Origin of the sequence: Bradyrhizobium tropiciagri, from assembly GCF_018130505.1 — a bacterium.
In the GTDB taxonomy this organism is placed as follows: Bacteria; Pseudomonadota; Alphaproteobacteria; order Rhizobiales; family Xanthobacteraceae; genus Bradyrhizobium; species Bradyrhizobium tropiciagri_B.
In genome coordinates this window covers 54,971-167,185 of the sequence record NZ_JAFCKH010000011.1, presented here as the reverse complement: position 1 = coordinate 167,185, position 112,215 = coordinate 54,971, and the positions used below count along the sequence as shown (strand labels likewise).

Here is a 112,215-nt window from a genome sequence, read left to right as displayed (position 1 = left end):
ATCCGGTTCCAGGCGTTGATGGTGCCGATCAGCGCGGTGAGATTGGCGAGCTCCGCGTCGGAGAATTCCGCGTGCACCGCCTCGTAGTCGCTATCCGGCGCATGCGTCTCCGACACCAGCGTCAGCGCTTCGGTCCAGGCCAGCGCGGCGCGCTCGCGGTCGGAGTAGAGCGGCGAGTCGCGCCAGGCGTTGAGCAGATAGAGCCGCTGCTCGCTCTCTCCATGCTTGCGGGCATCGTCGGTGTGCATGTTGATGCAGTAGGCGCAGCCATTGATCTGCGACGCCCGGGTCTTGACCAGCTCGATCAGCGACTGCTCGAGACCGCTGGCGCTGATCTGGCTTTCGACTGCGACCAGCGCTTTGATCGTCTCCGGGGCGGCCTGGTAGAAGTTCATGCGGGGCTTCATGGTTATTCTCCATTGCTTGCGGAATGAATGATGGCTAGTGCGCGCCGCCGCCGGCAAGCTGGCCGGGCCGCTTCAGAAACAGTCCGGCGATCAGCGCCACGATCAGCGCGACGCCGAGCAGGTAGAAGGTGTCGCTGAAGGCGAGGATGTAGGATTGCTTCTGCACGATCTTGCCGATCGCGACGAGGGCGCGCCTGGTGGCGTCGAACTGGTTGGCGATGCCGTGGTTCATGAAATACTGCGTCAGCTGCGCGATCCGCGTCCGGGTCGCCTCGTCGAACAGCGAGACCTGCTGGGTCAGCACGTTGGAGTGAAACTGCTCGCGCTTGGTCAACAGCGTCTGCAGCAGCGCGATGCCGACGGCGCCGCCGAGATTGCGCATCATGTTGAATAGCGCGGAGGCCGAACTGGCATTTTCGAGTTCGATGCCGGCGGTTGTGACAGCCGACAGCGGTGCCAGCACCAGCGCCTGGCCGACCGCACGCACGACATTGGGCCAGAACAGCTGATCGGCGGCATAGTTGTTGGTCAGATAGATGTTCATGAAGTTCGAGGCGGCGAACAGCGCGAGGCCGATGCCGATCAGGATGCGGGCGTCGAAGCGCTGCATCAGCCGCGGCACCAGCGGGATCAGCAGCAGTTGCGGCAATCCGGTCCAGGCCAGCACCATGCCGATCTGCTCGGCGTTGTAGCCCTGGATGCGCGACAGATACTGCGGCAGGATGAACACCGAGCCGTACAGCGCGATGCCGAGCAGGAAGTTCGCCAGCATGCCGAAGCCGAAATTGCGCCGCGCGAGCAGGCGCAGATTGAGCAGCGGCCTTGCGACGGTGAATTCGACCACCAGGAATGCGACAAGCGCGACGGCGGCGATCACCGAGAGCCTGACGATGAAGGGCGAGCCGAACCAGTCGTCCTTGTTGCCTTCCTCGAGCACGGTCTGCAGCGCGGCAAGCCCGATCGCCATCGTGACGATGCCGAGCCAGTCGCCCTGGCGGATCAGCGACAGCTTCATCGCACTCGGCTCGAGCGAGAAGTACAGCATGCCGATCATGATCGCGCCGGGCACGAGGTTGACGTAGAAGATGTATTCCCAGCCCCAGTTCTCGGTGAGATAGCCGCCGATGGTCGGGCCGATCGCCGGCGCGAACGTCGCCGAGAGCGCGAACAGCGCCAGCCCGATCGGCTGCTTCGGCTTCGGCAGCAGCGTGATGATCAGCGTGAACGCCATCGGGATCAGCACGCCGCCGCTAAAACCTTGGATGGCGCGCAGTACGATCATCTGCGGCAGGTTCTGCGCCAGCGCACAGGCCGCCGAGAACACCAGGAAGAGGATCGCGTTGGCGAGGAGATAGCGGCGGATCGAGAACACCTGGGCAAGCCAGCCGCTCAGCGGAATCACGATGATCTCGGCGATCAGATACGACGTCGAGATCCAGCCGCCATCATCGATGCCGGCACCGATCGCGCCCTGGATGTCGGCCAACGAGGCGTTGACGATCTGGATGTTGAGCACCGCCATGAACGCGCCGAGATTGGCGCCGACCACCGCGATCCAGATTTTTGCGGGCACGGCGGGTGTGGCCGGGGCCGCCGCGGGGAGGGCGGCGTCGTTGGCTGGAGGGTTGGGCGCGGTCATGGAGTATCCTGGCTTGCATCGAGAAGATGCATTAGGCGGCCGGTTTCGATAATCGGAGAAAGATTGGAAGGATTGTCAGGCGGCGATTGATAATCGGCGAAGTCGTGAGGCGAGCACACCTGTCAGCTCCCTCTCCCGCTTGCGGGGGAGGGTTGGGGTGGGGGCTCTCTCCGCGAGTCATGCCGTGGAGACAGCCCCCACCCGCATCGCATCTGCGATGCAATGTGGCCTCCCCCGCAAGCGGGAGAGGCGAAGCGAACTCGCCGACAGAAAAGCGCGACCGACCCGAGGATCGATCGTGCTCTTCGTGTGTCGCTGACTGTTGGTCTCTACCCGCCGTCCGGCTTTCCCGCCAACGCCACGCGCCGCTTCGCCGCGCGTTCGGCCACCACGGTTGCCTTGGTGTCGATGGTCGGCACCGCCGACATGCCCGGGCGCAGCAGGCCGGTGAGGCTGTGGTCGTCGAGCACGATCTTCACCGGCACGCGCTGCACGATCTTGGTGAAGTTGCCGGTGGCGTTGTCGGGCGGCAGCAGCGCGAATTCGAGTCCGCTGGCGGGCGACAGGCTGTCGACGTGACCCTTGAGCTTCGTGCCGTGGAAGCTGTCGACGGTGAGCTCGACCGGCTGGCCGTTGCGCACATGGGTGAGCTGGGTTTCCTTGAAGTTGGCGACCACATAGACGGCATCGAGCGGCACCACGGCCATCAGCTGGGTGCCGGCCTGCACATACTGGCCGACGCGCAAGGTGCGGGCACCGACGGTGCCGTCCACCGGCGCGGCGATCTTCGTATAGGACAAATTTAGCTCGGCCTGCGCTTCGACCGCGTGCGCGCGATCGAGCTGCGCCACGGCCTGGGCGCGCTGCGTGCTGAGCACGTCGAGCTTGCGCTCGGCCGCTGACAGCGCGGACTTCGCGCCCTGCAGCTGCGCGGTGTTGGCGCGCAGTGCCGCATCGGTCTGCTGTGCGCGTTGAATGGTGCCGGAGCCGGTCTTCATCAGCCCGTCGTAGCGGGCCTGCTCCTCGGTTGCGAATTTCAGATTGGCCTCGGCAGCGGCGACATCGGCCTTGCTCTGGTCGATCACCGGCTGCTGCAGAGCGAGCTGCGCATCGAGGTTGCGCACCGAGGCTCCCGCGGCATCGACGTCAGCCCGCGCCTGGTTGAGCGCGGTGCGGTAATCGCGGTCGTCGATCTCGGCCAGCAATTGGCCCGCTTTCACCGGCTGGTTGTCGGTGACCAAGACCTTCGCGATGTAGCCCGAGACCTTCGGCGCGATGATCGTGGAGTCCGCCTTCACATAGGCGTCGTCGGTGGATTCGAGATAGCGGCCGGTGCTGAGGTAGTCGTAGCCGTAATAGCCCACACCGGCGATGCCGAGCGCCGCGACCAACGCCAGCGCCGTCCGCTTGATCACCGCCCGCGAAGTACGAAGGCCTATTTCTTTCGGTTTTTCAGTGACATAAGTGACGGTCGACATGGCGTCCTCGGCATCGAAAGCGCGGTCTCGCCTGGAGGGACACCGCCGCACGCCTTAGATGCAATGTCTTCCCCGCTGTGATAATCCCGATAAATCTGGAAGCATTATCAAGCCAGCGCGAACAATCGGCGCCCTCACCATGGATCGCCTGACCAGCCTGACCGCCTTCGTCCGGGTCGTCGATGCCGGCGGATTTTCCGCCGCCGGGCGCAAGCTCAACATGTCGACGACGATGGTGAGCAACCACGTCCAGGCGCTGGAGGACCGGCTCGGCGTACGGTTGCTCAACCGCACCACGCGCAAGGTTAGCCTCACCGAGGTCGGCCGGGCCTATTACGACCGCTGCATCCAGATCCTCGCCGACATCGAGCAGGCCGACGACATCGCCGGCGCGCTGCAATCCGTGCCGCGCGGCACGTTGCGGATCCATACCAACACCCACCTCGTCCAGTTCCTGTCGCCCGCGGTGGTCGAGTTCCTGGCGACGTATCCCGAGGTCAAGGTCGATCTCACAATCGGCGAGCGCAATGTCGATCTGCTCGACGAGAATTTCGATCTTGCGGTGCGCATGATCCCGCCGCCGGATTCCAGCCTGATCGTGCGCAGCATCGCCACCTGGCGCCACGTGTTGTGCTGTTCGCACGGCTATATCGCGCAGCACGGCAAGCCCGAACAGCTCGCCGACCTCGTGACGCGCAACTGCATCCGCCACGTCAACTATCCCTACGGCGACGACTGGCACTTCGTCGATCGCAAGGGCACGCCGGCGTCGGTGCGGGTTACCGGCAATCTGATCGCCAATAGCGGCGATACGCTGCGGCTCGCCGCGCTGGCCGGCGTCGGCGTCTTCCTCGCCGCGGGCTTTCTGGTGCGCGACGAGCTGGAGTCGGGACAATTGGTCCGCCTGCTGCCGGAGTATCGCCCGGTCGAGTTCACGATGAACGCGGTCTACCCGCACCGCCATCATCTGTCAGCCAAGGTGCGGACCTTCATCGACTTGCTGGTGCACCATGCCACCGAGCAGCAGAAGCTGATCAATCCGTATTCGTGAGCTGCGTAGCTGCGTAGGGTGGGCAAAGCGAAGCGTGCCGCGCAAATCCATCACCGTCACCCTGAGGAGCGCGTAGCGCGTCTCGAAGGGTCGACGGCCCGGCTGGTGGCCGTGCATCCTTCGAGACGCGCTTCGCGCTCCTCAGGATGACGGGACTGGCAGAGCAATTCGTCTCGTCATGACCGCCCGCACCCCATGCATAGCGCGCGCGTGTATGAAGAGAGCACTGTCCGCAGCCGGGGCCTGACATGCCGCATCGTTTCCTCGCTTCTATCCTGTTCGCGATCGCAGCAAGCGCGCTGCAGCATTCCCCGGCGTCAGCGGGCTACCCCGACCATGTCGTCAAGATCGTGGTGCCGTTCGCGCCCGGCGGCGGCACCGATGTGGTGGCGCGGACGCTGGCGCAGGAAATGCAGAAGGATCTCGGCGCCACCATCATCATCGAGAACAAGCCGGGCGCGGGCACCATCATCGGCACCCAGGGCGTCGCGACCAGCCCGGCGGACGGCTACACGCTGCTGATGGGCACGTTCGCCAACGCAGTCAATCCGAGCCTCTACAAGAAGCTGCCCTACGACCCGCACAAGGACTTTGTGCCGGTGGCGCTGATCGCACGCTCGTTCAACGTCGTCGTGGTCAATCCGGCCTCACCGGTGAAATCGGTCGCCGACCTGATCGCGGCTGCGAAGGCCGATCCGGAAAAGCTCTCCTACGGCACCTATGGCACCGGCACCTCGGCGCATCTGGCCGGCGAGCTGTTCAAGCATCTGGCCGGCGTCAATCTCACCACGGTGCCGTACAAGGGCGCGGCGCCGGCGATCACCGATCTGCTCGGCGGCCAGATCCAGGTGATGTTCACCACCGTGGCAAGCTGCGCCTCGCTGGTCGCCGCCGGCCAGCTGCGCGCGATCGCGGTGACATCCGCCGAACGCTCGGCGGCGTTCCCGCAATTGCCGACGGTGGCGGAAGCCGGCGTGCCGGGCTATGTCGCGGAATCCTGGTACGGCCTGTTCGCGCCCGCGAATACGCCGCCCGATGTGATCGACCGGCTTAACAAATCGGCGGCGAAGGTCGTGCAGTCCGACGCCTTCAAGAAGCTCAGCGTCAATGAGGGCCTCGTGATGGTCACAGCGCCCCCGGCCGAGCTCGACCGCTACTTCGCCGGCGAGGAGGCGCGCTGGCGCAAGGTGATCCAGGACGCCGGCATCAAGGCCGATTGATCCGCAACACCGGCCCGCGATCACGCTTTTGTGCGTCGCATTGCCGTAACCGTGATTCTAGACGCAACGAACAGGTTCCTGGATCGTTGATCGCGGGGCAGTGCCGGCGAGACCGCCGTGCACGGGCAACGCCATGGCTTGAAGAGTTAAGGTGATGTGGATCTTGTTGCTGCTGCCGTTCGCCGGCTTGCTATGGGTACCGTTTTACAATTTCGCCGAGCCGTCGCTGTTCGGCTTTCCCTTCTTTTACTGGTACCAGCTCGCCTGGGTTCCGATCTCCTCGCTGCTGATTTGGCTGGTCTATCGCAGCCGCACGCCCGACAGCGACGAGACGCGGTGAGGGGCCATGACTGATCATATCTCCTGGATTGCGCTCTCCGTCTTCATCTTCTTCTTCGCGCTCGTCACCGTGATGGGCTTCTTCGCCGCGCGTTGGAAAAGCGGTCCGGTCGGCGAGCACCTCGACGAATGGGGCCTTGGCGGCCGCCAGTTCGGAACCTGGGTCACCTGGTTCCTGGTCGGCGGCGACTTCTACACCGCCTACACCGTGATCGCGGTGCCGGCGCTGGTCTATGCGGTTGGCGCCTACGGCTTCTTCGCGTTGCCCTACACCATCATCGTCTATCCCTTCGTGTTCGCCGTGATGCCGGTGCTGTGGAAGAAGGCGCATGCCGCCGGCCACGTCACCGCCGCTGACGTCGTTCATGCCGCCTATGGCTCGCGCAGCCTCGAGCTCGCGGTGGCGCTGACCGGGCTGGTCGCGACCATGCCCTATATTGCGCTGCAGCTGATCGGCATGGAGGTGGTGATCAAGGCGATGGGGCTTTCCGGTGAGCTACCGATCGTGGCTGCCTTCGTGATCCTCGCCCTCTATACCTACAGTTCGGGCCTGCGCGCACCGGCGCTGATCGCCTTCGTCAAGGACATCATGATCTATATCGTGGTGCTGACCGCCGTCGTCGTGGTGCCCGCAAAGCTCGGCGGCTACGGCGCGGTGTTCGCGGCGGCGGGCGATGCCTTCACGGCCAAGGGCGGTGCCACCGGGCTGACGCTGAAGCCCGCGCAATACCTGCCTTACGCGACGTTGGCTCTGGGATCTGCGCTCGCGGCCTTCATGTATCCGCACACGCTGACCGGCATCTTCGCCTCGAAGTCGGCGGACACCATCCGCAAGAATGCGATCCTGTTGCCGGCCTATACGCTGCTGCTCGGCCTGATCGCGCTGCTCGGCTACATGGCCTATGCCGCGGGCATCAAGGTGACGTCACCTAATGATGTGGTGCCGATGCTGTTCAAGACGCTGTTCCCCGAATGGTTCGCCGGCTTCGCCTTCTCCGCGATCGCGATCGGCGCGCTGGTGCCGGCGGCGGTGATGAGCATCGGCGCCGCCAACCTGTTCACGCGCAACGTCTGGAAGTCCTACGTCAATCCGGACATCTCGCATGCCGGCGAGGCATCGGTGGCGAAAATCACCTCGCTGGTGGTGAAGGTCGGTGCGCTGGCCTTCATCCTGTTCCTGCCGACGCAATATGCGCTCGACCTGCAACTGCTCGGCGGCCTCTGGATCGTGCAGACGCTGCCGGCACTGGTGTTCGGCCTGTTCACCGTCTGGTTCCGGGCCGAGGGGCTGTTGCTCGGCTGGGCCGTCGGCATCGGCTGGGGCACCTGGACCGCATGGAGCAACGGGCTGAAGCCGCTTGCCTCGATCTCGCTCGGCGATAGCAGCTACACCTTCTATGTCGGGCTCGGCGCGCTGCTACTCAACATCGTGGTCGCCGTGCTTGCGACCATCGTGGTCGGCATGGTGTCACCCGCCAAGCGCGACGCGGCGGCCTGAGCCGTCGCCGCTATCGAGAGGGGCGGAGAGTTGCGCGGTGAGCCGTGCCACCTCCGCCTTGGTCTTTTCGATTGCGGCATCCTTCACCGGCCCGTAGCCGCGGATCTCCATCGGCGCCCTTGCCAGCGCGACGAGCTCGGGCAGGTGCGCCGCATCGAGCCGCGCGATGATGGTGTCGATCAGCGCCTCGTACCAGACGATCAGTTCGCGCTCGGCGCGCCGCTCCGCGGTGTAGCCGAACACGTCGAACGCCGTGCCGCGCAGCCCCTTCAGCCGCGCCAGCAGTTTGAGCGGCATCTGGATCCATTGGCCGAACGCGCGCTTGCGCGGCCGGCCACGTGCGTCAAGTCGCGCCGGCAGCAGCGGCGGCGCCAGATGGTACTGCACCGTGAAGTCGCCATCGAACTCGCGCCGGATCTGGTCGAGGAAGCCCGTCTGCATATGCAGCCGAGCGACTTCATACTCGTCCTTGTACGCCATCAGCTTGAACAGGGCGCGGGCGACGGCGTCGGTGAGGGCCTCGCTACCCAGCGCCGCTTCGGCATGGCGCACGCGGTCGACGGTCGCCCGGTAACGCGCGGCGTAAGCGCCGTCCTGGTAGTCGCGCAGGAAATCAGCGCGACGCGCGATGACCTGATCCAGCGTCTCCGGAGCCGCGGCGCCGGCATCCTCTGCCTTCGGCAAGAACTCCGGATCGGCGAACGCGAGCCGGCCCCAGGCCAGCGCCTGCTTGTTACGGTCCACCGTCACGCCGTTCAGCTCGATCGCGCGCGTCAGCGCCTCCAGCGACACCGGCACGAGGCCCTGCTGCCAGGCGAAGCCGAGCATCATGATATTGGCGTAGACGGCATCGCCGAGCAGCCGCTCGGCCAGCGCATTGGCGTCGATCGTCGAGAGATTGCCCGGTCCGATCACCCGCTCGATGGCGCGCAAGCGCACCGGCGAGGCGAGGTCGGCGTCGCGGAAGCGGACCACGTCGCCGGTCGGCATCTCCGCGATGTTGACCGCGGCGCGCATGCCGTTGCGATAGGTGCCGGAAGCCTTTGCCGACGAACTCACCACAAGGTCGCAGCCGATCAGCGCATCCGCCGCGCCCTGGTCGATGCGCACCTGGTGCAGCGCGTCCGGCGCCGCCGCCAGCCGCAGGAAGCTCAGCACCGGGCCGAATTTCTGCGCGAAGCCGGTGAAGTCGAGCACTGAGACGCCGCGTCCTTCGAGATGCGCCGCCATTGCGATCAGCGCGCCGACCGTGATCACGCCGGTGCCGCCGACGCCGGTGACCAGCAGATCATAGGGCTTGTCCAGCATCGCTAACTCCGGCACCGGCAACGCGGCGGCGCGCGCCAGCGGATCGATCGCGCTTGCCGTCTTCGCGCGGCGCTTGCCGCCTTCGATGGTGACGAAGCTCGGGCAAAAACCGTTGAGGCAGGAAAAATCCTTGTTGCAGGTCGAGAGGTTGATCTTGCGCTTGCGGCCGAACGGCGTCTCCTTCGGCTCGACACTGAGGCAGTTCGATTCTACCGAGCAGTCGCCGCAGCCTTCGCAGATGAGGTCGTTGATGAAGGCAAAGCGCGCGGGATCAGGAAGCGTACCGCGCTTGCGCCGCCGCCGCTTTTCGGTGGCGCAGGTCTGCTGATAGATCAGCACGCTGACGCCGGTGACATCGCGCAGCTCGCGCTGCACCGCGTCCATCTCCTCGCGCGGATGGATGGTGACGCCATTGGGCAGATCGGCCGGCGAGAAATGTGCCGGATCGTCCGAGACCAGCGCGATGCGCGTCACGCCCTCGGCGCGGACGCTGTGCGCGATCGCCTGCACGCTGACCGGGCCGTCGACCGGCTGGCCGCCGGTCATCGCGACCGCGTCGTTGAACAGGATCTTGTAGGTGATGTTGGCCTTCGCCGCGATCGCCTGCCGGATCGCCATCGAGCCGGAGTGATAATAGGTGCCTTCGCCGAGATTCTGGAACACATGCGTGTTGCCGGTGAATCGCGACGATGCCGCCCAGTTGACGCCTTCGCCGCCCATCTGGATCAGCGACGAGGTCTCGCGGTCCATCCAGCTCGCCATGAAATGGCAGCCGATACCGGCCAGCGCCTTGGAGCCCTCAGGCACCTTGGTGGACGTGTTGTGCGGACAGCCCGAGCAGAAATAGGGCGTCCGCGTCGCGCCTGGCACCGCGATCATGCGGTCCTGCTCCGGCGCCAGTTCGGCGACGCGGTGGGCGAGTTGCAATTCGGGAAACATCGGATCGAGCCGCCGCGCCAGCACGCCGGCCAGCATCCGCGGCGACAATTCGCCGATCCAGGAGATCAGCCGCGCACCCGTCTCGTCATGCTTGCCGACCATCCGCTCCGGTTTCGCTCCGGGATAGTCGTAGAAATATTCCTTGAACTGGCTCTCGATGATGCCGCGCTTCTCCTCGACCACGAGGATCTCGCGCTTGCCCTTCACGAACTCCATCGCGTCGTGCAGCGCCAGCGGCCACACCATGCCGACCTTGTAGATGTCGATGCCGAGGCGGCGGCAGGCGGCCTCGTCGAGGCCGACCAGCCGCAGTGCCTCCATCAGATCGAGATGCGCCTTGCCGGTGGTGACGATGCCGTAGCTCGCGCCCTTGACGTTGTAGATGCGGCGGTCGATCGGGTTGGCCTTTGCGAACGCGTAGACCGCGTGCTTCTTCGCCTCCAGCCGCTCCTCGATCTGCGGTCCCGGCAAATCCGGCCAGCGATAGTGCAGCCCGCCGGGCGGCGCCGTGAAGTCCGGCTGTAGGAAGCGCCGTGGCGGCCGCAGTTCGACCGATGCGCCCGACTCCACGATCTCCGAAATCGCCTTGAAGCCGACCCACATGCCGGAGAAGCGGCTCAGCGCGTAGCCGTACTCGCCGAAGGCGAGGTATTCGCCGACATCAGACGGGTGCAGCGTCGGCATGAACCAGCTCATGAAGGCGACGTCGGACTGATGCGGCATCGATGACGACACGCAGCCATGGTCGTCGCCGGCGACGACCAGCACGCCGCCATGCGGCGAGGAGCCATAGGCATTGCCGTGCTTCAGCGCATCGCCGGAGCGGTCGATGCCGGGGCCCTTGCCGTACCAGAGCCCGAACACGCCATCGACCTCGCGATCCCGTTGCGTCTCCACCTGCTGCGAGCCGAGCACCGCGGTGGCGGCAAGGTCCTCGTTCACGGCGGGCAGGAATTCGATCCGGCTCTGCTTCAGCTGGTCCTTGATCTTCCACAGTTCGAGGTCGACGCCGCCGAGCGGCGAGCCGCGATAGCCGGAGATGAAGCCCGCGGTGTTGAGCCCGGCCGCACGGTCGCGCCTGATCTGGTCGAGCGCGATCCGGACGATCGCCTGCGTGCCGGTGAGGAAGACGCGGCCTTGCGCGCGGCTGTAGCGGTCGGAGAGCTGGTAGGCGTCGAGTGCCGGCATCTGGCCCATGACTGACCCCTAGGGAATCGATGTGATCTCAAGCGGCAAGGCTACGCCTGCCGGCCTGGTAGGTCTTACCTATCTGCCCGATCCGGTGAGCCATTTCGGTAGAATGTTGCTATGAATGGTCAAATTTGGTAATATCTACCAAATTGGAGCACGGTGATGGTCGAGGAACACGACGAGCGCATTCTCGCCGAACTGCAGAAGGACGGCCGCGCCACCAACCAGCAGCTCGCGGACAGCGTCGGCATGTCGACGTCGGCCTGCTGGCGCCGTGTCCGCGCGCTGGAAGAGTCCGGCGTCATCGCGGGATATTCGGCGCTGGTGCAGCGCGAGCAGGCGGGCTTTGCAACCTCGGCGATCCTGCATGTCTCGCTGGAGCGGCACGACGCGAAATTCGTCGACGAGTTCGTCGCCCGCGTGACGACGCGCCGCGAGGTGCTGGAATGCTTCGCTACCACCGGCGATGCCGATTATCACCTTCGAGTCGTCGTGCGCGACATGGAGGCCTACAACAAGTTCCTCGACGAGTTCATGTTCCGCATCCCCGGCATCCGCTACGTCCGCACCAACGTGATCCTGAAGGAAATCAAGACCGGCATCGCGCTGCCGTTTTGATTCTCGCCGCGTCGCACCCGGGTTTGCATCACTCACCGACGTCATTCCGGGGCATGCGAAGCACGAGCGCGGATTCCACCTTCCACGAGTAACGCGGCCTGATGGATTGCGGGTTCTCGCTTCGCGAGTCCCGGAATGACGAGGGAGTCTTAACGGATTGGGTTAATCTTGAACGATGTGGATCAACGCGGGACGAAAGGGCCCTGCGATTTGCACGGTTAACCGCCGAGCGACGTTAACCTCGACAATGTTTATCGCAGATTGTCGCATTTAACGCGATCGCAACACCGCGTACTTTCATGTTGGCCCCATATTGAATTGCCGGGAGTTCAGCAAGTCGCCCCGGCTGGAGCAGCAGAATGAATTCGATCAGTATGCAACGCGATATCATTGTCGATTGGCAGGCGCAGCACGAGCGCCTATTCGGCTTGCACGCGATCAAGCTTCGGCATCGTTTGGCCGAGAGCGAGCTGTTCTCAAGGCAAGCCATCGGCAGACTGATCGAGCGCTGCCCGCAATCGCATCTCGGGCTTGAATCGGTCAGCTTCGACGGCGACACGCCGCGGCGCATCTACGGCGAGCTCGGCAACAGCACGGGGCTTCAGGCGATCGAAGCGATCGAGAAGGGCCGCATCTGGATGAACATCCGGCGGATCATGGATTGGGCCCCCGAGTACAACGAACTGCTCAACGAGATCTTCGCGGAATTCGAAGCGCGGATGAGCGGCTTCAAGACATTCAAGCGCAACATCGGCGTGCTGGTGTCCTCGCCGAATGCAAAGGTGCCCTATCACGCCGATATTCAGGGCCAGTCGCTCTGGCAGATCTCCGGCGTCAAGCGCGTGTTCATCTATCCGCGCTCGGACGTCTTCATGCCGCCGCAGAACATCGAGAAGATCCTGCTGCGCGAGACCAACGAGGACGTGCCTTACCGCGGCTGGTTCGACGAGTTCGCGACCGTGTTCGACCTGCATCCGGGCGAGATGCTGACCTGGCCGCTCTATGCGCCGCACAAGGTCGAGAACCATGATTGCCTGAACATTTCCGTCACCATGGAGCACTGGACGCAGTCGACCTGGAACGCCTATGCCGTGCATTACGGCAATGGCGTGCTGCGCCGGACGCTCGGACTACGCAACACATCGACGCAGGATCACGGATTGCACGTTTACCCGAAGGCCGCAGCGGCAGCACTTTGGAAGAAGCTGGGCCGGCAGATCGAGGGCGACGTCGTCAAGAGCCGGGATTTCCGCCTTGCTCCCGAAAGCGCGAACGGGCTGGCCGCGTTGTCATGAGCCGTGGCCGGCCGTACCGGAAAGACGTTCCAGATGTTGGCGCCCAACCGAAGACCGTATCCGATCGACGTGCAAATCGGCATCGAACCCGATTTTGATTTTCTGTCGGCCGAATACCGGGCGTTCCACAACCTCGATCGCGCGACGGTGTTCCAGGCCCCGTCATGGCTCGACGCCGTGCATCGCAAGCTGCTGCCGCATCTGGCGGCGAAACAGCACACGCTCACGATCCGCACTCCGGACCGGGAGCTCCTTGCGGTCATTCCGCTGGTGCTGCAACGGCCGGCGGGAATCTCGATGCTGCTGCCCGCCGATTTCGGTGTCTGCGACTACAATGCCATCGTCGGGGATCCTGCGACACTCGAGATGCTCGCTGCCGATCCGTCCGTGATCGACCGCATCGACCGGCTGCTCGACGTCGCCGATGTGCTGATGTTCCGCAAGGTCCGTGAGGATGGTTTCGACGCCAGCAGGCTGTTCAGGAAAACGGTGGCGAGCCCCAACGAGAACGCCGCCTACCACAGCGAAACCGGCCCTGACTTCGAAGCGTGGCAACGCCAGACCGTCAGCAAGAAGTATTCAAAGGAACTGCGGCGGCTGGCCCGGCAGATCGAACGCGAATTCGGCCCGTACGAACATCGGCCCGCGCAAACCGAGGCCGAAGTCCGCGACGCGTTCAGGTTTCTCAAAGCCGCGCGGGACGGCAGGTTCAACGGGGATTTCCTCGACAACCCGATCTACGAAAAATTCTATAGCGACTTTGCCGTCGCCGGAATCGCCTCGGGCGAGGCGATCACCTATGTCAGCTACCTCAACGGCGAGCCGGTCGCCGTCCTGTTCGGACCGGCCTGCGATGACGAGTTTCATGCCGTCCTGATCGGATCCGACATCCAGCGGTTCGGCAAGTTCTCGATCGGCATGCAGCTGATCTATCGCGTGATCAAGTTGCGGTTCGATCACGGGCTGCATCGCCTCGACATGGGCCTCGGCAATACCGGGTACAAGTCGCAGTTCCGGGTCGAGGAAACCGGGCTGCACAATTTCACCTCGTCCCGTTCGCTGGCCGGGTCGATGGTCTCGCTGGTCTATCATCGCGCCAAGCCGTTCAAGCGTGCGCTGCAGCGCTTCTCGCCCCACGTGCGTTGAGCGCGGGACGGCGTTTTCGCGTCTGTTATGAGCGCCATCAGGGAAGCCCGCGGAAGGCACTCCTGCGATCCCCACCCACCGCCGTCATCGCCCGGCTTGACCGGGCGATCCAGTACGCCGCGGCCCATCGGCCCAATCACTACCGTCTCTGGAATACTGGATCGCCCGGTCGAGCCGGGCGATGACACCGAGCAAGATGCTGCGCGGCCTCCTCAGGGTGACGCGACCGGCGCAATGCGTCGGTGATCACGCCTTCTCCCGCACGAACCTGTTGCGCAAGGTCCCGATGCCGGTGATGTCGATCTCCACCACGTCGCCGTGCTTCAGGTCCGGCGAGGCGCCGTCGGTGCCCATCCAGATCACGTCGCCCGGCCACAGCGTGAAATATTTGGTCAGCTCGACCAGGAACGGCACGATGCCGAAGATCATGTCGTTGGTGCGGAAACGGCCGGTCTCCTTGCCGTTGACGCGGATCGCGGTTTCCATCGTGTCTAGATCGACAGCGGTCTCGATCCATGGGCCCATCGGCTTGAAGGTGTCGGCGTTCTTGGAGCGCCACAGACCGCGGTCGGCCTTCTGCCAGGTGCGCTCGGAGACGTCGTTGCCGATGGTGTAGCCGAACACGCAGTCCATCGCATTGGCTTCGGTCAGGTGTTTTGCCTTCTTGCCGATTACGACGGCGAGTTCGCCCTCGTAATGGATCTTCTCGGTCGCACTGGCCGGGATCACGACGTCCTCGTCATGGGCGATCAGCGCGTTCTGCGCGCGGTAGCCGATCTCGGGACGATCGGGGATGTTCGGCACCGTGCCGGCCTTGTCGGCGGCCTCCTTGAGGTGCTTCAGATAGTTGAGCCCGACACAGTAGAAGGTGCGCGGGATCAGCGGCAGCTCGATCTTGACGTCCTTCAGCGCGTGCGTTTGCGCCGTCTTGCTCCATTCACCGAACGGATCGCCGCTGACGGTGGTGACGGTGTCGCCCTCGACGAAGCCCCAGGATGTCTTGCCTGCGGCAGTGAATTTCAGCCAGCGCATGATGATGTCCTTTTATTCGGCAGCCGCTTGTGCGCGGGCCTTCCAGGCACCGGCGGCAGGCCGCTTGAGTCCGAGATTCTCGCGCAGCGTGGTGCCGGCATAGTCCTTGTGAAACAGGCCGCGCTTCTGCAGCTCGGGCACGACATGGTCGACGAAGTCGGCATAGGAGCCCGGCACGTAGCTCGCTGCGACGACGAAGCCGTCGCAGCCGCGGCCGACGAACATCTCCTCAAGCCGGTCGGCGATCTCCTTCGGGCCGCCGACGATCGCATCCTGCACCTGGGCGCGGCCGGAGAAGGTGATGAAATCGCGGGTGGAGGGATTGCTCTTGCCGGAGGCGCGCAGCACGCCGTCGCGCATGCCGAGCATGCCCTGCATGCCCTGCAGCTCCTCGGTGGTCAGCGGCTCGTCGATCGGCTTGGCGCCGAAATCGAAATTGAGCGCTTCAGCGAGCAGCGACAGCGCGTCGATCTCGAGCGGCAGCTTCTGGATCACGGCCATGCGATCTTCGGCTTCCGCCTTGGTGGCGCCGGCGACCGGCGTGATCAGATTGCAGAGGAACATCTGGTCGGGATCGCGACCGGCCTTGACCGCTTCGCCGCGGATCGCGTCGTAGCCCTGCTTGGCGCTGGCGAGATTGCGCCCGGCGGTGAAGATCACCTCGCCCCAGCGCCCGGCAAAGCGCTGGCCGCGGCCGGAGGCGCCGGCCTGGATTACGACGGGATGGCCCTGCGGCGAGCGCGGCACCGTGAACGGGCCGCGCGAGTTGAAGAACTCGCCCTTGTGGTCGAGCCGTTTCACCTTGGCCGGGTCGGCGAAGCGGCCGGATTTCTTGTCGATCACCAGCGAGCCGTCTTCCCAGGAATCCCAGTGGCCGAGCACCACCTCCATGAACTCGTCGGCGCGGTCGTAGCGCGGATCGTGGTCGAGATGCTGCGCCTTGCCCATGTTGAGCGCCTCGCCGTCATTGACCGACGTCACCACGTTCCACGCGGCGCGCCCATTCGTCATCAGGTCCAGCGTCGCGAAACGGCGGGCGACGTCGAACGGCTCGAAATACGTGGTGGAGGCGGTCGAGGCGAGGCCGAGCTTGGTCGTCACCATGCCCATCGTGGTCAGCACCACGATCGGGTCCATCTTCACGCAGCGGATGCCGTATTCGACGGTGTGGGCGTGATCGTTGTTGTAGCGGTCCGGCATCGCGAGGCGGTCGTCGAAGAACGCCATGTGGAACTTGCCGCGCTCCAGGATGCGCGCGATCTCCTGGTAGTAATCCGCCGACATCGAATCGTCGCGCGACTCCGGGTGGCGCCAGGAGCCCGGCAGGTTGGTGCAGTTCTGCGCCTGCAAAAAGCCAACCAGCGCCATCTGCCGTGTCATGTCGTTCTCCAGTAGTTGATTATGTCAGCGAAGCTCGAGTTCGTCGGCGAGCTTGTAGTCGGCAGCGAGCGCCTTCAGCCTTTCCCAGGTGGCGTCCTCGATCTCGATGCCGTTCTTGCGCCGCTCGACTTCGCGCAGATGCTCGACCTCGCCCGGATAGAACACGCCGCGGCTGCCTTCCGAGGGCGGCGTCGATTTGAGGTACTGCGCGAAATCGGCGACCTCCTTCTTGAATTGCTGCAGCGGACGGAACGCGGCGACGTTGAACACCGCCATGAAGCAGCCGTCATTGTGCCGGCCGGTCGGCTCGACGCCGAAGCCGAGGCCGGTCAAGAGGCCGCACAGCACCTCGACCATCGCGGCGAGCCCGCTTCCCTTGTAGCCCTCGGTGCCGCCGAGCGGCAGCAGTGCGCCGCCCTTGCGATAGTCCTTGGGGTCGGTGGTGTCGCGCCCCTCGGCGTCGATGATCCAGCCCTTCGGGATCGATTCGCCGCGCGCCACCGCGAGCTGGATCTTGCCGGCGGCGACCGCCGAGGTCGCCATATCCAGATAGAACGGCGCCTCTAGATCGGACGGCACCGCGATCGAGAGGGGGTTGGTGCCGAGCCGCGCCTCGCGGCCGCCGAACGGCGCGACATGCTTCGGCGAGCGGCCGGAATCGGCAGCCGCGATGCCGATCATGCCCTCGCGCATCGCCATCAGCGGGTAATGTGCCAAACGGCCGACATGGCTCTGCCGGAACACGGTGCAGGCCGCGACATTGGCGGTCCTCGCCTTGTTGATGGTCATCTCCATCGCCTTGGCGTTGACGTGGAACCCGAAGCCCCAATGGCCGTCGATCACGGTCGTGGTCGGGGTCTCCTGCACGATGGTCCATTTTGCGCCGGGCACGATGTGGCCGGCCTTGACGCGGTCGATATAGGTCGGGACGGCGATGATGCCGTGGGAATCGTGGCCGGCGAGATTGGCGTTGACGCAGCCGGAGGCGACGGCGTTCGCCTCCTCTTCCGATGCGCCGGCGGCCCTGAGCAGAGCCGCGCCGATGCGTGTGAGACGGTCGGCCTGGACGATCGGCATGGGATTTCCTCGCGGTCTGCCCGCGCGATCGGCGGGTCTTGCTTGCACTGGTTTCGCCATGGTCTCAAAGCGCCAAGGGGCGAGCAAGCGCAGAAAATCCGGTCCGCCATACCGGGAGCAGGGTGCTCGCCAAGCCTGTTTCACAGTGTGGAACGGAGACGGTCGCAACGCGGAATTTGGCCGGCGTGTCGGGCGCGGGACAGGCGGCGATCCGCCGCCGGTGGCGCCAGCGCCTCAGCTTGGTACAGAGAGGCCGTAATTCTCCGGAAAACCGCCGTCGCCGTTGGTCAGGTGTTTACTTTGACTCACAACTTGCCGGATACACTAACCTTCACTTAGGCCTCCCGCGGGCAAAGTTCGCCGCCAGATTGAAGGGGGCGGCCCGCCGGGCCCTGAGGAATGTGCAGTCGACCATGGGGCGTACCTTCGCGGCGTTGAACGCGACCAACGAAGCGATCCTGTACGCAAAATCGCCAGAAGAGCTGTATGGCAAGGTCTGCGAAGCCGCCTTTTCCAGCGGCAGCTTCCTGGCCGCTGCCGTGTTTTTGCTGGAGCAGGATACCGGCCTGCTGGCGTTCGCCGCCGGCTGCGGCGACGATGTTCTGCGGCTGCGTGCCATCAGCATCTCGACCACCGCAAATATGCCGGAAGGCGAGGGCGTCTGCGGGCGGGCGTTCCGCGACCAGAAGGCCTGCGTCAGCAACGATTATGTCAACGATCCCGGCTCGGCGGCCTGGCGCAGCGGCGCGGCGGCGGCCGGCGTCGGTGCAGCCGCGGCGGTGCCGCTGATCTGCGGCGGGCGCAGCGTCGGCGTGTTCGTGGTGACGCGGCGGGAGATCCATTCGCTCGGCGAGGAGATCGTGTCGCTGCTGGAGCGCATGGCGGCGAACGTGTCCTTTGCGCTCGACGGGTTTGACCGCGAGGCGTCGCGCAAGAGCGGCGAGCGGGCGATGCGGCGGCTGAACCGCATGTTCGGCGCCATCAGCGCCACCAACGAGGCAATCCTTCGCGCCAAGACCGAGCACGATCTCTACCAGCGGGTCTGCGATGCTGCGGTGTTCAGCGGCAAGTCCTTCGCCACGGTGGTGCTGCTGGCCGAGCCCGACACCTCCTGGCTCGAACCCGTCGCCGGCACCGGCGAGGCGCTCGACCTGATCACCCAGACGCGGTTCTCGACCGATCCCGCCAATCTCTACGGCAAGGGCATCTGCGGCGAGGCGTTTCGCACCCAGCGGCCCTGCATCGAGCAGGACATTCCGAAAGCGGCCCTCTCGGCGCAGACGCAGGCGAACGGCAGCGGCCTGATGGCCTGTGTCGCGCTGCCGCTGACGCGGTTCGGCGAGAGCGTCGGCGTCCTGATCTTCTTCATCGGCAATTCCTGGGCGGCGGACGAGGAAATCATCACGCTGCTGGCGGGCATTGCCGAGAACGTGTCGGTCACGCTCGACAATTTCGGCCGGGCTACCGAAAAGGCCAGGGCCGACGCCGAACGGGAGCGGCTGTCGCGGATGTTCGCCGCGCTGAGCGCGACCAACGAGGCGATCATGCGCGCGAGGTCCAGGCTCGAAATGTTCGAACTGGTCTGCGCGGCGGCCGCCCATGGCGGCGGCTTCAATTCGACCAGCATCCTGATGGCCAAGCCCGGCGACGATTTCTTCGAGATGATGGCGGTCGCCGGCCCTACCGCGGAGAACGCGCGCCGGCTCAACGTCTCGCGCAGCGAGGCGCGCGCCGAAGGACGCGGCGTGTGCGGCACGGCGTTCCGCTCCCGCCGGGCCTGCGTCAACAACGACTTCCTGGGCGACGTCGCCAACAGCCCGTTCCGCGAGGTGATCGACCGCGAGGATGCGCGATCGGGCGCGGCGTTTCCGCTGATCGTCGGCGACCAGCCGGTCGGCGTGATGCTGTTCATCTCCGCCAAGCGCAACACCTTCTCGTCCGAATTCGCCGAGCTGCTGCAGCGGCTCGCCGACAACGTGTCATATGCGCTCGATAGCTTCGATCGCGCCGACGAGAAGGCGCGGACCGAGGAGCAGAAGGACCGGCTGACGCGGATGTTTGCCGCGCTCAGCGCGACCAACGAGGCGATCATGCGGGCGAAATCCCGCAGCGAGATGTTCGAGCTGGTCTGCGACGCGGCGGCGGTCGGCGGCCAGTTCATCTCGGCCACGATCCGCATGGTGCGGCCGGGCGAGGCTTTCCTCGACAACGTGGCGGCGTCCGGCCCCGATCGTGTCCGCGCCCGCGATGTCCTGCTGTCGACCGATGCGACGCGTCCGGAGGGGCAGACCCTGACCGGCATCGCGATCCGCACGCGCAGGCCCTGCATCAGCAACGACTATCTCAGCGATTTCGGAACCGAGACGCACGTCTACCAGGTGGTGCGGGACAGCGGCAGCAAGTCCGGCGCGGCGCTGCCACTGCTCAAGAACGGCGAGGCGATCGGTGCGCTGGTGTTCCTCTCCGGCGAGTTCGGCACCTTCAGCCCGGAGATGATGGCGCTGCTGCAGCGGCTAGCCGAGAACGTCTCCTTCGCGCTCGACAATTTCGACCGCGCCGACGAGAAGGCCCGCGCCGATGCGCAGCGGGAGCGGCTGTCGCGGATGTTCGCGGCGCTGAGCGCCACCAACGAGGCGATCATGCGGGCGAAGTCCCGCGCCGAGCTGTACCGGCTGGTCTGCCAGGCGGCCGCGAGTGGCGGCCGGTTCACCTCCACCACCATCGCGCTGCCGCGAGCCGGCACCGACTATCTGGAGGTCGTCGCCGTCGCCGGGCCGGCCGCGGAGGGTGCGCGCAACGTCACGCTCTCGGTCAGCGAGGCACATCCGGAAGGCCGCGGCGCCTGCGGCCGCGCGTTCCGCTCCGGCAAGGCCTGCATCATCAACGACTATTTCGCCGATCCGGACACCGCCGTATTCCACGAGCGGGCCCGCCAGGACGGCACGCGCTCGGGCGCCTCGTTCCCGCTCGTCATCAGCGGGCGGGTGGTCGGCGTCATGATCTTCGTCGCATCCGAGAAGGATACGTTTTCGCCGGAATTCTCCGAGCTGCTGCAGCGGCTCGCCGACAATCTGGCGTTCGCGCTGGAAAGCTTCGACCGCGCCGACGAGAAGAACAAGGCCGACGAGCGGATCGAGTATCTCGCCTCGCATGACAGCCTGACCAACCTGCCCAATCGCGAGACCTTCAACGAGCTGCTGCATCATGCGATCGAGATGGCGGACCGGCACAGCCAGCAGCTTGCGGTGCTGTTCATCGACCTCGACCGCTTCAAGATCATCAACGACTCGCTCGGCCACGATGCCGGCGACATGCTGCTGGTGGCGATCGCGGATCGGTTGCGCAGATCGCTGCGGGCGAGCGATGTGGTGGCGCGGCTCGGCGGCGACGAATTCGTCGTGATCCTCGAAGAGGCCGCCGAGCGGGTCGACGTCGAGCGGGTCGCGGCCGAACTGCTTGCCGCGCTCAGCCAGCCGATGCTGCTCAGCGGACATGAGTGCCACACCACCGCCTCGATCGGCGTCGCGATGTATCCGGCCGACGGTTCCGACGTGCAGACGCTGACCAAGAATGCCGACATGGCGATGTATCTCGCCAAGGAGGACGGCAAGAACGGCTTCCGCTTCTTCTCCAGCGAGATCAAGGCGCAGTCGATCGAGCGCCTGACGATGGAGAGCGCGCTGCGCCGCGCGCTCGAGCGCGAGCAGTTCTCGCTCGACTACCAGCCCAAGGTCGACATGGCGAGCGGGCAGATCAGCGGCGTCGAGGCGCTGCTGCGCTGGAGCCATCCCGAGCTCGGCAAGGTGGCGCCGGGCCAGTTCATTCCGCTCGCCGAGGAGATCGGCCTGATCGTGCCGATCGGGCGCTGGGTGCTGAAGGAAGCCTGCGCACAGAACATGGCGTGGCAGCGCCGCGGCCTCAAGGCGGTGACTATGGCGGTCAACCTGTCGCCGCGGCAGTTCGCCGATCCGCATCTGCTCGACGACATCGACGCGGCGCTGCTGGCGAGCGGCATGGCGCCCGAGCTGCTGCAGCTCGAGGTCACCGAAAGCATGGTGATGCGCAATGTGACGCGCGCGGTCCGCGTGCTCGACGCCATCCAGACCCGCGGCATTCGGCTTGCGATCGACGATTTCGGCACCGGCTATTCGTCGATGTCGCTGATGAAGCAATTCCCGATCGACACCATCAAGATCGACCGTTCCTTCGTGCGCGATCTGCCCGACGATTCCGAGGACGTCGCGATCGCGCAGGCGATCATCAGCATGGGCAAGGCGCTCGGCATGACCATCGTCGCCGAGGGCGTCGAGACCTCCGAGCAGCAGGAATTCCTGCGCGCCCACGCCTGCGACGAGATGCAGGGCTTCCTGTTCTCCCGGCCGCTGCCGGCGCGCGATCTCGCCGAGCTCCTGAGGTCGTCGCCGATGCTGCCCTCGCCACGGCTGCAGCCGGACGAGGAGGCGGTGATCGACGTGGATCCAGGGTTACTGGATCTAGGGCGGAAACGCGCTGTCGTCTGACGGCTGCACCGGAAGGTCGCGGACGTCGGAATCGGTCGACGCGATCTTGCGCGAGAAATCATAAGGCCACGGCAACTCGGTTTGGCCGGACAGCGTCCGGCGCAACGCGCGGGCGCCGTCGGCAAAGCTCGCGCCGTCCGTCAGCCGCAGCTGCCGGCACCAGCCGGCCGGCATTGCCTCGGCGGCATCGCGCAGCTCGAATGCCGGACCCCACCACCACGCCGGAGCGGGCGGCCGCTCCGGTTCGGCCACGGCGCGCCAGCGCACGAACTCGTCGACGATGCGGGCAAATTGCAGCTTCGCGGCGGGATGCATCGAACGCCCTCTCTCGGCCCGCGATGATACCAGCGCCCGCACAGCGCGGCTACTGGCGGCCGTGCTGCCAGTGCGCGGTGACGTCGGCGCCGGACTTGTTGAGGTGAACGTGCTGGTCGACATGGTCGACCCAGGCCAGCGGAATGAAATGATGGTGCTGACCGTCGGGTGAACTCTGCTTGGTCAGCTTGATCTTGTCGGCGCCTTCCATGTGGTCGACCTTGCCGACCGTCTTCTTGTCCGACGAGATTACATCCATATGTTCCCGAATGTCGGAAGCCTTCGTCATGCGTCATCTCCTCGTCATGATGATGAGGGGACGAAACGCATCGCGGTAGCAAAGGTTGCTATGCGGCGTGGACGGGTTCGGAAACCAGACCGCCGGTCGTTCCCCGCTATTTCTCCTCGGCCGCGGTCGAAGTCGCCGGCCCTTCGCCCATGATCAGCAGCACGGCATCCTCGTCCTTGGCGCCGTCCCAATGCACCTGCTTGCCGTAATGGGTGACGAAGCTGCCCGCCGGCATCGCCACCGTGCCGTGCTCTGGATCGAATTTCGGACCCGAGCCGACGTACCAGGTGCCTTGCAACACCACGATGTAACGGTCGTTGGGATGGAAGTGCGGACGGCTGAAGTGATTGCCCTTGGTCCATTTGGTGTAGACCATGTAGAAGCCGGGCTTCGCGAGATCGCCGACCACGACGGCGGTCTGCCCGCCACGCGCGTCCACCGGTCCCCAGGGAATCTGGTCGGGCAGCTTGTAGGTGACGGCGGCGGGGTTGAGCTCGGCCGCTGAGCTGACGCTCAGCGTCGCGGCCAATGCCAAAGGAATCATCAAATATCGCAAGGCGGGGTATTGCCGAGACCGGTTCGACACCGTCATCGCATCCTCCCATCGTTATGGGCTTGGTCGGGCAATTGCTGGGCCCTGTTGCCTTGCGATGCTAGCTGCGTCCGTTCGCGCAGCACAACATGCGTGCACGCATGTCTGATCCCATGGAAGCGACAACGCGCCGTCGCATAACGCAGTTGCAACATGAAAAACGGGGATTTACGCCGCCGCAGACGATGCTAGGTTGCGCGCCAACTAAAACAGTGGGAGGGCGATCTTCATGAAGCTTTTGTCGACACTCGCGGCCGGTCTCTTGATCGGCGCAGCCGCGCTGCAATTTTCCACCGCCGCCTCGGGCCAGGATGGCTGGGTCACGCTGCTTGACAGCACCAAGAAGGGCGACTGGGACGAGGTCGGCAAGGCCAATTGGGAAATGAAGGACGGCGCGCTGGTCGCCGACAAACTCGACGGCAAGGATCTCTCCTATCTCGTCAGCAAGACGCAATACAAGGATTTCCAGATCAGGGCCGAGTTCTGGACCGATGAAGATGCCAACAGCGGCATCTTCATCCGTTGCGAGGGCAACAAGGTGATCGATTCCAAGGTCTGCTACGAGGTCAACATCTTCGACAAGCGGCCGGACCCGACCTATGGCACCGGCGCGATCGTCGATGTCGGCAAGGTCGATCCGATGCCGAAGGCGGCGGGCAAGTGGAACGTCTATGAGATCACCGCGCAGGGACCGCATTTCGTCGTGACGCTGAACGGCCAGAAAACCGTCGACGCGCAGGACTCCAAGCATGCGAACGGCTACATCGCGCTCCAGTACGGCTCGGGCGTGGTCAAGTTCCGCAAGGTGCAGATCAAGCCGCTATAACAGCGGGACGAGAACAGCCCGGTCGCAGCGCGGCCGGGCTGTACCCTAGACCTTCCGGCCGTCACCCTGCGTGCGGATGTGATGGCCGATCACGAGCCCGGTCAGGCACAGCATCACCCCGAGCGCCGGCGGTGCAAACAGGGCTTCCTCCTGGAAGAAGCCGTTCACCAGCACCATCAGCGTGCCGTAGGCGGCAAGCCCCTGGGTGAGAATTCCGGATGAGGCGTAGAGGCGCCACGCCCTCAGCGCCAGCGCGAGAAAAAATCCCAGCGGCACCAGCGCCGCGATGCCCATCTGGTAGAGCAATACGCCGATGGCGCTTTCGACCGCGACATCGACGGTGCCGGCGTATTGCGCGGCGCTCCAGTCGATCGAGAAGTAGCCCTCGGACAAATTGCCGCCAATGCCAAGTCCACGGCCGATCGGGTTCTGGAGGAAGCCGTGCCAGCCGCCCATGAAACCGATGACGTGAAAGTCGCCGATCTGCAGTCCGACGTGGATGCCCAGGATGACGTATAGTGCGAGCGCGAGGAGCCCGACGACAAGGGTGATGACCGCGCCGAGCAGCCAGGTCGACACCCAGGCCAGCACCACGAAAAGCACCATGATGAGCGCGCCCTTGACGCTGCAGAAGACCAGCAGCGGGATCGCGGCAACGGCCAGCCAGCGATAACCGACCGAAGCCAGGAACAGAATGGAAAAGGAGACGCCGTAGCCGAAGCTGATCGCGCTCATGTTCGGCCCGTGGACGCGCAGGATGGTAGATATCCCGAGGTCCTCGAACAGCGGACTGTTGAGGAAGCTGAAGCGGAAGCGGTCCAACAGATCCACCGGCACATTGCCGGTGGCGCGCATCTCGGCCTCCCAAGAGCCGGAGCGAGTCGCCTTGAGCTCGTCGAAGTGCCAGAACGTGTAGCCGTTGGTGATCGAGAGCCAGAAATCGCGAAACATCAGTTCGGTGTAGCCGCAGACGATCAACAGCACGGCGATCACGGTGAGGAACGGCGTGATGCGGATTTCGAACGTCGCCGCGGTCAGCAGCGCCAGCTGAAACAGAAACACCGGGAACGCGATGTTGCGCAGATAGACGATCGCCGCGCGCGCGTCCTGCGTGGCGCCGAGCGCGCAGTAGACCGTCACGGTCGCCAGCGTGATCATGCCCCATTTCATGATCTGTTCGATCTCGGCAGACCGGTCGCGCTCGCGCATCAGGTACAGCACCATCGTGACCAGCCACATGACGGCGCAAACGAGGAAATTGTAGCCCTTGACGAACTCGAGGTCCGCTTCGTTCGTGAAGTAAGACGACAGGATCGAGACGAACAGGTTCTGGAAAAAGATGATGAAGATGGCGACCGACGGCGCATAGGCCGGCGCGGCGAGGACGATGGCGCAGCCGACCAGGCTTTCGACGACGATCGCGAGACCGGAGTTGGCCACCTGCAGGATCGGCGCGAACGCGATCGATGCCAACGCGATGGCGAGCGCCGGAATCACATCGCCGGCTATCAGCGGCCGCTGGGCTACGCCTGCTTGCACGTGCTCTAACCTAATGACCGGACGTGTGGCGCCATGCGCGCCCAAGGTCGATCTAGCCGCGCAATGTGTAAGAATTGGTTAACCAACCGGGCGCTCGCGGCGGCCTGCGCGGGCCCTCCTTCCTAACGGGACCCGAGCAATGCCTTCAGCGCTTCGGGGTCGGCCTTGCCGGTGCTCGCGTCGGTGAGGCCGAAGCCCTGCGACAGCTCCCAATGGGTCCAGCCCCAGCAATGCTGCCGGGCGTAGCTCGTGACCGCGGCGAGCCAGCGCAGCCGGCTGTCGCGCGGGGCCCCGGCCTTGAGCACACCGAACTCGTTGATGATGAGCGGCCGGGAATATTGCTGCTGCCAGGCGGCCGCGGGCTCGAGCCATTTGTCGACGCCGCGGTCGGGCATCGCGCGATCCAGCATCGCGAGCGCCTTGGACTTGTCGAGGGCAACGAGCTGCTGCCGCAATCGCTGCACCTTGGGATCGTCGGCGCGGAGCGGATAGGGCAGCCCGGTGATGTCGTGCAGCGGCTCGTCCGGATCCCAATGGGCCTGATGGGTGAACACCATCGGATCATAGAAGTGAATGGCGTAGACGACATTGGGATCGTCGAGCGGCTTGAAGTCCGGCAGTGAGTCCGCGCGCTGCCAGTTCACCGGCCCGACGATCAGCGTGGTCTGCGGCAGCAGCCGGCGGATCAAGCCGGCCAGTTCCTCGGCCTCGCGCTGCCACTGCGCGGCATCGACCTCGGGTTCGTTGAGCAGTTCGGCGAACACCCGGTCAGCCGGATAGCGCTGCATGACTGCAGCGAGTGCGGTCCAGGCCGCCTTCATTTCCGTCATCGCGCCGGCCGGATCGTCCTTGTGCAGCGCGTTGAAGCCTTCGCCGGAATGCAGGTCGACCGACACCGCATAGCCGAGCGCCAGCAGCGTCTTCAGCGCGGCATCGACCGTACGCAGGCGCTGCTCGATGTCCGCCTTCGCAGCGAACCGCGGCAGGATGAAGTCGGCGGGCACCGGCAGGCGGATATGGCTCATCCCCGCCTTGCGCAGCGCGACCAGCAGGCTGCGCGGTGGCGCAGCGCGCGGGTCGGCAATCCAGCCGTCGGCATTGACACCGCTCGACAGCGCCTTGATCCGGTCGGCGGGAACGCCCTCGATCAGGGCAGGGCAGGCCTGCGCGGCAGCGGACAGCAGAATGGATGCGGCGGCGACGGCTACGATCGAGGGGCGGACCATGGGGCGATCAGCTCGCGATGACGGTTGCGGGAACGGGAAGCGTCGCGGTTAGCCATAGTGGCGAGACATTAGCTTCCAGTAAGCGGCGACGTGCCACGACGGCACCTTTCTTGCCAGTCCTTCTGCCAAAACAATTCATCGTCCCGTAACGGGACATTGGACGGAGCAAAACGGTGCAAGGCGGTCGGGAGCACGACAATGACGCCAGGCAGGATCCTCACGGACTGGAACGATAACCATTGCAAGCTCTGGAGCCGTCGTCCGGTTCGGCTCGAGCACAGCATGCACAAGCAGCAGGCGTTCTCGATGGACGATCTTGCCGCGCTGATCGAGAATTATCCGCGCCAGCATTACAGCCTGGTCAAGACCGGCGCGCCGGGGTCGAGCCGGGTCTGGCGCGAGGGCGAGATCGGCCAGCTCTGCGGCCGCCAGGTGATCGAGGCGATCGGGCGCGGCGGCCTGCAGCTGAGCCTGCGCAACGTCACCGCGATCGACCGCCGCTACCGCGATATGATCGATCGGATGTTCGGCGAGATTGCGGGCAGGATCCCCGGCTTCGACGCACCCACTCATCAGGCCGGCATCCTGATCTCTTCGCCCGACGCGCAGGTCTCTTATCGCGCCGAATTGCCGGGGCAAGGTCTCGTCCAGATCGCGGGCCGCAAGCGCGTCTACGTCTATCCCAACTCGAAGCCATTCATCCAGCCCGAGCATCTCGAGAACATGGCGCTGTTCGACGCCGAGGTCGATATCCCCTACGAGCCCTGGTACGACTGGCACGCGCAGGTGATCGATCTCGAGCCCGGCCAGATGCTGAACTGGCCGCTCAATGCTCCGTACCGGGTGGAGAACCTCGGCACCGTCAACATCTCGATGATAGTGTCCTATGCGAACGACGCGATCCGCCGCGCGCGAACCCTGCATCTCGCCAACGGCATGCTGCGCCATAGATTCGGCCATACCCCGCGCAGCCGCAGCATCCGCGGCCCGGTGTTCTTCGCCAAGCAAATGATGCAGAAGCTGCTGCGCGACAGCCAACAGTCGAAGCGCGAACGCGTTGCGCGCCGCCCGATCGATTTCCGCCTCGACGAGATTGATCTCGGCAAGATCGTCGATCTGCCGAAGACGGCACTGGTGGCGGCGTAAGATGGGGCAGGACAAAGATCCGAGATCGCCGGCGTTGACGACAACGGCCGGTCGGCATGCGTGATCTCAGCTAGATATTTCTGACCACGCCCGGTTGCCCCGGCGCACATTCGAGCGCGCCGCGGTCCCAGTTCGCGCTGATCGCGGCGGCCTCATAGCTCGACTGCAGGAAGTCGAGGAGCGCGCGGTCGGGATCCGGAGCGGTGCGTACGGCGTCGTAGGGCAGGATGAATTCGCCGAGCGCCTCGTTGAAGGACGCCGCATCCGGCTGCACCGGCTTGGTGCGATAACCCGGCGGTTCCGGATAGGCGTAGGAATAGAACGCGGGATAATCGATGGCGCCGCCGCCCGGCCAAAAGCCGGCGCTGCTGACCTCGTGCGAATAAGCCTCGTGCGCCACCGCATCGGGCAGATGCGGCACGCCGCCAGGATGCCGCGGCGCGGTGCGGCCGGAGAAGCGCGTGACTGCGAGATCGAAGCTGCCCCAGAAGAAATGCACTGGGCTGGCCTTGCCGAGAAAGCCGGTGCGGAAGTGCTTGAACACGCGATCGGAGTTCACCAGGATCTGGTGGAAGCGGCGCACCGCGTCTGCGTCATAGGACGCGTGCTCTGTATCCTGCGAAAACCTGACGGGGTCGGGCATTTCGTTCGGCGTCTCGTCGATCGCGACGTCGACGCCGAGATCATTCAAGCTCGCCATGATCGTGGCGTAGAAGCTCGCGACCGAATGCCCGGCCAGCGCGAACTGCCGTTCGGTGCCGTCGCTGGTCGAGATGCGCAGGATGTGATCGATGAAATCGAAGTCGATCTGGAACGTGCGGTCGCCGTCCGGGATCGGCGAGGTCGTCAGCCCGCGCGCGGTGACATAGAGCGTGACGTGCCAGGAATGATTGAGCCAGGGCGACTTGGTCAGGCGGATCTTGCCGACGATCTGGGTCCAGAGCTGGAGCGTCAGGCTGGTGTCACGCCACGCCGCAGTCGGCAGTTCCGGCCAGCCGGTCTTTGCAGTGCCGTTCATGACAAACTCCCGGGCCGGTACGCGAGCCATACTCTATCATTGAAAGGTGATGTTGCGGACGGCGCGATGCCGGGGCGGCATTCACGATTGAGAATGCCGCCCCCAGCGCCTTAGCCGTGCAGCTTCTTCGCGGTCTCCGCAATCGCGCGGCCCTGATAGCGCGCGCCGGCGAGCTCGTTCTCGCTCGGCTGGCGGCTGCCGTCGCCGCCGGTGATCGTGGTCGCGCCGTAGGGCGCGCCGCCGGTGACTTCGTCGAGCTTCATCTGGCCGGCGAAACCGTAGTTCAGGCCGACCACCGTCATGCCGAAATGCAGCAGGTTGGTGATGATGGAGAACAGCGTGGTCTCCTGGCCGCCATGCTGGGTCGCGGTCGAGGTGAAGGCGCCGCCGACCTTGCCGTTGAGCGCGCCCCTGGCCCAGAGGCCGCCGGCCTGGTCGAGGAAGTTGGCCATCTGCGATGCCATGCGGCCGAACCGGGTGCCGGTGCCGACGATGACAGCATCGTAATTGGCGAGGTCGTCAATCGTGGCGATCGGCGCGGCCTGGTCGAGCTTGTAGTACGAGGCCTTTGCGACCTCGGCCGGCACCAGCTCGGGCACGCGCTTGATGTCGACGGTGGCGCCGGCTTCGCGCGCCCCTTGCGCGACGGCATTCGCCATCGCCTCGATGTGACCGTATGCCGAATAATAGAGAACGAGAACCTTGGCCATGATGGCTTCCTTTTTGGTTTCAGGGGGTGGTTTTGGGGAGGGACATGCGCGGACATCCGTCCGCGCATGAGGTGAGAGAGATTTACGCCGCGTCGACGAGCACCAGCTCGGCGTCCTCGAGCGCTGTGATCTTCAGCGTGGCCTCGTCGCGGATCGCAGCGCCGTCGCGCGCATTGACGCGCACGCCGTTGACTTCGACGCTGCCGGCCGCCGGCACCAGGTAGAGGTGGCGGCTCTTGTCGGCGGAATATTCCGCGCTCTCGCCGGCCTTCAGCGTGGTGGCGAGCACCCGCGCATCGGCGCGGATCGGCAGCGCGTCGCTGTCGCCGTCGATTCCGGAGGCGATGGTGACGAGCTTGCCGGAGCGGTCGGCCTTCGGGAACGGCTTCGAGCCCCAGGTCGGATGGCCGCCCTTCGTGGTCGGCTCGATCCAGATCTGGAAGATCTTGGTCTTGGCCGGCTCCAGATTGTACTCGGAGTGACGGATGCCGCTGCCGGCGCTCATCACCTGCACGTCGCCCGCTTCGGTGCGTCCCTTGTTGCCGAGCGAATCCTGGTGCGTGATCGCACCTTCGCGGACATAGGTGATGATCTCCATGTTGGAATGAGGATGCGCGGGAAAGCCGGTGTTCGGCGCGATCTCGTCATCATTCCATACCCGGAGTGCGCCGTGGCTCACATTGGCGGGATCGTAATAGCTTGCGAAGGAGAAGTGGTGCTTCGCCTTCAGCCAGCCGTGGTCGGCGCCGCCGAGCTTTGCGAATGGTCTCAGTTCGATCATGTGAATTCCCCTTGATTGCGTGGGCTAACTTCTGTTGGCGCTTGGATATGCCGTCCGCCGTGGTATAGAAATAGAAACTATCGAAACTCATTGTTTCCTTAATTAGGCGGAAGGGGAAAGCTGCCATGGCGAAGCTGCCGGACTTCGAGGCGCTCGCGATTTTCGCAAAAGTCGTGGAATTACGGTCGTTTGCCGCTGCCGCGAGCGAGCTCTCGCTGTCCAAGGCAACTGTGTCCAAGGCGGTCAGCCGGCTGGAGGAGCGGCTCGGCGCGCGGCTGTTCAACCGCACCTCGCGGCGGCTGGCGTTGACCGACGCCGGCCAGAAACTCTCGGAACGCGCGGCGCGGCTGCTTGCCGATGGCGAAGCCGCGGAGAACGAGGCGCTGGCGCAGTCGACCACGCCGCGCGGCCTGGTGCGGCTCGCCGTGCCGATGAGTTTCGGCATCAAGACGGTGGCGCCGTTGCTACCGGAATTTCTGGAAGCCTATCCCGAGGTCTCGATCGACCTGCATCTCAGCGATGCGACGGTCGATTTGATCGGCGAGGGCTTCGATGCCGGCCTGCGCATCGCTCGGCTGCCGGACTCCTCGCTGATCGCGCGGCGGCTGTGCGGGATGCCGCGCTACACGGTGGCGGCGCCGTCCTACCTGAAGCGGTATGGCCGGCCGACGCATCCGATGCATCTCGCCGATCACAAATGCTTCGGATACGCCTATCTCTCGACGCAGGGCGTCTGGCAGTACACCAATGCCGCCGGCGAGCAGGCCAATGTGCGCCCCGCCGGCCAGCTGCGCGTCAACAATGGCGAAGTCTTGATGCCGGCACTGCTTGCCGGCCTCGGCATCGCCGATCTGCCCGACTTCATCGTCGGCGATGCGATCGCGCGCGGCGAGGTGGAGGTGATCCTGAAGGGCTGGAAGCAGCCCGAGGCCGCGCTCCATTTCGTCACCCCGCCCGGCGGCCCGCGCCCCGCCCGCGTCGAAGTGCTCGCGGATTTCCTGGCGAAGCATTTCGCCAAAGGAAAGAAGCGGTCGGGGTGACGGCGGGCGCTATCGCGGCTACCTTGCGGCACAACGATAACAAACCGCTGGGGAGAAACTCATGAACCGCCGCGAACTTCTGCGCGCTGCTGCCGCATTGCCGATCGCGCACACCGCGCTGACCAACTCCGCCTTCGCGCAAGGCGCCTATCCCACCCGCAACATCACGATGATCGTGCCGTTTCCGGCCGGCGGTCAGGCCGATCTCGCGGCGCGGCCGGTGGCGGCGGCGCTGGAGCGGATCCTGGGCAAGCCGGTGATCGTCGACAACCGCGCCGGCGGGGCGGGCGGGTCGATCGGCAATGCGCAGGCCGCGCGCGCCGAGCCCGATGGCTACACGCTGCTGATGACGCTGTCCTCGCTCGCGGTGCTTCCCGAGGCGGATCGGCTGTTCGATCGTCCGATCGCCTATGAAGTTTCGCAGTTCGCGCCGATCGCGCGCGTGCTCGCCGATCCAACGCTGCTCGCGGTGCCGGCTTCGGCGCCGTGGCAGACGCTGCAGGAGTTCGTCGACGACGCGAAGAAGCGCCCGGGCCAGATTCCCTACGGCTCGTCCGGCCCGTACGGCACGCTGCATGTCGCGATGGAGATGTTCGCCGCGAGCGCGGGGATCAAGCTGCTGCACGTGCCGTTCCGCGGCGCCGGGCCCGCACTCACCGCGCTGCTCTCGGGCACGGTGCAGGCGCTGGCGTCGGCGCCGGGCACGCTGAAGCAGCAGGTGGCCGACGGCAAGATGCGCGTGCTGGCCAATTGGGGCGCCGAGCGGATCGCAAGCTTTCCCGATCTGCCGACCTTCAAGGAACTCGGCTACAAGGATGTCGAGTTCTACATCTGGGCGGGATTGTTCGCGCAGGCTGCGCTGCCGGCTCCGATCATGAACCGGCTGCGCGAGGCGATGGCGCAAGCGGTGAAGGCGCCGGAGGTGGTCAGGACCTTCGAGACCGCGGGCAGTCCCATCGCCTATCTCGACGCACCCGAGTTCTCAACATTTGTTGCAGCCGACAGCGCGCGCTTGATCGCGGCCGTGAAGAAGATCGGAAAGGTCGAGTAGGGAACTTCGGCCACTCATCTTCACATTTAGTTGTCCCGGCGAACGATCCTTGGCCGCATTCACTTGTCAGCTTTGGCGCATGTGTGGCGCGCAAGATTGCGCGCTCTATCGAATGAGGGACGCGGCATGCAAATGCATCGGACTGTCCTGAGCCTTGCGATCGTCATCGGCGGCGCAGCCGCGGCGACGCCGGCGCTCTCACAGGAATATCGTGGAACCTGGGAACAGCAGATGGCCTGCACGCCCGATGTGATGCGGCTGTGCAGCGACCAGATTCCCGACACCAACCGGATCGTCGCCTGCCTGCGGCAGAACACGGCGCTGCTCGGCCGCTCCTGCCGTGCGGTGTTCGAGTCACAGGCACAGCAGCAGGCCGGGCAGCCGCAAACGCAGGGCCGCGCACCACAGCCGCAGACGATGCAGCGGCCGCGCGCGCCGCAGCCGATTCAGCCGGCCCCGGTCGCGCCGTCGCGGCCCTCGTTCGACGATGACGACGACTGAGTTTCCAAGAGGCGCTCGTCAGGTCGCTCTTGGGATCGCACCTCGCAAACATCGACCCACTCGGCCGCTGTCAGTTCCGCCATCCGGTCGGGCGTGATGCGCACCGCGCTGTGGGTCGAGCCCGCCGCCGGCACGACGATGTCGAACGCCTTCAGCGACACGTCGCAATAGACCGGCAACGGCGACTTCAGTCCGAACGGACAGACGCCGCCGACCTCGTGGCCGGTGATCTCGGCGACCTCGTCGAGGCCGAGCATCTTCGGCTTGCCGCCGAACAGCGTCTTCACCTTCTTGTTGTCCATCCGCGCGGTGCCGCTGGCGACGATCAGCACCACGCGGTCGCCGACGCGCAGGCTCAGCGTCTTGGCGATCCGCGCCGGCTCGACGCCATAGGCTTCCGCCGCCAGCACGACAGTCGCGGAACTGATCTGGGATTCGATCACGGAGATATCGGGCGCCCTCTCGGCGAAGAAGGCGCGAACGGAGGCGAGACTCATACTGTTCAGAACCCCTAACTGCTCAGGATCTGGCGGACACCAGCGCGGGAAGCTCGGAGAGGCCATGGATGCGGTGATCGGGCGCGACACCGAGCTCGTCCATCTGGGTACGCAGGGCCTTGAACATCGTCAACGGGGTGACGGTGTCGCTCTCGACGCAGGCCAGCGCCATCGCCTCCGGCGTCACCCGCTCGATCCAGGCGACGTTGAGGCCGAATGACTTGGCGCCGCAGGCGTCCCACGGGTTGGAGGAGATGAACAGCACCTCTGACGGTGCGACCTTCAGCACCTCCTCGATCAGCGTGTAGGCCTCGGGCGCCGGCTTGAACACCTTGTGGGCATCGACGCTGATCGTGGCATCGAGCAGCCGGTCGAGCCCTGAATTGCGCACCAGCGCGTTCAGCATGTCGGGGCTGCCGTTGGAGAGGATCGCGAGCTTCTTGTCCTTCATCGCCTCCAGCGCCGCCACGGCGTCCGAATACAGCGCGAGGTGCTGGTACTTGTCGACGATGCGGGCAAAGGTCGCCGCATCATATTGCAGGCCGAGGCTGCGCAGCGTGTAGGCCAGCGAATCGCGGGTGGCGACAGAGAAGTCCTGGTAACGCCGCATCAGGGTGCGCATCCAGGAATATTCGAGCTGCTTGATCCGCCAGATCTGGGTGATGATATCGCCGTAACCCGGAAAGGCGTCCTCGGTGACATCGGCCACCGACTGGACATCGTAGAGCGTGCCGTAGGCGTCGAAGACGATTGCTTTGATGGTCATTGTGTTTTCTCTTGCCCGCCGATCGTCGCATACAGGAATTTCCTGAGAGCGTCGATGGACTGATCGCGGGCCTGCTCGTTGAATTCCAGGCGATGACCGAGCAACTGCCCCGGCGTGCGGTATTGCGGCATGTCGAAATCGTGATAGGCGCCGGGCAAGACGATCAGCTCGATCGGATAGCCGAGGCCGGGCTGCCGCGAGATGCCGTCATCGTCGCGACCCTCCGCCAGGTTCCGGCACTCCTTCGCCGGCGTCCAGTCGTCGAGCTCGCCGACCATGATCAGGGTCGGCACCGTCATGTTGCCCTTGATGGCGAGGCAGCGCGGATAGAAGGCGACGGCGGCGCGGAATTTCTCAGTCGCATTGATTTCGATCGCGCCGCGCTCGACCGAGATCATTGCGAGCCATCCACCTTGCGAGAACCCGATCACGGCAATGCGTTCCGGGTCGACCAGGGATTGCCGGCTCAGGAAGCTCAGCGCGCGATAGGCGTCGCGAACCATTGTCATGGGGACGCCGCCGGTGCACGCGTTGCCGATGCCGCGCGGGCCGAACCGGTCCACGGTGAGCGTGACATAGCCCCAGGCCGCGAGCCGTTTGCCCCAGCGCTCATCGAGCTCGCGCCACTGCCCGGTGCAGCCATGCAGCAACACCACGGCGGGCAGCAGACCCGGCCGCTCCGGCCGCCGCAACAGGCCCTGCAGCGGCTGCGTGTTGCTGAGCGGACTTTCGAACTCGACGAGGGCGGGAGGAGCTTCGGCTGCCGCCGCAGGCTTGCCGTCCGCGCTCCCGATCAGGAGCACGGCGAGGAAAGCGGCACCGAAAGTCGCAAGTCCGGCGAACTTCCTCATCGGCGGCCCCGCAAGCTGGCCGCCCATGATACTCCGTTAGACGCCCAAAATCTTCCGCGCGTTGGCCTTCAGCACCTTGGGCCGGATCTCCTCGCGGATGTCGAGCTTGGCGAAATCGGCGAGCCAGCGGTCCGGCGTGATCACCGGCCAGTCGGAGCCGAACAGCATCTTGTCCTGCAGGATCGAGTTGATGTAGCGCACCAGGATCGGCGGGAAGTATTTCGGCGACCAGCCGGAGAGGTCGATATAGACGTTCGGCTTGTGGGTCGCGACCGACAGCGCCTCTTCCTGCCAGGGGAAGGAGGGGTGCGCGAGGATGATCTTGAGGTCGGGGAAATCCGCCGCGACGTCGTCCATGTACATCGGATTGGAGTATTTCAGCCGCATTCCCATGCCGCCGGGCATGCCCGAGCCGACGCCGGTCTGGCCGGTGTGGAACAGCGCGATCGCGCCGCCCTCATTTATCGCCTCGTAGAGCGGATAGGCCATGCGGTCGTTGGCGTAGAAGCCCTGCATGGTCGGATGGAATTTGAAGCCGCGGACGCCGTATTCCTCGATCAGCTTGCGCGCCTCGCGCACGCCGAGCTTGCCCTTGTGCGGATCAATCGAGACGAACGGGATCAGGACGTCGAGATGCTCGGAGGCGACCTCCAGCATCTCGTAATTGTTGTAGCGGCGGAAGCCGGTCTCGCGCTCGGCATCGACCGGGAAGATCACCGCGGCGATGTTGTTGGAACGGTAGTAGGCTGCGGTCTCCGGCACGGTCGGCGGATGCTTGTGCGGCGACTTGAAATAGTCAGCCATCTGCGCCTGGAAGTCGTCATAGCCGTCGTCGCCATGCATGCCGCAGGGCTCCTCGGCATGGGTGTGGATGTCGATCGCGACGACCTTTTCGATGTCGGGCAGTTTGAGCTTGGGCATTGCGGTCTCCCGGCGGACTGATGTTCGGTTCGGGATAATGATTATACTATATAACGATTTTCGCAAGCCGATAGCGCGAAGCGCCGGCATCGGCAGATCGCGAAATCGTGTTGGGCCATCCGGTCGCGCGCTGTGAGGCGGTTCATACGTGCATGGTCGTCGTGGTGCGATGATGCAACCTGTAATTGCTCGCATCCTTGTTTTGAAAGGTTTTGCACCATGGCCAGTACCCAGCCCAATCTCTACGAGCTCTCCGGTCACGGCATCCACGTCACCTATTCGACGTCGAGCATCACGGGGAAGCCGCTGTTCAGCTATCACGACGCGGTCCAGACCAGGAGCTTCTCCGGTGACGAGATCCAGACCCAGAGTTCGATGCTCGGCTCGCTGGTCAGCGTGTTCCTGATGCGGACCATCGACGGTCCCTCGACGTCGTTCACGCTGCTGGTCCCGGGCGTCCGCCTGCCGACATCCGAGATCGCCAGCATCTCGACCGAGGGCATCACGACGCTGCACAAATTCTCGATCATCGGACCGCCGCTCGGGCAGACCGAACTCTACACCCTGCATCGGCTGCAAGGGACTGCCCGATTCGTCGTGTTCTAGACCGCGCCACGGCCGGACGCCGGGGTCTCGGTCCTGGCGAATGGCGGCGCAGGCGGCCGGGAGGCAGTGCTGATCGGCCTTCCGACCGCCTGTTTTTTCAGCGAATTTCAGGCCACTCCGGAGTTCCAGTCCAGCCGCACGCAGCAGAAATCCGGCCGTTTCGGTTGACATTTGGCGGCCCGATGGCTTAGAAACCGCCCCGTCCCGGGCGGCAGGGCCGCTTGTCGGGATAAATCCCATTTTGCCAGCTTTCGGCATTGATAGGTACGGCCTTCAACACGGGCCTTTCGAAGCAACAGGATTGTCCCATGAAGGTCCGTAACTCGCTGAAATCGCTGCGCGGCCGCCATCGCAACAACCGTCTGGTCCGTCGCAAGGGCCGCGTTTACGTCATCAACAAGGTCCAGCGTCGCTTCAAGGCGCGCCAGGGTTGATCGGCGGTTGATCGGCCGGCCGTTCCCGGCCCCGCAACAGCACTCCTCACAGGTCTTTGACGCCGCGCTGCTTTGCAGCGCGCGTTCGTGCGTCTAGACTTGCTCCATGAGATCGAGACTTCCTGGGCGCAACACCCGCCGGCTGGCGATCCTGCTGGCCGCATTGATCGCCGTGCCCGTTACGGCCGCCGCGCAGGGGGATCCCCGCGTGATCCCGCCGCCGCGGGCGCAGAAGAAGCTGCCGGAGGCGCCGAGCAAGCTGCCGAAGGTTCCGGCCGACCGCGTCCGCGGGCTGGATTTCCTGTTCGGCGCGCTGAAGGCAGCCCCGGATGAAGACAGCGCTCGCCACGTCGAGGCGCGGATCTGGGCGCTGTGGCTGCAGACCCCGAGCGACACCGCCGCGCTGTTGATGGTGCGCGCCAAGGCCGCGATCGACGCCCAGAACATGGATGTCGCGCTGAAGCTGCTGGACGCCGTGATCAAGCTCAGGCCGGACTATGTCGAGGCCTGGAACCGGCGGGCGACGATCTATTACATCAAGAACGATTATGGCCGGTCGCTCGAGGACCTGCAGCAGGTGCTGGTGCGTGAGCCCCGCCATTTCGGTGCGCTCGCCGGCGTCGGCATGATCATGCAGTCGCTTGGCGACGACAAGCGGGCGCTCGACGCGTTCCGCAAGGCGCTTGCCGTCGATCCCTACCTCGAGAAGGTGCCCGAGATCGTCAAATCGCTCACCGAAAAGGTCGAAGGCCGCGATATTTGATCGCGCGCGGTTAACCACGATCTCGGTGATTGGGCAGGAAACGGGAACGTGACTCGCGGGCGCAAGCTCACGCGCAATAGTCTGTCCGTCATGAGCAAAGCCATGAAATCATTGCTGCTGGCCGGCGCGATGATGGTCGCGACCGGAACGGCATGCCTCGCCGACGGCCTCTATTGGGTGGTCGGAAATCGCGCCACGAACAGTTGTCCGATCGTCACGCAGAATCCGGTGATCTACGGCGACATCTGGTTTGGCGACGGACCCTACAAGTCGATGTCGGATGCAAAGCTTGCACGCTCGACGATCGGCGCCTGTCCGAAGGACGATCCGGCCGACAAGGAAGACGACGACGGCGAGACTCGCTAGGACTTTCGATCGCTAGCGGATGACCCGGAAGCGCGTTGAGCGGTTTTCCGGAAGAGTCATGCTCAAGCAAGCCAAAGCGCGATAACGCTTGGTGCAGGAACTTGCTAGTGCAGGAACTTGCCGCGCGGCGCGCTGTCCTGGGCCAGTGCTGCGTAGAACTGCTGCAGCTCCGCCTCCAGGTGCTCGTTGACGAGGAGCAGCGCCCTCAGGGCCCCGCGCAGGTCGCCATTGCAGCTTGCTACGATCTGATCGATGGCCGCATCGCTAGGGTCGGGCATCATGGTACTCCTCCGATATTCCCGTTGAACTCGTCGTGTGGTTGCCCGGTTCCTGTGAATAGCGTGGACAGGAGCAAGAACCGATCCGGTGCTGATGAAGCATCGCGCCTGATGGCGAAATTGGCACCGGCACTCTACGAATTTGCTAATGACGCTGTTATGAACCCGCTATCCACAGGCTGGGCGCATTGTGGACAACTCCGGCCTGGCACGAAACGAGGGGATCAGGTGCTTCCGGCCATCGTCTTCTCCGGCAGGCCTCGTGTGAGGTTGCAACTGGTCCGGCCCGGTCCGCAATTGGACTTGGCGTCGCATGGCGGGATAGCATCGAAACCGGTTCATGCGCCGGCCGTAACTGTCCGGTGCGCAGGATTATCCGGATCGTCTTGATGCTTCTTTTGATCGTCGTGCTTGTGGTGGCCGGGCTGGCCCTGGCCACCCAAGTCGGCGTGGCCCTGATCGAACGCGTGTATCCGCCGCAGGGCCGCATGATCGATGTTGCGGGCGCGAGGCTGCACGTCGTCGAGCTCGGCCCGCGCGATGCGGCAGGTCCGCCGGTGGTGCTGCTGCATGGCGCCAGCTCTAATCTGCGCGCGATGCAGCGGCCGCTCGGCGAGCGGCTCGCGGCGAGGCGGCGCGTGATCCTGATCGACCGTCCCGGCCATGGCTGGAGCGCGCGCGAACGCGTCGAGGATTCGACGCCCGAGATCCAGAGCCGGATGATCATGGAGGCGCTGGCCAGGATCGGCGTCGGGCGGGCGATCGTGGTGGCGCATTCCTGGGCCGGTTCGCTCGGCCTGCGCATGGCGCTGGATCAGCCCGACCGCGTCGCCGGCCTCGTGCTGCTCGCTCCCGTCGCCTATCCGTGGCGCGGTGGCGTCGGCCGTTACAACCGGCTGGTGTCGAAGCCGCTGATCGGGCCGCTGCTCGCCCACACTATCACGCTGCCGCTCGGCCGGCTGGTCGCTGCCTCGGGCGCGCGCGGCGTGTTCGCGCCGCAGCCGATGCCCGAAGATTTCGTCGCCGACAGCGAGACGCTATTGCTGCTGCGCCCGCGCGAGTTCATCGCCAATGCGCGCGATCTCGTGACGCTGAGGGCCGCGGTGAGCGTGCAGGCGCCGCGCTATGCCGAGATCAAGGCGCCGATCTCGATCATCGCAGGCGATGCCGACAAGACGGTGACGACCGGCATCCATTCGCGCCCGCTCGCCGCCACGGCAGCGAATGCAAGGCTGACCGTACTGCCCGGCGTCGGCCACATGGTGCAGTACGCCGCGACCGATCTCGTTGTGTCCGAGATCGAGGCGATGGCGGAGCGGATGGCGCGCGAGGTCGTAACGGCGCAATAGCAGGCAACGACTGTGCTGCGCGCCGCACGAATGTGATCCGGCGAGCCTTGCGCGGCTGCATCGCGCCGAACATCATGGCATGCACGGTTTCGGATTTCGAAAGGACAAGCCCATGCGGATCGACAACATCGCCGACCTGATCGCTGAAACACTCGCCCAGGCCGGCGTGAAGCGCATCTACGGCATCGTCGGCGACAGCCTCAACGGTCTGACCGAGGCGCTGCGCAGCCGCGGGACGATCGAGTGGCTGCATGTTCGGCACGAGGAGGTAGCAGCGTTCGCCGCCGCCGCCGAATCCCAACTTACCGGCGAACTCGCGGTCTGCGCCGGCTCCTGCGGTCCGGGGAATCTGCATCTCATCAACGGCCTGTTCGACGCGCATCGCAGCCGCACCCCGGTGCTGGCGATCGCGGCGCAGATTCCGTCCGCGGAGATCGGCGGCGGCTATTTCCAGGAAACCCATCCGCAGGACCTGTTTCGCGAATGCAGTCATTACTGCGAGCTGGTGTCCGATCCGGCGCAGCTGCCCTACATGCTGGAGAACGCGATCCGCTCCGCGGTCGGCCAGCGCGGCGTCGCCGTGCTGGTGCTGCCCGGCGATGTCGCGATGCGGCCGGCGCCGAAACGCAACATCGCGCCGAATGCAGGTTTGCTGCCGCCGGCGCCGATCGTGCGTCCGGCCGAAGCCCAGTTGAACGCGCTGGCCGACCTGCTCAACAGCGCGCGCCGGGTGACGTTGTTCTGCGGCCGCGGCTGCGCCGGGGCGCATGCCGGGCTGTTGAAGCTCGCCGAGACCCTCAAGAGCCCGATCGTGCATGCGCTCGGCGGCAAGGAATATGTCGAGTACGACAATCCCTACGATGTCGGCATGACCGGCTTCATCGGCTTCTCCTCCGGCTACGCCGCCATGCACGGCTGCGATGTGCTGCTGATGCTGGGGACCGATTTTCCCTACAAGCAGTTCTTCCCGACCGGCATCAGCATCGCGCAGGTCGATATCCGGCCCGAGAATCTCGGCCGCCGCTGCAAGCTCGATCTCGGCATCGTCGGCGATGTCGGCGAGACCATCGCCGCGCTGCTGCCGAAGCTGACGGCCAAGACCGAGCGCAAGCATCTCGACGCCAGCCTCGCGCATTACAAGGATGCGCGCGCCGGGCTCGATGATCTCGCCCGCGGCAAGCCGGGGCAAAAGCCGATCCATCCGCAATATCTGGCGCGGCTGCTCAGCGAGCAGGCCAGCGATGACGCGGTGTTCACCGCCGACGTCGGGACGCCGACGGTCTGGGCCGCGCGTTACCTCAAGATGAACGGCCGCCGCCGCCTGATCGGCTCCTGGGTGCATGGCTCGATGGCCAATGCGATGGCGCATGCGATCGGCGCACAGGCGGCGCAACCCGGCCGGCAGGTGGTGTCGATGTCCGGCGACGGCGGCTTCGCCATGCTGATGGGCGACCTGATCACGCTGACCCAGTCGAAGCTGCCGGTGAAGGTCGTGATCTTCAACAACAGCGTGCTCGGCTTCGTCGCGCTGGAGATGAAGGCGGCCGGTTTCATCGAGACCGGCGTCGACCTGAAGAATCCCGATTTCGCGGCGATGTCCCGCGCGATGGGCATTCACGCCATCCGGGTGGATGATCCCGGCGAGCTCGAGGGTGCGATCCGCGACGTCTTCGCGCACAACGGCCCGGCCGTGCTCGATGTCGTGACCGCGACGCAGGAATTGTCGATGCCGCCGACCATCACGCTGGAGCAGGTCAAGGGCTTCAGCCTGTGGGTGCTGCGCGCCGTGATGAGCGGCCGCGGCGACGAGGTGATCGATCTTGCCAAGACCAATCTGTTGCCGCGCTGATTGAAACGGAAACGTCCGCCCCGGCAATCTGCCCTGGGGCGGACGCTAATCCGAAGCGGAAGGCTTACTGCTTCTGCTTGCCGTCCTTGTCGAAGGACGAGACGTAGGCCCAGAGGTTGTTGGCCTCGTTCTCGTTCTTGATGCCGGCGAATGCCATCTTGGTGCCGGGGATCTTGGCCTTCGGGTCCTTGATGTATTCGAGGAAGGTCGCCTTGTTCCAGGTGATGCCGGAGTTCTTGTTGGCGTCCGAATAATTGTAGTCCGGCGCGGAGCCGGAATGGCGGCCGTCGAGGCCGTTGAGCTCGGGGCCGACCTTGTTCTTGGCGCCTTCGCCGATCGCGTGGCAGGCGAGGCATTTGTTGAACGAGGTCTTGCCGGCGGCCGCATCCTGGGCCAGCGCGGAGGATGCGGAAGCCAGCGATGTGACGACCGCCAGCGCGCTCAAGGTCTTTAGGTTCATGGGGTTCTCTTCGTTTCGTCCCGGGAGGTAAGTGATCGTTTGTGGCACGTCCGGCTTGGGCAGGACAAGCCACGAAACTTTGACAGCTTTCATGACGGCCTGCTTGTCTCAGAGCGAACTCGCCCTTCCGGGTGCGGGCAAGACCGACCTTCGGCCGGCCAATCGAAACAAGATGCGGACGTGGTTGATTTGTCGTAACAAATCGGCAGGCGGGGCGAGGCCTAAAGAAACGCTCGCACAGGCCCCAACAACGCCCCGAGGGAACAGGCGATGTCCATCATGATGCCGGCGGCCGACCAGGCCGTCCTCGATCGCCGCGGCGAAATCGTGGCAGCCTTGCGCGCCATCGTCCCGGGCGAGGGCGTGATCGACAGTGCTGCCGAAATGCTGGCCTATGAATCCGACGGCCTGACCGCTTACCGGCAGCCGCCGATGGTCGTGGTGCTGCCCGACACCACCGAGCAGGTGGCAAAGGTCCTGAAATACTGCCACGGCCAGGGCATCAAGGTGGTGCCGCGCGGCTCCGGCACCTCGCTGTCGGGCGGCGCGCTGCCGCTGGCAGATGGGGTTCTGCTCGGGCTGGGCAAGTTCAAGCGGATTCGCGAAATTGACTTCGACAACCGCGTTGTTGTCACCGAGCCCGGCGTCACCAACCTCGCGATCAGCCAGGCGGTCGCCCATGCCGGCTTCTATTACGCGCCCGATCCGTCGTCGCAGATCGCCTGCTCGATCGGCGGCAATGTCGCGGAGAATTCGGGCGGCGTGCACTGCCTGAAATACGGGATGACCACCAACAACGTGCTCGGCTGCGAGATCGTGCTGATGAACGGCGAGATCCTGCGCATCGGCGGCAAGGCGGCGGAGAATGCCGGCTACGACCTGATGGGGATCATCACCGGCTCGGAGGGCCTGCTCGGCGTCATCACCGAGATCACGGTGCGCATCCTGCAGAAGCCGGAGACGGCGCGGGCGCTGATGGTCGGCTTCGCCGAAGTCGAGGCGGCGGGCGAATGCGTGGCGCGGATCATCGGCGCCGGCATCATCCCGGGCGGCATGGAGATGATGGACAAGCCGGCGATCCACGCCGCGGAGGCCTTCGTCCACGCTGGCTATCCGCTCGACGTCGAGGCGCTGCTGATCATCGAGCTCGACGGCCCGTCGATCGAGGTCGACGAATTGATCAACCGGGTCGAGACCATTGCCAAAGGCTGCGGCTCGGTGACCCTGCAGATCTCCAATTCAGAAGCCGAGCGCAACTTGTTCTGGGCCGGCCGCAAGGCGGCATTCCCCGCCGTCGGCCGCATCTCGCCCGACTATCTCTGCATGGACGGCACCATCCCGCGCGGCGCGCTGCCGAAGGCGCTGGCCCGGATCCGCGAGCTGTCGGAGAAATACGGCCTCGGCGTCGCCAATGTGTTCCACGCCGGCGACGGCAATCTGCATCCGCTGATCCTCTACGATGCCAACAAGCCCGGCGAAATCGAGAAGGCGGAGGCGTTCGGCGCCGACATCCTGCGCTGCTGCGTCGAGCTCGGCGGCGTGCTCACCGGCGAGCACGGCGTCGGCATCGAAAAGCGCGACCTGATGCCGGAGATGTTCACCGAGATCGACCTCAACCAGCAGCAGCGCCTGAAATGCGCCTTCGACGCCCAGGGCCTGCTCAACCCCGGCAAGGTGTTCCCGACGCTGCACCGCTGCGCCGAGCTCGGCCGCGTGCATGTGCACGCGGGCAAGCTGGCGTTCCCGGACATCCCGCGGTTCTAGCCGGCAGCTGCGGCCCTGGAGATCGGGCAGGCGTGCATGGTCTCGCGACCCTTGACGTCGGGATAGTATTGCGGCGCCTCGCGGCGATCGAAACGGCCGTAATCGCGGATGACGCGGACCTTGCGATGGCGCAGGCTTTCGATGCCCTCGATCTGCTTCGGCTGCCAACGGGCGGCGGCTTTTGCATCCGTCCATCCCACCAGCAGCGCCATCTTGCCGGGATTGTAGATGCTGCTCCAGACATCGTGATCGGCCACCGCGCCGTCGTTGACGTCGAGCCCGAGATGGGCGGCCAGCAGATCGGCCTGGTTGGCGAAGGCCGCGCCCTTGGCCGGCGTGATCTCGGTGAACGTCACGACCTTCGCCCGGCCGATTTCGGTCTCGTCGAAACGCTGCTCGCGAACCGGGACTTGCTTCGGCGGGGCGGTGTCGGCGGTGATGTCGCCGACGCGCAGGTGATAGTCGGAGAAGATGTCGAAGCGGCCCTTCTCCTGCACCGAATGGTGCTCGCCCTCGGTCCGCCAGCGGATCACGGATTTCTCGTCGCGCCAGGTTGAATGCGACAGCACCCAGCCGGGCCGCAGCCGGCTTTCGAAGCGCTCATTGTCGATGAAGCCGTCGATCGACTCCAAAATCGGCTTCAGGTGCTTGGCCTGCTCCAGATAATCATCCTTGCGGCCGTCGTTCGGTTGAACTTCGAAGATCACGGAGAACATGGTTCATCCTTTTTTGGTTCAGGTGTTGCCCCGGAGGAAATTGATGGTTTCGTGCCAGAGCGCGTGGCGCATCGTCTCGAGATGCATCAAATGGGTGCCGCGCGAGATCTTGATGTCGCGCTTCTCGGGCGCATTGCTGAATGCGTCGAACAGCCACCTCGCATCGTCGTCGAGCATCAGCCCGTCCCATTCGCCCCGGATGATCGCGACCGGGCTGCGGACCTCTGCCGGGTCGTAGGCGAGCTTGCCGTGCCAGGCCTGCATGATCTCGCTGAACGGGCCGAGCGGCGTCTTCACGCCGGAGGGGTCGCGCGAGCGGCTTTCCGGATCGCTGTCGAGGTAGCGCTGGCTCCATTCCTCGAAATGCGCGCGCGACAACACCGGCGGCTCGTGCGGCGGCACGTCCTCGACGAAGCGATTCCATTGATCTTCCGGCGTCACGATGCGCCAGGCCGGGAAGGCCGGCGCGGTCTCGTAGCGCCGCGGTCCGCGTTGCGCGATCGGGCCGAACATCACCAGCCGGTCGACCAGGGCAGGGTGCATCCCGGCGAAAAGCGCCAGCGGCATCGAGCCCCAGGAGTGCGAGACCATCGAGAGCTTCTCGATATTCTGATGGCCGAGGATGAAGCGCACGGCGGTGCCGATTTGCGCCGCGGCGTCTTCCGCGATGCAGAGCGGCGGATGGTCCTTCGCGGGCCCCGACATCTCGGGATAACGGTCGGAATGGCCGAAGCCGTAGAAGTCGAGGCCCCAGACGTCGAAGCCGGCCTCGATCAAGGCATCGCGCCAAGACCTGTCGTCGAAGCGATGCGCGATCGACAGCGCCGATGGAAAGGTCGCGCCATGGATGTAGAGCACGGCCCGGCGCGGCCGGTCATGTTGAACGCTTCCGGTCAGGAAGCGCAGGAACAGCGACAGGCCGTCCCGCGGCCCTGGAATGCGGAAGTGCTGTTCGTTCGGATCGAGCTTTGTTGCGGCGGAATAATCTGTCATGCGCTGACCTTGCTTGCAGTTCAGTCCTCAGTGGGGAGGTTCCCGTGTTGTCGGCATGGACATCCCGACAACACGGTTCGCTGGCTTCAGTTGCTGGCGATCATTTCGATCGCGATCGAAATGCGCCGACGTCTGCCCGGTCGAGGTCAGATCAAGACGTACTGGGCGCGCTCGCGCTTCGCGAGCAGCGGCAGTGCCTGCTCCGCGATGTAGGTCTTGAAATATGCGCTCTCCTGATGCGCCTTCAGCGCGGCCTCATCGCGGAACAATTCGTAGAACAGGAATTGCGCCGGATTATCCTTGCCGCGGCCGATCAGAAACAGCTTCGCGCCGGGATCCTTCTGCGCTTCGGGCAGGAAACCGTCGAGGATCTCCGCGATCCTGTCGGCCTGGCCTTCCTTGGCTTCCCACTGCGCCACAACCAGAAGGCCTCCGGTATTGATGGCATCGCTGATGGTTCTCGTGCTCATTGCATAGTGCTTCATCCCAATTCCTCCGTTGCTTTGCTGTGCTCGAGATTGCGAGACGGCCCAAGGCGAGACGTTGGCGATCGCCATGATCGCAGCGAATGTGCCGATGGCCGATCGTCGGGTAGACATCGTGGTCGCGACTTCCGAACGCTTCATGATCTTCTCCAGCTGTCTCGCGGCACCGAACCGCAACGCGGGAGATAGTCGATCGCTCCGCGGCTTCAGTTCGGCGATGATCGAATTGTCGATGTCGTGAACAGTTCGATTGGCATCGAAACGTCGTGACGGAGCGTCGTGCAACGTTTCGGCACCGGGCGGGTTACGTTCCGAATTGACGGGAGAACAACCATGACCATCGCCCCGCAACTCGCCGAAGTGGCCCACCTCGTTGCCGATCCCGGCCGGGCCAACATCCTCTCGGCGCTGATGGACGGCCGCAGGCTCTCTGCCGGCGAGCTCGCCGAAATCGCCGGCGTCACCCCGCAGACGACCAGTTCGCACCTTGCCAAGCTGGTCGGGCGCGAGCTGCTGATCGTCGAGAAGCGCGGGCCGCGGCGGCTGTACCGCCTGGCATCGCCGCTGGTCGCACAGATGCTGGAGGGCCTGATGACGGTCGCCGCCGCCGCGGCGCCGCGCTTTCGCCCGGCCTCGCGGATCGACGCCGAGATGCGCCATGCGCGAACCTGCTACGACCACCTCGCCGGTGAGCTCGGCGTCGCCTTGGCGGACGCGATGCGGGAACAGGGCCATCTGGTGCTCGATGCGGATGGCGGCGAGATGACCGCGGGCGGCATTGGCTTCCTGACCGGCCTCGGCGCCGATCTCATTGTGCCGGCCGGCAGCCGGCGGCCGTTCTGCCGCCCGTGTCTCGACTGGAGCGAACGGCGTCCGCATCTCGCCGGACGGGTCGGGGCCGCACTTGCCGACCTGGCGTTCCGGCAGGACTGGATCCGGCGCCGGCCACGCGGCCGCTCGGTCGAGATCACCGAGGCCGGGCTTGCGGCGTTCAGGAGTCATTTCCGCGCGCGCATTTGATTTCGGAGCCGAATTTGGGTACCGGCTAGCGTGTGGATACGCTCAAGGTCAGAGACGCCAAAGACGTCGAGGAAGTGGTGCGCGCGGCGATCGCCGGCGAGCAGCCGCTCGAGATCATCGGCCATGGCACAAAGCGCGCCATCGGCCATCCGATGGCGACCAATGCGGTGCTCGACGTCTCGGCGCTGAATGCCGTCACGTCCTACGAGCCGAACGAACTGATCATCACGGTCGAGGCCGGCGCGCCGCTCGCCGACGTGCAGTCGCTGATCGACGCCAAGAACCAGCAATTCGCCTTCGAGCCGATGGATAGCGCGGTGCTGCTCGGCGCTGCGGCGGCCGGCACCATCGGCGGCATGATCGGCGCCGGCCTCGCTGGTCCCCGCCGCATCAGGGCCGGCGGCGCCCGTGATCACCTGCTCGGGGCGCACGCGGTGTCCGGGTTCGGCGACAGTTTCAAGACCGGCGGGCGGGTGGTGAAGAACGTCACCGGCTACGACCTCTGCAAGCTGCTCACCGGGTCCTGGGGCACGCTCGCGGTCATGACCGAGGTGACCATCAAGGTGATGCCGAAGCCGGAGAGCGAGCGGACGCTGGTCCTGCACGCGCTTGACGAGGTCACCGCCAACAAGGCGATGACGGCGGCGCTCGGCTCGCCCTTCGACGTCTCGGGCGCCGCGCATCTGCCCGCCGCCGCGCTGCGGTCCGGGGCGGAGGCGTTCGGCTCCCTCGCAGGCGCCGGGCAGGGGGTGACGCTGGTGCGGCTCGAGGGCATCGCGGCCTCGGTGGCGCACCGCGCCGGCTCGCTGAGCCAGGCGCTGTCCTCATACGGGACGGTCGACAGCCTCGCCGACGCCGCCTCGGCAGCGGTCTGGAGCGCGCTGCGCGACGTCAGGCCGTTCGCCGCGAACGGCACGCTTGGCGCATCGCCGGTGTGGCGCATCGTCTGCCCGCCGGCCGTGGGCGGGACGCTCGGCCAGGCGCTGGCGCGCGAGACCGGCGGCGAGGTGATCTACGATTGGGGCGGCGGACTGATCTGGGCCGCGGTGCCGCCCGGCGCCGACGCGCAGGCCGCGCTGGTTCGCAAGCAGGTCGAGGCGATCGGCGGCCACGCCACGCTGCTCCGCGCCAGCGACGAGGTGCGGCGCAATGTCGACGTGTTTCAGCCGCAGCCGGCAGGGCTCGCCGCGCTCGGCGAGCGCGTGCGGGCGAGCTTCGACCCGAAGTCGATCCTCAACCGCGGCCGGATGAAGCGAGGCGGGGCCGCATGAAGACCGAATTCTCCCTGACGCAACTCGCCGATCCGGACATCAAGGAAGCCGACAAGATCCTGCGCGCCTGCGTGCATTGCGGCTTCTGCACCGCGACCTGCCCGACCTACGTCCTGCTCGGCGACGAACTCGATAGCCCGCGCGGCCGCATCTACCTGATCAAGGAGATGCTGGAGAAGGACAAGCCGCCGACACCTGACGTGGTCAAGCATATCGACCGCTGCCTGTCGTGCCTCGCCTGCATGACCACCTGTCCGTCGGGTGTGAACTACATGCACCTCGTCGACCAGGCCCGGGTCCGTATCGAGCGGGACTACACTCGCCCTCTGAGCGAGCGGCTGTTGCGCTCGGTGCTCGCCTACGTGCTGCCGCGGCCGGGCCTGTTCCGGATCAGCATGATCATGGCCGGGCTGGCCCGTCCGTTCGCGGCGCTGCTGCCGACCCCCTCGGTCGGTGCGGCAAGCCCCGGGCTGCTGCGGCGGATCAAGGCGATGCTGGCGCTGGCGCCGCGCGGCCTGCCGCGGCCGGGTCCGGCGCCGGGAACCGTGTTCGCTCCGCTCGGCCGGCGGCGCGGCCGGGTCGCGCTGCTGCAGGGCTGCGCCCAGCAGGTGCTGGCGCCGCGCATCAACCAGGCCGCGATCAATGTGCTGACGCGCCACGGCATCGAGGTCGTGCTGGTCAAGGACGAGCAATGCTGCGGCGCGCTGACCCATCACATGGGGCAGGACGGCGACGCGCTCGCGCGTGCGCGCGCCAACATCACGGTGTGGCAAAGCGAAGCGGACCGCGGCGGGCTGGACGCCATCCTGGTGACGACCTCGGGCTGCGGCACGGTGGTCAAGGACTACGGCTATCTCTTGCGCGAGGACACTGCGTTCGCTGAGCCGGCCAAGCGAATCTCCGCGCTGGCAAAGGATATCACCGAGTATCTCAGCAACCTCGAGCTTGCGCCTTCGACGCTCAGCGATGATGTCACCGTCGCCTATCACTCGGCTTGTTCGCTGCAGCACGGACAGAAAATCAGTCAACTTCCGAAAGAATTGCTTTCCAAGAATGGATTCGTGGTGAAAGATGTGCCTGAGAGCCATTTGTGTTGCGGTTCGGCGGGCACCTACAACATTCTCCAGCCCGACATTGCGAGCAGATTGCGCGATCGCAAGGTCGCCAATATTGCGCTTGTCAAACCGGACATGATCGCTGCGGGCAATATCGGCTGCATGGTTCAGATAGCCGGCGGTACGTCAGTTCCTGTGGTGCACACGATTGAGCTTCTCGATTGGGCGACAGGAGGTCCCCGGCCAGGATTGAATTGATCGACTGCCACTCGAGCATGATCCGGACCTGGAGACTTGCACTGGCGCAACGCCAGGAACCGGCGCTCCCCCGCGACAGACAGCAAGCGTTTGCGCAGGGGATCATGCGCGGCAAGCGAAGCGGGTGACGCTTCTTGCGAGGCGCGTTCGCTGTCCGGCAAGCGATCACTTCAATCCGCCCGGCGACGTCACATCAGCGGCAACAGGAGGACTATGATGGCGAAGTCGAAGAAGGCGAAGAAAAGCAAAAAGGCCAAAAAGGCCAAGAAGGCAGTAGCAGCCAAGAAGAAGTCGGCGAAGAAGTCGGCGAAGAAGTCGGCCAAGAAGGCTGCGAAGAAGTCCGCCAAGAAGTCGGCAAAGAAATCCGCAAAGAAGGCTGCCAAGAAGTCGGCGAAGAAAGCCGCCAAGAAGGCTGCTCCCAAGAAGGCTGCAAAGAAGGCCGCCGCGAAGAAGGCCGCTGCACCCAAGGCCGCCAGGAAGAGCGCACCGAAGAAGGCTGCCGCGCCGAAGCAGGTCGCTCCGCCCCCGCCGGCACCCGAGCCCGAGCCGCAGCCGGCTCCGAGCTGGGCCACGCCGAGCCACGAACCGGCCCCGGGCTGGGTCGCCGGCACCGCCGACGGCGGCGAGCAGCACTAGCTCTTCCCACAACCGGAGCGCTTTGAGCGGCGCGCCGGGTTGCAATCGTATTAACCGTGAAGGCCGCAGCGGATGCCGCTGCGGCCTTTTCCGTATCTGCCGGCCGGTGATTCCTTGCGGGGGCCGACTCGCGGAGTGGCCGCCCGAAAGGCCACAGTTCAGGTCGATGCCGGCCTCGTTCAACCGCAACGGGAGGCCTGAAATTGTTGTGCCGGCGCAACACTCGCCGATCAACGTGCGGCAATGTGGCTGGAACGCCTAAAAAGTCAGCACATGCTTGTCTTTTTGGCTTCTCCGGAATGTGACCACGTTTCAGATTGGCCACACGCGATTTAGTTGCAGTCCGTTATCGCGCGCCCTGGGGGGCCTTCGAAGCGGGGCTGTTTGGACACCAGATGGGGATCGTCATGAAGAAACTGGCTTTGTTAGCAACGGCGCTAGCAATGATCTCGAGCTCGGCAATGGCAGCTGACATGGCGGTGAAGGCCGTCAAGGCGCCGCCGCCGGCTCCGTTCGATCCATGGGACGTCGCCTTCGGCGCCGGCATCATGAGCGACTACATCTTCCGCGGCGTCACCCAGTCCAACCACAATCCGTCGGTCAGCGCCTATTTCGAGCCGCGCTACAACGTCAACAAGGACCTGCAGCTCTATGTCGGCGTCGCCGGCGAGAGCATCTCGTTCGCCAACCGCGCCGCGGCTGAAATCGACGTCTACGGCGGTATCCGCCCGACCTTTGGCCAGTTCGCTTTCGACATCGGTGTCTGGGGCTACCTGTATCCGGGCGGCACCTGCTACTACGGCGGAGGTGCCGTGACCGATACTGCCGGCAACCCGCTGAGCCCGGAGTGCCAGGCCAACACCCTGACCAACTTCAACGTCATGAAGCGGGACGTCAGCTTCTTCGAAGTCTACGGCAAGGTGACCTACACCATCAACGACAACTGGGCGTTCACCCTGAACGAGTACTACTCGCCGAACTTCCTCAACACCGGCGCCTGGGGCAACTACACCTCGATCATCGGCAAGTACACCGCGCCGGCTTTCGCCAACGGCGTCGGCATGTATGTGTCGGGTGAATTCGGCCGGCAGTGGCTCGGCACTTCGGACAGCTTCTACGGCGTCCCGGCGTTCCCGAACGGCATCAAGTATGCCGACTACAACACCTGGAACATCGGCATCGGCTTCACCTACAAGGTGTTCACGCTCGATCTGCGCTACTCCGACACGGATATGTCGAAGGGTGACTGCAGCGCCTTCACCAGCGATTACACCGCCGGCGGAACCACCAACGTCACCCCGATCAATCCGGGCGGCACGGGCTCCAACTGGTGCGGCGCGGCCGGCATCGCCAAGCTCTCGGTCGACCTGACGGCGGCGTCCAACCTGAAGTAAATCTCTCCTGACGGAGAACCGAAGGGGGCGGCAGAGCAATCTGCCGCCCCTTTTGCTTGGGCGATCGCGCGGCCTGCGAACGGCATTAGCGCGGCAGATGGGCTGCACCTCTCCCGCTTGCGGGAGAGGGAGCCCAACGCCTTCGAGCCACCTACGACGCGGCGACCTTGGCGGCGTCGTGCAGGGTGAAGTGGTCGCCCTCGCGAACCAGCGTGATGTTGCGCTGGTGGAAGGCTTCGAGGGTCGAGCGGTGGCCGATCGAGACCACGGTCGCATCGGGCAGCTTGTCGTCGACCAGCCGGTAGAGTGCGGCCTCCGACGGCTCGTCGAGCGAGGCGGTGGCCTCGTCGAGGAACAGGAACTGCGGCCTGTGCAGCAGCGCGCGGGCGATGCCGAGGCGCTGCTGTTCGCCGAGCGACAGCATCCGGTTCCAGTGCGCCTCCTCGTCGAGCCGTGTGGCGAGCTGCGGCAGGCCGACCGCGGTCAGCGTGTCGCGGACCTGCCCGGCATCGAACTTCGCGGCTTCGCCGGGATAGACCACCGCGTCATGCAGCGATCCGATCGGCAGATATGGACGCTGCGGCAGCATCATCAGCGTCGCGTCGCGCGGGATCTCGATCGCGCCGCTGCCGTAGGGCCAGATGCCGGCGACGGCGCGGAACAGCGTCGACTTGCCGGCGCCGGACGGGCCGGTGACCAGCGCGCGTTCGCCGGGACGGAAGCTGAAATGGCTGGCCGAGACCAGCGGTGCGCCGTTCGGCAGCTTGACCAGCAGCTCCGGCAGCGCGATCTCGCCGCTTGATGCGGGCTTGCCGTGGATCGAGGCAGGGTCGTCAGCCAGCTTTTCGGCGCTGGCGATCGACTGCTCGAAGCCGTCGAGACGGGCAACGGTCGCGCGCCACTCGGCCATGGTGCGATAGGCGGTGACGAAGAAGGACAGCGCGTCCTGCACCTTGCCGAATGCCTCGGCGATCTGGATCAGGGAGCCGAGCTGCACCGTCTTGCTGACGAAATAGGCCGGCCCCGCCAGCACGAAGGGAAAGATCACCGACGCCTGGGCATAGCTCTGCGTGAACGCGGTCAGCCGCTTGGTTCGGCTCATGATGCCGTACCAGTTGCCGACCACGCGGGTGAAGCGCTCGGACAGCCGTCCGCGCTCCGCGACTTCGCCCCTGAGCAGCGCGATCTGCTCGGAGTTCTCGCGCACCCGCACCAGGTTGAAGCGGAAGTCCGCTTCGAGCCGCTGCTGATGGAAATCGAGGTTGACCAGCGGCGAACCGATCCACTGCGTCAGCATGGTGCCGAAGATGGCGTAGACCAGCGCGGCCCAGACCAGATAGCCCGGAAACGACACGTCGCTGCCGAACAGCAGCAGCGGCAGCACCGCCGAAAGGCCCCACAGGATCACCACGAAGGAGACGAGCGTCACGATCGAGCTCAATAGCCCGACGCCGATCGCCAGCGTCTGGCTGACGAACTGCTTGACGTCGTCGGTGATGCGCTGGTCGGGGTTGTCGGCGGCGTCGCCGGCGAGTTGCATACGATAGTGGTTGGCGCCGTGGATCCACTCGCCGAGATATTTGTTGGTCAGCCAGTTACGCCAGCGGATCTGGAGCCACTGGTTGAGATAGAGCTGGTAGACGCCGAGCACGACCGAAACCGTCGCCAGCCCGCAGAACACCATCGTCTCGTACTTGAATGTGTCCCAGTCCTTGTTCTGCAGCGAAGTGTACCAGCGGTTGCGCCACTGGTTGACCAGCACGTCGTTTGCGACCAGCAAAAGCTCGATCGAGATCACCGCGCCAAGCAGGCCGCGGCCGGCCCATTTGTCCTCGGATCTGAAATAGGGGGAGGCGATGCGCCACACGATCGCGAGCGTCGAGCGAATGTTGTTCACAGATTATCGTCTCCGGGGAAGAGGCCGCAAAGGCCTGAAGAATCGGGATAATCGAACTATCATACGACTAAAGTCGTAGAACTGGCATGCAAGCGTTGGCTTGTCCCGGTGTTGTAGTCAACTCTAGCATGTCGACAACGGCGAGGGGCGGGGGACCTTCGAAATTTCGCGAGGATGTGAGCGATCCTTAACGATCGTCCATCTAGCGAGCCGGGCTCAAGCATACACGACGAACTCCCGCGATCGCACCAGTCGCTCCTGCCTGCAGCACAGGCCGGGCACTGCATAAAAATGGGGGGATCCCAAGATGAACACCTGGAATCAAATCTACAACCCGCTGGGTAATGCCGCGCTATCGACGGTCGCAGCCGCCATTCCCGTGGTCACGCTGCTGGTGCTGATCGCCAGCGGCAAGGTGAAGGCGCATATCGCCGCCATCATCGCCGTGATCGTGACCAACCTGATCACGATCTTCGTCTTCACGATGCCGGCCAACATGTCGATCCGCGCATCGATCCTCGGCATCGTGACCGGCTTCTTCCCGATCGGCTGGATCGTGCTCAACGTCATTTTCCTCTACCAGGTCACGGTGAGGTGCGGGAAGTTCGAGCTGCTGAAGCGCGCGGTCGGCGGCGTCACCGAAGACCGCCGGCTCCAGTTGCTCCTGATCGCGTTCTCGTTCGGCGCGTTCTTCGAGGGCGCCTCGGGCTTCGGCACCCCGGTTGCGATCACCGGTGCGGTGCTGATCGGCCTCGGCTTCTCGCCGCTGGCGGCCTCGGGCCTGTCGCTGATCGCCAACACCGCGCCCGTCGCCTATGGCGCGCTCGGCACGCCGATCCAGGGCCTCGCCTCGGTGACCGGCCTCGATCCCTACATCCTCGGCGCGATGGTCGGCCGGCAGCTGCCGGTGTTCTCGATGATCGTACCGTTCTGGGTGGTGTGGGCGTTCGCGGGCTGGCGCGGCATGAAGGAGGTCTGGCCGGCGATCCTGGTCACCGCGGTGTCGTTTGCAATCCCGCAATTCGTGATCTCGAACTACATCAACCCCTGGATCGTCGACATCGGCGCCTCGCTGATCTCGATGGGCGCGCTGATCCTGTTCCTCAAGGTCTGGCAGCCGCGCCAGCTCTGGCTGTCGCCGGCGCTGCGCGGCCGCGATGAATCGGCTTCGACGATGGCCGCAGCCCCGCCGCTCGACAAGACGCCGCTGACGCAGGGCGAATTGTGGAGCGCGATGCTGCCGTGGATCATCGTCTGCATCCTGATGCTGATCTGGGGCAACGGTGCCTTCAAGGCCTGGGCCAACGCCAACTTCGTCTGGAACTATCCGGTTCCCGAGCTCGACAAGCTGATCATGAAGGTGCCGCCGGTGGCAGCCAAGCCGACGCCGGAAGGCGCCGTGTTCGGCTTCACCTATCTGTCGTTCACCGGCACCGGCATGCTGATCGCAGCGATCATCTCGGGTCTCTTGATGGGCTTCTCGCCGCTCAAGCTGATCGCCGAATATGGCCGCACCATCCGCCTGTGCGCGATCTCGCTGATCACGATCTCGGCGATGCTCGCGATCGGCACGCTGACCCGGCTCTCCGGCGTCGACGCCACGCTCGGCCTCGCCTTCGCGGCGACCGGCGTGCTGTATCCGTTCTTCGGCACGCTGCTCGGCTGGCTCGGCGTGGCGCTGACCGGATCGGACACGGCCTCGAACGTGCTGTTCGGCAACCTGCAGAAGATCACCTCCGAGCAGCTCGGCCTGTCGCCGATCCTGATGGCGGCGGCGAACTCCTCGGGCGGCGTGATGGGCAAGATGATCGACGCACAGTCGATCGTGGTCGCATCGACGGCGACCAACTGGTACGGCCACGAGGGCACGATCCTGCGCTACGTGTTCCTGCACTCGATCGTGCTGGCGTGCCTCGTCGGCCTGTTCGTGACCCTGCAAGCCTATGTCTATCCGTTCACCGAGATGGTCCTGAAATAGCTCGCTCGAAGCGTAGCAACCCCCCGCGGCATTGCCGCGGGGGTTATCTGCCGGCGATTCACGGAAGCAGCCGGCAAATCCTCGAGATCACGTCTTCCAGCACGTGCGCATCCAATCGCAATATTCTTTGCGATGTCGACAACAAGCCGTGTTCGTCCACGCGGAACCGCGCCCATAGCGGGCTTCCCTCGCGCGCCAGGATGCAGGGAAAGCTGTGGTAGGCGGTTGTCCGCCTGCAGGTGACGATAATGTCCGCACCGGCGGACGCGGATTCAAGTGCATCCTCGATGCGGAGTGCGCCATCAGACGCCATGATCACCATCGTTCCGTCGCATCGCAGGAGCGACAGGGCCGAGCAGATCGACGCCCTGGCAATTTCCGTCGGATCACGATGCTCGCTCGAAAGCAGATTGTGGAAGATGGCGCCATGGTTCTCATAGATGAAGTGATAGGTCTCCCCGCACAGGCTGATCTCGCGGGGAAACCTGCCGATGTATTGGTTGCGGACGAAGGGAGGGCAGCACTCACTGTAAAGCCGTGACAGGCACTGGTCGTCGGCCATCGGCGCCGTGATGTGGCCGTACACATCGTCCCAGCGAAATCTCAAATAGGGATTGAGGGGCGTCAGGGAGACGATGTCGATCGTTGCAAGGGGTAACAGCCGGCTGACTGCGGCACATGCAATGCCGGCCCCTGGCCCAAGCTCCAGAACCCGAACGTCCGCACTCTCGCGGTACAGATCAAGGATCCACCTGGCGATCAACGACAGTGGCCGGGTATTGGTATATTTCAGCAGGAGCGGCGCGCCGGCGTCGTCGCGAATATGGCTATAGTCGTCGGCAATCGGTGGCTCACCGCTGCCGTTTCCAAGCCGGTAGTGGATCCGGCCATCCTGCGCGGCCCGTCGAATTCCTTCCGCGTACCAGCTGCTTCGATCCGGTCGATCGTGCTCGTAGCCACGATCTTCCGGCAGCCCTGTACGCGGCACGGCCAGATCACACGATCGGCTTTGCAGCCGGATCCTGGCTCTGCCACCAGTCCAGGAAGTCAGCGACCATTTGCGGAGACCAGTGTGGTTCCCCGATCGGCATGCGGCCGCTGGCGACGGACGCGTGAATTTGCGTGGCGTAGTAAAGCACGTTGGCCTCGTCATGCAGATCCATGACCTTCGGCCAGTTCGCCGACACGCGCTTCATGTGTTCGACGTCCATGTCCGTGAAGTACGCCTTTATCGTAGGCCAGGTCACCGCCATGTGAATCCTCCTGTCATCCAAGACTTGAAGCGGAAATATCTATCGTCGTTCCGGGCCGTGCGGCCCCGCAGGTCAATCGGCGCTATTTCGGCAATCGAACCGTCTGGCTCTCTCCCGTCTTGCCGTCGACCGACATCCGGCAGATGTAGAGGTCGCCGCCCAAACGCCTTCCCTTGTCGTCCGTGCCGTCCCACGTGACCGTGTGCCGGCCGGCCTTCTGGCTTTTTCCGTCGACGAGCGTTCGCACGTGAAAGGCGAAGTGATTCCATATTCCGACAAAGACGCTCGCGGCGTCTTGCGGGAGCACATAGGTGATTTCGACGGAACGGCTGCTGAAATTGGTGGTGTAGGACAGCGCCAGGCCCGCAGGTTGCGGGACCGCGCGCTTCGCGACAGCGATGGCGGCCGTCGGCGCACCAGGCGCCGCGCGCTTGTAAACCTGGGCGCCGCTGCAGTACCCCTTCGAGATCGGGCTGCCGAGGAAACGATAGCGATTGATCTTGATGCGCGGGTCGGTGGCCGGATCACCCGGCACATTGTTTTGCGCGGTCCACGATTTTCCGCCGTCGACAGTCAGGCTATTGAACAGACCTTCGAAATTGTCGGCCCATCCGCCAACCCAGCCGGATTGCCCGTCGATGAAGCCGACGCCTTCGAGATCCATGTTGATCGACTGACCGGCAGCGTCCACGATTGGCAGCCGCACCCAGGTCTCGCCTCCGTCGGTTGTCTTCAGAATGGCCGCCGTGGTGAAATTCTCCAGCGACACGAAACCTGTCTTGGCGTCGAGGAACTGGATCTTCCATCCCCACTCGCCGCAATCGAATCCGGCAACGCCGGCAGCCTTGTTGACCCAGGTCACGCCGCCGTCGGTGGTCTTCAGCACCACCGGCTTGAGCTGTGAATATTGCGGGTGGGTCTCATAGCCGGGCTTGATTGCGGGACACGAAGATTCCTTTTTCCCGCCGACGATCCATCCGGTGTTCTCATCGGAAAAATAGACGTCGATCAGATTGTCGGCGTGCTGGCTCAAATCGACATGCGTCCACGTCGCGCCGCCATCCGTGGTCTTGACCAGTCCCGGGCCGGGGAGGTCCGGGTCATTGGTTCCGGCGCCGTAAACCACCTTGTCGTTGACCGCGAACATGCCGCAAATGCCGGCAGGCGAAGTGTCGGGCATGTTCGGGATGTTGTTCCAGCTTGCGCCGCCATCGGTGGTCTTGTGCAGCAGCACCTGCAGATAGTCCTTGTTGCCCGAGTCGAAAACCGTGACCGCCCCGACCCACCCGATCTTCTCGTTGGCCCATCCCATGCAACGCAGATAGGGGAATCCCTTGGAATTTGGATCGATGAATTTCTTCGTCGTCCAGGTCTCGCCACCGTCGAGTGTCTGACTGACCTGACCATTGCTGTTCACCAGCCAGCCGATCCTGTCGTCGAAGAACCAGATGTCGTCGGTCCGGGAGATTGCCGTCGGCGAGTTCGTCGCCACCCACTTCCATTCGTTTGCCATGCTCATGGATCAATTCCGTTTGAAGTCGCAAATGACGAGGCCCGCAGGCCAGCTGAGTGAAATTGGTGTCCAGACAAATCCCTCAAGGAAACAATGGGCGTGTCGCAGCCCAGATATGGCTCAGGCCGCCGTCGAAGCCACTCGGGCCGGACGGCGTGCCGAGCATGTTGCCGTCGTCGAAATGACAGTCGAAGCAGTTGCTCGGCTGGAAAAACGTTTCCATCGTCGAGTTGGCCATCTGCGGCGTGCCGACTATCACGCCCTTGCTTGGCGGGCCGCCGCCGAGAACCCAGGTCGCACCGACCAGCAGGTAGTTCTGCCGTGCATCGCCGGCGGCCAGCAGGCCGAGGACATTCTTGTTGAGGGACACGATGTCGGTGTTGTTGGAGGTGAACTGGGCACTGGACGACGCGGTTCCCCAAGGGTTGATCCGGACCACGTCGCTTGGGCCGATGGTCTGGCCGGTCACTGCCTTGAGAGCTGTTCCCTCTGGCGAGATGCGCTGATTGTTGGGATTGGCGGCCGTTGCGCCGGTCGACGAAAACAGCCAGCCGCCAGGCCCGTCCGCCGGTTGGGTGCCCATGTCGTTCGCCGTCGTGGTGAATGTGTATTGCGGATTGGGGCTGTTGTTGACGTGTTCGAACGTGGCCCACAGCATTTCAGGATGATCGAGCGTGCTGCCGACGATGTGGATGCCGACCAATGCGAGCTTGGTCTGTTTCGTGTCCGCCTGAACCGACCGGGTGTTGTTGGGCGTCGTCAAAGGTGGATTGTAGGTCGGGATCGTCGCGTCGATCGTGATGTAGTCATCAGGGTTGGCGAGGCCGGTCGTCTCTATCCATGACGACTTCACCTCGACGGCCATTGCGACATTGTCCGGAAATGCGGATTTGGTGAATGGCGCGGGCGCCTGTTGCGCGACGGTGGTGATCTGGCCGAGACCGCTGCCCAAGGTCGGGAAGGTGGTCGGCGTCGGATTGGTGATCTTGTTGTTCTTCATCCCGGTGTTGAAGTAGGCCCATACGTCATTGACCTGCAGCAGGTAGAAGACGAGTGATCCGTTCTGCGCCATCAGCGCGCCGCCGCCCGCCTGCCCCTCTTCGGTCTGGACCACCGCGCCCGACGTCGTCACCAGTTGTGGACGCCCGTTCACCAGTACGGTGTCCGCCCGCAGGGCAAGCGGTGCACCGGTGTCGCTGAACAGCGTCGGTGCGCCACCACGCGTCGCCTGGAAGTCGACCCGCCGGTTCGCCCGGTCGAGCAGGATTGGCTTGCCGTCGGGCGCCGCCTGAACGTTGTCGATCTCGACCGACTGGCCCGCTCTGTCGCGCGCCAGCAATTTCCCGTTCGGCCCGACCGCCGCGCGAACGACGTCGTGGATTTTTCCCTTGCTGTCGAACACGACCTCCTGACCCTTGTTTCCGCGCTGACTGATGAGCGGCAGGAACGGCAGGGACCGGCCGGGCGCGGCAGGAATCAGGTCACGTTGTCCGCTCGAATCGAGCGGAGATACCGCAAAGAAGAGCGGGGATTCGAACACGTGGGCGCCGCCGCCGGCGCGCGACGGAGCCGGCGAGGTCAGCCAGAGAAACATCTGCGCCGACCACTTGTAGAACGAGCACAACGAGTTCGGCGTGAACGCGAAGCTGTTTGCGGGCTGAACGCCGCCGTTCTTCGAGACGGATCCGGACTCGAATATGCCGTTGAACTCCGCCGGCGTGAAGACGCAGGTCGACATCACGTTGGGCGGCAGCGTAGTCCCGGCATTCGCGCTCTGACTCAGGAACGCAAGCGTAAACGCCGCCAAGAGAGAACAAGCGCGGTGTCGTGATCCAATGTGATTATCGATACTCAACGCTTCCTCCTGGCAATCGAAATGAAGGGCGGAGATCAACTTGAAGTTGATCACAGCAGCGCGCGACGTGCAACAACGATTTACAACCTTTGGGCGTGTTGTCGGATGGTCGCCCGCCCATCGGCAGGAGCAATGCTTGGCCGTCACCCTTGCGGCGCAGGCGCCTGGATTCGGATCTTGGATTGTGAAGATTTTGTCACGCGGCCAATCTGGCCAACCGCGGTCTCGTCAAATACAAGGACGGCCGTCGGAGCGTGTCAGCGGAGAGCCTGAACGGTTTTCAGGACGAGCACGCCAGAACATCAGGCGATGTCGGGGAATGGCATGAGGTCAATCGGACGAATCTTGCGAGGCGCTGCTGCGGTATTCGCGCTGCCGGGCATGGTGCTGGGATCGAACCCGGCCCACGCCCAGGATGAATTCCCGTTCGGCTTCCTGATGACGCTCGACGCGGCGCGGATGCCCGGCTCGAAGCGGATTCCCTCGCTCGAGATCGGCGACAATGGCGAGGTGTCGCTCGAGCTCTGGTGCGATGGCGGCAGGGGCCAGTTCTCGATCGCCGGCAACACCATCATCTTCGTCCCCGGCGCGATGGAGAACCGCACCTGTCCGCCGGATCGCGCCCAGGCCGACAGCGACCTGCTGGCGGCGCTCAGCAACGCGGCCACGTGGCGGCGGGAAGGTGATTTCGTCACGCTGCTCGGCGGCAAGCCGCTGCGCTTCCAGATCAACAGCAACTGACGAGTGAAGCGATCGGCGCGCGGCCGCTCAGGGCGTAGCGACCAATCCGTTCGCGGTCGCGACGATCCAGCGGTTGCCCCAGCGCACGATCGAATCGACGCGGCCAAGTCCGGGGACGACGTCGCCGCGGGCGACCATCTTGACGCCGTCCGGTCCCTCCAGCACGGCGGTACCGTCGCGGACCTCGAGGACCGACCATCCGGGAACGGTGCCCGGCCGCGTCTCGGGTGCCGTCGCAAGCTGTGGCTTCGTCGACAGCGCGGCGGCCTGTGCGTTCAAGGTCGTGGGCGCGGCGCCCATCGTGAGCGGGCGCGGATTGGCCGTGGCCTTGGGAATGCTGCCGGTGACGGCGGGCTCGGAATTGGAAGCGGAGCGTCGCGCACCCTCGCTTCGCGTCCGCGTTTCCGCGACGCGGGGCGGCGGCGGCGCCTCCTTCTGGGCGACGACCTGGCTCGGGCCGGACGTGCCTGCGAACTCGTGCCAGTACTGGCTGCCGGCCCATCCCAGCACGAAGCTTGCCGCCAGCGCGGTGGCCGCCAGCACCAGCGTGCCAACCCGGTCGGCGAACGGCTCGCGCAGCAGCAGGGCGGCGTCGTGATTCTCGTTCGAGACATCCCACAGATCCGCCGGCTGGCCCGGCGCGTGGCCGCCGGCCAAATCTGTCGGCCAGATGCTCGCAGCGCTCGTCGGCTCGCGGTCTTGCATGGCGTGACCTAGTGTTCGGACGCGCGAATGATGATCCCGGAAACTAAATCGAGCCTTAATTTTCGGTGACCGAACTGCGGCAAAACACCCCGTAGATTGACGGGGTTGCTCCCGGGAATCGGGTCGTCTGCCGGAGCAGTGGCCGCTAACGTCGCCGCAGATGCGATGGAGATGAGCATGGCGAAGAGCTACGGCACCGTGAGCGCAGAGCAAAAGCGGCAAATGAGCGGCCTCGATTTCGTCCAGGGCCTTGCCAGCGGCGCGCTGCCGCTCAACACGATCGCGCGCACGCTGGGCTATGACGTTGTGGAGGCCGAGCGCGGCCGCGTCGTGGTCACGCTCATGCCGACCGATGCGCATCTCAATCCGGCCGGCACCGTGCACGGCGGCCTCACGGCGACGCTGCTCGACAGTTGTATGGGACTCGCGGTGCAGTCGACGCTCGATGCCGGAACGAGCCAGACCACGCTCGAGTTCAAGATTTCGCTAGTCCGGCCGATCACGCCGGAGACCGGCCCGATCAGGGCGGAGGGCACCATGCTCAATTGCGGCCGCCGCGTCGGCACTGCTGAGGGCAGGGTCACCGACCAGCAGGGACGGCTACTCGCTCACGGCACGACGACGTGCCTGATCTTTCCGGCGTAACGCGCCGCTGCATCGATGGACTGCTGACGCACCGGTTTCTGGAATGCTTCTCGCAGAACATTCGACGAAGCGCATTTGAATCGCGCTTTGTAATTCGCAGGCAGAATGGAAGCCGGCGCAACGCCGGCTTCCATCGCCGCAGGATCTAGCTGGCAGTCTCTTGAGATGCCGCCATGTTGTTCCAGCCGGCCGGAAGCGCCCCGCCGGGCCGCGTCGCGGCACCTTCGGGTTCGGGCAGGCGGATGAGGCCGAGCTGCAGCATGGCGGTGATCGCGTCTTCTTGTCCGAGCTCCTCGGCGATCCGGCCCTGCTGCACGCGCAGCACGGTCGTCCCGGCGAAGGTCATCTTGCGGCCGGAGGCGGCGGGCAGCGAGCCGAGGCGGAAATCGCTGAACGCAGGTCCGGTGTGGGTGCCGCCGCCTTCCCAGCGGCCGACGACGAGGTCACCGTCCGCGATCAGTTCGCCGACGCCCCAGAAATTGAGATCGGGAAACGCCTCGCGAAACGCGGTCATGAAGTTGAGCACTGCGGCGCGTCCACGCTTCGGCTCATGCATCGGGTAGTGCACGACGATATCGGCGGTCGCGAGCTCGTTGACGATGCGCGGATTCCACGGGTTGCCCCAGAACTCCGTGAACCATCGGGCGACGACGGCCTTGTTCTCGTCTGACATCGGATCATCTCCATTCGCTGATGGCCGGCCTCGCGCGTCGCGTGACCGGCGGTGCATCGATGCGTGCAGTGAACATCGGGATAGCGCGATCCCACCACCCGATTTCGGATCGGGCGCGACGCCGGGTCGTGATCGAGATTCTGCCTTGCAGCTTTGGCGCTTAGTGACGTTTTTCGCGCGCGGTCGCGCATTCCGGAATCGGGTGGTGCGCGGGACGGCTGCGCGAAATCCTATCCGCTGCCACAGAGGAGCACATCATGCGTAACTTCGATGCGATCGCCGCGCTGCGCGGCGAGGGACTTCGCCCCGAGCTCCGGGCGCTGCTCGATCGCGCCGCGGCCGGGCGCAGCATCGAGCTGTTCGTCGGAGCCGACGGAATGCTGCAGTCCGGCCCGGACGCCACGCCGACGCCGTCACAAGACAACGTCGTGCCGCTCAGGCGCGAGCCGGTCGAGCAAGCCGACGACGCGTGCGAGACGACGCGAACGTCGACCGGCTAGAGCAATGAGTTTGACTCCGAATCGAGCGGCGTACTCCGGTTCACCTCGCCCCGCCTGCGGGGAGAGGTCGGAACGCATCGTCAGATGCGTTCCGGGTGAGGGGGAGTCTCCGCAAACGCAGCTGCTACCGCATGCGCGGAGAGAGCCCCTCACCCCAACCCTCTCCCCGTAAGAACGGGGCGAGGGAGCACAGCACCGTCGCCGCGCGACTTTGCCTCATCACGTCGAGGACCAATTCGGCCTCAGTGCCATACCGACTTGTCGGCGTCCCAGCGCTGGCCCTTGAACTCCTTGAGCAGTGCGTCGATCGAGCCGTTGTCGTCCATCGGCTCGCCGCCTTCCTCGTCGCTGCCGGTGTCTTCCGACAGGTTCAGCTTCGGCCCGGCGCTGTCGTCCGTGGTCGAGGTCGACGGGCTCGAGACCCACAGGATCAGGCGGTCGGTGGCGCCGGGCTTCTCGGGCGAGACCAGCGCGGTGATCTCGAGATTGGTGGTGAGGCCGAGCGCCGGGTAGGTCTTGCTCGGCCGCTTCAGGATCAGCTTCAGCTTGCCGGTGTTGGCGTTCCAGGTCGCGGAGGCCGGCTTGGCCGACAGCGTCCGCGACAACACGGTCGAGATCGCGGTTGCGATCTTGTCCTTGTTGATCTTCTCGCCGCTCGCCCAGTCGGCGGCGGCAAAGCGGATGGTGCGATCCATCTCGACCACGCCGCTGGTCCAGCCCGCGGCGGTCACGCCGGGGGCCGCCTTCGCCTTGGCGAGCAGCGCCGCCGCGCGCTCCGGATCGACGGTGAGGTTGATGGTCTGCTCGCCCGAGCGCAGCTCGTCGCAGGTCACCGCGAGGCTGGAGGTGCTGACCTCGACCGCCTCGCCCTTCAGGCTCTTGAGGAAGTCGGCCGCCGCATCCAGCTTGACCCGCACGCCCATCGCTTCCGGCGACACGTCGGTGAAATCCTTCGGCGCCGGCGTGATGCCGTCGTCGGTGGCCTGGTTGTCGGTGAATTCCTTCTCGCTGAGATCGGAATTGTCGGTGGAGGCGACCTCGGTCACGGTTTGGCCGACCGTGATCTGGCCGCGGAATTCAAAGCTGTCGCCGGTCTGCTTGCGGTTCAGCTTGATGGTCACCGGCTGCTTGTCGGCGATGCTCTGGGTGGTGCCCGACAGCGAAGTGCCGCTGACGGTGAGATTGGCGACGAAGCGGTCCTTGCGGTCGGAGCCTTTCTCCGCGGGATAGCAGACGTCGAGCACCGCCGCGGTGACGGTCTTGCCCTGGCGGGTTTCCTTGAGGACGACGTCGGCATTGCCGTCCATCAGGCCGTCGATCGCGGTGAAATAGCGCGTCTCCGGGCCGCCGCTGGTCGCCGCCTTCGGCGAGAGCTTCATCTGGGCGAGGGCGGGCGCCGAGGCGACGGCGAAACCAAGCAGCAGGAGCGGGAGCGCGCGCATGGGAAGTCCTCGAGGGGAAGAATCGGGTTCCGTCGTAACTAGCAAACCTGTGTGTCATTGGCCAAAAAAGAAGGCCGCCCGGAGGCGGCATCGGTGTGCGCATCGCGCCTCGTTCACGATGCGCGCTCGCCCGGTTCCTCGCCGCTCTCCAGCCTGCCGCGCAGCGCGCGGATCACGCGATGCATGGTTTCGATGTCCTTGACCGCAAGCCCGTCGGCGAGGCCGTTCACCCAGGGCGATTGCAGGCGCATCGCGGCGTCGAAGGCCTGGCGTCCCTTGTCGGTCAGCACCACGAGCTGCGCGCGGCGGTGATGCGGGTTGGTCTCGAATGTGACGAGCCCGTCGCGCTCCAGATCGTTGACGATGCGCTGGATGTTCTGGCGGTTGGCGCCGAGGTCGCGCGCCAGCCAGGCCACCGGCTGCGCGCGTTCGGCGGCGATGATGGCGCCGAGGATCTGCCAGCGGGCGCTGGTCAGGCCGAGCCCGGCCACCAGCCGGTCGCCGGCCGTGAACAGCAGGCTGTTGAGGCGGAACAGGTCGAGGATGAGCCCGCTCAGGGCATCGCCTGCCGCGGTTCGCTTGGCATGGGGCATTTGTCACCATAGGATGGTATTGACATTATGATGTCAATTTATTATGTGTCCATCGTAACGAAATGACATCATAGCACCATATCGAACGGAGCCAACCATGCCCCAGATGCGTCCCCTGGATCCCGCATTCCCGATCGATCGCCAGCTAGCCGTCGAGGCCGCCGCCGTCGTGCTCGTCAACCTGTTCACGCTCGATGCGGCCGACGAAGACGCCTTCCTCAAAGCTTGGCAGGACGACGCCGTGATCATGAAGCGGCAGCCGGGCTTCATCTCGACCCAGTTGCACCGCGCGCTCGGCGACAGCCCGGCCTATCTGAACTACGCGGTCTGGGAATCCACCGCCGCATTCCGCGCCGCCTTCGTCAATCCCGAGTTCAGGGCCAAGCTCGGCGCCTATCCGGCGTCCGCGGTGGCGTCGCCGCATCTGTTCGAGAAGGTCGCGGTGCCGGGCGTGTGCGTGGCGTGAGGGGCTTTGCGCTCCCTCTCCCCGTTCTTACGGGGAGAGGGCTGGGGTGAGGGGCTCCATCCGGCGAGCACCGTGCTGCTTGTTGAACAGCGTGCCTTGCCCCTCACCCGGATCGCATCTGCTATGCGATCCGACCTCTCCCCGCAAAGCGCGGGGAGAGGTGAAAGCCTGGCGCGGATGCTGGGACAAAAAAGAAGGCCGCCCGGAGGCGGCCTTCGATCTCGATGCTGATGTGCGATGAACGGCTCAGAAGCCGCCCATTCCACCCATGCCGCCGCCGCCCGGCATCGCCGGCGCGGCGTCCTTCGGCAGCTCGGCGACCATGGCTTCGGTGGTCACCAGCAGGCCGGCCACGGAGGAGGCGTCCTGCAGCGCGGTGCGCACCACCTTGGCGGGGTCGATGATGCCCTTGTCGACCATGTCGACATAGTCCTCGGTCTGCGCGTCGAAGCCGAAGGTCTCCGACTTGTTCTCGAGGATCTTGCCGACCACGATCGAGCCCTCGACGCCGGCGTTCTCCGCGATCTGGCGCAGCGGAGCTTCCAGCGCCTTCAGCACGATGTTCATGCCGGCCTGGACGTCGGCATTGTCGTTGGAGAGACGGCCGACCGCCTTCTTGGCGCGCAGCAGCGCGACGCCGCCGCCCGGCACGATGCCTTCCTGCACCGCGGCGCGGGTTGCATTCAGCGCGTCCTCGACACGGTCCTTCTTCTCCTTGACCTCGATCTCGGTGGCACCGCCGACCTTGATCACGGCAACGCCGCCGGCGAGCTTGGCCAGCCGCTCCTGCAGCTTCTCACGGTCGTAGTCCGAGGTGGTTTCCTCGATCTGCGCCTTGATCTGGCCGACGCGGGCGTCGATGTCCTTCTTCTTGCCGGCGCCCTTGACGATCGTGGTGTTCTCCTTGTCGATCACGATCTTGCCGGCGCGGCCGAGCATGTTCACCGTGACGCTTTCGAGCTTCATGCCGAGATCGTCGGAGATCAGCTGACCGCCGGTCAGGATCGCGATGTCCTCGAGCATCGCCTTGCGGCGATCGCCGAAGCCCGGCGCCTTGACGGCGGCGACCTTGAGGCCGCCGCGCAGGCGGTTGACCACCAGCGTCGCCAGCGCCTCGCCCTCGACGTCCTCGGCGAGGATCAAGAGCGGACGGCCGGACTGCACCACGGCTTCCAGCACCGGCAGCATCGCCTGCAGGCCGGACAGCTTCTTCTCGTGCAGCAGGATGTAGGCATCCTCCAGCTCGGCGGTCATCTTCTCGGCATTGGTGACGAAGTAGGGCGACAGATAGCCGCGGTCGAACTTCATGCCCTCGACGATGTCGACCTCGGTATCGAGCGACTTGTTCTCCTCGACCGTGATGACGCCCTCGTTGCCGACCTTCTGCATCGCCTGCGCGATCATCTTGCCGATTGCGGCATCGCCATTGGCCGAGATGGTTCCCACCTGGGCGACCTCGGCGGAGGAGGCGACCGGCTTGGCGCGCTTCTCGAGGTCCTTGACCACGGCCGACACAGCGATGTCGATGCCGCGCTTCAGGTCCATCGGGTTCATGCCGGCCGCGACCGACTTGCCGCCCTCGCGCACGATGGCCTGGGCCAGCACGGTCGCGGTGGTGGTGCCGTCACCGGCAGTGTCGTTGGTCTTGGAGGCGACCTCGCGCAGCATCTGCGCGCCCATGTTCTCGAACTTGTCCTCGAGCTCGATCTCCTTGGCGACGGTGACGCCGTCCTTGGTGATGCGCGGGGCGCCGAAGCTCTTCTCGATGACGACGTTGCGGCCCTTGGGGCCGAGCGTCACCTTGACGGCATTGGCGAGCACGTCGACGCCGCGCAGCATGCGCTCGCGGGCGTCTCCGGCGAATTTCACGTCCTTGGCGGCCATCTCTTGAACTCCTGGGTGTCGGTGATGTGCTTGCTGTTTTTTGATGCTCGTCATTGCCGGGCTTGACCCGGCAATCCATCGCCTCTGCAAGACTCTTTCGAAGCTTGATGAATGCCCGGGTCCTCTGAGCGAAGACGCGCTTCGCGCTTTAGCCCGGGCATGACGTCGATGTGTGGTAGCAGTAGGCTTAGCTCAGCACGCCCATGATGTCGGACTCCTTCATGATCAGGAGCTCCTGGCCGTCGAGCTTGACCTCGGTGCCCGACCATTTGCCGAACAGCACGCGGTCGCCGACCTTGAGGTCGATCGGGATCAGCTTGCCGGCCTCGTCGCGGCCACCCGGGCCGACGGCGACGATTTCACCCTGGGAGGGCTTTTCCTTGGCCGTGTCCGGAATGATGATGCCGCCCTTGGACTTCTCGTCGGCATCGATACGCTTGACCACGACGCGGTCGTGCAGCGGGCGGAAATTGGATTTAGCCATGACGTTCCCTCTTGGAAGGCTCGGTTTCAGGTCCGGTTCATCGGGACCGGCCCTAAATGCCGGCCCAGTCGGCGCCGGGCGAGAGGCCCGACACGTTTAGCAATCATGGAGCTAGAGTGCTAATTGCGCGCGGGAATATGGCTTGGCGGGTTTCCTGTCAAGCAAAGGGGTTAAGGCCTTGGTGAGGCCAATATAGGATGGTGGACCAGAAACCAAATCGTAGCGATGCCGTCATTTTTCGGACGTCATTGCTCCGCCTAACGTTTTACGCTTGGCTGCAGGAGGGTGCGGCCGAAGCAGGAGTCGGGGGATGCACATGATCAGGTCACTCAATGCGCGATTGGTCGCACGCTACGCGGCCGTCCCGGCGCTGATGCTATTGCTGGGCGGCTGCAGCAGCACGAGCCTGCCGTCGTTTTCGTCCAACGAGCCCCCGCCGCAGGCCGACCAGCCGGTGGCGGAGATGCCCGCGACCATCCGCGCCGACGAGATCGTCGGCCGCTGGGGCCTCGCCTCGTTCCAGAACCCCGCCGACCGCAAGCGCACCGAGGACGCCGCGCGCGGCCAGTGCAAGCAGCCCTACGTGATCGGCGCCGGCCAGAACGGCGGCGTCATCATGCACCTCGCCGACCAGGCCACCCCGCAGGAACTCCGCCTCAAGGGCTCGCCAAGCGGCAAGAACTATATCGGCCCGCCCGGCCCGACGCCCGGCGAACAGGACCGCGAGATCATCTCGTTCGACGGCCGCGTCATGATCACCCGCTTCGTCGACAAGGACGCCGGCGTCCGCTACGGCAACATGGTCTACGTCCGCTGCGCGCCAAGGGCGTAGGAGGGCGGAGTTTCTCCCCTAACGTCAGGGCCGCATCGGCGGTGCACCTCTCCCCTTGTGGGAGAGGTCGGATTGCATCGCAGATGCAATCCGGGCGAGGGGTATCTCTCCGCGGGCGCCCCTCTCAATTCTGAATCTGCGGAAAGATACCCCTCATCCGGCGCTTCGCGCCACCTTCTCCCACAAGGGGAGAAGGGAAGGGACGCTGTCACCGAGGCAAACAAAAGCGCTAGCGAATTGAACATCGCGTCGATGCCGTCCTGCGAGTCCCGCCCCCTCGGACAAATGGCCCCGACGCTATTCACGTCGGGGCCATTCGAGATCATCGGTCACGGGTACATCCGCCGGACCATACGATCACAGGCATTACTGGTCACGGTATCCGACCGCGGCTGGATGTGGCAATCGCTCGATCGGGGTAATCACATTCGGCACGAAAGCGGATGGCGGACAGCTCGCGCTTGTGCCAACCGCAACGCAGCCGGCTACGTCAGTTTGTTTTTGCAAGCCGATACGTACCCTTCTTGTGGCCGATGACCTGACCAATGCCTTCGAAATTGCTCTTGAGGGGCTCGATGGAGATGATGAGTTCGGCTTTGAGCCCTTCGAACTTTCCGGTCCCGCCGGTTATGTTGCACTTGTTGGGTTGCCCCGGCAGGAAATCGCATTGCTCAAATGTCTGGTCGCCGTCCTTGTCAACGTAAGTACAGAACCCGCGGACTTCGACGGTCTTTGCCGACGTATCTCTGAGCCGACTGAACTGGCAGCGTCCGCCCATGTTATGGAGCACCGGATTTCCCGCGTCGTTCGTTGCTGCCATCGCCTGGTTCAGCAGGTCAAACTCTCGACCGCCGCCGATCGGCATCGGCTTGGGCGGCGGGATTGGTGTTGCAACAAATGTCACCGAGACGGGGCCTTCCGGCGGCATGCTCTGAGCCTGGGCATTGCCGGCCGTCAGGACCGCAGCAATCGAGGTCAACGCGACAAGTACGTGAGCAATTGACATCGTTCCCTCCATAATGGCGTTTGAGAACCAATTGCGTTCTGAGATGATTTAATCAGCAAATAGACTGCTTGAAGCAAATTGCGCGCGCTCCTGTTGCAGGAGCGTGCGATGAAACGTACAACCCTGCATTGCTCCATACAAGTTGGCGCATTCGACCAATTGACGCAGATGGGTCAGCGTTGCTGACGAGCCGTCGGTCCGAGCGAAGCGAAGCAATCCATCGCCCGCAACGAGAGCATGGATTGCTTCGAAGCTCTCGCTCTCCGCTCCGACGAGTGCCATCGGCCCAAACAAAAACGCCGGCCCTGCGGCCGGCGTTTTGCGTCTCTATCCGGTCAACCTCAGTTGAACATCGCGTCGATGTCGTCCTGCGAGGCGTGGCCGGCGTCGCCGTCGAGCTTCGGGCCGTTGAGCAGTTTCGCATCGCCCTCGCGGGTGTCGACGACCGGCACGGCGTGCGCCTTGATTGCGTCGACGCCGCCCCAGATGTTCATCATCTCGTTGATGTGCTGCTCGATGAATTTCATCGTCTGCATCACCTTGCTGATGCGCTGTCCGGTGAGGTCCTGGAAGTTGCAGGCCTCGAAGATCCCGATCACGCGCTCCTGGATCTCCTCGCTGAGCAGCTTCTGCTGATCCGGCGTGACGTTCTTCGACAGCGCGGTCGCGGCCTGGTCGATCGCCTCGGTCGCCTCGAGGATCTGCTGGGTGGCCTGCTCGGTGCCGCCGACCACGGCGCCGAGTTCGCCATTGACCTTGGCCATCTCCTCGCCGTTGAAGCTCTTGCCGTGCAGCACGGCGATCTCGCGCTTGGTGCGGCTGATCGCGTCGTGGATCAGGTCGAGCTCGACCTTGAGCTTCTCGCATTGTTCGACCTGGGCGCGGTAGGTTTCGAGCAGCGCATGCGCCTCGGCGACCTCGCGCGCGATCGCGCTGCCGACGCTGTCGGTCGTGCTCTGGGGCTGGGTCGCTGCCATCTGGGCCCGGATCGAGCGCAGCTCGGCCATGATCTCGCGGTGCATCGGGCCGATATCGCCGCCGCTGGATGCCTCCACCTCCGGCACCGCCGGCTCGCCCAAAATGGCCTGTTCGACACGAAAACGCTTGCGCTTCACTGACATGATTTTCATTCCCGCCCCATAAATCCGCACCGTTCTAGACGGAGCCGATTTAACGTGAGGTTCACGCGCCGACAGTTCGCGCTGGCGTTGTACAGTCGCCTCGACACTTGCGGTTAACCATGTTGCCGCCGCGTTCACGCAAAATAAACGCTGTCCGGCAAAACCGCGGCCGATTGACGATGTGGTGAATCCAAACCGCCGCCGCGTTTACCAAACCGCTGCGGTTTTCATTGCTTATTGACCACGTGCAACGGCGCATGTCGGCGTCCGCGCGCAACACGTTCCGACGAAACCAGTACAGAGTACGTCGATGTTCAAGAGAACCACGCTTGCGCTGCTTGCCGGCGCTTCTTCGCTCGTCGCAATTCCCCATCACGCCATGGCGATCGACGCATCCGCGCCGCCGGAGCCCACCGTGCTCTACGCGCCGCAAATGCCGCCGCAACCGCCGATGCGCACGGCCTACGCGCAGCCGCAGCGCTCCAGCATGGGCGGCGGCTTCATCGAATTCCTGTTCGGTGATGCTCCGTCGTCGCAGGGCTACGCGCCGCAAAATCCTTCCGCCTATCAGCAGCAGCCGGGCTATTACGGCAACCGCCTGCCGCCGATGGATCCGCAGCAGCAGATGCTGCGTCAGCAGGAGGACGCGGGGCTCGATCCGAGGCAGCGTCAGTTCGATCCGAGATACGAGAAGCAACAGGTCGAGTACACCGGCAAGGAAGGCGCCGGCACCATCGTCGTCGATACGCCGAACAAGTTCCTCTATCTGGTGCAGGGCGACGGCCGCGCGCTGCGCTATGGCATCGGCGTCGGCCGGCCCGGCTTCACCTGGGCCGGCGTCAAGACGATCTCGGCCAAGAAGGAATGGCCGGCCTGGACCCCGCCGCCGGAAATGCTGGCGCGCCGTCCCGACCTGCCGCGGCACATGGAAGGCGGCCCGGAGAATCCGCTCGGCGCGCGCGCGATGTATCTGGGCTCGTCGCTCTACCGCATCCACGGCTCCAACGAGCCCTGGACCATCGGCACCAACGTCTCCTCCGGCTGCATCCGGATGCGCAACGAGGACGTGATCGACCTCTACGGCCGCGTCAATGTCGGCGCGAAAGTCGTGGTGATGTGAGCTTGGCCTTGTAGCCCGGATGGAGCGAAGCGAAATCCGGGAATGGCCTCACCGCGGACGAAGCGGCCCCGGATTGCGCTTCGCTCCATCCGGGCTACGGATCAAAACGAAACGGCCGCTCTGTTCGAGCGGCCGTTTGTCGTTCACGCGATGCGCTTACGCGTAATTGCTGTCGTCGCCGCCGCCATCGTCGAAACCGCCGTCGTCGTCATTGTCGAAGCCGTCGGAATCGTGGTCGTTGTTGTTGTAATCGTCATTGCGGTTGTAGTCGTCGTTGCGATCGTTCGACGCCTGGTCGAACAGGCCGGAGCGCGAGCCCTGGTCGTTGTCGCGGCCGGATGAGCCGATATCCTTGATGCCGGCGTCGCGCGCCAGATCGCTCGAGGACTGGTCGCCGCCCCACGGGCGCGAACCGCCGCCACCGCCAAGACCGTCGGCCAGTGACTGGTGGCTGCCGCCGCCGCCCATCAGGCCGCGGATGCTGCTCATCAGCATGGAGCCGCCGACCACGCCGGCCGCCGCTGCCGCGGCAGTGCCGAGGAACGAGCCGCCGCCACCGCCGCCGAAGGCCGGCGGCTGCGGAGCGCCGTATTGCTGGCCGGGCCCGCCATATTGCTGGCCGTAAGGCGGCGCCGGCTGCCCGTAAGGCGGCTGGCCGTAGCCGCCCGCCTGCTGCATCGCCTGGCCCGTGTTCCAGACCGGGCGGCCACCCGGATCACGACCGGGATCGCGGCCCATGTCGGGGGCGCGCACCGGCGGCACCGAGCCGTGCGATTGGCCCTGTCCGAAGATCGCATCGCGCATCGAATCGAGGAAACCGCCGCCTTGCTGCTGGGCGCCCTGCGGCTGACCGACCGCGGCCTCCAGTTCCTGGATGCGGTCGTGGGCGCGTTTCAGCGCCTCGTCCTGCACCAGCGCCGTCTGCACCAGCGCGTAGACCGCATTCGGCGCCTTGCGCAGGCCGTCCATGATCGCGGACATGGCTTCGTTGTCGCGTGGGGCATTCTCCAGCTTGGCGAGCCGGTCGAAGAGATCGTCGATCAGTTGGCGTTCTTGCGGTGTCATGGCGTTCTCCTTCGCGTCGAACCGAATCGGCGCGCCGAACATGTAGGGCCGGCTTTGTGACGCAAGGAGTGGGCCTGCGGATTAAATTTTATCTATGCGACAAAACGACCGGATGAATGAACCGATTCAACCCAGTGTAACATTGTTCATGGCGAGCAGGTCCTTGAAGGCATCGCTCGCCAGATAGGCATATTCCTTCTCGCGCTGCGTGGTCAGCGGATCGAGATTTCGCAGCGTCTCGTCGACGAATCCGGGATGGCACATCACGAGACCGCCGTCCGGCAGGCCCTTCAGGAACTGCTGCATCAGCGGGCCGAAATCCGGCTCGCCGGTGAAGTCGTAGGCGCCAGCAAACGCCGGGTTGAAGCGCAGGCCAAGCCGTGACGCCTTGCTGCGGAATTGCGTGCTGAGCACATCCAGCACCAGCGATTTCGGTCCGCTGATGCGCTGTGCGAGCGGCAGGTTGAGTCCGCCCTGGCGCACCCACGCCTCCGGCGCGCGTTGCTTCACCGCGCGCAAGAAACCGTCGCGCACCTGCGGGAAGAGCTGTGCGTGCTGATGGCCGTCGACGAAATCGGGCGCGCGACCGAACAGGTCATGGAAAGCCTCGAGCTGCGCCAGCACCTCGGCATGAACCAGTTCGGCATCGAGTCGCCGCAGCAGTCCCGCGCGCAACAGTTTCTGGAACGGCAGGAACATGTCGCCGTCGAGCGGGCGGAAATGCAGGGTCAGCGGCCGGAACGGCGTGGTCAGCGTCACATGCAGGCCGATCGCGCAGCGCGGGCTTTTCGCCACCGAGGCCTGCAGCGCGGCGACCGCGTCGCGGCCGATCGCCGGCGTCACCATCATCACCGAGGTCGCATTGAGGCGGCCGCGTTCGATCAATTCGCGGATCGCGCGGTTGACGCCGTCACTCAGGCCATAGTCGTCGGCGCACAGCCAGATCCGGCGCGGCGTGGCATCGTTCATTCCGCGGCGGTCCGCTCGGGAGCGCTCTGCGTGGTGTTGCCGTCGGCGTGTTTCTCGCTGTGCTCGGCGACGAAGTAGATCGGCCGCGCCTTCAGCTCGGACAGGATCTTGCCGATATATTCGCCGACGATCCCGATCATGATCAGCTGCACGCCGCCGATCGTCATCAGGCCGACCACCAGCGAGGGATAGCCGGGGACCTGCTTGCCGGTGGTCCACACTTCCCAGAGGATCGAGAGGCCGAACAGGAACGCGACGCCGGCGAGCAGCACGCCGAGCAAGCTGGCGAAGCGCAGCGGCGCCACCGAGAACGAGGTGAGGCCCTCGATCGACAGGCCTATAAGCCGCCCGGCATTGAAGGTGGTGACGCCATGCGCGCGCGGCGCCGGCTCGTAGTCGACGCGGATCTGCTTGAAGCCGATCCAGCTGGCGAGACCCTTGAAGAAGCGGTTGCGCTCCGGCAGCTGCCGCAAGGCGGCGGCCGCGCGCGGCGACAGCAGGCGGAAGTCGCCGGCATCCTCGGGGATCTTCTGCCGCGCGCCCCAGTTGATCAGCGCGTAGAAGCCGCGCACCGCGAGCCGCCGTGCCGCCGATTCATTGTCGCGGTTGGCCTTCGCCGTGTAGACCACGTCGTAGCCGTCATCGATCCAGTGCGCGACCAGCCGCTCCACCAGCGTGGGCGGATGCTGGCCGTCGCCGTCCATGAACAGCACCGCGCCGCGGCGGGCGTGGTCGAGGCCGGCCATCAGCGCCGCCTCCTTGCCGAAATTGCGCGACAGCGACACCACCTGGACGTCGAGCGTGTCGGCGGGCAGGCCGCGCGCGATCGCCAGCGTCTCGTCCTTGCTGCCGTCGTCGACATAGACCACTTCGCAGGCGAGCCCGTAGCGGCCGCGCAGCGTCCTGGCGAGGTTGATCAGCCGTTCGTGCAGCGCAACAAGGCCGGCAGCCTCGTTGTAGACGGGCACGACGATGGACAGCCCCTGCGCGGTGGCGGTCCTGGCTGTGGTGGTCAGGCTGGAAACGTCAGAGCCCAGCGTCATCGATCAGGTTCCAGAAACATATAGATACAATATGGTACCGCCTGCCGGCTGTCGCCAACATGAACGGCCCTGCCGACTATTGTCGCAGGAATGCCGCAAGCTTGGCGAACAGCGGGTTCTCGCGGTCGAACACGTAGTCCAGCGACACCACCGACACCGTATCGGCGCCGTGGTCGCGCAGGAAGCTGCCGAGCGCGTAGAGCTTGCCGGGCGGGCAGTGCAGCGTCAGCATGCCGGACGAGGTCGGCCCGCCGAACGGGGCGACCACGCCGAAGCGGTTATGCGCCTCGGTCAGCAGCGCGTCGTTGCAGCCGGCGAAGCGGGTGCGGACCTCGCGATATTTGCTGGCGCGGGCGCGGGCGGCGATGTGGTCGAGGATGACGCGCGCGGTCTCGCGGGCGCCGTCGGACCAGTCGGCATCGCGGGAGGCGACGAGGTTGGCCTGGCTGCGCAGGATCACGCCGTCGTCGAGCACTTTCAGCCCGTTTGCGGCGAGCGTCGCGCCGGTCGTCGTGATGTCGACGATCAGCTCGGCGGTGCCGGCGGCGGGCGCGCCCTCGGTGGCGCCGGCGCTCTCGACGATACGGTAGTCGCCGACGCCGTGCCTGGCGAAGAAGGCGCGCGTCAGGTTGATGTATTTGGTCGCCACCCGCATGCGGTGATTGTGCTGCTCGCGGAAGCCGGAGGCGACGTCGTCGAGATCCGCCATGGTGCGGACGTCGATCCAGGCCTGCGGCACCGCGACCACGACATTGGCGCTGCCGAAGCCGAGGCCGTCGATCATCAGCACCCGCCTGTCGGCATCCGGAATGCTCTCGCGCACCAGATCCTCGCCGGTGACGCCGAGATGCACGGCGCCACGCGCCAGGTTGGCCGCGATCTCGCTCGCCGAGAGATAGGCGATCTCGACATTGTCGACGCCGGCGATGGTGCCGCGATAGTCGCGTGCGCCGCCGGCCTTCGACAGCGAGAGGCCGGCGCGGGCGAAGAAGGCTTCCGCGTTTTCCTGCAGGCGGCCCTTGGACGGCACCGCGACGACGAAGGGCGTGCTCATGCGGCACCTCCGCGGGCGGCCTTGCCATGTTTGGTCAGCGCCTCGATCCAGACCGAGAAGCCGACCGCGGGGATCGGGCTCGCCGCGCCGAGCTGCGACATCAGCCCGTCATAGCGGCCGCCGGCGACCAGCGGCTCGGAGCCATTGCCCCGCGCATGCACCTCGAACTCGAAGCCGGTGTAGTAGTCGAGGCCGCGGCCGAACGAGGTCGAGAACCTGGTGTTGTGAGTGTCGATGCCGCGCGCGGCCATGAAGCCGACGCGGCTCTCGAACTGGTCGATCGCAGCGGTGAGGTCGAGCTTCGCATCGCCGGCCAGCGTGCGCAGCTGCGCCACGGCATCGTCGGGATCGCCCGCGATCGACAGGAAGCGCTTGATGATGTTGACGGCGTCGCGCGGCAGCGCGCCGGCCTTCAGCGTCGACTGTTCGAGGAAGCGGTCGGCGATCTCGGCGACGGTGCGGCCGCCGACATTGGTGGTGCCGGCGATCGACATCAGGTCGGTGACCAGCGCCAGCGCCGCCTTGCGGTCGGAGCCGGCAAGCGCCGCGAGCACGCCCTCATATTCGTTGCGGCCGGGGGCGGTCGCCAGCGTCAGCCGCTCGATGTCGTCGGTCAGCGAAACCTTGCGGTTGAAATCCTTGATCAGGCGGCGCCGCCACACCGGATAGAGCCCGAGCGCGTCGATCAGCGCGTTGAACAGCGCGACGTCGCCAGTGCGGATCTCGACATCGCTGACCCCGAACGCGGTGGTGGCTTCCAGCGCCAGCGCCAGCATCTCGGCGTCGGCCGCGGCGCGGTCCTGCCGCCCGAAGGATTCGATGCCGGCCTGCAGGAACTGGCTCGGCGCGCCGTCGCGATAGCGGAACACGGCGCCGAGATAGCTGAAGCCCGCCGGCTGGCCGGCCCTGGGCGAAGCGAGGTAGTCGCGCGCCACCGGGATCGTGAGGTCCGGACGCAGGCAGAGCTCCTCGCCGGTCGGGTCGGTGGTCAGGTAGAGGCTCTTGCGGATGTCCTCGCCGGAGAGGTCGAGGAACGGCTCGGCCGGCTGCAGGATGGCCGGCTCGGACCTGATGTAACCGGCCTGCGCGAACGAGGCCAGCAGCGCGTCCGCCCAGGAGGCCGCCCCCGAGGCGGAGGCGCTGGCGGATCGTGTAGCGGCAGCTTCGGTCATCTCGCGGGTCCAAAAGGTGCGGAATCGGGTTCCGGACACCGGGTTCCAGGTCGGTTTGGCGCAGCCCTTACCATGCCCGAAGCAGGGTTTCGACAGGGATCGGCCAAGTGGCTTAATGATTGCGTGCGTTAACGATTTTACGACGGCTTGGCTAGAGGCAGGTGACGCCTCAAGCATTGGTCCGTAGCCCGGATGCAGCGCAGCGAAATCCGGGACCGGTTTATCCGCGGTGAAACTGTTCCCGGATTTCGCTTCGCTCCATCCGGGCTACGGGACCGGTTTACCCCCGCCAATCCCCCAGCGCCGCCTGCACCAGCGCGAGCGCCGCCACGGCGGCCGTATCCGCCCGCAGGATGCGTGGGCCGAGCGCGAGGCGGACGGTTTTCGGCTGGCGCAGCAGCAGCGTGCGCTCCTCCTCGGCGAAACCGCCTTCGGGGCCAATCAGCACATCGATCCCCCCAATCGTCGATGCCGCCTGCAACGCCTGCACGGGATTCGCGACCTCGGCAGCCTCATCGCAGAACACCAGCAGCCGCGTCTCGTCGCGTCCGGCCAAAAAACGCTCGAATGGAACCGGATCGGCGACCTCGGCGAGCGAGATGATCCCGCATTGCTCGGCGGCCTCGATCACATTGGCGCGCATCCGCTCGCCATTGACCCGCGACACCTGGGTGTAGCGCGTCAGCACCGGCTGCAGCCGCGCGGCGCCCATCTCGACCGCCTTCTGCACCATGTAATCGAGCCGGGCATGCTTCAGCGGCGCGAACACGCAGGCGATATCGGGCAGGCTATCCTGCGCGCGGGTCTGCGCCGTGATCGTCAGCGTGTCGGCCCGCTTGCGGCCGCTGATTTCGGCGCGCCATTCGCCGTCGCGGCCGTTGAACGCCAGCACGGTGTCGCCGGCCGAAAGCCGCAGCACGTTGCCGAGATAGTTGCTCTGGTCGCGGTCGAGCGTGACCGTGGAGCCGCCGCTCAAGGGCGCGTCGACGAACAGACGGGGGCTGCGAAAATCGTGATCAGGCATATTTGATGGTTCCGATTTACCGCTGTTCGTAGCCTAAAGGCTTAGAATCGGGGAACAATTTAATGCGGCCGATGTGGCTCTACGCCGCGCTGTCGCCCAAATCCACGGGTTGTTAAGGCCTCACAGGAATCGTAAAAACGCCCCCAAATTTCGTTGCTTCGTTTTGATGCGCTGGGGTTGCCTGGACCTTTGCCGGAGAAAGACCCTCGATGATCCGCCGCTTGATCGTGCTGACCGTTGCCGTGACCGCCCTGTCCGCGGGCCATGCGGCTGCCCAGAGCGCTTTTCCGGCCCCGTTGCCCGGTCAGACCGGCACCGTCAACGACCCGGCCTTTCCGCCGGTGAACGGCGCACGTGCCGCCCCGGCCCGCGCCCCCGCCAATAGCCCCTTTCCGCCGGTCAACGGCGCTCCCGCGGCGAATGTCGGCGCGACGCCGTCGGCGTTCCCGAGCAATGGCGCGGCCCCGATCGCCGGCGGCGGATTGTCGTCGCCGCCCCCGCCGCCCGGTGCAGGCGGAGGTGAGGGCGGTGCGTCCGAGGCCTGCATGAAGAACTTCGTCCCGCTGCGCGAGGAGGCCGAGAAGCGCGGCAAGGCGATCAAGACCGCGAGCGACAAGCACGCCAGCGCGGCCGAGGCCTGCAAGCTGATCGGCAACTACAGCCAGGCCGAAGTCAAGATGATCAAGTACGTCGAGGCCAATGCGAACAAGTGCGGAATTCCGCCCCAGATCTCCGACCAGCTGAAGGCCGGCCACAAGAACACCGAAGGCCTGCTGAAGCGGGTCTGCGGCGCCGCCGAGCAGCAGGCCCAGGCGCAGTCGCGCGGACCCGCGGGTCCCTCGCTCAGCGACGTGCTGGGCTCGTCTGCGGCGCTGCCGGAAGCGACGCCGACCAAGAAGGGCGGCAGCACCTTCGATACGTTGAACGGCAACGTTCTCACCCGGTAACGGATCGTCCAGGAGCGATCTTATGAGCGACCTCAGCGCCCGTGTTGCCGACTCCACCGGCAACTGGGTGGATACGCATGCGCCGGTCTGGACGCGGCCGTATCTGCGGCTGTCGCGGTTCGACCGCTCGATCGGGTCGTGGCTGCTGTTGATGCCGTGCTGGTGGTCGGCGGCGCTCGCCGCCGGCGTCGCGCATGACATCAGGCAATTGCCGCTGCTGGTCGTGCTGTTCCTGATCGGCGCCTTCGTGATGCGCGGTGCCGGCTGCACCTGGAACGACATCACCGACCGCGATCTCGACGACAAGGTCGAGCGCACACGGTCGCGGCCGATCCCGGCCGGGCAGGTGAGCGTGACACAGGCACTGGTCTGGATGGTGCTGCAGGCGCTGGTCGGCCTTGCCGTGCTCTTGCAGTTCAACCGCTTCGCGGTGCTCACCGGCATCGCCTCGCTGGCGATCGTCGCGATCTATCCCTTCATGAAGCGCATCACCTGGTGGCCGCAGGCCGTGCTCGGCCTCGCCTTCTCCTACGGCGCGCTGATGGGATTTGCGGCGACGTTCGGCCGGATCGATCCGGCCGCGGTGGCGCTCTACGCCGGATCGATCGCCTGGGTGATCGGCTACGACACCATCTACGCCCATCAGGATGCCGAGGACGACGCGCTGATCGGCGTCAAATCCACCGCGCGCCTGTTCGGCGAACGCACCCATCGCGCGCTGGTGGTGCTGTACGGCCTCGCCGTGCTGCTGATCGGCATCGCGCTCGTGCTCGCGGGTGCGCGCTGGCCGGCATGGATCGGCCTCGCCGCCTTCGCGCTGCATCTGGCCTGGCAGATCCGCCGGCTCGACATCAAGGACGGCGCGCTCTGCCTGCGCATCTTCTGGTCCAACCGCGAAGCCGGCCTGCTGCTGTTCACCGGCCTCGTCGCCGACGCCGTGCTGCGCGCGATGTGAAGGCGACAAGCCGGAGCAAACCTGAGGTGGGCCGCGAAGCTGTATCCCCGTCCACCACTGTCATCGCCCGGCTTGACCGGGCGATCCAGTACGCCGCGGCCTCTCGGTTCAATAACCACTGCCTCTGGAATACTGGATCACCCGGTCAAGCCGGGTGATGACACCGCGTTGTTGGGCGCGGGATGCGAACCAAACTCACCCGTTGGATTTAATCCCGCGCGATGATCTCGCGCTCCTCGCGATGGATGCTGGCCTCGTTGAGGCGGAAGCCCGCGCGGCGGCGGACCAAAAATTTCGGGCGGCGTCGGCTGATCGTGTTGCGGCGGCGGCGGCGCGCTGCCGGTTCGCGAGGGGTTTCTTCGGTCAGTTGCGGGAGCTGGAAGATCTCGCTCCACATCTGCCAGGCCGAAGCGATCTCGTCGGCGTCCGAACTCGAGCCGAGCGGAATGGTGAGCGCGGGATCGCGATGCACCAGCACCAGCATCTGCGCATCGTCGATGCCGCGCACGGCAACGCCGAGAAAATCGCTGACGCGGACATTGACGGCCATCCGCATGCCGAGCACGGCACGGCGCAGCACGACATGTTCGCGATGAAGTTCGACCTGCCGCGTGCCGCCATCCGCGCGCGAATCCTGCGCGTGGAAGGAGAGCGGAAGGGAAAGAGGGTCGAGCCGCAGTGCACGGCTCGACCCGGCGGAATTGATTCCGCTTGTTGGTGTTTGACGCCTCACGCCTTATCTCCCCGCCGGGATTATGTTCCCGGTCGACAGGTGAGACCTTAGCGGACGCGTTGCCGTTTCGGCTTAAAAAGCCTGGTTAACCCGATCTGACTCGCCGCCATGATTGATAAGAGGTTGGCCCGCATGATTGACGAAGCCTTGCAAGGACCCCTCAAATCTTTGTTGTCCAGTACCGCAAAACGCTTGAAATCGCTGTGAATCCGGCACATCTGGTGGGTTCGTGCCCTCCATCCCGGCCAGCCGTCCAATCCGCAGGAATTCATTCGTGAACCCTTCACCATCTGCCGATCTGTTCGACCAATCCGTCTTGAGCGATCTTGCGCAGCGTCTGGTCGATGCCGCCAAGCGTGCCGGCGCCGATGCGGCCGATGCGGTCGCGGTGCGCGGCGTCTCGCAGGGCGTCGAGGTACGCGACGGCCGCGTCGAGGAAACCGAACGCTCCGAGGGCGACGACGTCGGACTGCGCGTGTTCGTCGGCCGCCGCCAGGCGGTGGTGTCGACCAACGACGTCAGCGGCGACGGCATCGCAAAGCTCGCCGAGCGCGCGGTCGCGATGGCGCGCGTAGCGCCCGACGACAAATATGTCGGGCTCGCCGATCCGGCGCTGCTCGCGCATGATTTCCCCGATCTCGATCTGCTCGACCGCACGGTTCCCTCCACCGCCGAGCTCGAGCAGCGCGCGATGGCGGCGGAGGCCGCGGCGCTCGCGGTCAAGGGCGTCAGCAAGTCGGGCGGCGCATCGGCCTCGACCGGGATCGGCGGCATGGTGCTGGTGACCTCGACCGGATTCCACGGCTCTTACTTGCGCTCCAGCCATTCGATCTCGACGACGGCGATCTCCGGTGAAGGCACCGGCATGGAGCGCGATTACGATTTCACCAGCGCGCTGCATGGCGCCGATCTCGAGTCGCCCGCTGTGGTCGGCCGCAAGGCCGGTGAGCGCGCGGTGGCGCGGACCAATCCGCGCAAGGTTGAGACCTGCAAGGTGCCCGTGGTGTTCGACCCGCGCGTCGCGGGCTCGATGATCGGCCACCTCGTGGGCGCCATCAACGGCGCCTCGATCGCGCGCAAGACCTCCTTCCTGAAAGACAAACTCGGCGAGCAGCTGTTCTCGAAGAACATCCGTATCATCGACGATCCCTTGCGGGTGCGCGGCCTGCGCTCGCAGACCTTCGACGCCGAGGGCGTCAAGGTGAAGCAGACGGCGCTGATCGACGCCGGCGTGCTGACCACCTGGATCCTCGATTCCGCGACCGCGCGCGAGCTCGGCCTCGTCACCACCGGTCACGCGCATCGCGGCGTGTCGTCCTCGCCGTCGCCGGGGTCATATAATCTTCATCTCGAGCCCGGTACGGCAACGCCGACCGAGCTGATCTCCGACATCAAGCAGGGCTTCTACGTCACCGACCTGATCGGCTCCGGCGTCAACGGCGTCACCGGCGACTACAGCCGCGGCGCCTCCGGCTTCTGGATCGAGAACGGCGAGATCACCTACGCGGTCAGCGAGGTGACCATCGCCGGTCACCTGCTGCCAATGTTCAAGTCGCTGGTCGCGGCCAACGATCTGGAATTCCGCTACGGCGTCAACGCGCCGACGCTGCGCATCGAGGGCCTGACGCTTGGCGGACGCTGACACGGACGACTGGACCAAGGCGCGCGATGCCGCGCTGCTGACCAGATCGGTGCAGGAGGCGGGCCGCCTGGCGCTGTCGCTGTTCCGCACCGAATTGAAAAACTGGATCAAGGGCGCCTCGTCGCCGGTCTCCGAGGCCGACATCGCGGTCAACGACCTCCTGGAGCAGCAATTGCGCTCGGCGACGCCGGATTACGGCTGGCTGTCGGAGGAGAGCGCCGACGATCCGGCGCGGCTCGGCAGGCGGCTGACCTGGATCGTCGACCCGATCGACGGCACCCGCTCCTATCTCGCCGGCCGCGAGGACTGGTGCGTCAGTGTGGCGCTGGTTGAAAAGACCACACCGGTGCTCGCGGCGGTGTATGCGCCGGTGAACGAGGAATTCTTTTTCGCCGCGCGCGGGCAGGGTGCCACGTTGAACGACACCGCCGTGCACGCAAGTTCAGGCAGCGATTTCAGTTTTCCGCGCATGGCCGGCCCGAAGCCGCTGCTGCAGCGGCTCAGCCCGACGCCGGACGAGATCACGCCGCATCCGCGGATCGGATCGCTCGCCCTGCGGCTGTGCCGGGTAGCACAAGGTCGTCTTGACGCGGCCTTTGCCGGCGGGCAAAGCCGCGACTGGGACCTTGCCGCGGCGAATTTGATCGTGCAGGAAGCGGATGGTAGGATGACCGCGCTCTCGGGGGATGCGATCGAGTACAATCGCCGGGACGTGACGCATGGGGTGCTGGTGGCAGCAGGACGCGATCGTCATGCACGCATTGTCGAGCATTTTCATCAGCGTCCGCTGCCGTAAGGCCTCGCCGAACCGCGCCGCGCATCCGACCGTCATGACCATTCTGTAGACTTCGACCTCATTTGCTTTGCCGGGCATCTCGCTAGGAAAAACCCATCATGTCAGACAATGCCCAGCCGCAGCTGCTCCACCTCGTCATCGGCGGCGAGTTGACCGATCTCGAGCACAACACCTTCAAGAACCTCGACGAGCTCGACATCGTCGGCGTGTTCCCGAACTATGCCACCGCCCACGCGGCCTGGAAGGCGAAAGCGCAGCAGACCGTGGACAACGCCCAGATGCGCTATTTCGTGGTTCACCTTCACCGGTTGCTCGATCCCGAGCAGGACGCAAAGCATTCCCATTGAAACGTTTTTTTCGCGATTTGCTGCGCAGCGCCGTCGTGCAGCGCGGGCTGGGCGTGCTTGCGGCTGAGTATCTGCGGCTGGTCTGGCTGACCAACCGCTTCAGCTACCAGCCTTTCGACGTCTACGACATGGTCGAGCCGATGATGCCGGCGATCTTCGTGTTCTGGCACGGCCAGCACTTCATGACGCCGTTCATCAAGACCAAGAACAGCTACCGCGCCAAGGTCCTGATCTCGCGCCACCGCGACGGCGAATTCAATGCGATCGCGGTGGAGCGGCTCGGTATCGGCACGATCAGAGGTTCCGGCGACCATGGCGGCGCGTTCCATCGCAAGGGCGGCATCGGCGCCTTCAAGGAAATGGCGCGGGCGCTGGAGGACGGCTGCAACATGGCGACCACGGCCGACGTGCCGAAGCGGGCGCGGGTAGCGGGGCTCGGGCCGATCATGCTGGCGCGGGAGACCGGCCGGCCGATCATTCCGTTCGCGATGGTCACCAGCCGATTCATCCGGTTGAAAAACTGGGATTCCTCCACGATCAATCTGCCATTCGGGCGCGGCGCGGTGGTAGGTATTGAGCCGGTCTATGTACCGCCCGATGCCGATGCCGAGACCATGGAAAAGCTTCGGCAGCACGTGGAACATCTTCTGAACGAATCGACCCGGCGCGCCTATGCAGCCGTCGGACGACCGGAGGCCGCGTTTGGCTAGCTCGCTCCCGATGACGTTGCGCGTGTATCGCAAGCTGTCGTTAGCGATGGTGCCGATCGCGCCTGCCCTGATCAAGCGGCGGCTCAAGCTCGGCAAGGAAGACCCCGAACGGGTCGGCGAACGGCGCGGCGTGAGCGATGACGTCCGGCCGCACGGACCGCTGGTCTGGATCCATGGCGCCAGCGTCGGCGAGGTGCTGGCGGCGGCGGGGCTGATCGAGCGGTTGCGCGGGCTCAACCTGCGCATCCTGCTCACGTCGGGCACGGTGACCTCGGCCGCGATCGTCGCCAAGCGTTTCCCGCCCGACGTGATCCATCAATACGTGCCGTATGACTCGCCGCGCTATGTCGCGCGCTTCCTCGATCACTGGCGTCCGTCGCTGGCACTGTTCATCGAATCCGACCTGTGGCCGAACCTGATCCTGTCGAGCGCCGCGCGGCGGCTGCCGATGGTGCTGATCAACGGGCGGATGTCGCAGCGCTCGTTCCCGCGCTGGCGCCGGCTCTCCAACACGATCGGGGCGCTGCTCGGCCAGTTCGACATTTGCCTCGCGCAGTCCAACACCGATGCCGAACGCTTCGCTGCGCTCGGCAGCCACAACGTCATCACCACGGGCAATCTCAAGCTCGACGTCGCGGCGCCGCCGGCCGATCCCGCCAAGCTGGAGCGGCTGATGTCGGTGACGCGCGGCCGCCCGATCGTGGTCGCCGCCTCCACCCATCCGGGGGAGGAGGAGATCCTGATCGAGGCGCACAAGACGCTGGCGGGCTTCTTCCCCGGACTGCTCACCGTGATCGTGCCGCGCCATGCCGATCGCGGCGAGGCGGTGGCGCGGCTCGTCACCGCCGCCGGCCTGCGCCACGGCCAGCGCTCGCGTGAGGACCTGCCGGTCGCGACCACCGACATCTATGTCGCCGACACCATGGGCGAGCTCGGGCTGTTCTACCGCCTCGCGCCGATTGTCTTCATGGGCGGCTCGCTGGTCCAGCATGGCGGCCAGAATCCGATCGAGGCGATCAAGCTAGGCGCCGCCATCGTGCACGGCCCGCATGTCTTCAATTTTACCGACGTCTATGACGCGCTGGATCGCGGCGGCGGCGCGCGGCGCGCCGACGACCGCGAAACGCTGGTCAAGCAGCTCGGCCAATTCCTCGCCGATCCGGCGGCGCGCGATACGTCGCTGATGGCATCCGAACGCGTCGTCGAACAGCTCGGCGGCGCGCTGGAGCGCACGCTGACGGCCCTCGAGCCCTACCTGTTGCAGTTGCGGCTCGAGATGGGAGCTGCCAATGCGTGAGCCGGCCTTCTGGCACCGGCCCGCGTCGTCCTGGATAGCGTATCTATTGAGTCCTCTTGCCGCGCTTTACGGCGCGGTCGCCACACGCCGCATGCAGCGCCCCGGCGTCGAGGCAAGCATTCCCGTGCTGTGTGTCGGCAACTACCATGTCGGCGGCGCCGGCAAGACGCCGACTGTGCTGACGCTCGCAAAGCTGCTGCGCGAGCTAGGCGAGCGGCCGGTGGTGCTGAGCCGCGGCTATGGCGGCCGGTTGGGTGGCCCGGTCAAGGTCGATCCCGGTAGCCACACCGCGGCCGACGTCGGCGACGAGCCGCTGATGCTGGCGGCGACGCTGCCGGTCGTGGTGGCGCGCGATCGCCCCACGGGCCTCGCACTGGCGCGCACGCAGGACGCCAGCGTCATCCTGATGGATGACGGCTTCCAGAACCCGGGCGTGGTCAAGGATGCGTCGCTGATCGTGATCGACGGTGTGCGTGGCGTCGGCAATGGCCGTGTCTTTCCGGCCGGCCCGCTGCGCGCGCCGCTCGTGCCGCAGCTTGCGCGTACCGACGCGCTGATCGTGGTCGGCGACGGCAACGCGGCGCACACGATCGCCGTCGAGATCGAGTCGCGCGGCAAGCCGGTGCTGTCGGCGCATCTGACACCGGACCAGGCTTCGCTGGCGTCGCTGCGCGGCGTGCGCGTCCTCGCCTTCACCGGCATCGGTGATCCCGCGCGCTTCTTCAGGACGTTGCGATTGAGTGGCGTCGACCTCGTGCGCGACCGGGCGTTCGCCGATCACCACGTCTTCACGAAGGACGAGATCGACGCACTCATTGCCGACGCGCGGCGCGACGGCCTGACGCTGGTGACGACGGAAAAGGATCTGGCGCGGCTGCGTGATGCCGGCGGCTTGCCGGCCTGGGCACAGGCGATCGTACCGTTTGCGGTGACGCTGGAATTCGAGCAGCCTGCTGCGCTGCGGCGGTTCGTGACCGATCAACTGGCAAAGGCGCGGGAGCGGAGGCGCGGCAAATGAGCCTCGCCGCGAACTTATCCCTGCTGCTTGAGCGTGCCGGGATAGTGGCGCTGCAACACGGCGACCGGGGTGGCGTAGGCTTCCTGCAGGTCGACGCTCCAGTACTTCAGCTCGTCGAGCGGAATCCGGACATCGGTGATCGCGCAACGCACGTAAGTGCCGGGCGAGATCACGCGGAAATCGCCGTCGAGATATTGCACCTGCGCTTCGCCATGGCCCGAAGGACCGAACTTGTTCAGCACGATAGAGCTCTCCGCCTCGCCTCAAGGCCTATTGGATGTTGATGCAGCCATCTATCATAGATAGGGCATCGTGTCCGCCCGTTAAACCACCGACTTGTGATGATTTGGCGGCGGATGCGCATGGTAGCGTTGCGTGCATGGTTCGCCGTAGTTTAGGGGCCAGAACGAGACGGCCGGATTGGATGCGCCTCACATCGGCATTGCTGTTTCTGACGATGCTGGCCGCGCCGGTCGCGGCTGCGACGCCGCTGCCGGCCCCGCATCAGGTCGAGATTCCCGAGGGCAAGGTGACGCTGCATGCGCAGCTCTACCGGCCCGATGGCGACGGCCCGTTTCCGACCGTGATCGCACTGCATGGCTGCGGCGGTCTCGCCGGCCGCTCCGAGCCTGTTGCGCCGCGCTACCGCGACTGGGCCGAGCAGCTGCTCAACACCGGCCACGCGGTGCTGCTGCCGGACAGCTACGGCTCGCGCGAGCTTGGGCCGCAGTGCCGCATCAGCAAGGAGCATCAGGTCCAGATCCGGCGCGAACGGGTGGCCGACGTCAGCGCGGCGCGGCAATGGCTGGTGCAGCAGAAATGGGTGGCGAAGAGCCGCATCAGCCTGGTCGGCTGGGGCAACGGCGCCGCCGCCTTGCTGTGGGCGGTGCGGCCGCAGATGTGGTCGCGCAGCATCGAGCCGGATTTCCGCTCGGCGATCGCGTTCTACCCGGATTGCCGGTCCTCGTTCGGTCTCGGCTGGAGCGCGCGCGTGCCGACGCTGGTGCTGATCGGTGGCCGCGACGATGTCTCGCTGCCGTCGGCCTGCCGCCAGATGGTTGACGGCGCGCATGGCCGCAGCGCGCTGGCGCGCATCGTGGTCTATCCGGACGCCTATCACGATTTCGACCGCGCCAACCTGCCGCTGCACGCGATCGCCACGTCTTCCGATGCCACGCTGCCGGAACGCGGCCACATCGGCACCGATGCCGACGCCCGCAAGGACGCGCAGCACCGCGTCGCGGAATGGCTCTCGCGCTAGAACAAACTGCCCTGATCGACCGGTTTCGTGACGCGCTTCGGTGCTGCCGGCTTTGTTTCGCGCGGGGCTTGCTGCTTGCGCGCGGCCGGCGGCGGGCGATCTGCGTCGGCGGTGGCGGCGACGCGGCCGTCGGCGAACTCGATCGAGAGGTTGGCGCTGGGGCCGACATCGGCGGCCGAATGCACCGCATGGCCACGCTCGTCGCGCACCAGCGCAAAGCCGCGCTCCAGCACGCCGCGATAGGACAGCGCCGACAGCAACTGGCCGCGATGGGCGACGCGTGCTTCCATCCGCTGCAGCGCGGTGGTCAGCGCGCGGTGCGCGCGCTCGGCGAGACGGTGGGTGCGCTCGAGATCGCGCGCGATGGCATTGCGCTGCGCCTTGGCGTTGGCGAGCTTCGAGGCCTTGAGCCGGATTTCGAGCCCGGCAAAACGCTCGCGCCGGCGGTGCAGCAGCGCACGCGCCGACAGCGTGATGCGCTCGCCGGAAACGGTGAGCCGCTGCCGCGCATGGGCGACCTGGCCGCGCAGCACGCCGATGGTGAGCCGCGAACTGCTCGCGGCGAAGCGGCGGAAATGCGCATGGGTGTTGGCCTTCAGCCCACGCGGCAACCCGGCGCCGAGATGATCGAGCCGTTGCCGCGGGATCGCCAGCAGTTCGTTCGCCGCCGGCAGCGCGCGCGCCGCGGCGCGCAACTCGTTGCGGCGGGCCTCCTGGCCGCGCTGCCAGCACACCATGGTGCGGCGCGCGAGCGCGGCGACCTCGGCGAACAGCTCGCTGCGCACCGGCACCGCCATTTCGGCGGCGGCGGTCGGCGTCGGCGCGCGCTTGTCGGCGACGAAGTCGATCAGCGTGATGTCGGTCTCGTGGCCGACCGCCGAGATCAGCGGGATGTGGCTCTCGGCCGCGGCGCGGACCACGATCTCCTCGTTGAACGACCAGAGGTCCTCCAGCGAGCCGCCGCCGCGTGCGACGATCAGCAAATCGGGCCGCGGAATCCGGCCGCCCTCGGGCAGCGCGTTGAAGCCGCGGATCGCGGCCGCGACCTGCTCGGCCGAGCCTTCGCCCTGCACCTTGACCGGCCAGACCAGCACGCGGCGGGGAAAGCGGTCCTCCAGGCGGTGCAGGATGTCGCGGATCACGGCGCCGGTCGGCGAGGTGACGACACCGATCACCTCGGGCAGCCAGGGCAGAAGCTGCTTGCGGGCCTCGTCGAACAGGCCCTCGGCCGCGAGCTTCTTCTTGCGCTCCTCCATCAGCGCCATCAGCGCGCCGATTCCGGCCGGCTCCAGCGAATCGATGACGATCTGGTACTTCGAGGAGTTGGGATAGGTGGTCAGCTTGCCGGTGGCGATGACCTCGAGCCCTTCCTGCGGCTTGAAGCGCATCCGGGCGTGGGCGAACTTCCAGATCACCGCCTCGATCTTGGCGCTCTCGTCCTTGAGGGCGAAATAGCAGTGGCCGGAGGAATGCGGGCCGCGAAAGCCGGAGATTTCGCCGCGGACGCGGACATGGCCGAACCGGTCCTCCACCGTCCGCTTCAGGGCGGAAGAGAGTTCCGAGACGGTGAATTCGGGCGCGTTGACGAGGTTCGGAGCAGCGGTCATCTGGCGTATAGAATCGTGGTTTTCGACCCCATGTGCAAGGTCCGAACGTCCCAATCGGGACGGCGCCTCACATATCCACATCCGGTCGGACGACTCATTGCGGCCGTTCCCGACCGTGCTAAACCGTCGCAAATCGCCCCACAACCCCTCTGACCGGCTGCATTCATGAACATCCTCCTGCTCGGTTCCGGCGGCCGCGAACATGCGCTGGCGTGGAAGATCGCGGCATCGCCGCTGGTCACCAAGCTCTGGTGCGCGCCGGGCAATGCCGGGATCGCGCGCGAGGCCGAATGCGTCGCGCTCGATGTCGCGGACCACGCCGCCGTGATCGAGTTCTGCAAGCGCAACGCGGTCGAGCTGGTGGTGGTCGGACCGGAGACGCCGCTGGCGGCTGGCATCGTCGATGATCTCGCCGCCGTCGGCATCAAGGCGTTCGGGCCGGGCAAGCAGGCCGCGCAGCTCGAGGGCTCGAAGGGCTTCACCAAGGACCTCTGCAGCGAGTTCAAGATCCCGACCGGCGCCTATCGCCGCTTCGACAATGCCAAGGATGCGCTGGCGTATGTGAGGGCGCAGGGCGCGCCGATCGTGGTCAAGGCCGACGGGCTTGCCGCCGGCAAGGGCGTCGTGGTGGCGATGACGCTGCCTGAGGCGGAAGCCGCCATCGCGATGATGTTCGAGGGCGCCTTCGGCTCGGCCGGCGCCGAGGTCGTGATCGAGGAGTTTCTCTCGGGCCGCGAGATCAGCTTCTTTGCGCTGTGCGATGGCGAGACCGCGATCGCGCTGGCCTCGGCACAGGACCACAAGCGGGTGTTCGATCACGATAAGGGCCCGAACACCGGCGGCATGGGCGCCTATTCGCCGACGCCGTTCGTGACGCCTGAGGTGCACGACCAGATCATGGCGCGGATCATCCTGCCGACGGTCGCCGGCATGAAGAGCCGCGGCACGCCGTTCAAGGGCGTGCTCTATGCCGGCGTGATGCTGACGGCGCAGGGCCCAAAACTGTTCGAATACAATGTCCGCTTCGGCGATCCCGAGTGCCAGGTGCTGATGCTGCGGATGATGTCGGACATCGTGCCGGCGCTGCTCGCCGCCTGTGACGGGCAGTTGAAGAATTTCGACCTGCGCTGGTACCCCGACCCGGCGCTGACGGTGGTGATGGCGGCGAAGGGCTATCCCGGCGACTACCTCAAGGGCTCGCGGATCGACGGGCTCGACGATGCGGCCAAGGTCGACGGCGTCGAGATCTTCCACGCCGGCACGGTCGCCAAGGACGGCGCTGTGCTCGCCAATGGCGGCCGGGTGCTCAACGTCTGCGCGATGGGCAAGACGGTAACGGAGGCGCGCGATCGTGCCTATCAGGCCGTCGACCGCATCAAATGGCCCGACGGCTTCTGCCGCCGCGATATCGCCTGGCAGGCGGTGGAGACGGAGCGGGGTTGATCGCGCCGAACCCAGCGGCGACAATGGCGCGCCCTGGAGCTTTGGGATGACCGACCTCAGACTGCCCGAGACGCGCTACGCGCAGAGCGGCGACGCCAGCATTGCCTACCAGGTAATGGGCGACGGGCCGGTCGACATCATCCTGGTCCCCGGCCTGTTCTCCCATATCGAATTCATGCACGAGATGCCGGGCTACACGGCGGTGCTGCGCCGGCTGTCGCGCTTCGCCCGTGTCGTCGCCTTCGACAAGCGCGGCCAGGGATTGTCGGACCGCATCAGCGGCGCGGCGACGCTCGAGCAGCGCATGGACGATGTGCGCGCGATCATGGATGCGATCGGCTCGCAGCGCGCGGTGCTGTTCGGCTTCTCCGAGGGCTGCCCGATGAGCGTGCTGTTCGCCGCGACCTATCCGGCGCGGGTCTCGCATCTCGTGCTGCTCGGCAGCTTCGCGCGTTCCAAGGACCGCTCGTCCGAGCAGGAGTGGCGGGCGCGCTGCGACGAGGTCGTGCAGAACTGGGGTGCGGGCGAAACTATCAAGTCAGTGGCGCCGACCCAGGCGGCAAACGCCGAGGCGATCGCGCTGGTCGCGAAGTTCGAACGGCTGTCGAGCAGTCCGGGCGCGATCCGGACGCTGCTGGCGCTCAATCGCGAGATCGATGTGACGACGATTTTGCCGATGCTGCAGGTGCCGAGTTTGGTCCTGCATCGTACCGACGATGCCCGCGTTCCCATCGCGCTCGGCCGCGGCGTTGCGGATCTCATCCCCGGCGCCGGCTGGCGGGAATATCCGGGTCGCGATCATTACTACTGGGTCGGAGAGAACGAGACGATGCTGGGCGATATCGAGGAGTTCGTCACCGGGCATCGCGATGCCGCGCAAGCGGAGCTCGAGCGCGTGCTCGCGACCGTGCTGTTCACCGATATCGTCGATTCCACCCGCAACGCCGCCGCCATGGGCGATCAGCGCTGGCGCCGGCTGCTCGACGATCACGACGAACTCGCGCAGCAGATGGTCGACCGCCATCGCGGCCATCTGATCAAGAGCACCGGCGATGGAATCCTGGCGACCTTCGACGGCCCCGGCCGCGCGGTCCGCTGCGCGCTGGCATTCGGCTCCGCCGCCCGGCAGATCGGCCTGCCGGTGCGCGCCGGTCTGCATACCGGCGAGATCGAGGTGAGGGGGGCTGACATCGGCGGCATCGCAGTTCACGCCGCGGCGCGCGTGATGTCGCGCTGCGGTTCGGACGAGGTGCTGGTGTCGCGGGTAGTGACTGACCTCGTCGCCGGCGCCGGACTGAAATTCGCCGAGCGTGGTGCCTTCGAATTGAAGGGCCTGCCGGGGAAGTGGGAGCTGTTCGCGGCGAGCGGCTAGGCTCGGGCGCGGCGGAGCACATCGTCATTCCGGGGCGGCGCAACGCGCCGAACCCGGAATCTCGAGATGTCGTGAGACAGTGCCAATACCATCGAGATTCCGGATCGACGCGCGATGCGCGTCGTCCGGAATGACGGGTGGACGCTACAGCAGGTCCCCGCCCGCCGCTGACGCCGTCGTGCCGTGCTCGCGGAACGCCTTGATGACGTTCTTGCCGATCTTCCACCTGTGCACTTCGTCCGGCCCGTCGACTAGCCGCTGCGAGCGCACCTGGGTGTACCACCGCGCCAGCGGCGTATCCTGGCTGAAGCCGAGTGCGCCGTGCAGCTGGATCGCGGTGTCGATCACCTTGTGCACCATGTGGGCGTGGAAGATCTTGGCGATCGAGTTCTCCTGGCGGATATCGAGGCCCTTCTCCGCCTTGTAGGCGATGTGCAGCAGCATCAGGCGGCCGATATAGAGTTCGCTGGCGCAGTCGGCGAGCATGAACTGCACCGCCTGGCGGTCGGCCAAGAGCTGGCCGAAGGTCGAGCGCTTGGTGATGTGGGCGACCGCCATGTCGAGCGCGCGCTGCGCCTTGGCGACGTTATGCATGCCGTGGCGCAGCCGGCCGTAGGCGAGGCGGTGCTGGCCCATGTTGAAGCCGTTGCCCTCGCCGCCGAGCAGATTGTCGGCAGGCACCTTCAGATCCTTGATCTCGATCTCGGAATGGCCGCCATGGATCACGTCGTCATGCGGGCCCTCGATCGCCATGTTGGCGACGTTGCGCTTGATCTTGTAGCCGGGGTTCGGCAGCTCGACGATGAAGGTCGAATACTGCTTGTGGCGCGGCGCGTTCGGATCGGTCTTGGCCATCACCAGCGCCATGTCGGCGACGCTCGCCGACGAGGAGAACCATTTCTCGCCGTTCAGGATGTAGTTCTCGTTGCCGTCCTTCACGGCGGTGGTCTGCATGCCGGTGGCGTCGGCGCCGGCGGCCTTTTCCGTCATCGAGAAACAGATCCGCTTCTCGCCGTTCAGGAGGGGCTTGAGGAACTTCTCCTTCTGGTACTCGGTGCCGTGCGCCAGGATCGTCATCATCGAGGCGTCATCCGGCCCCTGCGTGTTCAGCGCCAGCGCGCCGAGCATGCTTTCGCCGAGCTCCATCTGCACCAGCGCATTGGCCAGCGGGCCGAGGCCCATGCCGCCATATTCCTTCGGCACGAACGGACACCACAGGCCCTGCGCGCGGGCCTTCTTCCGCAGCGGGCCGAGCACTTCCGGCAGCGGCTTGGTATCCAGTTCCTTTTCGGCGGGAATGCACTCGTCGTGGACGAATTTGCGGACCTTTTCGCGGATCGCCTTGGCTTCGGCCGGAATCTCGAAATCGATCGACATGGCACTCCCTCGTTTGCTGTTGTTGTTGGCTTCGCTTGAGGATGGCATAACCCTCGCCTGCGCCAGCGGCAACGCCAAACAAAGTTTGAAGCAGGGCGCGCGACAGGGATGGAGCCATCGATGCCGGATCTCGCCGATCTTTTTCCCGGCTATGCCTCGGAATGGGTCAACACCTCGCAGGGCCGCATCTTCGCCCGCGTCGGCGGCAAGGGGCCGCCGCTGCTGCTGCTGCACGGCTTCTCGTCGACACATGTGATGTGGCACAGGGCGGCGCCGAAGCTCGACGACGCCTTCACGCTGATCATTCCGGATCTGCCCGGTTATGGCTGGTCGGACATGCCCGACAGCGACAAGGATCACACGCCCTACACCAAGCGTGCCTGGGCGAAGACCATGATCGAGGTCATGGAGCGGCTCGGCCACGTGCATTTCGCGCTCGCCGGCCATGACCGTGGCGGCCGCGTGTCATACCGCCTCGCGCTCGATCATCCCGGCCGGCTGTCGAAGCTCGCGGTGCTCGATATCGCGCCGACCTATGATTACTGGCAGAAGCTGAACCGGCTGTCGGCGCTGAAGATCTATCACTGGGCCTTCCTGGCGCAGCCGGCACCGCTGCCGGAGACGCTGATCTCGGGGCAGGGCGAGTTCTTCCTCAAGGAGAAGATGGCGAGCCAGACCAAGAGCGGCACGCTGGACGCGATCGATCCACGCGCGCTGGAGCATTACCTCGCGCCGTTCCGCGATCCCGCGCGCATCCACGCGATGTGCGAGGACTACCGCGCCGGCGCCTATGCCGATTACGAGATCGACAAGGCCGATGTCGACGCCGGCAACAAGATCGCCGTCCCGATGCTGGCGCTGTGGGGCGATGCGGGTGTCGCGAGCGCCGCGACCACGCCGCTCGATACGTGGAAGAAATGGGCGACCAATGTCAGCGGCGCACCGGTCGACTCCGGGCATTTTCTGCCTGAGGAGAACCCGGAGGTGACGGCGAAGCTGCTGCGGGAGTTTTTCCTGGCGGGGTGACTCGGCTCTCACACCGTCATCCTGAGGCGCGAGCGGAGCGAGCCTCGAAGGATGAATCGGCCCGGCTGGTGGCCGCGCGGTGAATTCGTAGCCCGGATGGAGCGAAGCGTAATCCGGGACGGTCTCTCCGCGGAGCGGCTTTCCCGGATTGCGCTGCGCTCCATCCGGGCTACGGCTCCGTCACCGCCGCTCCCTGAAGAACTCCCGCAAGAGCCGCGCCGATTCCGTCTCGCCCACCGCGCCGTAGACCTCCGGCACGTGGTGGCAGGTCGGCTGTGCGAAGAACCGCACGCCGGACTCGACCGCGCCGCCCTTGGGGTCTGCGGCGCCGTAATAGAGCCGGCGGATGCGGGCGAAGGAGATCGCGCCGGCGCACATGGTGCAGGGCTCCAGCGTGACATAGAGGTCGCAATCGACCAGCCGCTCGGTGCCGATGGCGTCGGCGGCCTGCCGGATCGCCAGGATTTCGGCATGGGCCGTCGGGTCGCGGTCGGTGAGGGTGCGGTTACTGGCCGTGGCGATCACGTCGTAGCCGCGCACAATCACGCATCCGATCGGAACTTCGCCCGATTTTCCGGCATTTTCGGCGGTTTTCAGCGCCAAATCCATGAAAGAAGGAGCTGACATGCCTCGTATCATCGCAAGAAACCTGCTAGTAGCGTCGCCTTCAGCACAAGTGGATGCCGGTCTTGCGCCAGCCGCGCCTGAATTGGCGCGCGTATCCCGGTTGCCCTGCACCTCAATTGAACGCCCAGGCGAGAACATTCATGCCCCGCGATAGCGACAAACACAACGATTCCCCGCGCGGCGGGCGTGACCGAGGTGGCCCCGGCAAGGGCCGCTCGGGCGGCTCCCGCGGGTCGGACCGGCCGCCCGGCAAGCGCAGCTTCGGCGGCAAGGGTGATCGCGACAAGGGTGATCGTGGGAAGGGCGATCGCGACAAGCGCTCGTTCGGCGGCAAGAGCGAGGGACGCTCGTTCCGCCGCCGCGAGGATGGCGACGCCCCCCGCCGCGACTATGGCGACCGGCCGCGCTTCAAGCGCGACGACCGTGAGGGTGGCGAAAAGCGCCCGTTCAAGCCGCGCGGCGAGCGGCGCGATTTCGACAAGGGTGACCGCGCTCCGCGTGGCGATCGCGGCGACGCGCGTCCGGCCGGGCGGTTCTCGGACCGGAAGTTCGGCGAAAAGCGCTCCTACGGCGATCGCGAGAAGCGTCCCTACACGCCGCGCGGTGAACGCGACGGTGAGAAGCGTCCCTACACACCGCGTGGTGAGCGCGATGGCGAGAAGCGTTCCTACGCACCGCGCGGCGAACGCGCCGAGCGCAAGTTCGACGACCGCAAGTTTTCCCGCGGCGATCGCGACAAGGGCTCGTTCCGTGACAAGGGTGAGGGCCGCCCGTTCCGCCGCCGCGAGGATGGCGATGCGCCGCGCCGCGATTTCGGCGACCGTCCGCGTTTCAAGCGCGACGATCGCGGACGTGATCGGGATTTCGGCGGCCGCGACCGCGGCGACGAGAAGCCGTGGCAGCGCGACCGCAAGCCGCGCGAGGATCGCGATGGCGGGGAGCGCCCGCGCTTCTCACGGCCCCGCGAGGAGCGCGGCGAGGGCGATCGTCCGTTCCGCGAGCGGCCGAAATTCAGCCGGCCGCGCTGGGACAAGAACGATGACGGCGACCGCCGCGACAATCGCCGGCGCGAGCGTCCCGAAGGCCGTACCGACTGGCAGGAGCATCCGCGCAGCGAGGGCCGCTTCTCCGACCGGCCGCGCCGCGACAATGAGGACGACAGCAAGGTCTTCGCGAAGCGTCCGGCGTTCGGCGGCCGTGGCGCCTATCGCGAGCGGTCCTACGATGACAGGCGCTCGCGTCCCGAGCCCGCGCCGAAGAAGTCCGGCGAGCGCATCGCCAAGGTGCTGGCACGCGCCGGTCTCGCTTCGCGCCGCGACGCCGAGGAGATGGTGACGCAGGGCCGCGTCACCGTGAACGGACGCGTGATCAATTCGCCGGCGCTCGACGTCACTGCGAACGACGTCGTGGCAGTGGACGGAACGCCGTTGCCGCCGCGCGAGCGCACCCGGCTGTTCATGTATCACAAGCCGCGCGGGCTGATGACGACGCATGCCGACCCCGAGGGGCGGCCGACCGTGTTCGACAATCTGCCGGAAGGTTTGCCGCGGCTGATCTCGATCGGCCGGCTCGACTTCAACACCGAGGGCCTGCTGCTGCTGACCAATGACGGCGGGCTCGCCCGCACGCTGGAATTGCCCGACACCGGCTGGCTGCGCCGCTATCGCGTGCGCGCGCATGGCGAGGTGACGCAGGGCCAGCTCGACGAATTGAAGAAGGGTGTCGAGGTCGACGGCGTCAAATACGGCCCGATCGATGCGACGCTGGAGCGCGACCAGGGCGCCAACGTCTGGGTCGAGTTCGCGATCCGCGAGGGCAAGAACCGCGAGGTGCGCAACGTGATGGCGCATCTCGGCCTCGAGGTGAACCGGCTGATCCGGATTTCCTACGGCCCGTTCCAGCTCCGCGAGCTCGAGGAGGGCAAGGTCGAGGAGGTCAAGACGCGGGTGCTGCGCGAGCAGCTCGGCGAGAAGGTCGCCAAGCTTGCCGGCGCCGATTTCGCCCGGCCGGAGCAGCGCGAGGCCGGTGATGCCGACGATGCGCCGCGCGACAAGAAGCCGGCCAGGGCCAAGCGCGAGACCATCAACGACCGCAAGGGCCGCCGCGTGCTGGTGCAGCGCACCGGCAGCGAGGAGGCCCGCGCTCGCAACGAGGACGAAGCCAACGGCTACGGCCCGCCGCGCCGCCCCAAGCGCGGCTATCACGGCAAGCGCGATCTCAAGCCGCGGGACGAGTAACGCTCGATGCGCGTCGTTGGGGGCAGGCTGAAGGGCCGCAATCTCGCGTCACCGTCGGGGCGCGAGATCCGGCCGACCGCCGACCGGCTGCGCGAGTCCGTGTTCAACATCCTCGTCCACGCCTATGACAATCCGATCGAGGACGCGCGGGTGCTGGACCTGTTTGCCGGCACCGGCGCGCTCGGCATCGAGGCGGTCTCGCGCGGCGCCAAGTTCACGCTGTTCGTCGACAACGGCGCCGAGGCGCGGGCGCTGCTGCGCAACAACGTCGAGTCGCTCGGGCTCGGCGGCGTCACAAAAGTCTATCGCCGCGATGCCACCGACCTCGGCCCCGCGCATCCGGTCGAGCCGTTCGCGCTGGTGTTCCTCGATCCGCCCTACGGCAAGGGTCTCGCCGACAAGGCCCTCGCCTCGCTGCGCGACGGCGGCTGGCTGACACCAGGCGCGCTGCTCGTGGTGGAAGAAGCGAAGGCCGCGGCGTTCGCAGCGCCCGAAGGATTCGAGGAGCTCGAGCGCCGCGCGTATGACGACACCGAGTTCGTGTTCCTGCGGCGCGCGTGACGTCGCCGCATATTCCGCTGTCATCGCCCGGCTTGACCGGGTGATCCAGTATTCCAGAGACAGCGGTGATCGAGCCGAGGGGTGTGTGGGGCGCTGTCTCCGCAAATCGTAGGATGGGTGGAGCGTAGCGATACCCATCTTCGTGCCGCGGGCGCGATTGTTGATGGGTATCGCTGCGCTCCACCCATCCTACGGAAGCCGTGCAAGACCTACCTCCGCCCGAACAGCTTCTCGATATCGCTGAGCTTCAATTCGACATAGGTCGGGCGGCCGTGGTTGCACTGGCCGGAGTTCGGCGTGTCTTCCATCTCGCGCAGGAGCGCGTTCATCTCTTCCGGCTTGAGGCGGCGGCCGGCGCGGACTGAGCCGTGGCAGGCCATGGTGGCGGCGACGTGCATCAGGCGGCGTTCCAGCGGCAGCGCCTCGTCCCATTCCGCCATGTGCTCGGCGAGGTCGCGGAGCAGGCCGGCGGAGTTGGCCTTGCCGAGCAGCGAGGGCGTCTCGCGCACGGCGACGGCGCCGGGGCCGAACGAATCGATCGCCAGCCCGAACGAGGCCAGCTCCATGGAACGGTCGAGAAGCTTCTCCACCGTCGCTTCGTCGAGCTCGACGATCTCGGGGATCAAGAGGATCTGCCGCTGCACGCCGTTCTTCGCCAGCGACGCCTTCAGCTTCTCATAGACGATGCGCTCATGCGCGGCGTGCTGGTCCACCACGATCAGCCCGTCGCGGGTCTGCGCGACGATATAGGTCTCGTGGATCTGGGTGCGCGCGGCGCCGAGCGGACGGTCGAGCAGGTCGGGCGCCGGCGCAGCCTCGAAGCGCACATCGGCGGTCGGCGTGCCGACGTCGAAGGCGGCCTGTCCGGGTTCAGCGAAGGCGGTCGCTGCCGCGCCCTCGAAGCCGCGCATCGGGTTGACCGGATAGGTCGGCGAGCTGCGCCAGCCCCAATTGCCCGGGCGCGGCGACGGCGTGAAGGCGGGCCGGAACGCCGAGAGCGCGGCGCCATCGGCGGTGTTGGCCGCGGTGCGCTTGCCTTCGCGCGCGAGACCCTCTTTCAGCGCATGAACAATCAGCGCGCGGACCAGGCCGGCGTTGCGGAAGCGCACCTCGGTCTTGGCCGGATGCACATTGGCGTCGACCTCCTGCGGGGGACAGCTGACAAACAGCGCCACCACCGGATGGCGGTCGCGCGGCAGATAGTCGGAATAGGCGGCGCGCACCGCGCCCAGGATCAGCTTGTCCCGCACCGGGCGGCCGTTGACGAACAGATATTGCCCGAGCGCATTGGCGCGGGTCAGCGACGGCGCGGCGGCAAAGCCCTCGACGGTGACGCCCTCGCGCTCGGCGCGGACCTCGATCGCAGAGGCGCGGAAGTCGGCGCCGAGTATGTCGCCGAGCCGCGTCAGCCGCCCGGCAGCCCCGGGCAGCGCGGCGGCCCAGGTCACCGGCGCGCGCTCCTCGCCGGCCAAGGTGAAGGCGACGTCGGGCCGCGCCATCGCAAGGCGCCGCACCACCTCGCGGATCGCCTCGGCCTCGGTGCGGTCGGTCTTGAGGAACTTCAGCCGCGCCGGCGTCGCGTAGAACAGATCGTTGACCTCGACGCGGGTGCCCTGGCCGAGCGCCGCCGGCATCACCTCGGACTTCTCGCCGCCCTCGACCGACAGCGACCAGGCATGCGGCTCACCGGCATGGCGCGTGGTGATGCCGAGCTTTGCCACCGCGCCGATCGACGGCAGCGCCTCGCCGCGGAACCCGAGCGTCTTGATGCGCAGCAGGTCCTCGTCGTCGAGCTTGGAGGTGGCGTGGCGGTCGACCGCGAGCGAAAGGTCGGCATGGGTCATGCCGCTGCCGTCGTCGGTGATGCCGATCCGGCGCCGGCCGCCGCCGTCGGTGAAGACATCGATCCGGCTAGCGCCGGCATCGATCGCGTTCTCGACCAGTTCCTTGACCACGCTCGCGGGACGTTCGACCACCTCGCCGGCGGCGATGCGGTTGACGACCTGTTCGGGAAGCTGGCGGACGGGCATGACGGGCATTCAGGGACGATTCGAGGGCTGCCCCATTGTAGAGGGCCGCGCCGGCAAATGCATGGGGTGACCGACCTGCGCTGGGGATGAACTTGGCCTATCGCCTTGAAGACGCTCAATTTCGTCCGGATCGGACTACGCCCTACGTGGCGATTGTGAGGGCCCGCTTGCAGGTATATCGTTTAGAAAAATTATAAATCCCGCCGGAGGACCGCCATGTGCCATCTGTTCGCGCACCAGCCGCAACGCAACTATGAATCGCAGACCCGATCGCTGCGGATCGGCGGCCACTGCACCTCGATCCGGCTGGAATTGTCGTTCTGGGACACGCTGGACGAGATCGCGGCGAAGGAGGGGATGAGCCTCGCCAAGTTCCTCACCACGCTGCATGACGAGGTTTTGGACCATCATGGCGAGGTCAATAATTTCGCCTCGCTGCTGCGCTGCTGCTGCCTGATCTACCGCTCGCAGAGCACGGCCACCGCGCCCGTGTTCCCGCGCGAGGCGATCCTCGACGCAGCCGAATAACGAACCCCGGCGTCACGGACAAAAAAGCGGCTCCGCCCGGTCGGGACGGAGCCGCTTTCATGTTGGGCGTGCGAGGTTCAGATCTCCTTGCGCTGCATCGCGCCGGCGATGTGGTCGGCCTGGCGGATCGCCAGCGACACGATGGTCAGCGTCGGATTGCAGGCCGCGCCCGAGGTGAACTGGCTGCCGTCCGAGACGAACAGGTTCTTGATGTCGTGGGTCTGGCCGAACTTGTTGACCACGCCGTCGCGCGGCTTCTCGCTCATCCGGTTGGTGCCCATGTTGTGGGTCGAGGGATAGGGCGGCGTCGGATAGGTCACGGTGGCGCCGACCGCCTCATAGACCGCGGCACCCTGCTTGTAGGCGTGATCGCGCATCGCGACGTCGTTCGGATGATCGTCGAAATGCACGCTCGCGACCGGCATGCCGAACTTGTCCTTGGCCTTCGGGTCGAGCGTGATGCGGTTGGTTTCCTGCGGCATGTCCTCGCCGACCAGCCACATGCCGGCCATCCGCGGATAGCCTTCCATCGCGCTGGTGAAGGGGCGGCCCCAGCCGCCGGGATTGAGGAACGCCGCCATGAACGGCACGCCGATCGACAGCGTTTCCATCTCGTAGCCGCCGACGAAGCCGCGCTTCGGATCGTTCTTGGCCTCGTCGCGGATGATGCCGGCCATCGTGGTGCCGCGATACATGTGCACCGCCTTCTCGAACACCGCGTACACGCTGCCGGTCATGTGCCGCATGTAGTTGCGGCCGACCTGGCCGGATGAATTGGCGAGGCCATCCGGGAACATGCTGGAGGCGCTGTTGAGCAACAGCCGCGGGCTCTCGATCGAATTGCCGGCGACCGCGACCACGCGGGCCTTCTGGCGCTGCATCGCGCCGGATGCGTCGGCATAGACCACGCCGGTGACCTTGCCGGACTGGTCGTGCTCGATCTTGATCACCATGCTGTTGGGCCGGACCTCGAGATTGCCGGTAGCTTCGCCCTTCGGGATCTCGGTGTACAGCGTCGACCATTTGGCGCCGGACTTGCAGCCCTGGAAGCAGAAACCGATCTGCTGGCACGAGCCGCGGCCGTCGCGCGGTTCGCTGTTGATCGCCATCCGCCCGGTATGGACTTCCTTGTAGCCGAGCTTCTTGGCGCCGGCCTCCATCACCTTGAAGTTGTTGTTGCCGGGCAGGCCGGGAATGCCGTTGGTGCGGGTGACGCCCATCTTGTCCTCGGCCTTGGCGTACCACGGCTCCATCTCGGCGAGCGTGATCGGCCAGTCCAGCAGGTTGGCGCCGGAGATGCCGCTATAGGCCGACTTGATCTTGAACTCGTGCTCGTCGAAGCGCAGCGACGCGCCCGCCCAATGCGTGGTCGAGCCGCCGACCGCCTTGACGATCCAGGCCGGCAGGTTCGGGAAATCCTTGGCGACGCGCCAGCTTCCCGATGTGGTGCGCATGTCGGACCAGGCGAGCTGCGAGAAGCTTTCCCACTCGTCGTTGATGAAGTCCTGGTTCTCGATGCGCGCGCCGGCTTCGAGGATCACGACCTTGACGCCCTTCTGCGCCAGCTCATTGCCGAGCGTTCCGCCGCCGGCGCCGGAGCCGACGATCACGACAACGCCACTGTCATTCAGATCGAATTTTGCCATTGTTTGTTTCCTCCAGAGCGTTGGTTGCCGGGCTCAAACCTTGGGGAGCCAGTCGATGTCGGCGAAGCCGCGCTTGATGTAGCCGCCATGCTCGGCGGAGGAGCCCTCGTAGCCGAACCGCGGCCACACCTCTTTCTGATTGTAGAGCGAGACGACGAGGTCGCCGCGGATCTTCTGGAAGAACGCGCTCGGCTCGATCTTTTGCAGCAGCGCGACGCGATCGTTCTCCCAGCCGACCTGGGCGTAAGGCACCTTGTGACGGTCGTTGGCCTCCTGGTCGAGCCGCGCCACGCCTTCAACGATCAGCACCTTGACCGCCGGATCCTTCGCCGCCTTGTCATCCCACGGCTTCACCGCGGTGATGTAGTAGCTGTCGCCGAGGAAATCGTGCGGATAGATGTCGCGCGCCATCTTCAGCAGCGTCTTCATCGTCGCTGGCGGCAACGTCTTGGCGTCCTCGGCCCAGGCATCGGTGATGCCGAGCCCGGTCGAGGTCGCGATCGCGACCGCCGGTGCGGTGGCGGCCGCGCCTTTGAGAAACACGCGCCGGTCATATTTGCTGCGTCGATCGATTTCTCTCATGATTTCCTCCGTAGATTTTTTTGTATGTGAACTTGCTTGAGCATGATCTTGCCGGAAAACCGGTTCCCACTTTTCCGGATCATGCTAACCGAAGCGCCCGCCGCGCTGGATCACCTCGATCTTGTAGCCGTCGGGATCGGAGACGAAGAAGAAGCGCGCCAGCGTCTTGCCGTCATGCTTGAAGTCGCGCAGTGGCCCCGGCGACAGCTTCTCGTTTTCGAAGCGGCCGTGCTCGGCATCGACGTCGTCGACGATGACGGCGAGATGGCCGTAGCCGTCGCCGAGCGTGTACGGCTCCTTGCGATCGAAATTGACCGTGAGCTCGACCTCGAACGGCGAGGAGGGATGGCGCAGATAGATCAGCGCGAAATCCGGAAATCGCAGATTGTCCGCAACCTCGAGGCCGAACGCGCGCTTGTAGAAGTCGAGCGCCCTGGCCTCGTCGAGCACGCGGATCATCGAATGAACGGGTTTGGCCATTCAGTTCAGCTCCTTCAGATAGGCGATGATCAGGGCGCGGGTTTCCGGCTTGGCCTGCCGGTAGGCCATCGTGGTGCCGGGGACCACTTCTTGCGGATTGGTCAGCCAGGCATCGAGCCTGGCGTCGTCCCAGACGAAATCCGCTTTGGCGATGGCTGCCGAATATTTGAAACCGTCAGCCTTGCCGGCGTGGCGGCCGACGATCTTGAACAGCGAGGGTCCCTGCCGGACCGGATCCGATGTGTTGGTGGTGTGGCAGGTCGCGCATTGCTGCTTGAACAGCGTCGCGCCGTCGGGCGGCTTGGCGGCGGGCAAGGGCATTTGCGCGGCCGTCATGTGCACTGCGAGTACCGCGCTGCAAAATCCCAGCCCGACCGTCCACCTCGCGCGCCGCATCGCCATGCTCGTTCCCCGTATCGGATGAAACTGTAGGGCGCGGAAAAACGGCCGTGGTAGTAGCCGGCTGTTTCATCGGAACAATGCGAGGCCGGCTTGTCGGCGAGGCGACGAGAAGGTGGCGGCGCCGGATCGTGACGCGGTTGCGAAGAACGCGCATCATGATCTCATCTCCTTGTTCGGCCGTCGTGTTTCACCGAAGACCCGTCTTCGTTTGTGCGCATCGCGTGCGCCTGATCGCGCCGTATATGTGAAGCGCAATTCCGCGAAATGGTCGCGAAAACCCTGCACGATCTCCACACGGCGCGGTTTGCATGGCCCCTGCGCCGTTTGCGATATCGTCAATTCGCGTGGATGCAGGTCCGGCGCTGCAGACGGCGCCAGCAACCGTCGAACCGTCCCACGCGAACAAGATCCAGGAGCAATGGATGAAATCAGCGAAGACTTTCGCGGTCGCGTTTGCCATGTCGGCACTGCTCGCCGGCCCGGTGCTGGCACAGGGGATGTCGCCGCACGGCCAGACCCGCGGCGGCACCACGATGCAAACCGCACCGTCGGGCAGTGCCGACGAGGAACTCAACGCACAGGGCGGCGCAGCGACCGAGAGGGGTGGCGTCACCGCCAAGAGCGGCACCAAGGGTACCGTCGGTGCCGGAACCAGCACGCGCGGCAAGGCGACCGGGTCCGAAATGGCGCCTGGCACGAAGAAGTACTAAGGCACGATGGCTGGATGCGGCGCGCCGCGCGTGCGCTGCATCCAAGCCGCGGCGTTCAGTCGTCGAAGCCGCTCCTGCCGCGTCCCGCCTTGACGTCGCTGCGGCGCTTCTTGCCCTCGAGCCGGCGTTGCTTGGAGCCGAGCGTCGGCCTGGTCGGGCGCCGCGTCTTGGGCCGCACCATCGCCTCGCTCAGGATTTCGAGCAGCCGCTCGATCGCGTCGGCGCGATTGCGCTCCTGGGTGCGGAAACGGAACGCCTGGATCACGATCACGCCATCCTTGGTCATGCGGCTGCCGGCAAGACGGACCAGCCGCTGCTCGGCATCCGGCGGCAGCGCGATCTTGCGCGTGTCGAAGCGGAGCTGCGCCGCGGTCGAGACCTTGTTGACGTTCTGCCCGCCTGGACCGGAGGCCCGGACGAAGACGATCTCGATGTCGTTCTCGTCGATTGCAAGGTCGCGGGAAACCCGCAGCATGATGCCTCACCACACGCCAGGTTTGCCTTCGCTCGGCTCGCCTGGAGTGCCGGTGGCGGAAGACCCCAAGGAAGAGAACTAAGGAAGACCTCCAGGTCGGGCGGATCGACGAAGAGGAGGGCTTCCTATCACAGTTCCGACGCCTGAGGAAAAGGCTCAGACGATATGCCAGTCGGGGGACACCACGCCGGCGTTTGCGATGACGTGAGCGGCGGCGATCTGGCCGTTATCCCAGATCGAGACCTTCCCGTTGTCGTTGCGCCAGAGAATGTCGCTGCGGCCGTTGCCGTCGTAATCGGCGGTCCCGGCGACATGCCAGTCGAGGGGGACGAGGCCGGCGCTTGCGATGATGTGGGCGCCGGCAACCTGTCCGTTATCCCAGATCGAAACCGCCCCGTTGTCGTTGCGCCACAGGATGTCGTCGCGACCATTGCCGTCGAAATCGCCGATGCCGGCAACCTGCCAGCTCGTCGGGATCACGCCGGCACTGGCGACGATATGCGCGCCCGCCATCTGTCCGTTATCCCAGATCGAGACCGCCCCGTTATCGTTGCGCCACAGGATGTCGTCGGTGCCGTTGCCGTCGAAATCGCCGTTGTCGGCGATGTGCCAGCCGGCAGGCAGCGCGCCGGCGCTGGCGATGACATGCGCGCCGCCGATCTGGCCGTCATTCCAGACCGAGACCGTGCCGTTGGTGTTCTGCCAGAGGATGTCGTCGGTGCCGCTGCCGTCGAAGTCGCCGGCGTTGACGATGCTCCAGCCGGGGGTAAGCGCGCCCGCACTCGCGATGACATGCGCGGTGCCGATCTGTCCGTTATCCCAGATCGATACCGCTCCGTTGGCATTCTGCCAGAGGATATCCTGAATGCCGTTGCCGTCGAAATTCGCGGTGGCCGCGATATGCCAGCTGCTGTCGACCGTTCCGGCACTGACGGTGACGTGAGCGCCACCGATCTGTCCGTTGTCCCACAGCGAGATGGCGCCGTTGCTGTTCTGCCAGAGGATGTCGCTGCGGCTGTCGCCGCTGAAGTCCTCATGGGGGACCTGAAGGCCGAAGAAGTCATCGGCGGTCAGCGCCGTCTTGGTCACGTTCTTCAACGTCATGACGTCGCCGCCGCCGAAATTGAGCAGCGTGTCGGCGCCCGATTGCGAGGCGTGCGACAACGCGGCGACGAGCGTCAAATGAAACGCGTTGAGATCGACCCTGTCGTCGGTATGCGCGCCGGCGACGAAATCGAGCACGGTGTCGGCGCCGTAGTGCGGAGCAAACACGAACCGGTCGTTGCCGCCGCCGCCCTTCAGCGTGTCGTTGCCGGCTCTGCCGTCAAGGACGTTGGCCATGGCATTTCCGGTCAGCGTATCGCTTCCGCTGCCGCCGATCGCATTCTCGATCCAGCCATACTGGTTGTGGTTGCCGGGATCGGTATAGAGCTGCGCGATGCGGATATTGTCGTAGGTCGTGCCGATCCGTGAGGTCCCGCCCGGGTTCAGGTCGATCGTCACGGCCGCGGTCTGGTTGGAGGCGTTGACCCAGTCGTTGCCGCCGGCGTCCCAGATCGTCATGATCATGTGGAGCGAGCTGCCGCTGATGAGCCCGCCATTGTCCATCGCATAGGCGCCGGTCGTCCCCGTCACCGGGGCGCCGAAATAGGTCGTGTCGCCGGTCCTCGTCGAAAGATTCGCGCCATAGAGCTGCTGCATGGCCTGGATGTCCATCACCATGGGCGTGATGGGATAGTCCTGCCCGGCGACGTGATTGTAGGTCATCACCGTGTCGAGCTTGGTGAAGGTCGGGTCGTTGGGATCTCCGTTGGGATGATCAAGACCAAGCGAATGGCCAAGCTCGTGCAGATAGGTGTCCCAACCGTCGTCCCCGGGGAAGGCTACGGGCATGTTGCTGTTGCCGAGGTTGAGCCACAGGTCCCCGTTCCGGTCCGGCGTATGTTGCGCGCCGGTCGGGATATAGGCAAAGCCGTACGTGTTCGGATCCGTATTCCAGTTGTATGCGCCGAAGGTGACATCGCCGACGCTGACCTCGCCGCCGCGAACGCCATAGACCCAGAGTCCGGTCTGGCCGGTATTGCCGGCAGTGCTGTCGAGCGCCAGCATCGCCGCCTGGTTGCCCGCGGCCGAGAGTTCTGCACGATGCGCATTGTTGCCGTCGCCGGCGGTGTATCCGGCGCGCGCCGCCGTGCCGCCCAGTCCGTTGCTTCCGCCGCTGGCATCGCCCGACGACCAGTTGATCGACTGGTAGCGGAAGACGATGTCGAAGTCGCCGCTGCCGCGGTCGTAGAGCTGCAGCTGGAAGGAGTTGGTCGGACTGGTGTGCTGGTTGTAGTAGCCGACATTGGCCCAGGTCACGGTGATGACGTGATTGACCGCATCGAAATCGACATAGGCGGGATTGCCGACCCGCGTATCGACGTCGGCCCAATACGGCGCGATCATCGGCGTCTGGCCGGCCGAGATCGTCGTCGGCGTATACTGGCTGATGCCGGCGCCGAACGAGACGCTTCCGTTGGTGTTGACGTAGAATGACGTATAAGTGTGGCCGTAGAAGTTCAGTCCGTTCGCGAACAGCCCTGATTGAGCGAAGTTGTACAGCTGGTATCCGTCGTCATTGACCGGCGGGCTCTGTTCGCCGAATCCTGCAGGTCCACCCAGATTTCCGACCAGCGCGCCGTTGCCGGAGACCGGTCCTGCGGTGCCCGCTCCCCCGCTGGCGCCGCCGAACGGAACGATGTGGGTATTGGCGACTTCATTCCAGCGGCTGATCGCCAGCTGCATCAGTTGCTGCTGGCTCGCGTTCAGCGCGACGTTCGCATCGCTTGTGAAGGGAATGTAGTGGGTCGCATCGATCTGCCAGTTGTCGTTGGTGCCATTGTGGTCGAGGTCGACCTGCGCGTAGTTGGCGGTCGCCGTGTAGTTCGGCACCCGATCGAGAAAGGAATAGGTGATCGTCCCCGAACCGTTGTGCCAAGCGTGGGATTTTGCCGTGATCAGGCTGGTATAAGATGCCAAGGAAGCCCCCAAAATACTATGTTTCGAAATATTTCAATTAAAAATTGAGAGTTTTCGCGAGTCAACCGAAAAGCGTGCCGCGGAAAGCCGTAAATCGATCGATTTCAGGACCATCTCTCCGCAGGGCGTCGCAAAAAATTCACAAGCCCCGCGCTTGCGAACGCAACCTGCGACATGGATCGCAACAAAGGGAAGCGTCCCCAAAGGGCTGCGTTCGCAGCCGGGGGCCGGCGCGGTGATCCCGTCGCCGGAGCGCGACGAGACGATCCGATCGGGGAGGACGCTTCGGGCTCAGTTCGCCTTCGGCGGCGAGGCCGCCGGCTGGGCGGCGGCTTGCGGGGTGCGGCCGACGATCACGGTGAGCAGGCCGTCGCCCCACAGCTTCTTCGAGACACGCTTGGCGTCGTCGAGCGTCACCGCGTCGACGATGGCGTTGCGCTTCTCGATGTAGTCGATCGGCAGCTTGTCGAGCTGGTATTGCAGCATCGCCTGCGCCAGCTTGGAGGAGGTGTCGAGCGCCAGCATCTGCGAGCCCTTGAGATAGGACTTCGCCTCGTCGAGCTCCTGCTGGGTCGGGCCGTCGGTGGCGATGCGGCGGATCTCGGTGTCGATCGCATCGACGGTCTCGCCGGCGCGATCGGCGCGGGTGCCGGTGTTGCCGATGAACAGCGCCGAGTGATCCATCCAGATCAGCGCCTCGTAGATCGAATAGGCGAGGCCGCGCTTCTCGCGCACTTCCTTGTAGAGCCGCGACGACAGCCCGCCGCCGCCGAGGATGTGGTTCACGACATAGCCCGCCATGAAATCCGGGTCGTGCCGGCGGATGCCGGGGCCGCCGAAGGTGACGACGGTTTGCGGCACGTCGAGCGGAATGAAGGCGCGCTGCGGCGGCTTGGCCGCGACGACATCGGGCACGGCCGTCAGCTCGGCTTTCGCCGGCAGATCGCCGAAGGTCTTGTCGAGCAGCTTGCCGAGCGTCTCGGGGTCGACGTCGCCGACCACGGCGACGCGCAGCGTGTCCCTGGCGATGTTGCGGCGGACGTAGTCCTTGAGGTCCGCGATCTCGATCTTCGGCACGCTGTCGAGCGTGCCGGTCGAGGCGCGGCCATAGGGATGATCGCCGAAGGCGAGCTCGAGGAATTTGCGGCCGGCCAGCGCCGACGGATTGGTGGATTCGCGGCGCAGATTCGAGATCACCTGGGCGCGGATGCGCTCGACGTCCTTCGGCTCGAAGTGCGGCGAGCTCAGCGCCATCCGCAGCAGATCGAAGGCTTCGTCCTTGTTGTCTTTCAGCATGCGCAGCGAGCCGCGGAACTGGTCGCGGGTCGACTGGAAAGACAGCTCGATGGCGCGGCGCTCCAGCCGCTCGTGATAGGATTTGGAGTCGAGATCGCCGGAGCCCTCGTCGAGCAGGTCGGCGACCAGGTTGCCGACGCCGGGCTTGCCGGGCGGATCCTGGCTGGCGCCGCCGCCGAAGGCATATTCCATCGCGATCAGCGGCACCGTCGCGTCCTGCACGAACCAGGCCTCGATGCCGCCGGGCGAGACGAGCCGCTGGATCTTGGCCGCAGCCTGCGAGGGCACCGACGACAGCGTCAGCAGCGCGGCGCAGGCGCCGCCGATCAGCGCCGCACGGCGGGTGAGGGAATAGATCACGAGCGCTTCTCCTCGCGTTTCGGCGCAGTATCCTTGATCAGATAGCCGGTCACCGAGCGCTTCTTGTCGAGCCATGTGGCGGCAGCGGCGCGAACCTGTTCGGCAGTGACGGCGCGGATGCGGTCCGGCCAGCTCCTGATGTCGTCGATGCTGAGCCCGGTGGTCAGCGCGCCGCCATACCAGCGCGCCAGCGTCGCCTGATTGTCCTGGGCGTAGATCGCTTCCGCGATCAGCTGGGTCTTGACCCGTTCGAGATCCTCGGCCTTGGCGGGGTTCTGCGCGAGGTCGGCGATCACCTTGTCGATGGCGTCCTCGATCTGCGCGAACTCGACGCCCGGCTTCGGCGTCACCGAGATCGAGAATTGCGAGGGATCGAGCGCTGTGCCCTGGTAGCCGGCGCCGGCCGAGATCGCGAGGCCCTTGTCGATCACCAGCGAGCGGTAGAGGTACGAGTTGGCGCCGCCGCCCATCAATTGCGCGAGCACGTCGAGCGCCTGGCTCTCGCCTGCGGCCGCGGTGTTGGCCGACGGTACGAGGTAATAGCGGCGCAGGCCGGGCTGCTCGACGCGCGGATCTGACAGCGTCACGGTGCGCGGCGCCGCCGGCGTCGGCTCCTGCGGCCGGACGCGCTTTTCGGGAATCGCGCGCTGCGCCGGGATCGCCGCGAAATTCTTCTCCACCAGCGGGCGGACGTCCTTGAGCTCGACATCCCCCGCGATGATCAGGATCGCGTTGTTCGGGGCGTAGAAGCGCTTGTAGAAAGCGAGCGCATCCTCGCGGTCGAGCTTCTCGATCTCCTGGTGCCAGCCGATCACCGGGCGGCCATAGGGATGGTTGAGATAGAGCGCGGCCATGATCTGCTCGGTCAGCCGGGCGTCCGGGTTGTTGGCGACGCGCATGTTGTACTCTTCGAGCACGACATCGCGCTCGGGCAGCACGTTCTCGTCTTTGAGGATGAGGCCGGTCATGCGGTCGGCCTCGAACTCCATCATGGTCGGAAGCTGCTCGCGCGGCACGCGCTGGAAGTAGCCGGTATAGTCGACCGAGGTGAAGGCGTTCTCGTTGCCGCCGACCCGCAGCACGGTCTGCGAGAACTCGCCGGCCGGGTGCTTGGCGGTGCCCTTGAACATCAGGTGCTCGAGGAAATGCGCCAGCCCCGACTTGCCGGGCGTCTCGTCGGCGGAGCCGACCTTGTACCAGATCATCTGGGTGACGACCGGGGTGCGGTGATCGGGGATCACCACGACCTGCAGGCCGTTATCGAGGGTGAAGCTGGCGGGGCGCTCCGAGGTGACGGTGGTCTGGGCGCGCAGGCCGGGGGTCGAAAATGCGACCGCTGATGCAAGGACGGCGAGGACGAGGGCAACCGAACGGCGTGAGGACATCATCATCCTTGTTGAAGCCCGGGCCGGCCGCCCGGGGGTGAAAGCGCGGCATCATACGCGGCGCCAGTAACGCCGGGCGTCACGAAACAGGGAGACCTTGGCTCTCCTGGATCACACGATTGCAAGATCAGGCGGCCGCGGGCGGAACGCCAAAGCGGCTACTGCAACGGCTTGCCGGTCTGGATATCGTACTGACCTTCCTGCCCGATCGGCTTCATCGGTCCGGTGCCGTAGGCGAAGTTCGACGATGGCGTCTGGTAGCCGGGCGGCGGCTCGGTCAGCGTCTCGCGGGTCGGCTCACCCTTGAACGGCTTGGTTTCGGTGCTGCTGCCCTTGAACATGCCCATCAGGCCGCCGGTATAGCCGAGCTCTTTCGGCGACAGCGACGGGTTGTTGGTCACGCCC

At 65.5% G+C, this 112,215-nt stretch carries 105 protein-coding genes and 1 pseudogene (2 of these 106 only partly in view); 48 read left to right on the top strand and 58 right to left on the bottom strand.

The genetic code is table 11. The annotated features are described in order from the left end of the window. From JQ633_RS26825 to JQ633_RS26815, 3 genes are all read right to left on the bottom strand, one after another. Positions 1–407: the 5' portion of a carboxymuconolactone decarboxylase family protein gene (locus JQ633_RS26825; RefSeq protein WP_211988104.1), read on the bottom strand. Its footprint begins 52 nt before the window's first position; only the first 407 of its 459 coding nucleotides appear in the window; the start codon lies at positions 405–407; its stop codon lies off the left edge, out of view. A 34-nt stretch (positions 408–441) separates the two neighbouring features. Next, the gene (locus JQ633_RS26820; RefSeq protein ID WP_211988103.1) at positions 442–2,046 is read right to left on the bottom strand and encodes an MDR family MFS transporter; all 1,605 of its coding nucleotides are present in this window, start codon (positions 2,044–2,046) and stop codon (positions 442–444) included. Positions 2,047–2,375: 329 nt separating this feature from the next. Further along, positions 2,376–3,524, bottom strand: a complete 1,149-nt coding sequence (locus JQ633_RS26815; RefSeq protein WP_211988102.1) for an HlyD family secretion protein — start codon at positions 3,522–3,524, stop codon at positions 2,376–2,378. A 139-nt stretch (positions 3,525–3,663) separates the two neighbouring features. On the opposite strand from JQ633_RS26815, the gene JQ633_RS26810 reads away from it, so the two are divergent. From JQ633_RS26810 to mctP, 4 genes are all read left to right on the top strand, one after another. Next, on the top strand, positions 3,664–4,575 hold the full coding sequence (locus JQ633_RS26810) for a LysR family transcriptional regulator (RefSeq protein WP_211988101.1): 912 nt from the start codon (positions 3,664–3,666) through the stop codon (positions 4,573–4,575). Positions 4,576–4,823: 248 nt separating this feature from the next. Beyond that, a complete protein-coding gene (locus JQ633_RS26805; protein WP_211988100.1) occupies positions 4,824–5,795 on the top strand; it encodes a Bug family tripartite tricarboxylate transporter substrate binding protein in 972 nt (323 codons plus the stop codon). Positions 5,796–5,949: 154 nt separating this feature from the next. After that, entirely contained in the window at positions 5,950–6,135 is a 186-nt protein-coding gene (locus tag JQ633_RS26800) for a DUF3311 domain-containing protein (RefSeq protein WP_211988099.1), read from the top strand. 6 nt (positions 6,136–6,141) lie between these two features. Then, entirely contained in the window at positions 6,142–7,632 is a 1,491-nt protein-coding gene (mctP, locus tag JQ633_RS26795; RefSeq protein ID WP_211988098.1) for a monocarboxylate uptake permease MctP, read from the top strand. On the opposite strand, the gene JQ633_RS26790 is transcribed toward mctP, so the two are convergent. Then, positions 7,603–11,076 (bottom strand): indolepyruvate ferredoxin oxidoreductase family protein, encoded by a 3,474-nt coding sequence (locus tag JQ633_RS26790; RefSeq protein ID WP_211988097.1) that lies wholly within the window; start codon positions 11,074–11,076, stop codon positions 7,603–7,605. The two genes, mctP and JQ633_RS26790, sit on opposite strands and share 30 nt — an antisense overlap. A 156-nt stretch (positions 11,077–11,232) precedes the next feature. On the opposite strand from JQ633_RS26790, the gene JQ633_RS26785 reads away from it, so the two are divergent. The 3 genes from JQ633_RS26785 to JQ633_RS26775 all read left to right on the top strand — a co-directional run bounded on the left by JQ633_RS26785 (position 11,233) and on the right by JQ633_RS26775 (position 14,129). After that, the gene (locus tag JQ633_RS26785; RefSeq protein ID WP_211988096.1) at positions 11,233–11,688 is read left to right on the top strand and encodes an Lrp/AsnC family transcriptional regulator; all 456 of its coding nucleotides are present in this window, start codon (positions 11,233–11,235) and stop codon (positions 11,686–11,688) included. Between the two features lie 359 nt (positions 11,689–12,047). Further along, positions 12,048–12,983, top strand: a complete 936-nt coding sequence (locus tag JQ633_RS26780; protein ID WP_211988095.1) for a hypothetical protein — start codon at positions 12,048–12,050, stop codon at positions 12,981–12,983. 33 nt (positions 12,984–13,016) lie between these two features. Continuing rightward, positions 13,017–14,129, top strand: a complete 1,113-nt coding sequence (locus JQ633_RS26775) for a GNAT family N-acetyltransferase (RefSeq protein ID WP_211988094.1) — start codon at positions 13,017–13,019, stop codon at positions 14,127–14,129. A gap of 246 nt (positions 14,130–14,375) precedes the next feature. Here JQ633_RS26775 and JQ633_RS26770 read toward each other — a convergent pair whose 3' ends face one another. Genes JQ633_RS26770 through JQ633_RS26760 form a run of 3 tightly spaced genes read right to left on the bottom strand, consistent with a single transcriptional unit; the run spans position 14,376 to position 17,618 of the window. Continuing rightward, positions 14,376–15,161 carry a fumarylacetoacetate hydrolase family protein gene (locus tag JQ633_RS26770; protein ID WP_211988093.1) on the bottom strand — a complete coding sequence of 262 codons (786 nt, stop codon included), beginning with the start codon at positions 15,159–15,161 and terminating at the stop codon, positions 14,376–14,378. Between the two features lie 12 nt (positions 15,162–15,173). Continuing rightward, on the bottom strand, positions 15,174–16,541 hold the full coding sequence (locus tag JQ633_RS26765) for an LLM class flavin-dependent oxidoreductase (protein WP_211988092.1): 1,368 nt from the start codon (positions 16,539–16,541) through the stop codon (positions 15,174–15,176). Positions 16,542–16,565: 24 nt separating this feature from the next. Then, positions 16,566–17,618 carry an Ldh family oxidoreductase gene (locus tag JQ633_RS26760; RefSeq protein WP_211988091.1) on the bottom strand — a complete coding sequence of 351 codons (1,053 nt, stop codon included), beginning with the start codon at positions 17,616–17,618 and terminating at the stop codon, positions 16,566–16,568. A 401-nt stretch (positions 17,619–18,019) separates the two neighbouring features. Between JQ633_RS26760 and JQ633_RS26755 the strand changes: the two genes are divergently transcribed. Continuing rightward, the gene (locus tag JQ633_RS26755) at positions 18,020–22,138 is read left to right on the top strand and encodes a bifunctional diguanylate cyclase/phosphodiesterase (RefSeq protein ID WP_211988090.1); all 4,119 of its coding nucleotides are present in this window, start codon (positions 18,020–18,022) and stop codon (positions 22,136–22,138) included. Here the strand turns inward: JQ633_RS26755 and JQ633_RS26750 are convergent. The 3 genes from JQ633_RS26750 to JQ633_RS26740 all read right to left on the bottom strand — a co-directional run bounded on the left by JQ633_RS26750 (position 22,112) and on the right by JQ633_RS26740 (position 23,286). Beyond that, positions 22,112–22,453: a hypothetical protein gene (locus JQ633_RS26750; RefSeq protein WP_211988089.1), complete on the bottom strand. Its 342-nt coding sequence runs from the start codon at positions 22,451–22,453 to the stop codon at positions 22,112–22,114. The two genes, JQ633_RS26755 and JQ633_RS26750, sit on opposite strands and share 27 nt — an antisense overlap. 49 nt (positions 22,454–22,502) lie before the next feature. After that, positions 22,503–22,742 carry a DUF2171 domain-containing protein gene (locus JQ633_RS26745; RefSeq protein ID WP_211988088.1) on the bottom strand — a complete coding sequence of 80 codons (240 nt, stop codon included), beginning with the start codon at positions 22,740–22,742 and terminating at the stop codon, positions 22,503–22,505. 106 nt (positions 22,743–22,848) lie between these two features. After that, entirely contained in the window at positions 22,849–23,286 is a 438-nt protein-coding gene (locus tag JQ633_RS26740) for a cupin domain-containing protein (protein WP_211988087.1), read from the bottom strand. A gap of 277 nt (positions 23,287–23,563) precedes the next feature. On the opposite strand from JQ633_RS26740, the gene JQ633_RS26735 reads away from it, so the two are divergent. After that, positions 23,564–24,160, top strand: a complete 597-nt coding sequence (locus JQ633_RS26735; protein ID WP_211988086.1) for a 3-keto-disaccharide hydrolase — start codon at positions 23,564–23,566, stop codon at positions 24,158–24,160. Positions 24,161–24,205: 45 nt separating this feature from the next. Here the strand turns inward: JQ633_RS26735 and JQ633_RS26730 are convergent, their stop codons facing one another. Beyond that, positions 24,206–25,699: a hypothetical protein gene (locus tag JQ633_RS26730; RefSeq protein WP_349631617.1), complete on the bottom strand. Its 1,494-nt coding sequence runs from the start codon at positions 25,697–25,699 to the stop codon at positions 24,206–24,208. 122 nt (positions 25,700–25,821) lie between these two features. Beyond that, positions 25,822–26,925 carry a glycoside hydrolase family 5 protein gene (locus JQ633_RS26725; protein ID WP_211988085.1) on the bottom strand — a complete coding sequence of 368 codons (1,104 nt, stop codon included), beginning with the start codon at positions 26,923–26,925 and terminating at the stop codon, positions 25,822–25,824. Between the two features lie 198 nt (positions 26,926–27,123). Between JQ633_RS26725 and JQ633_RS26720 the strand changes: the two genes are divergently transcribed. Continuing rightward, positions 27,124–28,071 carry a hypothetical protein gene (locus JQ633_RS26720; RefSeq protein WP_211988084.1) on the top strand — a complete coding sequence of 316 codons (948 nt, stop codon included), beginning with the start codon at positions 27,124–27,126 and terminating at the stop codon, positions 28,069–28,071. 70 nt (positions 28,072–28,141) lie between these two features. Here the strand turns inward: JQ633_RS26720 and JQ633_RS26715 are convergent, their stop codons facing one another. From JQ633_RS26715 to JQ633_RS26705, 3 genes are all read right to left on the bottom strand, one after another. Then, positions 28,142–29,089, bottom strand: coding sequence for a DUF5996 family protein (locus tag JQ633_RS26715; RefSeq protein ID WP_211988083.1), 948 nt, complete (start codon positions 29,087–29,089; stop codon positions 28,142–28,144). A 110-nt stretch (positions 29,090–29,199) separates the two neighbouring features. Further along, positions 29,200–29,799, bottom strand: a complete 600-nt coding sequence (wrbA, locus tag JQ633_RS26710; protein WP_211988082.1) for an NAD(P)H:quinone oxidoreductase — start codon at positions 29,797–29,799, stop codon at positions 29,200–29,202. Positions 29,800–29,881: 82 nt separating this feature from the next. Beyond that, a complete protein-coding gene (locus JQ633_RS26705; protein WP_211988081.1) occupies positions 29,882–30,580 on the bottom strand; it encodes a pirin family protein in 699 nt (232 codons plus the stop codon). Between the two features lie 125 nt (positions 30,581–30,705). Here JQ633_RS26705 and JQ633_RS26700 point away from each other — a divergent pair, with 125 nt between their 5' ends. The 3 genes from JQ633_RS26700 to JQ633_RS26690 all read left to right on the top strand — a co-directional run bounded on the left by JQ633_RS26700 (position 30,706) and on the right by JQ633_RS26690 (position 33,172). Beyond that, positions 30,706–31,620 carry a LysR family transcriptional regulator gene (locus JQ633_RS26700; RefSeq protein ID WP_211988080.1) on the top strand — a complete coding sequence of 305 codons (915 nt, stop codon included), beginning with the start codon at positions 30,706–30,708 and terminating at the stop codon, positions 31,618–31,620. Positions 31,621–31,681: 61 nt separating this feature from the next. Then, the gene (locus JQ633_RS26695) at positions 31,682–32,671 is read left to right on the top strand and encodes a Bug family tripartite tricarboxylate transporter substrate binding protein (protein ID WP_211988079.1); all 990 of its coding nucleotides are present in this window, start codon (positions 31,682–31,684) and stop codon (positions 32,669–32,671) included. A 132-nt stretch (positions 32,672–32,803) separates the two neighbouring features. Then, positions 32,804–33,172: a hypothetical protein gene (locus tag JQ633_RS26690; protein WP_433995696.1), complete on the top strand. Its 369-nt coding sequence runs from the start codon at positions 32,804–32,806 to the stop codon at positions 33,170–33,172. A gap of 35 nt (positions 33,173–33,207) precedes the next feature. Here JQ633_RS26690 and JQ633_RS26685 read toward each other — a convergent pair. The 4 genes and pseudogenes from JQ633_RS26685 to JQ633_RS26670 form a co-directional block, all read right to left on the bottom strand. Then, positions 33,208–33,669, bottom strand: a pseudogene (locus JQ633_RS26685) (YbaK/EbsC family protein); the annotation flags it as partial. Positions 33,670–33,691: 22 nt separating this feature from the next. Next, on the bottom strand, positions 33,692–34,435 hold the full coding sequence (locus JQ633_RS26680; protein ID WP_211988077.1) for a haloacid dehalogenase type II: 744 nt from the start codon (positions 34,433–34,435) through the stop codon (positions 33,692–33,694). Continuing rightward, on the bottom strand, positions 34,432–35,286 hold the full coding sequence (locus JQ633_RS26675) for a dienelactone hydrolase family protein (protein WP_211988076.1): 855 nt from the start codon (positions 35,284–35,286) through the stop codon (positions 34,432–34,434). The genes JQ633_RS26680 and JQ633_RS26675 overlap by 4 nt, the downstream gene beginning before the upstream one ends. A 36-nt stretch (positions 35,287–35,322) precedes the next feature. Further along, a complete protein-coding gene (locus JQ633_RS26670) occupies positions 35,323–36,207 on the bottom strand; it encodes an amidohydrolase family protein (protein WP_211988075.1) in 885 nt (294 codons plus the stop codon). Between the two features lie 219 nt (positions 36,208–36,426). Here JQ633_RS26670 and JQ633_RS26665 point away from each other — a divergent pair, with 219 nt between their 5' ends. From JQ633_RS26665 to JQ633_RS26650, 4 genes are all read left to right on the top strand, one after another. Further along, a complete protein-coding gene (locus JQ633_RS26665; protein WP_211988074.1) occupies positions 36,427–36,813 on the top strand; it encodes a hypothetical protein in 387 nt (128 codons plus the stop codon). Positions 36,814–37,121: 308 nt separating this feature from the next. Next, positions 37,122–37,247: a type B 50S ribosomal protein L36 gene (gene ykgO, locus JQ633_RS26660; protein ID WP_002718645.1), complete on the top strand. Its 126-nt coding sequence runs from the start codon at positions 37,122–37,124 to the stop codon at positions 37,245–37,247. Between the two features lie 106 nt (positions 37,248–37,353). Next, entirely contained in the window at positions 37,354–38,010 is a 657-nt protein-coding gene (locus tag JQ633_RS26655; RefSeq protein ID WP_211988073.1) for a tetratricopeptide repeat protein, read from the top strand. A gap of 102 nt (positions 38,011–38,112) precedes the next feature. Beyond that, on the top strand, positions 38,113–38,376 hold the full coding sequence (locus JQ633_RS26650) for a hypothetical protein (RefSeq protein WP_211988072.1): 264 nt from the start codon (positions 38,113–38,115) through the stop codon (positions 38,374–38,376). Between the two features lie 104 nt (positions 38,377–38,480). Here the strand turns inward: JQ633_RS26650 and JQ633_RS26645 are convergent, their stop codons facing one another. After that, on the bottom strand, positions 38,481–38,657 hold the full coding sequence (locus tag JQ633_RS26645) for a hypothetical protein (protein ID WP_211988071.1): 177 nt from the start codon (positions 38,655–38,657) through the stop codon (positions 38,481–38,483). Positions 38,658–39,043: 386 nt separating this feature from the next. Here JQ633_RS26645 and JQ633_RS26640 point away from each other — a divergent pair, with 386 nt between their 5' ends. Next, on the top strand, positions 39,044–40,003 hold the full coding sequence (locus JQ633_RS26640) for an alpha/beta fold hydrolase (protein ID WP_211988070.1): 960 nt from the start codon (positions 39,044–39,046) through the stop codon (positions 40,001–40,003). A gap of 112 nt (positions 40,004–40,115) precedes the next feature. After that, a complete protein-coding gene (gene poxB, locus JQ633_RS26635) occupies positions 40,116–41,852 on the top strand; it encodes a ubiquinone-dependent pyruvate dehydrogenase (RefSeq protein ID WP_211988069.1) in 1,737 nt (578 codons plus the stop codon). Positions 41,853–41,916: 64 nt separating this feature from the next. Here the strand turns inward: poxB and cycA are convergent, their stop codons facing one another. Continuing rightward, complete coding sequence (cycA, locus tag JQ633_RS26630; protein ID WP_028333007.1) at positions 41,917–42,312, bottom strand: cytochrome c-550 CycA; 396 nt, start codon at positions 42,310–42,312, stop codon at positions 41,917–41,919. Positions 42,313–42,582: 270 nt separating this feature from the next. On the opposite strand from cycA, the gene JQ633_RS26625 reads away from it, so the two are divergent. After that, on the top strand, positions 42,583–44,076 hold the full coding sequence (locus JQ633_RS26625; RefSeq protein ID WP_211988068.1) for an FAD-linked oxidase C-terminal domain-containing protein: 1,494 nt from the start codon (positions 42,583–42,585) through the stop codon (positions 44,074–44,076). Here the strand turns inward: JQ633_RS26625 and JQ633_RS26620 are convergent. From JQ633_RS26620 to JQ633_RS35545, 3 genes are all read right to left on the bottom strand, one after another. Next, positions 44,073–44,792 (bottom strand): antibiotic biosynthesis monooxygenase family protein, encoded by a 720-nt coding sequence (locus tag JQ633_RS26620; protein WP_211988067.1) that lies wholly within the window; start codon positions 44,790–44,792, stop codon positions 44,073–44,075. The two genes, JQ633_RS26625 and JQ633_RS26620, sit on opposite strands and share 4 nt — an antisense overlap. 18 nt (positions 44,793–44,810) lie before the next feature. Further along, on the bottom strand, positions 44,811–45,785 hold the full coding sequence (locus JQ633_RS26615; protein ID WP_211988066.1) for an alpha/beta hydrolase: 975 nt from the start codon (positions 45,783–45,785) through the stop codon (positions 44,811–44,813). A gap of 146 nt (positions 45,786–45,931) precedes the next feature. After that, on the bottom strand, positions 45,932–46,639 hold the full coding sequence (locus JQ633_RS35545; RefSeq protein ID WP_349631616.1) for a putative quinol monooxygenase: 708 nt from the start codon (positions 46,637–46,639) through the stop codon (positions 45,932–45,934). On the opposite strand from JQ633_RS35545, the gene JQ633_RS26605 reads away from it, so the two are divergent. The 5 genes from JQ633_RS26605 to JQ633_RS26585 all read left to right on the top strand — a co-directional run bounded on the left by JQ633_RS26605 (position 46,604) and on the right by JQ633_RS26585 (position 51,904). Further along, positions 46,604–47,290: an ArsR/SmtB family transcription factor gene (locus JQ633_RS26605; protein ID WP_211988065.1), complete on the top strand. Its 687-nt coding sequence runs from the start codon at positions 46,604–46,606 to the stop codon at positions 47,288–47,290. The genes JQ633_RS35545 and JQ633_RS26605 overlap by 36 nt on opposite strands. A 32-nt stretch (positions 47,291–47,322) precedes the next feature. Continuing rightward, a complete protein-coding gene (locus JQ633_RS26600; RefSeq protein WP_211988064.1) occupies positions 47,323–48,561 on the top strand; it encodes an FAD-binding protein in 1,239 nt (412 codons plus the stop codon). After that, positions 48,558–49,874 (top strand): glycolate oxidase subunit GlcF, encoded by a 1,317-nt coding sequence (gene glcF / locus JQ633_RS26595; RefSeq protein ID WP_211988063.1) that lies wholly within the window; start codon positions 48,558–48,560, stop codon positions 49,872–49,874. The genes JQ633_RS26600 and glcF overlap by 4 nt, the downstream gene beginning before the upstream one ends. A 216-nt stretch (positions 49,875–50,090) precedes the next feature. Further along, positions 50,091–50,510 carry a histone gene (locus tag JQ633_RS26590; protein WP_211988235.1) on the top strand — a complete coding sequence of 140 codons (420 nt, stop codon included), beginning with the start codon at positions 50,091–50,093 and terminating at the stop codon, positions 50,508–50,510. A 407-nt stretch (positions 50,511–50,917) separates the two neighbouring features. Beyond that, positions 50,918–51,904: a TorF family putative porin gene (locus JQ633_RS26585; RefSeq protein ID WP_211988062.1), complete on the top strand. Its 987-nt coding sequence runs from the start codon at positions 50,918–50,920 to the stop codon at positions 51,902–51,904. Positions 51,905–52,055: 151 nt separating this feature from the next. Here JQ633_RS26585 and JQ633_RS26580 read toward each other — a convergent pair whose 3' ends face one another. Continuing rightward, entirely contained in the window at positions 52,056–53,801 is a 1,746-nt protein-coding gene (locus tag JQ633_RS26580; RefSeq protein WP_211988061.1) for an ABC transporter ATP-binding protein/permease, read from the bottom strand. 307 nt (positions 53,802–54,108) lie between these two features. Between JQ633_RS26580 and JQ633_RS26575 the strand changes: the two genes are divergently transcribed. Then, complete coding sequence (locus JQ633_RS26575) at positions 54,109–55,779, top strand: L-lactate permease (RefSeq protein WP_211988060.1); 1,671 nt, start codon at positions 54,109–54,111, stop codon at positions 55,777–55,779. A gap of 58 nt (positions 55,780–55,837) precedes the next feature. On the opposite strand, the gene JQ633_RS26570 is transcribed toward JQ633_RS26575, so the two are convergent. The 4 genes from JQ633_RS26570 to JQ633_RS26555 form a co-directional block, all read right to left on the bottom strand. Further along, positions 55,838–56,767, bottom strand: a complete 930-nt coding sequence (locus tag JQ633_RS26570; RefSeq protein ID WP_211988059.1) for a hypothetical protein — start codon at positions 56,765–56,767, stop codon at positions 55,838–55,840. 7 nt (positions 56,768–56,774) lie between these two features. Continuing rightward, positions 56,775–57,032 (bottom strand): hypothetical protein, encoded by a 258-nt coding sequence (locus JQ633_RS26565; RefSeq protein ID WP_211988058.1) that lies wholly within the window; start codon positions 57,030–57,032, stop codon positions 56,775–56,777. A gap of 82 nt (positions 57,033–57,114) precedes the next feature. Continuing rightward, positions 57,115–58,545 carry a YCF48-related protein gene (locus JQ633_RS26560; protein WP_283812830.1) on the bottom strand — a complete coding sequence of 477 codons (1,431 nt, stop codon included), beginning with the start codon at positions 58,543–58,545 and terminating at the stop codon, positions 57,115–57,117. Between the two features lie 82 nt (positions 58,546–58,627). Continuing rightward, positions 58,628–60,454: a hypothetical protein gene (locus tag JQ633_RS26555; protein WP_211988056.1), complete on the bottom strand. Its 1,827-nt coding sequence runs from the start codon at positions 60,452–60,454 to the stop codon at positions 58,628–58,630. Between the two features lie 327 nt (positions 60,455–60,781). Here JQ633_RS26555 and JQ633_RS26550 point away from each other — a divergent pair, with 327 nt between their 5' ends. Further along, positions 60,782–61,141 (top strand): META domain-containing protein, encoded by a 360-nt coding sequence (locus JQ633_RS26550; protein ID WP_249159684.1) that lies wholly within the window; start codon positions 60,782–60,784, stop codon positions 61,139–61,141. A 27-nt stretch (positions 61,142–61,168) separates the two neighbouring features. On the opposite strand, the gene JQ633_RS26545 is transcribed toward JQ633_RS26550, so the two are convergent. Continuing rightward, on the bottom strand, positions 61,169–61,846 hold the full coding sequence (locus JQ633_RS26545; RefSeq protein WP_211988054.1) for a hypothetical protein: 678 nt from the start codon (positions 61,844–61,846) through the stop codon (positions 61,169–61,171). Between the two features lie 177 nt (positions 61,847–62,023). On the opposite strand from JQ633_RS26545, the gene JQ633_RS26540 reads away from it, so the two are divergent. Then, the gene (locus JQ633_RS26540; RefSeq protein ID WP_211988053.1) at positions 62,024–62,491 is read left to right on the top strand and encodes a PaaI family thioesterase; all 468 of its coding nucleotides are present in this window, start codon (positions 62,024–62,026) and stop codon (positions 62,489–62,491) included. A gap of 145 nt (positions 62,492–62,636) precedes the next feature. Here the strand turns inward: JQ633_RS26540 and JQ633_RS26535 are convergent, their stop codons facing one another. Continuing rightward, on the bottom strand, positions 62,637–63,164 hold the full coding sequence (locus JQ633_RS26535) for an ester cyclase (RefSeq protein ID WP_211988052.1): 528 nt from the start codon (positions 63,162–63,164) through the stop codon (positions 62,637–62,639). A gap of 257 nt (positions 63,165–63,421) precedes the next feature. On the opposite strand from JQ633_RS26535, the gene JQ633_RS26530 reads away from it, so the two are divergent. Beyond that, positions 63,422–63,664, top strand: a complete 243-nt coding sequence (locus tag JQ633_RS26530; protein ID WP_211988051.1) for a hypothetical protein — start codon at positions 63,422–63,424, stop codon at positions 63,662–63,664. 242 nt (positions 63,665–63,906) lie between these two features. Here JQ633_RS26530 and JQ633_RS26525 read toward each other — a convergent pair whose 3' ends face one another. After that, positions 63,907–65,106, bottom strand: a complete 1,200-nt coding sequence (locus tag JQ633_RS26525) for a hypothetical protein (RefSeq protein ID WP_211988050.1) — start codon at positions 65,104–65,106, stop codon at positions 63,907–63,909. A gap of 113 nt (positions 65,107–65,219) precedes the next feature. Beyond that, a complete protein-coding gene (locus JQ633_RS26520) occupies positions 65,220–65,699 on the bottom strand; it encodes a MarR family winged helix-turn-helix transcriptional regulator (RefSeq protein ID WP_211988049.1) in 480 nt (159 codons plus the stop codon). A 97-nt stretch (positions 65,700–65,796) separates the two neighbouring features. Here JQ633_RS26520 and JQ633_RS26515 point away from each other — a divergent pair, with 97 nt between their 5' ends. Next, the gene (locus tag JQ633_RS26515; protein ID WP_211988048.1) at positions 65,797–66,165 is read left to right on the top strand and encodes an antibiotic biosynthesis monooxygenase family protein; all 369 of its coding nucleotides are present in this window, start codon (positions 65,797–65,799) and stop codon (positions 66,163–66,165) included. A gap of 246 nt (positions 66,166–66,411) precedes the next feature. Here JQ633_RS26515 and groL read toward each other — a convergent pair whose 3' ends face one another. Together groL and JQ633_RS26505 are read right to left on the bottom strand one after the other, a co-directional pair. Next, positions 66,412–68,049, bottom strand: a complete 1,638-nt coding sequence (gene groL / locus JQ633_RS26510; protein WP_211988047.1) for a chaperonin GroEL — start codon at positions 68,047–68,049, stop codon at positions 66,412–66,414. A 187-nt stretch (positions 68,050–68,236) separates the two neighbouring features. After that, positions 68,237–68,533 (bottom strand): co-chaperone GroES, encoded by a 297-nt coding sequence (locus JQ633_RS26505; protein WP_211988046.1) that lies wholly within the window; start codon positions 68,531–68,533, stop codon positions 68,237–68,239. Positions 68,534–68,849: 316 nt separating this feature from the next. Between JQ633_RS26505 and JQ633_RS26500 the strand changes: the two genes are divergently transcribed. Further along, positions 68,850–69,365, top strand: a complete 516-nt coding sequence (locus tag JQ633_RS26500; RefSeq protein WP_211988045.1) for a hypothetical protein — start codon at positions 68,850–68,852, stop codon at positions 69,363–69,365. A 490-nt stretch (positions 69,366–69,855) separates the two neighbouring features. On the opposite strand, the gene JQ633_RS26495 is transcribed toward JQ633_RS26500, so the two are convergent. Both JQ633_RS26495 and JQ633_RS26490 read right to left on the bottom strand, forming a co-directional pair. Continuing rightward, positions 69,856–70,371, bottom strand: a complete 516-nt coding sequence (locus JQ633_RS26495; protein ID WP_211988044.1) for a hypothetical protein — start codon at positions 70,369–70,371, stop codon at positions 69,856–69,858. Between the two features lie 341 nt (positions 70,372–70,712). Beyond that, a complete protein-coding gene (locus tag JQ633_RS26490; protein WP_211988043.1) occupies positions 70,713–71,492 on the bottom strand; it encodes a protein phosphatase CheZ in 780 nt (259 codons plus the stop codon). A 310-nt stretch (positions 71,493–71,802) separates the two neighbouring features. Here JQ633_RS26490 and JQ633_RS26485 point away from each other — a divergent pair, with 310 nt between their 5' ends. Next, positions 71,803–72,612, top strand: coding sequence for a L,D-transpeptidase (locus JQ633_RS26485; protein WP_211988042.1), 810 nt, complete (start codon positions 71,803–71,805; stop codon positions 72,610–72,612). Positions 72,613–72,768: 156 nt separating this feature from the next. Here the strand turns inward: JQ633_RS26485 and JQ633_RS26480 are convergent, their stop codons facing one another. The 6 genes from JQ633_RS26480 to JQ633_RS26455 all read right to left on the bottom strand — a co-directional run bounded on the left by JQ633_RS26480 (position 72,769) and on the right by JQ633_RS26455 (position 78,939). Continuing rightward, on the bottom strand, positions 72,769–73,677 hold the full coding sequence (locus JQ633_RS26480) for a DUF2076 domain-containing protein (protein ID WP_211988041.1): 909 nt from the start codon (positions 73,675–73,677) through the stop codon (positions 72,769–72,771). Positions 73,678–73,803: 126 nt separating this feature from the next. Further along, on the bottom strand, positions 73,804–74,646 hold the full coding sequence (locus JQ633_RS26475; RefSeq protein ID WP_211988040.1) for a ChbG/HpnK family deacetylase: 843 nt from the start codon (positions 74,644–74,646) through the stop codon (positions 73,804–73,806). Beyond that, entirely contained in the window at positions 74,643–75,689 is a 1,047-nt protein-coding gene (locus JQ633_RS26470) for a glycosyltransferase family 2 protein (RefSeq protein ID WP_211988039.1), read from the bottom strand. Before JQ633_RS26470 ends, JQ633_RS26475 begins: the two co-directional genes overlap by 4 nt. Positions 75,690–75,765: 76 nt before the next feature. After that, complete coding sequence (gene hisG, locus JQ633_RS26465) at positions 75,766–76,743, bottom strand: ATP phosphoribosyltransferase (protein ID WP_211988038.1); 978 nt, start codon at positions 76,741–76,743, stop codon at positions 75,766–75,768. After that, complete coding sequence (locus tag JQ633_RS26460) at positions 76,740–77,915, bottom strand: ATP phosphoribosyltransferase regulatory subunit (protein ID WP_211988037.1); 1,176 nt, start codon at positions 77,913–77,915, stop codon at positions 76,740–76,742. Before JQ633_RS26460 ends, hisG begins: the two co-directional genes overlap by 4 nt. A gap of 280 nt (positions 77,916–78,195) precedes the next feature. After that, positions 78,196–78,939 carry a 16S rRNA (uracil(1498)-N(3))-methyltransferase gene (locus JQ633_RS26455; protein ID WP_211988036.1) on the bottom strand — a complete coding sequence of 248 codons (744 nt, stop codon included), beginning with the start codon at positions 78,937–78,939 and terminating at the stop codon, positions 78,196–78,198. A gap of 209 nt (positions 78,940–79,148) precedes the next feature. Here JQ633_RS26455 and JQ633_RS26450 point away from each other — a divergent pair, with 209 nt between their 5' ends. Both JQ633_RS26450 and ubiA read left to right on the top strand, forming a co-directional pair. Then, positions 79,149–79,886, top strand: coding sequence for a hypothetical protein (locus JQ633_RS26450; protein ID WP_211988035.1), 738 nt, complete (start codon positions 79,149–79,151; stop codon positions 79,884–79,886). A 22-nt stretch (positions 79,887–79,908) separates the two neighbouring features. Next, entirely contained in the window at positions 79,909–80,841 is a 933-nt protein-coding gene (gene ubiA / locus JQ633_RS26445) for a 4-hydroxybenzoate octaprenyltransferase (protein ID WP_211988034.1), read from the top strand. A 208-nt stretch (positions 80,842–81,049) separates the two neighbouring features. Here ubiA and JQ633_RS26440 read toward each other — a convergent pair whose 3' ends face one another. After that, positions 81,050–81,574 carry a DUF6101 family protein gene (locus JQ633_RS26440; protein WP_211988033.1) on the bottom strand — a complete coding sequence of 175 codons (525 nt, stop codon included), beginning with the start codon at positions 81,572–81,574 and terminating at the stop codon, positions 81,050–81,052. 274 nt (positions 81,575–81,848) lie between these two features. Here JQ633_RS26440 and JQ633_RS26435 point away from each other — a divergent pair, with 274 nt between their 5' ends. The 6 genes from JQ633_RS26435 (at position 81,849) to lpxK (ending at position 87,384) form a co-directional block, all read left to right on the top strand. Then, positions 81,849–83,216 (top strand): TldD/PmbA family protein, encoded by a 1,368-nt coding sequence (locus tag JQ633_RS26435; protein WP_211988032.1) that lies wholly within the window; start codon positions 81,849–81,851, stop codon positions 83,214–83,216. Beyond that, positions 83,203–84,012 carry an inositol monophosphatase family protein gene (locus JQ633_RS26430; protein ID WP_211988031.1) on the top strand — a complete coding sequence of 270 codons (810 nt, stop codon included), beginning with the start codon at positions 83,203–83,205 and terminating at the stop codon, positions 84,010–84,012. The genes JQ633_RS26435 and JQ633_RS26430 overlap by 14 nt, the downstream gene beginning before the upstream one ends. Before the next feature lie 98 nt (positions 84,013–84,110). After that, positions 84,111–84,359, top strand: coding sequence for a DUF4170 domain-containing protein (locus JQ633_RS26425; protein WP_211988030.1), 249 nt, complete (start codon positions 84,111–84,113; stop codon positions 84,357–84,359). After that, on the top strand, positions 84,356–85,069 hold the full coding sequence (locus JQ633_RS26420) for a lysophospholipid acyltransferase family protein (RefSeq protein ID WP_211988029.1): 714 nt from the start codon (positions 84,356–84,358) through the stop codon (positions 85,067–85,069). The genes JQ633_RS26425 and JQ633_RS26420 overlap by 4 nt, the downstream gene beginning before the upstream one ends. Then, the gene (locus tag JQ633_RS26415; protein ID WP_211988028.1) at positions 85,032–86,366 is read left to right on the top strand and encodes a 3-deoxy-D-manno-octulosonic acid transferase; all 1,335 of its coding nucleotides are present in this window, start codon (positions 85,032–85,034) and stop codon (positions 86,364–86,366) included. The genes JQ633_RS26420 and JQ633_RS26415 overlap by 38 nt, the downstream gene beginning before the upstream one ends. Further along, positions 86,359–87,384 (top strand): tetraacyldisaccharide 4'-kinase, encoded by a 1,026-nt coding sequence (lpxK, locus tag JQ633_RS26410; RefSeq protein WP_211988027.1) that lies wholly within the window; start codon positions 86,359–86,361, stop codon positions 87,382–87,384. Before JQ633_RS26415 ends, lpxK begins: the two co-directional genes overlap by 8 nt. Before the next feature lie 14 nt (positions 87,385–87,398). Here lpxK and JQ633_RS26405 read toward each other — a convergent pair whose 3' ends face one another. Beyond that, positions 87,399–87,626, bottom strand: coding sequence for a DUF2093 domain-containing protein (locus tag JQ633_RS26405; protein WP_211988026.1), 228 nt, complete (start codon positions 87,624–87,626; stop codon positions 87,399–87,401). A 182-nt stretch (positions 87,627–87,808) separates the two neighbouring features. On the opposite strand from JQ633_RS26405, the gene JQ633_RS26400 reads away from it, so the two are divergent. Further along, positions 87,809–88,645, top strand: a complete 837-nt coding sequence (locus JQ633_RS26400; protein WP_211988025.1) for a dienelactone hydrolase family protein — start codon at positions 87,809–87,811, stop codon at positions 88,643–88,645. Here the strand turns inward: JQ633_RS26400 and xseA are convergent. Further along, positions 88,642–90,252, bottom strand: a complete 1,611-nt coding sequence (xseA, locus tag JQ633_RS26395; RefSeq protein WP_211988024.1) for an exodeoxyribonuclease VII large subunit — start codon at positions 90,250–90,252, stop codon at positions 88,642–88,644. The two genes, JQ633_RS26400 and xseA, sit on opposite strands and share 4 nt — an antisense overlap. A gap of 165 nt (positions 90,253–90,417) precedes the next feature. On the opposite strand from xseA, the gene purD reads away from it, so the two are divergent. Further along, the gene (purD, locus tag JQ633_RS26390) at positions 90,418–91,695 is read left to right on the top strand and encodes a phosphoribosylamine--glycine ligase (protein ID WP_211988023.1); all 1,278 of its coding nucleotides are present in this window, start codon (positions 90,418–90,420) and stop codon (positions 91,693–91,695) included. Between the two features lie 46 nt (positions 91,696–91,741). After that, positions 91,742–93,067, top strand: coding sequence for an adenylate/guanylate cyclase domain-containing protein (locus JQ633_RS26385; RefSeq protein WP_211988022.1), 1,326 nt, complete (start codon positions 91,742–91,744; stop codon positions 93,065–93,067). A 144-nt stretch (positions 93,068–93,211) separates the two neighbouring features. Here JQ633_RS26385 and JQ633_RS26380 read toward each other — a convergent pair whose 3' ends face one another. Next, entirely contained in the window at positions 93,212–94,444 is a 1,233-nt protein-coding gene (locus tag JQ633_RS26380) for an acyl-CoA dehydrogenase family protein (protein ID WP_211988021.1), read from the bottom strand. Positions 94,445–94,564: 120 nt separating this feature from the next. On the opposite strand from JQ633_RS26380, the gene JQ633_RS26375 reads away from it, so the two are divergent. After that, the gene (locus JQ633_RS26375) at positions 94,565–95,470 is read left to right on the top strand and encodes an alpha/beta fold hydrolase (RefSeq protein WP_211988020.1); all 906 of its coding nucleotides are present in this window, start codon (positions 94,565–94,567) and stop codon (positions 95,468–95,470) included. 180 nt (positions 95,471–95,650) lie between these two features. Here the strand turns inward: JQ633_RS26375 and JQ633_RS26370 are convergent, their stop codons facing one another. After that, complete coding sequence (locus JQ633_RS26370) at positions 95,651–96,109, bottom strand: nucleoside deaminase (protein ID WP_211988234.1); 459 nt, start codon at positions 96,107–96,109, stop codon at positions 95,651–95,653. Between the two features lie 128 nt (positions 96,110–96,237). On the opposite strand from JQ633_RS26370, the gene JQ633_RS26365 reads away from it, so the two are divergent. After that, positions 96,238–98,334: a pseudouridine synthase gene (locus JQ633_RS26365; RefSeq protein ID WP_211988019.1), complete on the top strand. Its 2,097-nt coding sequence runs from the start codon at positions 96,238–96,240 to the stop codon at positions 98,332–98,334. Positions 98,335–98,340: 6 nt separating this feature from the next. Further along, entirely contained in the window at positions 98,341–98,895 is a 555-nt protein-coding gene (rsmD, locus tag JQ633_RS26360; RefSeq protein ID WP_211988018.1) for a 16S rRNA (guanine(966)-N(2))-methyltransferase RsmD, read from the top strand. Positions 98,896–99,104: 209 nt separating this feature from the next. On the opposite strand, the gene mutL is transcribed toward rsmD, so the two are convergent. Continuing rightward, positions 99,105–100,925, bottom strand: a complete 1,821-nt coding sequence (gene mutL / locus JQ633_RS26355) for a DNA mismatch repair endonuclease MutL (protein ID WP_211988017.1) — start codon at positions 100,923–100,925, stop codon at positions 99,105–99,107. A gap of 216 nt (positions 100,926–101,141) precedes the next feature. Here mutL and JQ633_RS26350 point away from each other — a divergent pair, with 216 nt between their 5' ends. Then, positions 101,142–101,453, top strand: a complete 312-nt coding sequence (locus JQ633_RS26350; protein ID WP_211988016.1) for a ribbon-helix-helix domain-containing protein — start codon at positions 101,142–101,144, stop codon at positions 101,451–101,453. A 77-nt stretch (positions 101,454–101,530) separates the two neighbouring features. Here JQ633_RS26350 and JQ633_RS26345 read toward each other — a convergent pair whose 3' ends face one another. The 4 genes from JQ633_RS26345 to JQ633_RS26330 all read right to left on the bottom strand — a co-directional run bounded on the left by JQ633_RS26345 (position 101,531) and on the right by JQ633_RS26330 (position 104,482). Further along, on the bottom strand, positions 101,531–103,099 hold the full coding sequence (locus JQ633_RS26345; RefSeq protein WP_211988015.1) for a GMC family oxidoreductase: 1,569 nt from the start codon (positions 103,097–103,099) through the stop codon (positions 101,531–101,533). Between the two features lie 33 nt (positions 103,100–103,132). Continuing rightward, the gene (locus tag JQ633_RS26340) at positions 103,133–103,681 is read right to left on the bottom strand and encodes a gluconate 2-dehydrogenase subunit 3 family protein (protein ID WP_211988014.1); all 549 of its coding nucleotides are present in this window, start codon (positions 103,679–103,681) and stop codon (positions 103,133–103,135) included. 84 nt (positions 103,682–103,765) lie between these two features. Beyond that, positions 103,766–104,161: a VOC family protein gene (locus JQ633_RS26335; protein WP_211988013.1), complete on the bottom strand. Its 396-nt coding sequence runs from the start codon at positions 104,159–104,161 to the stop codon at positions 103,766–103,768. Further along, positions 104,162–104,482, bottom strand: coding sequence for a c-type cytochrome (locus JQ633_RS26330; RefSeq protein ID WP_211988233.1), 321 nt, complete (start codon positions 104,480–104,482; stop codon positions 104,162–104,164). A 503-nt stretch (positions 104,483–104,985) separates the two neighbouring features. Here JQ633_RS26330 and JQ633_RS26325 point away from each other — a divergent pair. Continuing rightward, on the top strand, positions 104,986–105,273 hold the full coding sequence (locus JQ633_RS26325; protein ID WP_211988012.1) for a hypothetical protein: 288 nt from the start codon (positions 104,986–104,988) through the stop codon (positions 105,271–105,273). 55 nt (positions 105,274–105,328) lie between these two features. Here JQ633_RS26325 and arfB read toward each other — a convergent pair whose 3' ends face one another. From arfB to JQ633_RS26300, 5 genes are all read right to left on the bottom strand, one after another. Continuing rightward, the gene (gene arfB, locus JQ633_RS26320) at positions 105,329–105,748 is read right to left on the bottom strand and encodes an alternative ribosome rescue aminoacyl-tRNA hydrolase ArfB (RefSeq protein WP_211988011.1); all 420 of its coding nucleotides are present in this window, start codon (positions 105,746–105,748) and stop codon (positions 105,329–105,331) included. Positions 105,749–105,904: 156 nt separating this feature from the next. Continuing rightward, positions 105,905–108,769: a nidogen-like domain-containing protein gene (locus JQ633_RS26315; protein ID WP_211988010.1), complete on the bottom strand. Its 2,865-nt coding sequence runs from the start codon at positions 108,767–108,769 to the stop codon at positions 105,905–105,907. 291 nt (positions 108,770–109,060) lie between these two features. Then, positions 109,061–110,425, bottom strand: a complete 1,365-nt coding sequence (locus tag JQ633_RS26310) for a M16 family metallopeptidase (RefSeq protein WP_211988009.1) — start codon at positions 110,423–110,425, stop codon at positions 109,061–109,063. Continuing rightward, positions 110,422–111,813 (bottom strand): M16 family metallopeptidase, encoded by a 1,392-nt coding sequence (locus JQ633_RS26305; RefSeq protein ID WP_211988232.1) that lies wholly within the window; start codon positions 111,811–111,813, stop codon positions 110,422–110,424. Before JQ633_RS26305 ends, JQ633_RS26310 begins: the two co-directional genes overlap by 4 nt. A gap of 155 nt (positions 111,814–111,968) precedes the next feature. Then, positions 111,969–112,215 carry the 3' portion of a hypothetical protein gene (locus tag JQ633_RS26300; protein WP_211988008.1) on the bottom strand. It continues 485 nt past the right edge of the window, so only the last 247 of its 732 coding nucleotides appear in the window; the start codon falls outside the window, past its right edge; it ends in the stop codon at positions 111,969–111,971.

Excerpts from the sequence above, each read along its gene's own strand:
- JQ633_RS26380 (WP_211988021.1), bottom strand. The coding sequence starts at position 94,444 with ATGTCGATCGATTTCGAGATTCCGGCCGAAGCCAAGGCGATCCGCGAA.
- hisG (WP_211988038.1), bottom strand. The coding sequence starts at position 76,743 with ATGAGCACGCCCTTCGTCGTCGCGGTGCCGTCCAAGGGCCGCCTGCAG.
- JQ633_RS26385 (WP_211988022.1), top strand. The coding sequence starts at position 91,742 with ATGACCGACCTCAGACTGCCCGAGACGCGCTACGCGCAGAGCGGCGAC.
- JQ633_RS26585 (WP_211988062.1), top strand. The coding sequence starts at position 50,918 with ATGAAGAAACTGGCTTTGTTAGCAACGGCGCTAGCAATGATCTCGAGC.
- JQ633_RS26400 (WP_211988025.1), top strand. The coding sequence starts at position 87,809 with ATGCGCCTCACATCGGCATTGCTGTTTCTGACGATGCTGGCCGCGCCG.
- JQ633_RS26470 (WP_211988039.1), bottom strand. The coding sequence starts at position 75,689 with ATGACGCTGGGCTCTGACGTTTCCAGCCTGACCACCACAGCCAGGACC.
- JQ633_RS26815 (WP_211988102.1), bottom strand. The coding sequence starts at position 3,524 with ATGTCGACCGTCACTTATGTCACTGAAAAACCGAAAGAAATAGGCCTT.
- JQ633_RS26415 (WP_211988028.1), top strand. The coding sequence starts at position 85,032 with ATGCAGCCGTCGGACGACCGGAGGCCGCGTTTGGCTAGCTCGCTCCCG.
- JQ633_RS26350 (WP_211988016.1), top strand. The coding sequence starts at position 101,142 with ATGTGCCATCTGTTCGCGCACCAGCCGCAACGCAACTATGAATCGCAG.
- JQ633_RS26650 (WP_211988072.1), top strand. The coding sequence starts at position 38,113 with ATGAAATCATTGCTGCTGGCCGGCGCGATGATGGTCGCGACCGGAACG.
- JQ633_RS26450 (WP_211988035.1), top strand. The coding sequence starts at position 79,149 with ATGATCCGCCGCTTGATCGTGCTGACCGTTGCCGTGACCGCCCTGTCC.
- JQ633_RS26665 (WP_211988074.1), top strand. The coding sequence starts at position 36,427 with ATGGCCAGTACCCAGCCCAATCTCTACGAGCTCTCCGGTCACGGCATC.
- ykgO (WP_002718645.1), top strand. The coding sequence starts at position 37,122 with ATGAAGGTCCGTAACTCGCTGAAATCGCTGCGCGGCCGCCATCGCAAC.
- JQ633_RS26725 (WP_211988085.1), bottom strand. The coding sequence starts at position 26,925 with ATGGTCCGCCCCTCGATCGTAGCCGTCGCCGCCGCATCCATTCTGCTG.
- JQ633_RS26525 (WP_211988050.1), bottom strand. The coding sequence starts at position 65,106 with ATGCGCGCGCTCCCGCTCCTGCTGCTTGGTTTCGCCGTCGCCTCGGCG.
- JQ633_RS26780 (WP_211988095.1), top strand. The coding sequence starts at position 12,048 with ATGAATTCGATCAGTATGCAACGCGATATCATTGTCGATTGGCAGGCG.
- JQ633_RS26505 (WP_211988046.1), bottom strand. The coding sequence starts at position 68,533 with ATGGCTAAATCCAATTTCCGCCCGCTGCACGACCGCGTCGTGGTCAAG.
- JQ633_RS26325 (WP_211988012.1), top strand. The coding sequence starts at position 104,986 with ATGAAATCAGCGAAGACTTTCGCGGTCGCGTTTGCCATGTCGGCACTG.
- JQ633_RS26615 (WP_211988066.1), bottom strand. The coding sequence starts at position 45,785 with ATGACAGATTATTCCGCCGCAACAAAGCTCGATCCGAACGAACAGCAC.
- JQ633_RS26500 (WP_211988045.1), top strand. The coding sequence starts at position 68,850 with ATGATCAGGTCACTCAATGCGCGATTGGTCGCACGCTACGCGGCCGTC.
- JQ633_RS26515 (WP_211988048.1), top strand. The coding sequence starts at position 65,797 with ATGCCCCAGATGCGTCCCCTGGATCCCGCATTCCCGATCGATCGCCAG.
- glcF (WP_211988063.1), top strand. The coding sequence starts at position 48,558 with ATGAAGACCGAATTCTCCCTGACGCAACTCGCCGATCCGGACATCAAG.
- JQ633_RS26645 (WP_211988071.1), bottom strand. The coding sequence starts at position 38,657 with ATGATGCCCGACCCTAGCGATGCGGCCATCGATCAGATCGTAGCAAGC.
- JQ633_RS26545 (WP_211988054.1), bottom strand. The coding sequence starts at position 61,846 with ATGCAAGACCGCGAGCCGACGAGCGCTGCGAGCATCTGGCCGACAGAT.
- JQ633_RS26340 (WP_211988014.1), bottom strand. The coding sequence starts at position 103,681 with ATGAGAGAAATCGATCGACGCAGCAAATATGACCGGCGCGTGTTTCTC.
- JQ633_RS26810 (WP_211988101.1), top strand. The coding sequence starts at position 3,664 with ATGGATCGCCTGACCAGCCTGACCGCCTTCGTCCGGGTCGTCGATGCC.
- JQ633_RS26455 (WP_211988036.1), bottom strand. The coding sequence starts at position 78,939 with ATGCCTGATCACGATTTTCGCAGCCCCCGTCTGTTCGTCGACGCGCCC.
- ubiA (WP_211988034.1), top strand. The coding sequence starts at position 79,909 with ATGAGCGACCTCAGCGCCCGTGTTGCCGACTCCACCGGCAACTGGGTG.
- JQ633_RS26770 (WP_211988093.1), bottom strand. The coding sequence starts at position 15,161 with ATGCGCTGGCTGAAATTCACTGCCGCAGGCAAGACATCCTGGGGCTTC.
- JQ633_RS26690 (WP_433995696.1), top strand. The coding sequence starts at position 32,804 with ATGCATCGGACTGTCCTGAGCCTTGCGATCGTCATCGGCGGCGCAGCC.
- JQ633_RS26460 (WP_211988037.1), bottom strand. The coding sequence starts at position 77,915 with ATGACCGAAGCTGCCGCTACACGATCCGCCAGCGCCTCCGCCTCGGGG.
- JQ633_RS26655 (WP_211988073.1), top strand. The coding sequence starts at position 37,354 with ATGAGATCGAGACTTCCTGGGCGCAACACCCGCCGGCTGGCGATCCTG.
- JQ633_RS26495 (WP_211988044.1), bottom strand. The coding sequence starts at position 70,371 with ATGTCAATTGCTCACGTACTTGTCGCGTTGACCTCGATTGCTGCGGTC.
- JQ633_RS26345 (WP_211988015.1), bottom strand. The coding sequence starts at position 103,099 with ATGGCAAAATTCGATCTGAATGACAGTGGCGTTGTCGTGATCGTCGGC.
- JQ633_RS26790 (WP_211988097.1), bottom strand. The coding sequence starts at position 11,076 with ATGGGCCAGATGCCGGCACTCGACGCCTACCAGCTCTCCGACCGCTAC.
- JQ633_RS26820 (WP_211988103.1), bottom strand. The coding sequence starts at position 2,046 with ATGACCGCGCCCAACCCTCCAGCCAACGACGCCGCCCTCCCCGCGGCG.
- JQ633_RS26765 (WP_211988092.1), bottom strand. The coding sequence starts at position 16,541 with ATGACACGGCAGATGGCGCTGGTTGGCTTTTTGCAGGCGCAGAACTGC.
- JQ633_RS26335 (WP_211988013.1), bottom strand. The coding sequence starts at position 104,161 with ATGGCCAAACCCGTTCATTCGATGATCCGCGTGCTCGACGAGGCCAGG.
- mctP (WP_211988098.1), top strand. The coding sequence starts at position 6,142 with ATGACTGATCATATCTCCTGGATTGCGCTCTCCGTCTTCATCTTCTTC.
- JQ633_RS26490 (WP_211988043.1), bottom strand. The coding sequence starts at position 71,492 with ATGTCAGTGAAGCGCAAGCGTTTTCGTGTCGAACAGGCCATTTTGGGC.
- JQ633_RS26695 (WP_211988079.1), top strand. The coding sequence starts at position 31,682 with ATGAACCGCCGCGAACTTCTGCGCGCTGCTGCCGCATTGCCGATCGCG.
- JQ633_RS26800 (WP_211988099.1), top strand. The coding sequence starts at position 5,950 with ATGTGGATCTTGTTGCTGCTGCCGTTCGCCGGCTTGCTATGGGTACCG.
- JQ633_RS26590 (WP_211988235.1), top strand. The coding sequence starts at position 50,091 with ATGGCGAAGTCGAAGAAGGCGAAGAAAAGCAAAAAGGCCAAAAAGGCC.
- JQ633_RS26370 (WP_211988234.1), bottom strand. The coding sequence starts at position 96,109 with ATGATACGAGGCATGTCAGCTCCTTCTTTCATGGATTTGGCGCTGAAA.
- JQ633_RS26785 (WP_211988096.1), top strand. The coding sequence starts at position 11,233 with ATGGTCGAGGAACACGACGAGCGCATTCTCGCCGAACTGCAGAAGGAC.
- JQ633_RS26605 (WP_211988065.1), top strand. The coding sequence starts at position 46,604 with ATGACCATCGCCCCGCAACTCGCCGAAGTGGCCCACCTCGTTGCCGAT.
- JQ633_RS26640 (WP_211988070.1), top strand. The coding sequence starts at position 39,044 with ATGCTTCTTTTGATCGTCGTGCTTGTGGTGGCCGGGCTGGCCCTGGCC.
- wrbA (WP_211988082.1), bottom strand. The coding sequence starts at position 29,799 with ATGGCCAAGGTTCTCGTTCTCTATTATTCGGCATACGGTCACATCGAG.
- JQ633_RS26425 (WP_211988030.1), top strand. The coding sequence starts at position 84,111 with ATGTCAGACAATGCCCAGCCGCAGCTGCTCCACCTCGTCATCGGCGGC.
- JQ633_RS26750 (WP_211988089.1), bottom strand. The coding sequence starts at position 22,453 with ATGCATCCCGCCGCGAAGCTGCAATTTGCCCGCATCGTCGACGAGTTC.
- JQ633_RS26305 (WP_211988232.1), bottom strand. The coding sequence starts at position 111,813 with ATGATGTCCTCACGCCGTTCGGTTGCCCTCGTCCTCGCCGTCCTTGCA.
- JQ633_RS26365 (WP_211988019.1), top strand. The coding sequence starts at position 96,238 with ATGCCCCGCGATAGCGACAAACACAACGATTCCCCGCGCGGCGGGCGT.
- rsmD (WP_211988018.1), top strand. The coding sequence starts at position 98,341 with ATGCGCGTCGTTGGGGGCAGGCTGAAGGGCCGCAATCTCGCGTCACCG.
- JQ633_RS26705 (WP_211988081.1), bottom strand. The coding sequence starts at position 30,580 with ATGATCGAACTGAGACCATTCGCAAAGCTCGGCGGCGCCGACCACGGC.
- JQ633_RS26560 (WP_283812830.1), bottom strand. The coding sequence starts at position 58,545 with ATGGCAAACGAATGGAAGTGGGTGGCGACGAACTCGCCGACGGCAATC.
- cycA (WP_028333007.1), bottom strand. The coding sequence starts at position 42,312 with ATGAACCTAAAGACCTTGAGCGCGCTGGCGGTCGTCACATCGCTGGCT.
- JQ633_RS26575 (WP_211988060.1), top strand. The coding sequence starts at position 54,109 with ATGAACACCTGGAATCAAATCTACAACCCGCTGGGTAATGCCGCGCTA.
- JQ633_RS26550 (WP_249159684.1), top strand. The coding sequence starts at position 60,782 with ATGGTGCTGGGATCGAACCCGGCCCACGCCCAGGATGAATTCCCGTTC.
- JQ633_RS26760 (WP_211988091.1), bottom strand. The coding sequence starts at position 17,618 with ATGCCGATCGTCCAGGCCGACCGTCTCACACGCATCGGCGCGGCTCTG.
- JQ633_RS26375 (WP_211988020.1), top strand. The coding sequence starts at position 94,565 with ATGCCGGATCTCGCCGATCTTTTTCCCGGCTATGCCTCGGAATGGGTC.
- JQ633_RS26475 (WP_211988040.1), bottom strand. The coding sequence starts at position 74,646 with ATGAACGATGCCACGCCGCGCCGGATCTGGCTGTGCGCCGACGACTAT.
- JQ633_RS26715 (WP_211988083.1), bottom strand. The coding sequence starts at position 29,089 with ATGAACGGCACTGCAAAGACCGGCTGGCCGGAACTGCCGACTGCGGCG.
- JQ633_RS26330 (WP_211988233.1), bottom strand. The coding sequence starts at position 104,482 with ATGCCCTTGCCCGCCGCCAAGCCGCCCGACGGCGCGACGCTGTTCAAG.
- JQ633_RS26520 (WP_211988049.1), bottom strand. The coding sequence starts at position 65,699 with ATGCCCCATGCCAAGCGAACCGCGGCAGGCGATGCCCTGAGCGGGCTC.
- JQ633_RS26540 (WP_211988053.1), top strand. The coding sequence starts at position 62,024 with ATGGCGAAGAGCTACGGCACCGTGAGCGCAGAGCAAAAGCGGCAAATG.
- JQ633_RS26745 (WP_211988088.1), bottom strand. The coding sequence starts at position 22,742 with ATGACGAAGGCTTCCGACATTCGGGAACATATGGATGTAATCTCGTCG.
- arfB (WP_211988011.1), bottom strand. The coding sequence starts at position 105,748 with ATGCTGCGGGTTTCCCGCGACCTTGCAATCGACGAGAACGACATCGAG.
- JQ633_RS26735 (WP_211988086.1), top strand. The coding sequence starts at position 23,564 with ATGAAGCTTTTGTCGACACTCGCGGCCGGTCTCTTGATCGGCGCAGCC.
- JQ633_RS26805 (WP_211988100.1), top strand. The coding sequence starts at position 4,824 with ATGCCGCATCGTTTCCTCGCTTCTATCCTGTTCGCGATCGCAGCAAGC.
- JQ633_RS26620 (WP_211988067.1), bottom strand. The coding sequence starts at position 44,792 with ATGTTCTCCGTGATCTTCGAAGTTCAACCGAACGACGGCCGCAAGGAT.
- purD (WP_211988023.1), top strand. The coding sequence starts at position 90,418 with ATGAACATCCTCCTGCTCGGTTCCGGCGGCCGCGAACATGCGCTGGCG.
- JQ633_RS26740 (WP_211988087.1), bottom strand. The coding sequence starts at position 23,286 with ATGATTCCTTTGGCATTGGCCGCGACGCTGAGCGTCAGCTCAGCGGCC.
- lpxK (WP_211988027.1), top strand. The coding sequence starts at position 86,359 with ATGCGTGAGCCGGCCTTCTGGCACCGGCCCGCGTCGTCCTGGATAGCG.
- JQ633_RS26480 (WP_211988041.1), bottom strand. The coding sequence starts at position 73,677 with ATGACACCGCAAGAACGCCAACTGATCGACGATCTCTTCGACCGGCTC.
- xseA (WP_211988024.1), bottom strand. The coding sequence starts at position 90,252 with ATGACCGCTGCTCCGAACCTCGTCAACGCGCCCGAATTCACCGTCTCG.
- JQ633_RS26535 (WP_211988052.1), bottom strand. The coding sequence starts at position 63,164 with ATGTCAGACGAGAACAAGGCCGTCGTCGCCCGATGGTTCACGGAGTTC.
- JQ633_RS26530 (WP_211988051.1), top strand. The coding sequence starts at position 63,422 with ATGCGTAACTTCGATGCGATCGCCGCGCTGCGCGGCGAGGGACTTCGC.
- poxB (WP_211988069.1), top strand. The coding sequence starts at position 40,116 with ATGCGGATCGACAACATCGCCGACCTGATCGCTGAAACACTCGCCCAG.
- JQ633_RS26625 (WP_211988068.1), top strand. The coding sequence starts at position 42,583 with ATGTCCATCATGATGCCGGCGGCCGACCAGGCCGTCCTCGATCGCCGC.
- mutL (WP_211988017.1), bottom strand. The coding sequence starts at position 100,925 with ATGCCCGTCCGCCAGCTTCCCGAACAGGTCGTCAACCGCATCGCCGCC.
- JQ633_RS26675 (WP_211988076.1), bottom strand. The coding sequence starts at position 35,286 with ATGAGGAAGTTCGCCGGACTTGCGACTTTCGGTGCCGCTTTCCTCGCC.
- JQ633_RS26720 (WP_211988084.1), top strand. The coding sequence starts at position 27,124 with ATGACGCCAGGCAGGATCCTCACGGACTGGAACGATAACCATTGCAAG.
- JQ633_RS26670 (WP_211988075.1), bottom strand. The coding sequence starts at position 36,207 with ATGCCCAAGCTCAAACTGCCCGACATCGAAAAGGTCGTCGCGATCGAC.
- JQ633_RS26775 (WP_211988094.1), top strand. The coding sequence starts at position 13,017 with ATGTTGGCGCCCAACCGAAGACCGTATCCGATCGACGTGCAAATCGGC.
- JQ633_RS26565 (WP_211988058.1), bottom strand. The coding sequence starts at position 57,032 with ATGGCGGTGACCTGGCCTACGATAAAGGCGTACTTCACGGACATGGAC.
- JQ633_RS26485 (WP_211988042.1), top strand. The coding sequence starts at position 71,803 with ATGTTCAAGAGAACCACGCTTGCGCTGCTTGCCGGCGCTTCTTCGCTC.
- JQ633_RS26680 (WP_211988077.1), bottom strand. The coding sequence starts at position 34,435 with ATGACCATCAAAGCAATCGTCTTCGACGCCTACGGCACGCTCTACGAT.
- groL (WP_211988047.1), bottom strand. The coding sequence starts at position 68,049 with ATGGCCGCCAAGGACGTGAAATTCGCCGGAGACGCCCGCGAGCGCATG.
- JQ633_RS26700 (WP_211988080.1), top strand. The coding sequence starts at position 30,706 with ATGGCGAAGCTGCCGGACTTCGAGGCGCTCGCGATTTTCGCAAAAGTC.